The 115,343-nt window shown below is 36.4% G+C and carries 105 protein-coding genes and 1 riboswitch (2 of these 106 cut by a window edge); of the genes, 60 read left to right on the plus strand and 45 right to left on the minus strand.

Going from position 1 to position 115,343, the window contains the following annotated elements; genetic code table 11:
* From trpC to ACTJIP_RS07605, 6 genes are all read right to left on the minus strand, one after another.
* A protein-coding gene (trpC, locus tag ACTJIP_RS07580; RefSeq protein ID WP_077415139.1) for an indole-3-glycerol phosphate synthase TrpC crosses the window boundary here: on the minus strand, positions 1-167 show its 5' portion. Its footprint begins 607 nt before the window's first position; the window shows 167 of its 774 coding nt (coding positions 1-167); it begins with the start codon at positions 165-167; its stop codon lies off the left edge, out of view.
* 183 nt (positions 168-350) lie between these two features.
* Positions 351-1,337, minus strand: coding sequence for an anthranilate phosphoribosyltransferase (gene trpD, locus ACTJIP_RS07585; protein WP_077415137.1), 987 nt, complete (start codon positions 1,335-1,337; stop codon positions 351-353).
* Positions 1,338-1,378: 41 nt separating this feature from the next.
* Positions 1,379-1,981 carry an anthranilate synthase component II gene (locus tag ACTJIP_RS07590; protein ID WP_440704316.1) on the minus strand — a complete coding sequence of 201 codons (603 nt, stop codon included), beginning with the start codon at positions 1,979-1,981 and terminating at the stop codon, positions 1,379-1,381.
* Between the two features lie 87 nt (positions 1,982-2,068).
* Positions 2,069-3,493 carry an anthranilate synthase component I family protein gene (locus tag ACTJIP_RS07595; protein ID WP_077415133.1) on the minus strand — a complete coding sequence of 475 codons (1,425 nt, stop codon included), beginning with the start codon at positions 3,491-3,493 and terminating at the stop codon, positions 2,069-2,071.
* Between the two features lie 255 nt (positions 3,494-3,748).
* Positions 3,749-4,390 (minus strand): hypothetical protein, encoded by a 642-nt coding sequence (locus tag ACTJIP_RS07600; RefSeq protein WP_077415131.1) that lies wholly within the window; start codon positions 4,388-4,390, stop codon positions 3,749-3,751.
* Positions 4,391-4,654: 264 nt separating this feature from the next.
* Positions 4,655-5,107 (minus strand): cupin domain-containing protein, encoded by a 453-nt coding sequence (locus ACTJIP_RS07605; protein ID WP_219072432.1) that lies wholly within the window; start codon positions 5,105-5,107, stop codon positions 4,655-4,657.
* Positions 5,108-5,311: 204 nt separating this feature from the next.
* Here ACTJIP_RS07605 and ACTJIP_RS07610 point away from each other — a divergent pair, with 204 nt between their 5' ends.
* The 4 genes from ACTJIP_RS07610 to lysS all read left to right on the plus strand — a co-directional run bounded on the left by ACTJIP_RS07610 (position 5,312) and on the right by lysS (position 8,766).
* Positions 5,312-5,530 (plus strand): hypothetical protein, encoded by a 219-nt coding sequence (locus tag ACTJIP_RS07610; RefSeq protein WP_047383346.1) that lies wholly within the window; start codon positions 5,312-5,314, stop codon positions 5,528-5,530.
* Positions 5,530-5,904 carry a c-type cytochrome gene (locus tag ACTJIP_RS07615; protein WP_077415127.1) on the plus strand — a complete coding sequence of 125 codons (375 nt, stop codon included), beginning with the start codon at positions 5,530-5,532 and terminating at the stop codon, positions 5,902-5,904. The genes ACTJIP_RS07610 and ACTJIP_RS07615 overlap by 1 nt, the downstream gene beginning before the upstream one ends.
* 3 nt (positions 5,905-5,907) lie before the next feature.
* Complete coding sequence (gene rlmF / locus ACTJIP_RS07620; protein ID WP_428168602.1) at positions 5,908-6,837, plus strand: 23S rRNA (adenine(1618)-N(6))-methyltransferase RlmF; 930 nt, start codon at positions 5,908-5,910, stop codon at positions 6,835-6,837.
* 231 nt (positions 6,838-7,068) lie between these two features.
* Positions 7,069-8,766, plus strand: a complete 1,698-nt coding sequence (lysS, locus tag ACTJIP_RS07625; RefSeq protein WP_077415123.1) for a lysine--tRNA ligase — start codon at positions 7,069-7,071, stop codon at positions 8,764-8,766.
* Between the two features lie 36 nt (positions 8,767-8,802).
* Here lysS and ACTJIP_RS07630 read toward each other — a convergent pair whose 3' ends face one another.
* From ACTJIP_RS07630 to ACTJIP_RS07640, 3 genes are read right to left on the minus strand one after another with little or no spacing between them, the layout of a single operon-like run.
* Positions 8,803-9,318: a ClbS/DfsB family four-helix bundle protein gene (locus ACTJIP_RS07630; RefSeq protein ID WP_440704317.1), complete on the minus strand. Its 516-nt coding sequence runs from the start codon at positions 9,316-9,318 to the stop codon at positions 8,803-8,805.
* A 7-nt stretch (positions 9,319-9,325) separates the two neighbouring features.
* The gene (locus ACTJIP_RS07635) at positions 9,326-10,330 is read right to left on the minus strand and encodes a cytochrome d ubiquinol oxidase subunit II (RefSeq protein WP_047383360.1); all 1,005 of its coding nucleotides are present in this window, start codon (positions 10,328-10,330) and stop codon (positions 9,326-9,328) included.
* Complete coding sequence (locus tag ACTJIP_RS07640; protein WP_077415116.1) at positions 10,327-11,670, minus strand: cytochrome ubiquinol oxidase subunit I; 1,344 nt, start codon at positions 11,668-11,670, stop codon at positions 10,327-10,329. Before ACTJIP_RS07640 ends, ACTJIP_RS07635 begins: the two co-directional genes overlap by 4 nt.
* A gap of 233 nt (positions 11,671-11,903) precedes the next feature.
* Between ACTJIP_RS07640 and gyrB the strand changes: the two genes are divergently transcribed.
* From gyrB to ACTJIP_RS07670, 6 genes are all read left to right on the plus strand, one after another.
* Positions 11,904-13,838, plus strand: a complete 1,935-nt coding sequence (gene gyrB / locus ACTJIP_RS07645) for a DNA topoisomerase (ATP-hydrolyzing) subunit B (RefSeq protein WP_077415114.1) — start codon at positions 11,904-11,906, stop codon at positions 13,836-13,838.
* A gap of 82 nt (positions 13,839-13,920) precedes the next feature.
* Positions 13,921-14,343 carry a DUF5684 domain-containing protein gene (locus ACTJIP_RS07650; RefSeq protein ID WP_077415112.1) on the plus strand — a complete coding sequence of 141 codons (423 nt, stop codon included), beginning with the start codon at positions 13,921-13,923 and terminating at the stop codon, positions 14,341-14,343.
* Positions 14,344-14,716: 373 nt separating this feature from the next.
* On the plus strand, positions 14,717-16,609 hold the full coding sequence (locus ACTJIP_RS07655) for a DUF3857 domain-containing protein (protein WP_440704318.1): 1,893 nt from the start codon (positions 14,717-14,719) through the stop codon (positions 16,607-16,609).
* Positions 16,610-16,611: 2 nt separating this feature from the next.
* On the plus strand, positions 16,612-18,546 hold the full coding sequence (locus ACTJIP_RS07660; RefSeq protein ID WP_077415108.1) for a DUF3857 domain-containing protein: 1,935 nt from the start codon (positions 16,612-16,614) through the stop codon (positions 18,544-18,546).
* Between the two features lie 102 nt (positions 18,547-18,648).
* The gene (locus tag ACTJIP_RS07665; protein ID WP_077415106.1) at positions 18,649-19,473 is read left to right on the plus strand and encodes an RsiV family protein; all 825 of its coding nucleotides are present in this window, start codon (positions 18,649-18,651) and stop codon (positions 19,471-19,473) included.
* Positions 19,474-19,516: 43 nt separating this feature from the next.
* On the plus strand, positions 19,517-20,368 hold the full coding sequence (locus tag ACTJIP_RS07670) for a diacylglycerol/lipid kinase family protein (RefSeq protein ID WP_440704319.1): 852 nt from the start codon (positions 19,517-19,519) through the stop codon (positions 20,366-20,368).
* Positions 20,369-20,564: 196 nt separating this feature from the next.
* Here the strand turns inward: ACTJIP_RS07670 and ACTJIP_RS07675 are convergent, their stop codons facing one another.
* Both ACTJIP_RS07675 and ggt read right to left on the minus strand, forming a co-directional pair.
* Positions 20,565-21,845 (minus strand): dicarboxylate/amino acid:cation symporter, encoded by a 1,281-nt coding sequence (locus ACTJIP_RS07675; protein WP_440704320.1) that lies wholly within the window; start codon positions 21,843-21,845, stop codon positions 20,565-20,567.
* A 180-nt stretch (positions 21,846-22,025) separates the two neighbouring features.
* Entirely contained in the window at positions 22,026-23,714 is a 1,689-nt protein-coding gene (gene ggt, locus ACTJIP_RS07680) for a gamma-glutamyltransferase (RefSeq protein ID WP_180565528.1), read from the minus strand.
* A gap of 216 nt (positions 23,715-23,930) precedes the next feature.
* On the opposite strand from ggt, the gene ACTJIP_RS07685 reads away from it, so the two are divergent.
* Both ACTJIP_RS07685 and ACTJIP_RS07690 read left to right on the plus strand, forming a co-directional pair.
* On the plus strand, positions 23,931-24,896 hold the full coding sequence (locus ACTJIP_RS07685; protein ID WP_077415100.1) for an NAD-dependent epimerase/dehydratase family protein: 966 nt from the start codon (positions 23,931-23,933) through the stop codon (positions 24,894-24,896).
* An 84-nt stretch (positions 24,897-24,980) separates the two neighbouring features.
* The gene (locus ACTJIP_RS07690) at positions 24,981-25,733 is read left to right on the plus strand and encodes a polysaccharide deacetylase (RefSeq protein ID WP_180565529.1); all 753 of its coding nucleotides are present in this window, start codon (positions 24,981-24,983) and stop codon (positions 25,731-25,733) included.
* 153 nt (positions 25,734-25,886) lie between these two features.
* Here the strand turns inward: ACTJIP_RS07690 and ACTJIP_RS07695 are convergent, their stop codons facing one another.
* Together ACTJIP_RS07695 and ACTJIP_RS07700 are read right to left on the minus strand one after the other, a co-directional pair.
* Positions 25,887-27,092: a metallophosphoesterase gene (locus ACTJIP_RS07695; RefSeq protein WP_077415096.1), complete on the minus strand. Its 1,206-nt coding sequence runs from the start codon at positions 27,090-27,092 to the stop codon at positions 25,887-25,889.
* Positions 27,093-27,158: 66 nt separating this feature from the next.
* Positions 27,159-28,232, minus strand: a complete 1,074-nt coding sequence (locus tag ACTJIP_RS07700) for a 3-oxoacyl-ACP synthase III family protein (RefSeq protein ID WP_077415094.1) — start codon at positions 28,230-28,232, stop codon at positions 27,159-27,161.
* A gap of 101 nt (positions 28,233-28,333) precedes the next feature.
* Here ACTJIP_RS07700 and ACTJIP_RS07705 point away from each other — a divergent pair, with 101 nt between their 5' ends.
* The 8 genes from ACTJIP_RS07705 to ACTJIP_RS07740 all read left to right on the plus strand — a co-directional run bounded on the left by ACTJIP_RS07705 (position 28,334) and on the right by ACTJIP_RS07740 (position 34,622).
* Complete coding sequence (locus tag ACTJIP_RS07705; protein ID WP_440704321.1) at positions 28,334-28,903, plus strand: hypothetical protein; 570 nt, start codon at positions 28,334-28,336, stop codon at positions 28,901-28,903.
* Positions 28,904-28,906: 3 nt separating this feature from the next.
* Positions 28,907-29,638, plus strand: a complete 732-nt coding sequence (ubiE, locus tag ACTJIP_RS07710) for a bifunctional demethylmenaquinone methyltransferase/2-methoxy-6-polyprenyl-1,4-benzoquinol methylase UbiE (RefSeq protein ID WP_034695974.1) — start codon at positions 28,907-28,909, stop codon at positions 29,636-29,638.
* 3 nt (positions 29,639-29,641) lie between these two features.
* Entirely contained in the window at positions 29,642-30,424 is a 783-nt protein-coding gene (locus tag ACTJIP_RS07715) for a porin family protein (protein WP_047383392.1), read from the plus strand.
* Positions 30,425-30,471: 47 nt separating this feature from the next.
* The gene (locus ACTJIP_RS07720) at positions 30,472-30,864 is read left to right on the plus strand and encodes a hypothetical protein (RefSeq protein ID WP_228408711.1); all 393 of its coding nucleotides are present in this window, start codon (positions 30,472-30,474) and stop codon (positions 30,862-30,864) included.
* Positions 30,864-31,151 (plus strand): cell division protein ZapA, encoded by a 288-nt coding sequence (locus ACTJIP_RS07725; protein WP_077415090.1) that lies wholly within the window; start codon positions 30,864-30,866, stop codon positions 31,149-31,151. The genes ACTJIP_RS07720 and ACTJIP_RS07725 overlap by 1 nt, the downstream gene beginning before the upstream one ends.
* A 234-nt stretch (positions 31,152-31,385) precedes the next feature.
* Positions 31,386-32,951 carry a ribonuclease Y gene (rny, locus tag ACTJIP_RS07730; RefSeq protein ID WP_047376862.1) on the plus strand — a complete coding sequence of 522 codons (1,566 nt, stop codon included), beginning with the start codon at positions 31,386-31,388 and terminating at the stop codon, positions 32,949-32,951.
* A 73-nt stretch (positions 32,952-33,024) separates the two neighbouring features.
* On the plus strand, positions 33,025-34,266 hold the full coding sequence (locus ACTJIP_RS07735; protein ID WP_180565531.1) for an MFS transporter: 1,242 nt from the start codon (positions 33,025-33,027) through the stop codon (positions 34,264-34,266).
* Between the two features lie 167 nt (positions 34,267-34,433).
* Entirely contained in the window at positions 34,434-34,622 is a 189-nt protein-coding gene (locus ACTJIP_RS07740) for a hypothetical protein (RefSeq protein ID WP_047383398.1), read from the plus strand.
* Positions 34,623-34,702: 80 nt separating this feature from the next.
* Here ACTJIP_RS07740 and ACTJIP_RS07745 read toward each other — a convergent pair whose 3' ends face one another.
* The 6 genes from ACTJIP_RS07745 to ACTJIP_RS07770 form a co-directional block, all read right to left on the minus strand.
* Positions 34,703-35,638, minus strand: coding sequence for a YeiH family protein (locus ACTJIP_RS07745; protein ID WP_077415086.1), 936 nt, complete (start codon positions 35,636-35,638; stop codon positions 34,703-34,705).
* Positions 35,639-35,958: 320 nt separating this feature from the next.
* A complete protein-coding gene (locus tag ACTJIP_RS07750; protein WP_077415084.1) occupies positions 35,959-36,834 on the minus strand; it encodes a LysR family transcriptional regulator in 876 nt (291 codons plus the stop codon).
* A 132-nt stretch (positions 36,835-36,966) separates the two neighbouring features.
* On the minus strand, positions 36,967-38,274 hold the full coding sequence (locus tag ACTJIP_RS07755; protein ID WP_175627212.1) for a voltage-gated chloride channel family protein: 1,308 nt from the start codon (positions 38,272-38,274) through the stop codon (positions 36,967-36,969).
* Between the two features lie 31 nt (positions 38,275-38,305).
* Positions 38,306-38,373: riboswitch (Fluoride riboswitch) on the minus strand.
* An 89-nt stretch (positions 38,374-38,462) separates the two neighbouring features.
* Positions 38,463-39,296, minus strand: coding sequence for a GLPGLI family protein (locus tag ACTJIP_RS07760; RefSeq protein ID WP_440704322.1), 834 nt, complete (start codon positions 39,294-39,296; stop codon positions 38,463-38,465).
* Positions 39,297-39,314: 18 nt separating this feature from the next.
* Positions 39,315-40,190 (minus strand): sugar phosphate isomerase/epimerase family protein, encoded by an 876-nt coding sequence (locus ACTJIP_RS07765; RefSeq protein ID WP_440704323.1) that lies wholly within the window; start codon positions 40,188-40,190, stop codon positions 39,315-39,317.
* The gene (locus tag ACTJIP_RS07770; protein WP_077415078.1) at positions 40,190-40,657 is read right to left on the minus strand and encodes an acyl-CoA thioesterase; all 468 of its coding nucleotides are present in this window, start codon (positions 40,655-40,657) and stop codon (positions 40,190-40,192) included. Before ACTJIP_RS07770 ends, ACTJIP_RS07765 begins: the two co-directional genes overlap by 1 nt.
* Before the next feature lie 121 nt (positions 40,658-40,778).
* On the opposite strand from ACTJIP_RS07770, the gene ACTJIP_RS07775 reads away from it, so the two are divergent.
* The 4 genes from ACTJIP_RS07775 to ACTJIP_RS07790 all read left to right on the plus strand — a co-directional run bounded on the left by ACTJIP_RS07775 (position 40,779) and on the right by ACTJIP_RS07790 (position 42,925).
* Positions 40,779-41,135: an arsenate reductase family protein gene (locus ACTJIP_RS07775; protein WP_077415076.1), complete on the plus strand. Its 357-nt coding sequence runs from the start codon at positions 40,779-40,781 to the stop codon at positions 41,133-41,135.
* A gap of 417 nt (positions 41,136-41,552) precedes the next feature.
* On the plus strand, positions 41,553-41,741 hold the full coding sequence (locus tag ACTJIP_RS07780; protein WP_077415072.1) for a hypothetical protein: 189 nt from the start codon (positions 41,553-41,555) through the stop codon (positions 41,739-41,741).
* Positions 41,742-41,825: 84 nt separating this feature from the next.
* Positions 41,826-42,392, plus strand: coding sequence for a Crp/Fnr family transcriptional regulator (locus ACTJIP_RS07785; protein ID WP_077415070.1), 567 nt, complete (start codon positions 41,826-41,828; stop codon positions 42,390-42,392).
* 53 nt (positions 42,393-42,445) lie between these two features.
* Positions 42,446-42,925, plus strand: coding sequence for a DoxX family protein (locus ACTJIP_RS07790; RefSeq protein WP_180565538.1), 480 nt, complete (start codon positions 42,446-42,448; stop codon positions 42,923-42,925).
* Between the two features lie 67 nt (positions 42,926-42,992).
* Here ACTJIP_RS07790 and gcvT read toward each other — a convergent pair whose 3' ends face one another.
* The 3 genes from gcvT to idi are packed head-to-tail and all read right to left on the minus strand — an operon-like array spanning position 42,993 to position 45,060.
* Complete coding sequence (gcvT, locus tag ACTJIP_RS07795; RefSeq protein WP_180565539.1) at positions 42,993-44,069, minus strand: glycine cleavage system aminomethyltransferase GcvT; 1,077 nt, start codon at positions 44,067-44,069, stop codon at positions 42,993-42,995.
* Between the two features lie 8 nt (positions 44,070-44,077).
* On the minus strand, positions 44,078-44,551 hold the full coding sequence (locus tag ACTJIP_RS07800; protein ID WP_077415066.1) for a hypothetical protein: 474 nt from the start codon (positions 44,549-44,551) through the stop codon (positions 44,078-44,080).
* A complete protein-coding gene (idi, locus tag ACTJIP_RS07805; RefSeq protein ID WP_077415064.1) occupies positions 44,551-45,060 on the minus strand; it encodes an isopentenyl-diphosphate Delta-isomerase in 510 nt (169 codons plus the stop codon). The genes ACTJIP_RS07800 and idi overlap by 1 nt, the downstream gene beginning before the upstream one ends.
* A gap of 318 nt (positions 45,061-45,378) precedes the next feature.
* Here idi and ACTJIP_RS07810 point away from each other — a divergent pair, with 318 nt between their 5' ends.
* Both ACTJIP_RS07810 and ACTJIP_RS07815 read left to right on the plus strand, forming a co-directional pair.
* Positions 45,379-45,789, plus strand: a complete 411-nt coding sequence (locus tag ACTJIP_RS07810) for an LNS2 domain-containing protein (RefSeq protein WP_077415062.1) — start codon at positions 45,379-45,381, stop codon at positions 45,787-45,789.
* 86 nt (positions 45,790-45,875) lie between these two features.
* Positions 45,876-46,835 carry a D-2-hydroxyacid dehydrogenase gene (locus ACTJIP_RS07815; protein ID WP_077415060.1) on the plus strand — a complete coding sequence of 320 codons (960 nt, stop codon included), beginning with the start codon at positions 45,876-45,878 and terminating at the stop codon, positions 46,833-46,835.
* Between the two features lie 75 nt (positions 46,836-46,910).
* On the opposite strand, the gene mscL is transcribed toward ACTJIP_RS07815, so the two are convergent.
* Complete coding sequence (gene mscL, locus ACTJIP_RS07820; RefSeq protein ID WP_077415058.1) at positions 46,911-47,288, minus strand: large conductance mechanosensitive channel protein MscL; 378 nt, start codon at positions 47,286-47,288, stop codon at positions 46,911-46,913.
* Between the two features lie 245 nt (positions 47,289-47,533).
* Between mscL and ACTJIP_RS07825 the strand changes: the two genes are divergently transcribed.
* A complete protein-coding gene (locus tag ACTJIP_RS07825; RefSeq protein WP_219072442.1) occupies positions 47,534-49,051 on the plus strand; it encodes an NAD(P)H-hydrate dehydratase in 1,518 nt (505 codons plus the stop codon).
* Between the two features lie 120 nt (positions 49,052-49,171).
* Here ACTJIP_RS07825 and lgt read toward each other — a convergent pair whose 3' ends face one another.
* Both lgt and yidD read right to left on the minus strand, forming a co-directional pair.
* The gene (lgt, locus tag ACTJIP_RS07830) at positions 49,172-50,035 is read right to left on the minus strand and encodes a prolipoprotein diacylglyceryl transferase (RefSeq protein WP_077415870.1); all 864 of its coding nucleotides are present in this window, start codon (positions 50,033-50,035) and stop codon (positions 49,172-49,174) included.
* A 443-nt stretch (positions 50,036-50,478) separates the two neighbouring features.
* Positions 50,479-50,730, minus strand: coding sequence for a membrane protein insertion efficiency factor YidD (yidD, locus tag ACTJIP_RS07835; protein ID WP_047423501.1), 252 nt, complete (start codon positions 50,728-50,730; stop codon positions 50,479-50,481).
* 101 nt (positions 50,731-50,831) lie between these two features.
* Between yidD and ACTJIP_RS07840 the strand changes: the two genes are divergently transcribed.
* Complete coding sequence (locus tag ACTJIP_RS07840) at positions 50,832-52,109, plus strand: replication-associated recombination protein A (RefSeq protein WP_077415054.1); 1,278 nt, start codon at positions 50,832-50,834, stop codon at positions 52,107-52,109.
* 48 nt (positions 52,110-52,157) lie between these two features.
* On the opposite strand, the gene ACTJIP_RS07845 is transcribed toward ACTJIP_RS07840, so the two are convergent.
* The 5 genes from ACTJIP_RS07845 to ACTJIP_RS07865 form a co-directional block, all read right to left on the minus strand.
* Complete coding sequence (locus tag ACTJIP_RS07845; protein WP_440704324.1) at positions 52,158-52,595, minus strand: hypothetical protein; 438 nt, start codon at positions 52,593-52,595, stop codon at positions 52,158-52,160.
* Between the two features lie 115 nt (positions 52,596-52,710).
* Positions 52,711-54,942 (minus strand): DUF2339 domain-containing protein, encoded by a 2,232-nt coding sequence (locus ACTJIP_RS07850; protein WP_077415050.1) that lies wholly within the window; start codon positions 54,940-54,942, stop codon positions 52,711-52,713.
* A gap of 111 nt (positions 54,943-55,053) precedes the next feature.
* On the minus strand, positions 55,054-55,764 hold the full coding sequence (locus tag ACTJIP_RS07855; protein ID WP_077415048.1) for a hypothetical protein: 711 nt from the start codon (positions 55,762-55,764) through the stop codon (positions 55,054-55,056).
* A 364-nt stretch (positions 55,765-56,128) separates the two neighbouring features.
* Positions 56,129-56,977 (minus strand): prephenate dehydratase, encoded by an 849-nt coding sequence (gene pheA / locus ACTJIP_RS07860; RefSeq protein ID WP_440704325.1) that lies wholly within the window; start codon positions 56,975-56,977, stop codon positions 56,129-56,131.
* A gap of 241 nt (positions 56,978-57,218) precedes the next feature.
* Positions 57,219-57,632 (minus strand): acyl-CoA thioesterase, encoded by a 414-nt coding sequence (locus ACTJIP_RS07865; RefSeq protein WP_077415044.1) that lies wholly within the window; start codon positions 57,630-57,632, stop codon positions 57,219-57,221.
* A gap of 136 nt (positions 57,633-57,768) precedes the next feature.
* Here ACTJIP_RS07865 and dnaA point away from each other — a divergent pair, with 136 nt between their 5' ends.
* The 5 genes from dnaA (at position 57,769) to ACTJIP_RS07890 (ending at position 63,269) form a co-directional block, all read left to right on the plus strand.
* Positions 57,769-59,223 (plus strand): chromosomal replication initiator protein DnaA, encoded by a 1,455-nt coding sequence (gene dnaA, locus ACTJIP_RS07870; protein ID WP_077415042.1) that lies wholly within the window; start codon positions 57,769-57,771, stop codon positions 59,221-59,223.
* Positions 59,224-59,320: 97 nt separating this feature from the next.
* Complete coding sequence (locus ACTJIP_RS07875) at positions 59,321-59,773, plus strand: low molecular weight protein-tyrosine-phosphatase (protein ID WP_077415040.1); 453 nt, start codon at positions 59,321-59,323, stop codon at positions 59,771-59,773.
* A 2-nt stretch (positions 59,774-59,775) separates the two neighbouring features.
* Positions 59,776-60,276: a nuclear transport factor 2 family protein gene (locus tag ACTJIP_RS07880; protein ID WP_077415038.1), complete on the plus strand. Its 501-nt coding sequence runs from the start codon at positions 59,776-59,778 to the stop codon at positions 60,274-60,276.
* Between the two features lie 4 nt (positions 60,277-60,280).
* The gene (locus tag ACTJIP_RS07885) at positions 60,281-60,979 is read left to right on the plus strand and encodes an SAM-dependent methyltransferase (protein ID WP_077415036.1); all 699 of its coding nucleotides are present in this window, start codon (positions 60,281-60,283) and stop codon (positions 60,977-60,979) included.
* Positions 60,980-61,466: 487 nt separating this feature from the next.
* Positions 61,467-63,269 carry a lytic polysaccharide monooxygenase gene (locus ACTJIP_RS07890; RefSeq protein WP_440704326.1) on the plus strand — a complete coding sequence of 601 codons (1,803 nt, stop codon included), beginning with the start codon at positions 61,467-61,469 and terminating at the stop codon, positions 63,267-63,269.
* A 185-nt stretch (positions 63,270-63,454) separates the two neighbouring features.
* Here the strand turns inward: ACTJIP_RS07890 and ACTJIP_RS07895 are convergent, their stop codons facing one another.
* Positions 63,455-64,345 (minus strand): DUF4349 domain-containing protein, encoded by an 891-nt coding sequence (locus ACTJIP_RS07895; protein WP_428168345.1) that lies wholly within the window; start codon positions 64,343-64,345, stop codon positions 63,455-63,457.
* Between the two features lie 183 nt (positions 64,346-64,528).
* On the opposite strand from ACTJIP_RS07895, the gene ACTJIP_RS07900 reads away from it, so the two are divergent.
* A complete protein-coding gene (locus ACTJIP_RS07900; protein WP_440704327.1) occupies positions 64,529-65,596 on the plus strand; it encodes a DUF2891 domain-containing protein in 1,068 nt (355 codons plus the stop codon).
* Here ACTJIP_RS07900 and ACTJIP_RS07905 read toward each other — a convergent pair.
* Positions 65,593-66,066 (minus strand): Mpo1 family 2-hydroxy fatty acid dioxygenase, encoded by a 474-nt coding sequence (locus ACTJIP_RS07905; protein WP_440704328.1) that lies wholly within the window; start codon positions 66,064-66,066, stop codon positions 65,593-65,595. The genes ACTJIP_RS07900 and ACTJIP_RS07905 overlap by 4 nt on opposite strands.
* Positions 66,067-66,140: 74 nt before the next feature.
* On the opposite strand from ACTJIP_RS07905, the gene ACTJIP_RS07910 reads away from it, so the two are divergent.
* The 7 genes from ACTJIP_RS07910 (at position 66,141) to ACTJIP_RS07940 (ending at position 75,594) form a co-directional block, all read left to right on the plus strand.
* Positions 66,141-66,986, plus strand: coding sequence for a helix-turn-helix domain-containing protein (locus ACTJIP_RS07910; protein WP_077415026.1), 846 nt, complete (start codon positions 66,141-66,143; stop codon positions 66,984-66,986).
* 89 nt (positions 66,987-67,075) lie between these two features.
* Entirely contained in the window at positions 67,076-68,386 is a 1,311-nt protein-coding gene (locus tag ACTJIP_RS07915) for a TolC family protein (protein WP_426480256.1), read from the plus strand.
* A 24-nt stretch (positions 68,387-68,410) separates the two neighbouring features.
* A complete protein-coding gene (locus tag ACTJIP_RS07920) occupies positions 68,411-69,529 on the plus strand; it encodes an HlyD family secretion protein (protein WP_440704329.1) in 1,119 nt (372 codons plus the stop codon).
* A 103-nt stretch (positions 69,530-69,632) separates the two neighbouring features.
* The gene (locus ACTJIP_RS07925; RefSeq protein ID WP_426480255.1) at positions 69,633-71,225 is read left to right on the plus strand and encodes an MFS transporter; all 1,593 of its coding nucleotides are present in this window, start codon (positions 69,633-69,635) and stop codon (positions 71,223-71,225) included.
* Between the two features lie 351 nt (positions 71,226-71,576).
* The gene (locus tag ACTJIP_RS07930) at positions 71,577-73,787 is read left to right on the plus strand and encodes a TonB-dependent receptor (protein WP_180565547.1); all 2,211 of its coding nucleotides are present in this window, start codon (positions 71,577-71,579) and stop codon (positions 73,785-73,787) included.
* 106 nt (positions 73,788-73,893) lie between these two features.
* Complete coding sequence (locus ACTJIP_RS07935; protein ID WP_440704330.1) at positions 73,894-74,724, plus strand: siderophore-interacting protein; 831 nt, start codon at positions 73,894-73,896, stop codon at positions 74,722-74,724.
* A gap of 165 nt (positions 74,725-74,889) precedes the next feature.
* Positions 74,890-75,594 carry a class I SAM-dependent methyltransferase gene (locus ACTJIP_RS07940; protein WP_180565549.1) on the plus strand — a complete coding sequence of 235 codons (705 nt, stop codon included), beginning with the start codon at positions 74,890-74,892 and terminating at the stop codon, positions 75,592-75,594.
* Positions 75,595-75,789: 195 nt separating this feature from the next.
* On the opposite strand, the gene ACTJIP_RS07945 is transcribed toward ACTJIP_RS07940, so the two are convergent.
* Positions 75,790-76,290, minus strand: a complete 501-nt coding sequence (locus ACTJIP_RS07945; RefSeq protein WP_440704331.1) for a hypothetical protein — start codon at positions 76,288-76,290, stop codon at positions 75,790-75,792.
* Positions 76,291-76,522: 232 nt separating this feature from the next.
* The gene (gene metG / locus ACTJIP_RS07950; RefSeq protein WP_440704332.1) at positions 76,523-78,559 is read right to left on the minus strand and encodes a methionine--tRNA ligase; all 2,037 of its coding nucleotides are present in this window, start codon (positions 78,557-78,559) and stop codon (positions 76,523-76,525) included.
* A 336-nt stretch (positions 78,560-78,895) separates the two neighbouring features.
* Between metG and ACTJIP_RS07955 the strand changes: the two genes are divergently transcribed.
* From ACTJIP_RS07955 to ACTJIP_RS07970, 4 genes are all read left to right on the plus strand, one after another.
* Positions 78,896-81,655: a SusC/RagA family TonB-linked outer membrane protein gene (locus ACTJIP_RS07955; RefSeq protein ID WP_077415866.1), complete on the plus strand. Its 2,760-nt coding sequence runs from the start codon at positions 78,896-78,898 to the stop codon at positions 81,653-81,655.
* A gap of 11 nt (positions 81,656-81,666) precedes the next feature.
* On the plus strand, positions 81,667-83,268 hold the full coding sequence (locus ACTJIP_RS07960; RefSeq protein ID WP_077415006.1) for a RagB/SusD family nutrient uptake outer membrane protein: 1,602 nt from the start codon (positions 81,667-81,669) through the stop codon (positions 83,266-83,268).
* Between the two features lie 18 nt (positions 83,269-83,286).
* Positions 83,287-84,405, plus strand: a complete 1,119-nt coding sequence (locus ACTJIP_RS07965) for a SusE domain-containing protein (RefSeq protein ID WP_077415004.1) — start codon at positions 83,287-83,289, stop codon at positions 84,403-84,405.
* Positions 84,406-84,479: 74 nt separating this feature from the next.
* Positions 84,480-86,636, plus strand: coding sequence for a glycoside hydrolase family 97 protein (locus ACTJIP_RS07970; protein WP_077415002.1), 2,157 nt, complete (start codon positions 84,480-84,482; stop codon positions 86,634-86,636).
* Between the two features lie 60 nt (positions 86,637-86,696).
* Here the strand turns inward: ACTJIP_RS07970 and ACTJIP_RS07975 are convergent, their stop codons facing one another.
* Positions 86,697-87,680: a sterol desaturase family protein gene (locus tag ACTJIP_RS07975; protein WP_077415000.1), complete on the minus strand. Its 984-nt coding sequence runs from the start codon at positions 87,678-87,680 to the stop codon at positions 86,697-86,699.
* A gap of 202 nt (positions 87,681-87,882) precedes the next feature.
* On the opposite strand from ACTJIP_RS07975, the gene ACTJIP_RS07980 reads away from it, so the two are divergent.
* The 10 genes from ACTJIP_RS07980 (at position 87,883) to guaA (ending at position 100,240) form a co-directional block, all read left to right on the plus strand.
* Complete coding sequence (locus ACTJIP_RS07980; protein WP_077414998.1) at positions 87,883-89,742, plus strand: glycoside hydrolase family 13 protein; 1,860 nt, start codon at positions 87,883-87,885, stop codon at positions 89,740-89,742.
* A 9-nt stretch (positions 89,743-89,751) separates the two neighbouring features.
* Positions 89,752-90,270 (plus strand): nuclear transport factor 2 family protein, encoded by a 519-nt coding sequence (locus ACTJIP_RS07985; RefSeq protein WP_440704333.1) that lies wholly within the window; start codon positions 89,752-89,754, stop codon positions 90,268-90,270.
* The gene (locus ACTJIP_RS07990) at positions 90,270-91,688 is read left to right on the plus strand and encodes an MFS transporter (RefSeq protein WP_440704334.1); all 1,419 of its coding nucleotides are present in this window, start codon (positions 90,270-90,272) and stop codon (positions 91,686-91,688) included. Before ACTJIP_RS07985 ends, ACTJIP_RS07990 begins: the two co-directional genes overlap by 1 nt.
* 410 nt (positions 91,689-92,098) lie before the next feature.
* Positions 92,099-92,827: a pirin family protein gene (locus ACTJIP_RS07995; protein ID WP_440704335.1), complete on the plus strand. Its 729-nt coding sequence runs from the start codon at positions 92,099-92,101 to the stop codon at positions 92,825-92,827.
* 38 nt (positions 92,828-92,865) lie between these two features.
* Entirely contained in the window at positions 92,866-93,417 is a 552-nt protein-coding gene (locus tag ACTJIP_RS08000) for an NADPH-dependent FMN reductase (protein ID WP_440704336.1), read from the plus strand.
* A gap of 282 nt (positions 93,418-93,699) precedes the next feature.
* Positions 93,700-94,692: a phosphoribosylformylglycinamidine cyclo-ligase gene (gene purM / locus ACTJIP_RS08005; RefSeq protein ID WP_077414988.1), complete on the plus strand. Its 993-nt coding sequence runs from the start codon at positions 93,700-93,702 to the stop codon at positions 94,690-94,692.
* 135 nt (positions 94,693-94,827) lie between these two features.
* Positions 94,828-95,391, plus strand: a complete 564-nt coding sequence (purN, locus tag ACTJIP_RS08010; RefSeq protein ID WP_440704337.1) for a phosphoribosylglycinamide formyltransferase — start codon at positions 94,828-94,830, stop codon at positions 95,389-95,391.
* A gap of 134 nt (positions 95,392-95,525) precedes the next feature.
* Positions 95,526-97,043 carry a bifunctional phosphoribosylaminoimidazolecarboxamide formyltransferase/IMP cyclohydrolase gene (purH, locus tag ACTJIP_RS08015; protein WP_440704338.1) on the plus strand — a complete coding sequence of 506 codons (1,518 nt, stop codon included), beginning with the start codon at positions 95,526-95,528 and terminating at the stop codon, positions 97,041-97,043.
* 88 nt (positions 97,044-97,131) lie between these two features.
* A complete protein-coding gene (gene purD, locus ACTJIP_RS08020; RefSeq protein WP_047383501.1) occupies positions 97,132-98,370 on the plus strand; it encodes a phosphoribosylamine--glycine ligase in 1,239 nt (412 codons plus the stop codon).
* Positions 98,371-98,710: 340 nt separating this feature from the next.
* Positions 98,711-100,240 carry a glutamine-hydrolyzing GMP synthase gene (gene guaA / locus ACTJIP_RS08025; RefSeq protein WP_077414982.1) on the plus strand — a complete coding sequence of 510 codons (1,530 nt, stop codon included), beginning with the start codon at positions 98,711-98,713 and terminating at the stop codon, positions 100,238-100,240.
* A 56-nt stretch (positions 100,241-100,296) separates the two neighbouring features.
* Here guaA and ACTJIP_RS08030 read toward each other — a convergent pair whose 3' ends face one another.
* Positions 100,297-100,509 (minus strand): hypothetical protein, encoded by a 213-nt coding sequence (locus ACTJIP_RS08030; protein ID WP_077414980.1) that lies wholly within the window; start codon positions 100,507-100,509, stop codon positions 100,297-100,299.
* Between the two features lie 85 nt (positions 100,510-100,594).
* On the opposite strand from ACTJIP_RS08030, the gene ACTJIP_RS08035 reads away from it, so the two are divergent.
* Positions 100,595-102,103: a carbon-nitrogen hydrolase family protein gene (locus ACTJIP_RS08035; protein ID WP_077414978.1), complete on the plus strand. Its 1,509-nt coding sequence runs from the start codon at positions 100,595-100,597 to the stop codon at positions 102,101-102,103.
* Between the two features lie 62 nt (positions 102,104-102,165).
* Here ACTJIP_RS08035 and ACTJIP_RS08040 read toward each other — a convergent pair whose 3' ends face one another.
* Positions 102,166-102,330, minus strand: a complete 165-nt coding sequence (locus ACTJIP_RS08040; protein WP_167510741.1) for a hypothetical protein — start codon at positions 102,328-102,330, stop codon at positions 102,166-102,168.
* Positions 102,331-102,540: 210 nt separating this feature from the next.
* Between ACTJIP_RS08040 and ACTJIP_RS08045 the strand changes: the two genes are divergently transcribed.
* The 3 genes from ACTJIP_RS08045 to ACTJIP_RS08055 all read left to right on the plus strand — a co-directional run bounded on the left by ACTJIP_RS08045 (position 102,541) and on the right by ACTJIP_RS08055 (position 106,314).
* A complete protein-coding gene (locus ACTJIP_RS08045) occupies positions 102,541-104,187 on the plus strand; it encodes an ABC1 kinase family protein (protein WP_440704339.1) in 1,647 nt (548 codons plus the stop codon).
* A gap of 92 nt (positions 104,188-104,279) precedes the next feature.
* On the plus strand, positions 104,280-104,789 hold the full coding sequence (locus tag ACTJIP_RS08050; protein WP_228408707.1) for a hypothetical protein: 510 nt from the start codon (positions 104,280-104,282) through the stop codon (positions 104,787-104,789).
* Between the two features lie 172 nt (positions 104,790-104,961).
* Complete coding sequence (locus ACTJIP_RS08055) at positions 104,962-106,314, plus strand: DEAD/DEAH box helicase (RefSeq protein WP_077414972.1); 1,353 nt, start codon at positions 104,962-104,964, stop codon at positions 106,312-106,314.
* A gap of 39 nt (positions 106,315-106,353) precedes the next feature.
* On the opposite strand, the gene ACTJIP_RS08060 is transcribed toward ACTJIP_RS08055, so the two are convergent.
* The 7 genes from ACTJIP_RS08060 to ACTJIP_RS08090 all read right to left on the minus strand — a co-directional run bounded on the left by ACTJIP_RS08060 (position 106,354) and on the right by ACTJIP_RS08090 (position 112,028).
* A complete protein-coding gene (locus ACTJIP_RS08060; RefSeq protein ID WP_077414970.1) occupies positions 106,354-107,319 on the minus strand; it encodes a tetratricopeptide repeat protein in 966 nt (321 codons plus the stop codon).
* A gap of 10 nt (positions 107,320-107,329) precedes the next feature.
* On the minus strand, positions 107,330-107,986 hold the full coding sequence (locus ACTJIP_RS08065) for a GDSL-type esterase/lipase family protein (protein WP_077414968.1): 657 nt from the start codon (positions 107,984-107,986) through the stop codon (positions 107,330-107,332).
* Positions 107,987-108,051: 65 nt separating this feature from the next.
* Positions 108,052-108,516, minus strand: coding sequence for a lipocalin family protein (locus tag ACTJIP_RS08070; protein ID WP_047383521.1), 465 nt, complete (start codon positions 108,514-108,516; stop codon positions 108,052-108,054).
* 305 nt (positions 108,517-108,821) lie between these two features.
* Positions 108,822-109,985: an iron-containing alcohol dehydrogenase gene (locus ACTJIP_RS08075; protein ID WP_219072452.1), complete on the minus strand. Its 1,164-nt coding sequence runs from the start codon at positions 109,983-109,985 to the stop codon at positions 108,822-108,824.
* A gap of 206 nt (positions 109,986-110,191) precedes the next feature.
* On the minus strand, positions 110,192-110,797 hold the full coding sequence (locus ACTJIP_RS08080; RefSeq protein ID WP_077414964.1) for a hypothetical protein: 606 nt from the start codon (positions 110,795-110,797) through the stop codon (positions 110,192-110,194).
* 34 nt (positions 110,798-110,831) lie between these two features.
* Entirely contained in the window at positions 110,832-111,236 is a 405-nt protein-coding gene (locus tag ACTJIP_RS08085) for a hypothetical protein (protein ID WP_077414962.1), read from the minus strand.
* Positions 111,237-111,308: 72 nt separating this feature from the next.
* Positions 111,309-112,028, minus strand: coding sequence for a hypothetical protein (locus tag ACTJIP_RS08090; RefSeq protein WP_077414960.1), 720 nt, complete (start codon positions 112,026-112,028; stop codon positions 111,309-111,311).
* Positions 112,029-112,158: 130 nt separating this feature from the next.
* Here ACTJIP_RS08090 and ACTJIP_RS08095 point away from each other — a divergent pair, with 130 nt between their 5' ends.
* Complete coding sequence (locus tag ACTJIP_RS08095; RefSeq protein WP_077414958.1) at positions 112,159-114,693, plus strand: phosphoenolpyruvate carboxylase; 2,535 nt, start codon at positions 112,159-112,161, stop codon at positions 114,691-114,693.
* Between the two features lie 202 nt (positions 114,694-114,895).
* On the opposite strand, the gene ACTJIP_RS08100 is transcribed toward ACTJIP_RS08095, so the two are convergent.
* Positions 114,896-115,343, minus strand: the 3' portion of a protein-coding gene (locus tag ACTJIP_RS08100; protein WP_180565556.1) for a S8/S53 family peptidase. It continues 1,154 nt past the right edge of the window; only the last 448 of its 1,602 coding nucleotides appear in the window; the start codon falls outside the window, past its right edge; the stop codon is at positions 114,896-114,898.

Below are 115,343 nucleotides of genomic sequence, written 5' to 3' on the forward strand. Positions count from 1 at the left end.
CTTTTAAATTCAGCGATAATCCCGTTTTTATTTTTGATGGATTCTTTCAGAGAATAGGTTTTTCTTCCAAAAAAGCCTGTATTTTTTAATCGATCAAGAGATATACGTGATTTTGCTCCCGCAATCTCCAATTTTTTTTGTTCAATAATTTTATCCAGTATAGTCATTTGATACAGAATTTAATAAGATGATAAAAATGATAAACCATTAAGGGATATTAAGATGATAAGATAAATTAAGTTCCATCAAAGATGGAGAATGAAGGATGTCGCTGAATAAATAGCTTTAGCTATGATCTTAATTGTTCTTCATCACTTAAAAATTCTTAACGGTTAAAAAAAATAATAAGACTAATTAATTAAAAGATTAAAACTGTTCAGTGCTTTTCCGCTTTGCAGACTTTCCTGGGCTAAAAGAAGACAGTTGTCATACGTTCCAAACCTGTGCGTGTTGTAAAGAGCTACCGAAGCATTCGCCAGAATCACAGAATTTTGTTGTTCTGTACCTTTTCCCTCCAGGATATTCATAAATATTTTTGCTGTTTCCTGAATAGAACTTCCAGCCTTAATATCTTCCAGCGTTACCGGATTGAAACCTAAATCTTCTGCAGAATATATTTCCTCCCCGTTTTTTGTGATGATTTTACTGTCATCGGTAAGACTTATTTCATCATATCCGTCAAGGCCGTGTACCAGAATAAACTCACGTTCCTCTTTTTGAAGGAGATACTGATAAATTCTCGCTATTTCCAGGTTGTACACTCCAATCATTGAATATTTGGGTTTTGCAGGATTCACTAATGGTCCCAAAAGATTAAAGAATGTTCTTAATCCTAAAGATTTTCTCAATAATCCAACCGATTGCAGCGCGGGATGAAAATAAGGAGCATGTAAAAAGCAGATGTTGGCTCTTTCAAGGTCTTCATTCAATTGTTCCGAGTTGTTTTTGAACTGATATCCCAGTTCTTCCAGTACATTGGATGAACCTGTGGTAGTGGAAGCACCATAATTTCCATGTTTGGTTACCTTCTGTCCGGCTCCGGCCACCACAAAGCTGGCCAATGTTGATATATTGATGGTATCTTTTCCGTCACCTCCCGTTCCCACAATATCAATGGCATTACTTGCCTCTATGTCTGCAGGAGCAGCCATCTGAAGCAGAGCCTCTCTGAAACCTTCCACTTCTTTCAGGGTAATATTTCTCATCAGGAAAACACTGATAAAGGCGGTAACTTCTGCGGCATTGAACTTATTCTGGGCAATCTCAATCATAGTAGCTTTAGCTTCTGATTTTGAAAGCGTATTATGGTTGAACAGGTATTGCAGTATTTCTTTCATTTGTGGTGTTTTTATTGTTGTTGATGGAATTTCTAATGTTTTCACGGTAAAAGAAAGTTTTTAATGATGACTTCTCCTTCGGGTGTTAAAATACTCTCAGGGTGAAACTGTACTCCGTGTACATCATAGGTTTTGTGCTGTAAAGCCATGATCATTCCGTCTTTGTCTACGGCTGTGATCTCCAGCTCTTCCGGAAACCCTTCGGGATTTACTGCCCAGCTGTGGTATCTGCCCACTTCCAGTCCTGAACTTAAATTTTTGAAAAGTTTTGTATTCTCTTTTACCAGTTCAGTAGTCGTTGCCACCCCGTGGAAAATTTCAGTCAGGTTAATAAGATTTCCTCCGAAAGCTTCAGCGATAGCCTGTTGTCCGAGACATACTCCAAGAATACTTTTCGTAGGGGCATATTCCTTAATAAGGTCTAATAAAATACCTGCTTCTTCAGGAATTCCAGGTCCCGGTGAGAGGATGATCTTGTCATATTTTCCAATTTCTTCAAGGGTAATTTTATCATTTCTTACCACATCTACTTTTTGATTCAGAATTCTTTCAATAATCTGGACCAGGTTATAAGTGAAGCTGTCATAGCTGTCAAAAACGAGAACTTTAAGCAGAGTCTGCTGAGTGTTTATATTGTTGTTCATTTCTTTTTTGTTAGGTTGTTTTTTTGCTAGTTGCTAGTTGCTAGTTGCTAGTTGCTAGTTGCTAGTTGCTAGTTGATTGGAACTATTTTATTTTTCAACTATTTTTTCTGCTTTTTCAACTGCTTTTTTAAGGGCATTCAGCTTGTTATTGACTTCCTGCAGTTCATTTTCCGGAACTGATTTTGCTACAATACCGGCACCAGCCTGGTAAAAGAGTGTATTATTTTTACTTAAGAAAGTTCTGATCATAATGGCCTGATTGCAGGTACCGTTCAATCCGATAATTCCTATACAGCCGCCATAATATCCGCGGGAATCTTTTTCGTATTGATTAATAAGTTGAAGAGCTTTATGCTTCGGTGCACCACTCAGTGTTCCCTGAGGGAAAGTAGCGGAAACCATTTCAAGAGGATTGATATCATCAGCCACATCAGCAGTCACTTCACTTACCATATGAATAACGTGAGAGAACAGCTGAATTTCTTTAAGTTTGCTTACCGTTACATTTTTTCCGAGTTTTCCAAGGTCATTTCTTGCCAGGTCAACCAGCATGGTATGTTCTGCATTTTCTTTAGGATCAGCTTTTAAAACCTCGATAGCTTCAAGATCCGTTTCCAGATTTCCTGTTCTTTTAGATGTTCCGGCAATTGGGTGGATAATTGCTTTATTGTTTTTGATGATTAATTGACTTTCAGGGCTTGATCCGAATAATTTATAATTTCCGTAATCAAAATAGAAAAGGTATGGAGAAGGGTTGATGTTTCTTAAAGAACGGTATACATTGAATTCATCACCTTTGAATTTCTGTTCAAATCTTCTGCTCAGAACCAGCTGGAATACATCTCCGCGCATGCAGTGCTTTTGGGCTGTTTTTACCAGTTCGATATAGTCTTCATCAGTAATATTGGAAGTTTCCTCATCTGTTTTTTCGAAAGGATACACCGGAGTATTCTGGTTTTTAATAAGATTTTCCAACAGATGAAATTCAGATTTTACCCCATCAATAGAGTTTTCAATAATATACATTTCATCATTGAAATGGTTGATAGCGATCACGTATTGATATAATCTGTATCTCAGCACAGGAATTTCAACTTCCTTACTTTGTGCTTTAAGATTGATGTTTTCGAAAAACTGTACCGCCTCAAAACTTGTATAGCCAAAAAGGCTCTGAGCGGTCTGTTCTATAGGGTCGTTGGTTTCTTCACATTTAAAAATTTTCCTGAATTCTTCAAATATATCGGTGATATTGCGTTCCATCATGAATTGCTTTACAGGAGCAGAAGCAGGAAGCTTGATTTCATATTCGTTGAGGTTTTTCACTTCAATTCCTGCAATGGCATTCACTGCGATGAAGGAAAAATTATTATCAATACTTTTTGAATCCGAGCTTTCGAGAAGAATCGTATCACGGAATTTATCCCTGATCTTAAGGTAAATATTCATGGGAGTATGAAGATCTCCCAGTGTTTTTTTCGAAACAGTTTTTATTTTAATTGTGTCAGTGAACATCTTGTTGTTTTTTTATTTTTTATAAAGTTGAGGAATAAAAAAAGGCTTCAACGGTATCCGTCAAAGCCTATATATTGTTTTTTGATTATTCTGCTGTATGATTAGCAACATGACAATACCTTCAGACCCGACGAAGAGTTTGAAAGCCACCACCAAATATTGTTGCTCATTTTAAACATGGGACAAATGTAGAAATTTTTTTAATACAAAAACTAAAAAATAGTAAAAATTAAAAAAACTTAATATAATAACCTCCTATTTAAGGTGCTTACGCTCAAGTTGCAATTCTTTGATTTTCTCTTTGTAGGTTTCATCATCATAGTATTTTACATACTCTTCCAATGCTGCGATATATTCTTCAATGAATTCTTTATTCGTTTTGTCTGCCTCATACTTGGTTTTTGCAGAATTGACGGGAGCTAACTTTTCGTATTGGATTAAAATTTTTCCTTCTCTGGACTGATCATAAAGGATGACTATGTTCTTTTCATATCCCGGAATGTATTTTACAGGAATATCCTTGTCACCCGGTATTCTGATTGAATTTCTGATAGGATAGATTGCTGCAGAAGTGGTAGAGAAAAAAGTAGTGGTGTATTTCCCGTCCTGTTTCTTTACAATAGCTTCATAATCGTGGATATACATGTCGTTCAGGGTAGAATTGGTTTCTACATCAGACGTGATGATAGCGGTACTTTCCACTCCGTATTTGTTTAAAAACCATGCATTTAAAAACTGACCTCCAAACCCATTTAATATAGCCAGAGGAAGGATCGGGATCAGGAACCGTGCTTTTTTTGTCAGATAGGAGAGAAGTCCAAAGAACACAAACAACAGAATCACAGTATAAAAACCGTGATGGCTGGTGAAAAACAGAATTTTTGAAATTAAAACCATGCATTAAATATAATTATTTTATTTAAACGTTGAGATCGTAAAGATGTTATTAAATTATTATAATATGTTTGCAAAGGCTTTTTATTCAGTAAGATGTACAGTCATCAGATAATTTAAATTGTTGTTAATTTAAAGAATTTAAACGCTGAGATCGCAAGGATGCTATTAGATTATTATTAATATGCTCGCAACGGCGTTTCACTTAGCAAGGTCTGCTGTTATTAGCTAAACGAAGTGCCCTTGCGAACATAGCGTTTAAAACAACTATTTTACCGGTTCAGACAAAAGGATATCAGGAGTCCCGCTGTAGAAAACAATCAGGGTTGCTCCTTTATCTCCGGTTTTTCCTCTGTGGGCAATGTTGACCATTTCAGGAAGAACCTGACCTTTTCTTATCCATTGTGTTTTGCCGTCTTCTTTTCTCTCGATCTGTATTTCTCCTTTTTCTACATAAGCTGCATTAATGACAGGGTGTTTATGCCAGTCCAGAGCTCTGTTGGGAGGAACTGCAATCTTCAGAACCGATATTTCGGGCTGTGTTGTGGGATAGGCCGGATATACAGTTCCATCCCAAGACTTTGTCGTTTTTAAAAGTGTTACTGATTCAATTTTATCAGTATATTCTGATTGCGGCTCGTTCGATGAATTATCACAGGAAATAAGCAGGGAAGAGAGTACAGCAAAGAAAGCGGCACCCATTAAATTTTTTTTAGTCATAAACTTTTCAATTAATAGATTGATTTTTGGTTCGGATTATCCGTAATACAAAAATAACAAGCCGACTTAAAATTCCCTAGTGTTTGAGTTATTTTTTTATTGATCTGATTATAATTAAACCTTTAAAAAATATTTATCAAAGAAAACATTTGTCATAAGTTTAAAACTTTATTTTTTATATTTTTGCTTCCAAATTAGAAAAAAATGAAAAAAGTATTAGCAATCGCATTTATCGGAGGTTTATTAGTAGCAAGCTGCAAAAAAAAGCCAGATCACTCTTTACAGGATAGCAACACGATGATGGAAGAGCCAGAAGCAACAACTGTTGTAGATTCTACAGCTAAAACTGCTGCTCCTGCTGCTGCAACTCCGGCTACCACTGCTCCTGAAGCTGCTAAAACAGATTCTACAGCGAAGAAATAATGAAAAAAATACTTTTGGCAGGAATATTGGGTCTTATGATCGTTTCCTGTTCTAAAAAAGAAAATACAGCAGAAGTGGCAGCTTCTTCTGAGACAGCTGCTGTTTCAGAACCGGTACCAGCTAATCTTTCAGGTGATCAGATCATGGAAACATTGGATTGCTCAGGATGCCACTCTGTGAATGAGAGAATGATAGGACCTTCTTATAAGGAAATTGCAGGAAAGTACTCTGAAAAGGATACAGAACTGCTGGCTTCCAAAATTATAGAAGGCGGAAGTGGAGTATGGGGAAGTGTGCCTATGGCTGCCCATCCACAGGTATCTAAAGAAGATGCAAAAAAAATGGTGGAATATATTTTAAGTCAGAAGAAATAAAATATGTCCGCTGAAAAATCCAGTCTGCATACAAGAAATCTACATCGTAATCCCTATGATTTTGATGCGCTTATTTCTTGTGTGCCAGAACTGAAACACTTTGTTTTCGTTAATGCTTATCAGACGGTAACTATTAATTTCAGCATTCCAAAAGCGGTGAAACTGCTCAACAAAGCCTTACTCTTACATTTTTACCATATTAAAGGCTGGGATATTCCGGACACTAATCTTTGTCCTCCCATTCCCGGACGTGCAGATTATGTACATTATATTGCCGATCTTTTAACTGAACAATTGGATAAAATTCCTACAGGAAGTTCTGTAAAAGGGCTTGATATAGGAACAGGAGCCAATCTTGTGTATCCTTTAATCAGTCATCAATCTTATGGCTGGGCCATGCTGGGAACAGATATCAATCAGGATTCTTTGATCAATGCCCGGCATATTTTAGATCAAAATCCGGAACTTTCATCTGCCATTCAGTTGAAAAGTCAGCCCGATGCTGATCATATCTTTAAAAATATTATTGGTCCTGAAGACAGGTTTACTTTTACCATGTGCAATCCTCCTTTTCATGATTCGGAAGAAGCTGCAATGAAAGGGAATATCAGGAAAACAAAGAATCTTAAAATATCAAAATTCAAGCAGCCTTTACTTAATTTTGGTGGCCAACAGTCGGAACTTTGGTGTGAAGGAGGTGAACTGGCTTTTATCACTAAGGTGATTCATGAAAGTGCATTATTTTCATCACAGGTTCTTTGGTTCACGTGTCTGGTTTCCAAAAAAGACAATCTTAATAAACTCACCAACCTTTTAAAGAAAGTAAACGCTGTAGAGGTGAAAACCATTGATATGGCTCAAGGACAGAAAGTAAGCAGAATGCTTGCCTGGACGTTTATTCCTCAGAAGGAGAGGAGAACGTGGTTTGTATAAAAATTTAAGGTTTCTGTTTTCATTGGTTATCATTGTCTTGATTTTCCATCAAAACTCACCATTCACTTGCGAAGCAAAATTCACTATTGACAGCATCCCGAATCTTATATCCCAATATCCCGAATCTCGTATCTCAACACCATTCCTCTTCACTTTTTAAAATTTCTTAAAAAAGCCATTGACGGTCAGGTCAAAAATGCCTAAATTTGTACGCTTTTAGAAAAATAAGAAATGCAATTATCAGAACAAGAAATCATTAGAAGAGAAAAGCTGAATAAGCTTACTGAAATGGGGATTAATGCGTTCCCTGCGGATGAGTATACCATTACAGATACTACAGAATCTATAAAACAGGACTTTTCTGAAAGTAAACAGGTAAAGATCGCTGGTAGATTGATGTCCCGCAGAATTCAGGGGAAGGCTTCTTTCGCAGAATTGCAGGATTCTAAAGGAAAAATCCAGGTTTACTTCAACAGAGACGAGATCTGTCCGGGTGAAGATAAAGAACTATATAATGAAGTATACAAGCACCTTTTGGATATCGGTGATATTATCGGTATCGAAGGAGAGTTGTTTACTACGCAGGTAGGAGAGATGACGGTTTTAGTAAAGAACTTTACACTTCTTACAAAGGCTTTGCGTCCTCTTCCTCAGGCTAAAACAGACGAAAATGGTGTTGTACACGACGGTTTTACAGATCCTGAATTAAGATACAGACAACGTTATGTAGATTTAACGGTAAATCCACAGGTTAAAGAAATTTTTGTGAAGAGAACAAAATTGTTCAATTCAATGAGAACATTCTTCAACGATGCAGGATACTTTGAAGTAGAAACCCCTATTTTACAGTCAATTCCTGGTGGAGCTGCAGCAAAACCGTTTATCACGCATCATAATGCATTAGATATTCCATTATATTTAAGAATTGCCAACGAATTGTATCTGAAAAGATTGATCGTAGGTGGTTTTGACGGAGTATATGAGTTCTCTAAAAACTTCAGAAATGAAGGGATGGACAGAACACATAACCCTGAGTTCACTGCTATGGAGATCTATGTAGCATACAAAGATTATAACTGGATGATGGATTTCACTGAGAAGTTATTGGAATTCTGCGCCACTCAGGTTAATGGAAATTCAGAATCTACTTTTGGTGAACACACCATCAATTGGAAAGCTCCTTATCCAAGAGTTTCCATGACAGAAGCGATCCTGAAATACACAGGATTTGATATTACAGGAAAAACAGAGAAGGAACTATACGATTTTGCCAAGTCTATTGGTATTGAAGTAAACGAGACGATGGGGAAAGGAAAATTAATTGATGAGATTTTCGGTGAGAAATGTGAAGGAAACTTCATTCAGCCGACTTTCATTACAGATTATCCGATCGAAATGTCTCCACTGACAAAGAAACACAGAAGCAAAGAAGGCTTAACAGAACGTTTTGAATTGATGGTATGTGGTAAAGAAATTGCCAACGCTTATTCAGAGCTTAATGATCCTATTGATCAGAGAGAGCGTTTTGAAGCACAGATGACTTTATCTGAAAGAGGAGATGATGAAGCAATGTTCATCGATCAGGACTTCTTAAGAGCATTGGAATATGGTATGCCACCAACTTCAGGGTTAGGAATCGGTATGGACAGATTAATCATGTTCTTAACAAATAACGCATCCATTCAGGAAGTATTATTCTTCCCTCAGATGAGACCTGAAAAAGCGGTTCCACAGATTGAGTTGGGAGAAGATGAAAAGGTAATCCTTGAAATCCTTAATTCTCAGGAAGAAGCAATGTCTTTAACTGAAGTAAAACAAAGAAGTCAGTTATCAGGTAAAAAATGGGATAAAGCTTCCAAAACTTTGACAAAGAACAATATTGTGAAAGTAGAGAAGATTGACGAAAATATTTTGATGAAATTGGCTTAAGATTTCTCAGGAAATATAAATATAAAAGGTACAGAGTTATTCTGTACCTTTTTTTTTTTTCCATTTCCGAAGTTGTGTCCTGAAATTTTTAAACGGAGCTACAGTATTGATATGAATCCACTTCCAGACGGGCCACTGAGCGGGTGTAGTTGCCCATTTTCTCTGTCCGGGGGTGAATAAGGTGTCATTGTCAAGATTTTCTATCCAATTAATAATTTTATTAACCTGATCTTGCAGAAGTTCTCTTTGTTTTTGTAAACTATGAGAACTATATTCATTATAAAAAGATTGATATAGTCCTCCTAGATTATTCCATTTATATTCAGGAGTAGGGGTTTTTACGTCTAATCCTTTTTGTTCATCAGCTTCCCATTGCAAAAGCAGGTGAGTCCAGCCCAATTGATAGGAAATATTTTGTGATGGAGTTTTGTCAACTCCGGGTTGCAGAAGGTCTTTTTCGTATTCTTTTATATCGTTAAATTCTTGATCATAGAGCAAATATCTTTTTTTGAGTTCCTCAATGAGTTCTGCTTTATCCTTATAAGTCTGCATATTTCAACTATTTTCTCAGCTTACTGAAAGAAGCCATCAGATAAAATAAAAACGGAAGAATAAATAAAGAGCCGAGCATCAAAGCCCATCCCAGTGCGGCAATGGTTTTTTCGGGAGCCATATGTTCCAATAATGAAAGATGCTGTCCGTTTCCTAATAAAATAATATTCGGATTATGCTGATACGTTGCAGCTACTAAAATCATGACCATTTGAAATCCTGCCAAAGCACGTACCGGAAGCAGTTTTTGTCGGTTCAGCGCTCTTAAAATAAGCAATAGGGCAATGGTAGCAAAAGCGATCGCCATAATTCCCAAAGGCTTGGAAAATACCCACATTAAAAGGGGAATATCTGAAATATACGCGGTCACAAATACCAATATTCCCGTAATCACCACAAAGATCATGGTCTGCTTGGACTTTCTTATCATCAGTAAAAGGTCCACTTTATCACGGGTTTCTCTTAATGAAAAGATAGAAGCAAGATAGGCACACAATGCAACAGTGAACAGGCCTACAGAAACTCCAAACCAGTTCAGCCAGCTGAAAATATATAAATCCACAAAAGTTACTGCATCAGGATTGATAGAGTGGGAAACCGTTGCAGCGGCAATTAAGCCTAAAAAGAAAGGCGTTAAAAGACTCGCATAGTAGAAAATCTGGGTATATAAAACCTGCCAGTTATCTTTCACGGCATCATAATGTCTGAAGGTGAATGCTGTCCCTCTTGCAATAATACCTACAAGCATCAATACCAAAGGAATATGAAGATAGGTAGACATCGTGGTATAGATTTCGGGGAATCCTACAAAAAGAATTACAATCGCGATGATCAGCCACATATGATTGGCTTCCCATACAGGAGCAATAGACTCATACATGATTTCATGGGTCTTATGTCTGGCTTTTTTATTGGTGAAAAGTTCTACAATACCAGCTCCGAAATCTGCCCCTCCCAGAATAATATAAAGACAGATGGAAAGCCAGAGAAAACCTATAACAACGTAGATCATGATTTTTTGTTTTTATCGTTAAACTGAGGGTCGGTAGGATCGTAAAGTTTCGGTACCATTTGAATCTGTCTTCTTAAAAGAAAGATAAGAATCATTGATAATGATATGAAAATTGCCGTAAAGAAATAGAATGAATACTGTATTCCAGGCATTGGGGTTACCGCATCTATTGTTTTCATGACCCCATAAATGATCCATGGCTGTCTTCCCACTTCTGTTACTGTCCATCCCGCTTCCAGCGCAATATATCCAAAAGGTGTTGCTATTAAGAAGGTCTTTAACAGCCAGTTTTTACTCAGCCATTCTTTTCTGAAGAAAAAAGAATATAAATAAATAACTCCAATACCAATCATGACCACTCCGAAAAAGATCATGATCTGAAAAGCATAATGAACAACTGCAATCGGAGGCCATTCATCTCTCGGAAAATCTTTAAGACCCTTTACTTCAGCATTGAAATCATTACTCACCAGGAAACTTAAAACCTTCGGGATTTTCACAGCGTATTTTACTTCTTCTTTTTCTTCATCAGGAATTCCCCCGATGATAAATGAAGCTCCTTTTTCAGTTTCAAAATGAGCTTCCATAGCAGCCAGTTTTATCGGTTGCCTTTCCGCTACTGATTTTGCCGCAACATCACCGCTTAAAGGTGCTCCGAATGCTCCGATAAGGGCGAAACCTACTGCAATTCTAAATGCTTTGGTATGAAATTCAATATTTCTTTTTCGCATGATCATAAAGGCATGAACTCCGGCTACGGCAAACCCTGTGGCACAAAATGCAGCAACAGTCATATGAAGAGCCTGCGGAAACCATGCATCGTTGAACATCGCTTTGATAGGATCTATATTAAGATACTGTCCATTAATATAATCAAAACCTGTTGGAGAATTCATCCATGAGTTGGCTGCCACTACCAGAATTCCGGAAGCAAGTCCGCTTACTCCTACAAGAAATCCGCAGAACCAGTGAAACCATTTGTTGAATTTTTCCCAGCCATATAAAAAGAACCCGATGGCGATAGCTTCTATGAAAAAGGCGGTTCCCTCAAGTGAAAAAGGCATTCCGAAAATAGGGCCGGCATGTTTCATAAAACCAGGCCATAAAAGCCCCAGCTCAAAAGAAAGCATTGTTCCTGAAACAGCTCCGGTAGCAAAAAGGATGGCTACTCCTTTGCTCCATGCCTTTGTAAGACCTTTATAAACTTCATTATTGGTTTTTAGGTATTTCCAATGGGCAAAAGCCATAAGAAAAGGCATCACCATACCCACACAGGAGAATATGATATGAAAGCCCAGAGAAAGTGCCATCTGGGCACGGGCAGCAATAAAATCATCCATAATATCAACTTTTCAGTAAATAAATTTACGCATAAATTATTGATGTTGAGTATGATTTACAACAGTTGATATTTCAGGAATACCAATTAATTTTGATTCTTTTATGAATTGCTGTTCCTTATGTTTTCAATAAGAAAACTCTACATTTTTTTGACACTTTTTAACTTTCATACCTCGAAAAAAATCACGATATTTGTAAGTCTTTGCATAGAGCAAGATTTTTAATATTTAATATGAGTCAAAAACAATATACAGCTAGTAGTATTCAGGCATTGGAAGGAATGGAGCACGTTCGTATGCGTCCTTCAATGTACATTGGTGATGTAGGAACAAGAGGTCTTCACCATTTGGTTTATGAAGTAGTAGATAACTCTATTGACGAGGCATTGGCAGGATACTGCGACACAATCTTCGTTAGCATCAAGGAAGGAAACGGAATTGAAGTAAGTGATAACGGTAGAGGTATCCCGGTTGATTTCCACGAAAAAGAGCAGAAATCAGCCCTTGAAGTTGTAATGACAAAAATTGGAGCCGGAGGTAAGTTTGATAAAGACTCTTACAAAGTTTCAGGAGGTCTTCACGGAGTTGGGGTATCATGTGTGAATGCACTTTCCAATGAAATGGTTACTACTGTTTACAGAGACGGGAATGTTTATCAACAAATCTATTCTAAAGGAAAAGCACAGACTCAGGTTGAGGAGATCGGACATAGTGATAAAAGAGGAACAAAGCAGTTTTTCCAGCCGGATGATACCATTTTTACGGAACTGATTTACAACTATGATACATTAGCAAGCCGTTTAAGAGAACTTTCTTACCTTAATAAAGGAATTACAATTACACTTACTGATGAAAGAGAAAAACTGGAAGATGGTTCTTTCCGTTCAGAAATTTTTCATTCTCAGGGAGGATTGAAAGAATTTGTTGCTTATATCGATGGTAGCCGTGAATCTATTATGGAACATGTGATTTTCATGGAAGGCGAAAGAGATGATATTCCTGTTGAGGTGGCGATGCGTTATAATACGTCATTCAACGAAAATCTTCACTCTTATGTTAATAATATTAATACCCACGAAGGAGGTACTCACCTTGCAGGTTTCAGAAGAGCTTTAACAAGAACTTTAAAGAAATACGCAGATGAATTGGGACTTCCTGCAAAAGAAAAAGTAGAAATTACGGGTGATGACTTCCGTGAAGGATTAACAGCTGTAATTTCTGTAAAAGTAATGGAGCCTCAGTTTGAAGGGCAGACCAAAACAAAATTAGGAAACTCTGAAGTTTCTGGTGCTGTTGATAAGATTGTAGGGGAAATGCTTACAAACTTCCTGGAAGAAAATCCTAATGAAGCGAAGATAATCGTTCAAAAAGTTGTTTTAGCTGCCAAAGCAAGACAAGCTGCGAAAAAAGCCCGTGAAATGGTTCAGAGAAAATCTCCGATGGGAGGTTCTGGTCTTCCCGGAAAACTTTCTGACTGTTCATCCAAAGACCCGGCTGAATCTGAACTTTTCCTTGTAGAGGGAGATTCCGCAGGTGGAACAGCTAAACAGGGAAGAGACAGACACTTCCAGGCTATTCTTCCTTTAAGAGGTAAAATTTTGAACGTAGAGAAATCTATGCTTCATAAAGTATATGACAACGAGGAAATCAGAAATATCTATACCGCTCTTGGAGTATCTGTAGGTACTGAAGAAGATAGCAAAGCTTTGAATATGGCGAAGCTTAGATATCATAAAGTTGTGATTATGACCGATGCTGATATCGATGGTTCTCACATCTCTACTCTGATTCTTACTTTCTTCTTCAGATATATGAAGGAACTTATTGAGAACGGATATATTTATATTGCTCAACCGCCTTTATACCTGTTAAAGAGAGGTAATAAAAAAGTGTATGCATACAATGAAAAAGAACGTGAAGAGTTTACTTTAGAAATGTCTCCAGACGGAAAAGGGGTAGAAGTACAACGTTACAAAGGTCTTGGGGAAATGAACCCTGAACAGCTTTGGGAAACAACCCTGAATCCTGAACACAGAATTCTGAAACAGGTAACTATTGATAATGCAGTGGAAGCAGACAGTGTTTTCTCAATGTTAATGGGAGATGAGGTTCCGCCGAGAAGAGAGTTTATCGAGAAAAATGCGAAATATGCAAAAATTGATGCATAAACGTTTTTAAAAATATAATAAAAAAAGCTTCTAATTATTTAGAAGCTTTTTTTATATTTGGACAAACCAAAAAAACAATAATATGTTAACTCTTTTACAAACAGACCCTTATAATGGGGCAGATGCAGTGTCTGGTGCAGCCGCTGCAGGATTAGGACTCGGAACAATGTTCTTCGGTCTATTATGCTATATATTCTATGGATATTGCATGTACAAAATCTTTCAGAAGGCAGGAAGACAAGATGCCTGGGCCGCTTTTATCCCGATTTATAATTCAATAGTATTGCTGGAAATAGTGAAAAAACCAATATGGTGGATCATTCTTTTCTTTATTCCGTTGGTAAACATCTATGCATTTTGGGTTGTATATGACAGACTTGCTAAAGGTTTTGCCAAAGAAACTCCTCTGTACACTATTCTGATTCTCCTTTTCGGATTTATCTTTATTCCTGTACTGGGACTTGGAAGTGATCAGTATGATAGTAAACTGGTTCCAAATGATTAAAAAGAAAATGTAAAAACATAAAGACTTCAGAAATGAGGTCTTTTTTTTATTGTAGAATTAATTGTACTTCTGTTTATTATTAATTCTACAGATTTTGAATTATATGAATCATAATTTATTTTAAATTTGAAACGCAGACAATATGGAGTTTACCACTTCATGGCACAGAATAAATATCTAGAATAAGTATAAATATTCTGTTTTAACTTTTCAGAATATAATAATGAAAAGTTGATAATGTGTTCATATCCTTATAAGTACATTTAAAAAAGTACTTTTTAAGTATTAGGTTAAGGCTTCACAATGTTGAAGCCTTTTATATTTTTTTTAACAGTTATTAAGATTTTCTTATTTTTGCTTAATTTTAATAACTATGATGAAAATATTAGTTCTTGGGGCGTTCTCTGTTGCCTCATTATATTTTGCACAAAGCTATCCTGCTTCTGCTATTCCTGAGAATTTAAAGAAAAATGCTAATGCTGTTATACGAAAAGATTTTACAACGGCTCAGATCAATAAAGTTAATCAGATAAAATATCAGCATAATACAGTTACTACGGTTTTAAACAAAGACGGTAATGATCAGGCTACAGCCTATATTCCTTATGATAAGCAAAGACGTATTTCAAATATAAAAGTAACCATTTATGATGAAGCCGGAAAAAAGATTAAAAGTGTTTCAAAGTCTGATTTTCAAGATATAGCAAACAATCCTCAGGGGATCTTTTATTCTGATAACAGAGTCTTGGTATATTCGTATACACCGGCTCAGTATCCTTATACCGTTGACTTTTCTTATGAAACTGATGACGAAAACACAGTTTTCATCCCTGATTTTGTGCCATTTACTTCTATCAAAACATCACTGGAAGAAGCACAGTTTAAAATCATTAATACTTCAGGAATTGAACTTCGCTCTAAGGTCTACCCATCAAAATACAATTATGCTTCTGTTATAGAAAGCGGCAGTGCAAATGATAAAACCTATTCATATAAAAACGTACCTGCTATAGACGATGCTTTTATGATACCGCAGCCTGTTAAAATCTTGCCTGCAGTAAACTTTGCATTGGCAAAATTCAGTTTGGCAGGAAAGCAGGGGACTTTAAATAACTGGACAGATTTCGGAACCTGGATTTATAATGATCTTCTGATACCCGTTTCAGCTTCTACTCCTTCAATCAAGGCTGAAGTGGCATCTTTACAACTCCAGGGATCTGTGGAAGATAAGGTGAAGAAAATTTATCAGTACATGCAGAACAAAAGCAGATATATTGCTGTGGCTTTAGGAATAGGGGGCTGGCAGCCTATGATGCCGGATGAGGTTCAGAAAAAAGGTTATGGAGACTGTAAGGGACTTACGAATTATATGAAAGTTCTTCTGAATGAAGCAGGGATTCCTTCCAATTATTGTATCATTACTTCCGGCCGTTCTCAGGTTTCCTTTGATCCTGAATTTCCTTCTATGGGTGGTAACCACGTTATCCTGATGGTTCCGACTGAAAAAGGAAATATCTGGCTTGAAAACACTTCACAACAGATGGCTTTTAACCATTTGAGCTACAGTACAACGGATAGAAATGTACTGGCAGTAACCCCAAAAGGAATTGAATTGATCAATACGCCTGTGTATAAAGCCGAACAAAATAAGGAAAAACAGGTGTTGAAAATTAACCTTAACGAGGATAACAGTATTACTGGGGCAGGCAATTTTTTCTACACGGGAAATCAATATGATTATAATTTAAGGTTCGTAAATCTCAATCCAAAAGAGAAAAATGACGCGGTAAAAGCAAACTTTGACATTTTAAACTTTGAAAAAGTGGAAATGAAAAACTTTACCAATGACAGAGACAAGGCTGTTATTACATATGACCTTGATTTTAAGACCAATAATTTTTCTAAAAAAGCAGGAAACAGCCTTTTATTCAGATCTGTACCCATTTTTTCTGATGTTGTTTATAAGACAGATGAGAACCGTGAACTTCCTTTTGAAGTCAATATGTCCTTTGAAGATGAATATGAAATTGCTTTTATTCTTCCTATGGGCTATAAAATTGATGAAACTCCGGATAATTCAAACATCACTTCTGAATTTGGTTCCTATAAGCTAAGCTTTGTAAAAAATGATAATCAGATAAAAGTAACAAGAAAAATGCAGATCAATAAAGGTCTGTACCCAAAAGAAAAATACAATGACTACATCAATTTCAGAAAAAAAATTCTGAACATGGATAATTCAAAAATTTTAATAACAAAAATATAACCATGAAAAAACTAATAGTATTGGTCCTTTGCTCTGCCAATGCAATAATGATTAATGCTCAGAAGAAATACGAATTTCTGAATCCTCCGAAATTTAACGATGCAGATTTGTCTAAAGCTAAATCTTTATTAGATGAAAATGCTCCTGCTGAAATTTTGTATAAATCTGCTTATTTTATGGTGGATGCAAACACAGGAAATCTGCATAAAAGATATTATTATAGAGTTAAGATTTATGATAAAGATAAGGCTGAAGACTGGCTGAATCTTGAAATCCCTATTTATAATGTTGGAACCAACAGAGAATCATTGGGTAAGTTCAAGGCTTTTACATACAATCTTGAAAACGGAAACACAGTTCCGGTGAAAGTGGAAAAAAGTTCACAATATAGAAGTAAGGAGAATAAATATGTTACCCTGACAAAATTTGCTTTTCCGAGTGTAAAAAATGGATCAGTCTTAGAATATCAGTATGAAATTGTATCTCCGTTCCGATTTATGATTCCAGAGGTATTGATAGAATCTGATACTCCTTCACTGAATACAGAATATGTTTTTGATACTCCTATCAATATGTCTTACAATGTAAACTATACTGGAGGGCTTTCACCTAAATACAGGGAAATGGAGGAAAGGAATCTGTACGGTGCCCAATACAAAACCTTTAGATTTGCTTATGAAAACCTGAAAGGCTTTAAAACTGAAAAATTTGTAAGAAATGACAGGAACTTCAGAACGAAAATCAGTGCAGAGCTCAACTCTACTAATTTCGGTGAGCTTAAACTCTATTCATCATCATGGGATCAGATTGGGAAAAGACTTTATGAAAGTGACGATTTTGGAGGAGAACTGAAAAGAACAAAACTGGCAAAAGAAAACATGCCGGCAGGAGTTTCAGAAATGAAAACCGATCTTGAAAAGGCAAATGCTATTTTTTCATATGTTCAGAAAACTTTTACCTGGAATAAAGATAAAGGAATTTATACAGAAGATGGTATCAAAAAATTGTTGGAAACTAAAGTTGGAAATGCAGCAGAAATCAACCTTTTTCTGGTAATGATGCTTCGCGAAGCCGGGCTTAAGGCTGATCCGCTGGTAATTTCTACCGTGGAAAACGGATTGATTAATCTGGTGTCTCCCAATATTTCCAATATGAATTTTGTATTGGCTGCGATCAATATTGATAAGCAACTGCATATTTATGATGCTACCTCAAAGCAATCCTCTCTGGATGAAATTCCTCTTAAAAACTGGAATCAATATGGGATTTTGGTAACTAAAGAAAAGGCTCTGCAGATTCAAATGTCCAATGTGAAATCAAGCAATACTTTCCTTACAGTCAATGGTAAGATTAATGATGACGGAAGTATTTCCGGAACCTATTCAGACAGAGATACAGGTGCCTATGCCATGTATGTGAAAGACAGTTATGATGATAATGCAGAAAAATATAAAAAGCAGTATAAAGAAAACTTTTCTATGGACTTTACGGATATTAATTCAAAAGTGTTGGAAAATGGAGATTTTGAAAGCAGCATGAAATTCTCTTCAATGAACCTTATTGACAGAGTAGGAAAGAAAATGATCATCAATCCGATGCTGTTTTTAAACAAAAGTTCCAATGAGTTTGACCAAACGGAAGTCAGACAGTATCCCATCGATTTTGGATCGCCTATCACCAAAGTGAAAAAAATCACTCTTGAAATTCCTGAAGGTTATGTAATTGAGGAAATGCCTAAAGAAAAAAGGATCGTTACCGAAGATAAAGAAATAGCCTATACCTATTCTGTAGAACAAAAAGGAAATAAGCTGGAAGTGACTACCACAACAAAAGTTAGCAGTTCAGATTATCCGAAAGAATATTATCCTGCATTTAAACAAATCTGGGGAGTAGCATCTAAGTTTGAAAATCAGGTAATAAGCCTTGTTAAAAAGTAATATTTAAGAAAACTTAAGCAAGATTTATAAAAAAAATAAAGTTTTTTCAAAAACCATTCATCTTTTGAATGGTTTTTGTATTTGATATCAAAAATTAGAATTATGAAAAATACGATTGCTGTTATAGCATTATCTTCTTTCTTAGCAGTGACTGCCTGTAAAAAAAATGAAAAGGCAGGGCCAGTAGAAAAAACTGAAAATAAAACCACTGAAGGATTTGTGGTAGACTCTGTGAAAGTGAATGATTCTACAAAGATTACAGACTCTTTAAAAGTGAGCTACACTTCAAAACTGTTGGTTTTTCCATCATTGAAAGATAAAAAGCTATTAGACAGTATCTATTTCCAGAATGAAAAAATCAAAGACTTTTCCAAAGCAGGCCTTCAGGCTTATCTTGATAAAGAAAAGAATGATTATTTCAGTTCTATGAAAAATGATAATAAAGATTGGGTTTCAGATGTTACCTATGCTCAGAATTGGTATTCAAGCTCACATATGAATCTGATTTCCAATGCAAACAATTATATGCATATCCAGTATGTAGGAAGCGGATATGAAGGGGGGGCACATGATAATTATGGTTTTTCAGAAAGAGTTTTTGATCTTAAAAACAGTAAAAAATTAGAACTGAAAGATATTACTTCAATGCCTAAGAATAAAATTGAAGCAATTCTGATGAAAAATATCGACAAAATCAACAGTGGAACAATGGATGGTGACGGAGAAGTGAAAAACTCGGAAATGCTGCTAGTTGAGAAAATTCCAGCATCCGATAACTTCTATTTTGATGATAAAAATCTGTATTTCCATTACAGCCCTTACGAAATTGCCGCTTTTGCAGCAGGAGATATCACCATTCCTGTTTCATGGGAAGACCTTAAAGGAACCTTAAATGCAGAATTTAAAGAAAGAATGAAAATTAAGTAAATTAATGCTTCCAGATCAGGAAGCATTTTTTAATTTTGCGGTAATGGAAAAAATAGCTTTTATTATCAACCCTTTTTCGGCCAAAAAAAACTATCAGCCGTTTTTGAACGAACTTAAAACAAAGGTTAACAACCCGTTGTATTATGTATCAGAATCTATTCCTGGAACAGATGAGTTTATTCAGTCTCATTTTGAAGAAGTAGATATTTTTGTGGCAATAGGAGGGGATGGTACAATTTCTACCGTAGCCAAAAATCTGATTAATACAGAAAAAATTCTGGCTATTTTTCCGGCTGGTTCAGGAAACGGATTTTCCAATGAAACCCAGTTCAGTAAAAATCTGGATGAACTTTTAGAAAAAATAAGAACCAAAAACTCCAGGAAGATTGATACTTTTACGGTGAATGACAGGCTCTCCATCAATGTTTCAGGAACAGGATTTGACGGTAAAGTTGTCAAGGAATTTGAAAAAACAACCCGTGGATTCAAAAATTATATCAAAGTTTCCTTAAAAACCTTCTTCAACTACAAACCCATCAAGGTGAAGTTTTTTGACGAAGAATATCAGCAGTATAACGGAAGGTATCTGATGATGAATATTGCCAATACCCGCCAGTTTGGAAACAACGCTTACATTGCTCCAAAAGCAAGCAAAAGTGATGGTTTGGTGGATATGGTTTTGGTGAAAAAGTTTCCTCTGACCTATTCTGCGCTGTTTGCTTTCAGAATGTTCACCAAAAGACTGAAAGATGATGAATATGTCACTTATCTCCCGGTTTCCGAAATATCATTTAAAGTCAATACCAAAAACTGGCATCTGGACGGTGAATTCAATAAAATTAAATCACCAGTTCATGTTAAAGTACAGCCAGCGAGTCTGAGTATTTTGATTTAGAATTGCTGGCAGCTGGTTTTTTATTGTTGCTTCTTGATTGGAAGTTATTTCCGTTTTTTGCCTGAATATCTTTAGTCTTGGTTCCTGGTTCTGCCATCTTAACTGTCTATTAAAATTCACCATTCACTTGCGCAGCAACATTCACTATTGACGTCATCCAATTCCTGCAACCTGAAGTCTGCCATCTGCTACCTATCTACACTTCCAGCTTTTTCTCAACTTCAGCCGGATGGTCCAGACAATATTGAAGCTGTTTTTTATCAAGCTGTTTTTCCCAGTTGGCGACCACTACAGTAGCTACAGAATTCCCGATTACATTCGTCAGCGCTCTGCACTCACTCATGAATTTATCGATCCCAAGGATTAATGTCATTCCGGCAATTGGAATTTCAGGAACTACAGCCAGGGTTGCTGCCAGTGTTACAAATCCGGCACCGGTAACGCCAGCTGCTCCTTTTGAGCTTAACATGGCTACCAGAAGAAGCATCAGCTGTTTTTCAATAGGAAGATGGATGTTTAATGCCTGTGCGATAAACAGAGAGGCAAGTGTCATATAAATATTGGTTCCATCAAGATTGAAAGAATATCCTGTAGGCACTACAAGACCTACAATAGCTCTCGAACAGCCCGCTTTTTCAAGTTTTTCCATGATTCCCGGAAGAGCAGACTCTGAAGAGCTGGTTCCCAAAACAAGAAGAAGTTCTTCTTTAAGGTAAAAAAGAAACTTGAAAATGTTAAATCCGTTATACCATGCTACCGCTCCTAACACCAACACCACAAAAAGAGCAGAAGTGATGTAAAATGTGCCGACCAAAAAAATAAGATTTATAACCGAGTGAAGTCCGTACTTTCCGATAGTAAACGCCATAGCCCCGAATGCTCCGATGGGTGCCAGTTTCATAAGCATATGAACGATTTTAAATACCGGAGTTGATAGATCCTGTAAAAAATCGGTTACTTTCTGGCTTTTTTCTTTTGTTAAAACCAAAGCCACTCCCATTAAAATAGCAACCAAAAGAACCTGAAGAATATTATCACCCACCAAAGGACTGAATAAAGTCTCCGGAATAATATTCATAATGAATCCTGTAAGCGTTGATTCATGAGCTTTTGCCTGGTATTGTGAAACATCACCTAAGAGAGTAGCAGGATCAATGTTTAAACCATGGCCCGGCTGTAAGATATTTCCTACCAATAATCCGATGATAAGCGCAAGAGTTGAAAATGTAAAGAAATAGATCATTGCTTTTATGGCAATCCGGCCTACTTTTTTCAAATCGGTCATATGGGCGATTCCCAAAGTAAGCGTAATGAAAATTACCGGGGCAATAATCATTTTCACCAATTTGATGAATCCATCTCCAAGAGGTTTCATTTTTTCTCCCAATTCAGGATAAAATTTTCCAAGAAGAATACCGGCAAGTATCGCTATAATCACCTGGAAATAAAGCTGATTGTATATTTTTTTTGCTTTCAAAGAACAGTCGTTTTGTTTTTTTAAGGGCGAAAATTAAGAAAATTTATCTGAAAACATGACAAAAGTCATTGAAAAGATCTGCAGCAGTAGATTGATCAGTAAAAAGTTCCGGCTTCATTCTAAAAGGCAAAGCCTTTTAGAATGAAGCCGGAACTGTATTATAATATTGACAGATGATATTTATTCCACTGCAACAGAGTCATCTCCGCGGCCGTCTGCCACTGCATGGATGCTTCCGTTTTCATCAATAACAATCATTTCTGTTTTTCCGATGTATTTGATCTTTTCAATGACATAATTTTTGCTTTTCAGCTCCGAAATTGTGCTTTCAGGAAAATTATTTTCTACCGTAATAGTTTCCGGAAGCCACTGGTGATGGAATTTTGGTGTATTCACTGACATATTTGCGTTCAGTTTAAAATCTACAACATTCACAATAGACTGATATACCGAGGTTGGGATCGTTGTTCCTCCGGGAGTTCCCACTACCATATAAGGTTTTCCATTCTTAAGGAGTATAGTTGGGGTCATGGAAGAAAGCATTCTCTTGTTAGGCTGGATCGAATTGGCTTCTCCGCCTACTGCTCCGAACATGTTTGGTACACCCGGTTTGATAGAGAAATCATCCATTTCATTATTTAAAAAGAATCCTGCTCCTGAAACCAATACTTTACTTCCATAATAACCGTTAAGAGTTGTGGTTACAGAAGCAGCATTTCCATCCTTATCCAATACGGAAATATGAGTAGTCTGCATAGATTCTTTAGGCTGTTCTATGATTTTGCCAACCTCTGCACTTGGAGTTGCTTTATCAAAACTGAAGCTTTTCCATCTTCCTTTCAGGTAGTCATCAGAGATCAGGTAAGAAGTTTTATCCTGAATAAAATCAGGATCTCCCATATATTCTGCTCTGTCTGCAAAAGCTCTTCGCTCTGCCTCAGTCATGATCTGAACTGCTTTTGTAGAGTTTTGCTGGTATTTTTCAAGGTTTTCAAAACTTGCCATTCTCAGCATTTGAGCCAGAAGAACTCCGCCGCTTGAAGGTAAAGGCATGGTTACCACATTACTTCCTTTGTATTCAAATTCAAGAGCTTTTCTCTCTGCAACCTTATAATTCTTAAGATCTTCCAATGTGATGATTCCGTTACCTCTTTTCATTTCAGCAACCAGAAGATCAGCTGTTTTCCCCTCATAAAAGCCTTTTGCCCCCGATTTTTGAATCAATTTCAAGGTTTCGGCCAGGTCTTTCTGGATCAATAAATCTCCCGCTTTCCATGGAGCATCTTTTACGAAAATGATAGAAGATTTATTATGTTTCTGGAATTTTTCCCTTTGGTTATTCAGCATTTCTGCTTCCTTGTCGGTAATAGCAAATCCTTTTTCCGCAAGATCAATGGCAGGCTGGATAATCTTTTCCATAGGCAGTTTGCAGTATTTCAGGGTAGCAAAAAAACCCGCTACACTTCCGGGAATACCCACTGCCAGTCTTCCGTTTTGGGAAAGATCTGTATCTGCTTTCCCTTTTTTATCAATGTACATGTCTCTGAAGGCCTTTTTCGGAGCAGTTTCCCTGTAGTCCAATGTGAATTTTTCCCCATTATTTTTTACGCCTACTAAAAAACCGCCACCACCAATGTTTCCGGCCTGAGGATACACTACAGCAAGGGCATATTGTGTTGCTGTAACGGCATCATAGGCATTTCCGCCCATCTTTAAGATTTTGGCTCCAGCTTCACTGGCTAACGGATGTGCAGATACTACAACACCTTTATTTTTTACCTGTGCTTCCTTGATGATATTGAAATTGGTAAACTGAGCCCAGCTAAATGGGCTGGCCAGTAAAATCAAAGCAATTAAAATCTTCTTCATATGATTGTTTTCTTTGAAACAAAATTATTGAATTTTAAGTTAATCATAGACTGTGATCACTGCATTTGATTTTTTCTATTGTTTAAAAGAGAATTTTACCTGTTTAAATTGAATATATCCGTATTCATTATTGGGGGAGTGTTTTTTAAATACACCTTTTTTATTATGGTTGGCATGTTTTTTTTACTTTTGTACAATTCTAAAAAAATCTGAAAAATGGAATCCTATACGGAAAGAATACTGATTACAGGTGCCTTGGGACAAATTGGTACCGAACTTACGAACAGACTTGTTGAAATCCACGGAGCTGAGAACGTTGTTGCTTCAGGATTGGACAGATGGCAGGAAGGAATTACTTCTGCCGGACACTATGAAAGAATGGATGTTACCAATACACAATTGGTAAGACAGGTGATTAAAGATTACGATATCACTACAGTGTATCACCTGGCTTCGCTTTTATCCGGAACTTCGGAAAAGCAGCCTGTTTTTGCCTGGAAACTGAATCTTGAGCCATTGCTTCATTTTTGTGAAATGGCGAAAGAAGGGCTTCTGAAAAAGATCTTCTGGCCAAGTTCTATCGCTGTATTTGGAAAAGGAATTCCAAAACATGATGTGGGACAAGATGTAGTGTTGAATCCTACAACGGTTTATGGGATCTCCAAAATGGCAGGGGAGAAGTGGTGTGAATACTATTTCGATAAATATGATGTAGATGTAAGAAGTATCAGATATCCTGGATTGATCTCATGGAAAACTCCGGCAGGGGGTGGAACTACTGACTATGCTGTTGAGATTTTCTATAAAGCAATTGAAGATGGAAAGTATACAAGTTTCATTTCCGAAGATACAGGAATGCCGATGTTGTATATGGACGATGCCATCAATGCAACCTTGAAATTAATGGATGCTCCGAAAGAAAGTTTATCTGTTCGCTCTTCTTATAATTTAGGTGGAATGTCATTTACTCCAAAAGAATTGGCAGCAGAAATCAAGAAAGAAATTCCTGATTTTGCTATTGATTATAACCCGGATTTCAGACAGGCAATTGCAGATTCATGGCCGGCTTCTATTGATGATTCAGTCGCCAAAAAAGACTGGGGTCTTACTTATGATTTCGGAATTTCTGAAATGACTAAGGATATGATCAAGAATCTGAAGATAAAATTAAGCAAGAATTAATAATATAAAGTAATACTTTAATTAACAATTGTTTTAACATCTGATTTATAGTGTTTTATATAATTTATATAAATTTTAATTTAAATGGTATTATTGACTTTTAACATCACCTGTATTGAAGCTGAAGTAAAAAACGGCTCCCAAATAACTGATGATGAGCGATTGAAAATTATAGAAAATAATACCAGAGCAATTCTTAGAATTTTAGATATTCATGATATCAAATCAAGTTTTTTCGTAGAGGTTTCTCTTATCGGAAAACTTCAGAATTTAATAAAAGCAATTTCATCCAAAGGGCATGAAATTGCTTTTTATAATAAAGACTCAAATCCTGAAGAAATTGAAAATGCTAAAAAGAATATTCAGGATCTGCTGGAAAAACAGATCAGAGGAATTCGTCAAAAAGATGTAAAGGTTTCAAAGGAAATTTTGAAGCTGATGGAATTTAATTATGTTTCCAATATCGACAATGCCAATATTCTTTTTCCTTTCAAAAGACTCAAAAGAGATACGGAAATTACAGAAGAGGACGGACTAAGTATTGTTCCTGAAAGTATCTCTCCTTACAGTCAGCTTCCCTATAATGATTTCGTGTTTCAGATTCTGCCGATGAAGTATTACCAGAATATGGTCCTGGAAACATTGCAGAATGAAGAATTTGTACTGATTTACCTGAACACATGGCAGTTTACAGATTTCAAGAAATACCGTTTTGATATCCCTTTTTACCGGAGCTTATTTTCGGGTAAAAAAATGGAGGACAAACTAGATGCCCTCCTTACTTTTCTCAATGACAGGGAAATGGCTACCTCCCGTATGAAAGATTATATTTTTTAGGGAGTAGATGATAGGCTGCAGGTAATAGGTATTAGGTGGCGGGGAGTAAGGAGACTGTTTCTCATGATAACAGAGATATTAAATTTCTAAACCTCTAACCTCTAACCTTAAACCTTAAATCTTAAACTTTAAACTTTGAACCTTGAACTTTAACTAGCTTAGCTCAAAAAGTGTAATCTCCGGCAATACACCCACTCTTCCCGGATATCCCAGTACTCCGAATCCTCTGTTTACATACAGTAGCTTTCCTTCGCTTTCATATAAATCGGCCCATTTTGGGTATCGGTACTGAACAGGTGACCATTTTATATTTTTAAGATCCAGCCCAAACTGCATCCCATGCGTATGTCCTGAAAGGGTCAGGTGGATGTTTGTAGGGTGCTTTTTCACCACATAATCAAAGTGGGTAGGGTCATGGCTCATTAATATCTTTGTAGCTGATTCCGGTACGTTTTTTAAAGCGTCATCTATTTTTCCGAATTGAGGAAATGGTTTTAATCCCCAGTTTTCAACGCCCAGAATGTATATTTTTTCTCCATTTTTTTCGATGACTCTGTGTTCATTTCTCAGCATATCAAAACCTGCCTGCTTTTCATAACTAATCAAAGTGTCAAGGTTTTCTTTTTTAGCTGTGGGTGACTCCCAGGATACATAATCTCCATAGTCGTGATTTCCTAATACGGCAAACTTGCCGTCTTTAGCCTGGATTTTTGAAAATAAAGGAATGAAAGGCTTGAACTCATCCGCAACGTTATTCACCATGTCTCCGGTGAATAATACCAGGTCAGGTTTTTGTTCATTAATAAGATCAATGGCGTGCTGTAATTTGCCGGGATCGGAGAAGCTTCCACTGTGAACGTCAGAAATCTGGATAATTTTATATCCTTTGAAACTTTTCGGAAGATTATTGAATTTTACCCTTACTCTTCTTACGGTATGGCGGTATTTACCAAAAGTAATTCCGTCTATGAAAAGAGCAGAAAGAACGCCTCCCATTCCCAGGCCTACGATGCTCAGGAATTTCCTTCTTTCCGGAAAGAAATTTTCTGAAGGTTTTGTAAAACCGATCAGGTATCCTCCGGTTCTGAAAATATCATCAATTAATAAAAACAGAACTACAAAAATTTTAGGAAGGATGAAAATTAAGAACAAAGAGATCATAATCTGAGCTCTTACCGTACTTCTGTCTGATCTTTGGAAGTGGGTAACTTCGTAAGCGAAAATTCCATATACGGCTAAAGAGAGTACCCAATATCCGATTCTTATCCATGAATTATCAGTGAGTGTTCTGATAGCCTGATAAATATAAACTTCCAAAAACAGGAAGATTCCAGCGATAATTAAAAAATTCTTTTGCATGTTCTGATTAAAAAAAGCACAAAGAATAAACTTCCCTGTGCTTTTATATTTTTAATGGTTTAAATATTACTTTTTAGGAAATCTATAAACGAGCGCATTGATGTTCATTCCGGCACCTACCGAAGTCATCACAATGTTCCCATTCTCTTTAAACGATTGACCTTCCATTTTTCCTTTAATTATTAAATCATACATGGTAGGAATTGTTGCTACAGAAGTGTTTCCAAGATCCTGAATCGTCATAGGAGAGATCGCATGATCGTATTCTTTGATGTCATACAACCTGTGAAGTCTTTCAATCATAGCGTAATCCATTTTAGCGTTTGCCTGGTGAATTAAGATTTTATCTATATCTTCAATAGAAAGACCTGCATCTGTAATGGTGTCTTTGATAGCATCCGGTACATTTTTAAGAGCGTATTCGTAAATCTTTCTTCCCAGCATTCTTACATAAAGGCGCTTCTGATCTGCTTCTTTATTGATAGAAGGTTGATTTTCAAGGTAGTTTAATTCCGGGCCGTTGTCACAGATTGTGTTGTGGGCAATAATTCCTACATTCTCTTCGTCAGTTGCTTTTACCACTACGGCTCCGGCACCATCAGCAAAGATCATTCTGTTTCTGTCATATGGATCTGTTACTCTGCTTAAAGTTTCAGCGCCGATGACAAGAATTGTTTTGGCAACTTTAGCTTTAATTAAATTATCAGACAAAATCATAGCTTCTACCCATCCAGGACATCCGAAAATCATATCATACGTTACGCATTTTCTGTTTTTAATGCCCAGTTTATTCTTTACTCTTGCTGCCATTGTTGGCATAAAATCAGCATATCCGTTTTCAGTAACTTCCCCGAAATTGCTTGCATAAATGATATAATCCAATTCTTCACCATCCACTTTTGCATCCTCAAGGGCAATTTTTGCAGCTTCATAACCGATTTGTGAGTTGGAAAGATCATCTTCAATGAATCTCCTGTTTTCGATTTCTGTAATCTCTACAAATTTCGCAATGGTCTCTTCCACAGGCTTTTCAATCTTTACTCCGTCTTCTGTGTAGAACTCGGAATTCATGAAGTAATCTCTACCAATAACTCTGTTCGGAATATAAGATCCAGAGCCAATAATGATCGTATTCGGCATTCGTTTATATGATTTTTTTAAAGATGCAAAGTTAATAATTAATATTAATAACGGAGAATTAAAAATATTATTAAATTTGCAAAAATTGTACTTTACAATCTATGAAAAACAACTCGTCCTTAAAAGGCTTACTTATTGCAGCTGTGGTGTTTATCATTGCCTTTGGGATCTACTTCCTTTTTTTAGCCAAGAAGAATTATTATGTTGTAGATAATCCTACCCCGAATACGTATTACTTTAAGATCAATAAAGGATCTGAAGGAGTTATCTCTGCCGGGCAGTATGTGCATGTGGATTTGAATAAAGGGAAAAACTCTATTCAGGTTTTTGATCAGAACAAAAAAATGCTTTACGATTCAGCATTTGAAGTGAATAAGCTTCGTGGTCTGATTAATATTACACACCAGGATTACTACGTAAATGACCAGTATTACGGATACAATCTTAAAAAAGATTCGTTGCTGGCAAACCTTGATAAAACGGTCATTGATGGAAAGGATTATTACGGAGGAGCCAGACGCTTCAATAAGCTTTACACAGAAGATTTTTATTACAATGTAGATGAAGATTATGATAAAGTGATCAAGAATATCCAGAAAGTGGAATCCCGATCTAAAATCTTCAGAAAGCAGGATTACCTAAATTATTATAAAGAATATTACAAGTTTTAAGTTTTGACAAAAGATATTACCAAAGTTACTCCCTACAATTCAGAGGCTACAAAAAAAAGCCAGGTAGAGGATATGTTCGACAATATTGCACCGAAGTATGACCTTCTGAACCGTGTTTTATCCATGAAAATTGATATTTTGTGGAGAAATAAACTGGTAAAATGGATGAAAAATGATAATCCGCAGGAAGTGCTGGATGTGGCTACAGGAACGGGAGATCTGGCAATTACCATTGAAAAAGGAACCGGTTCTAAAGTAGTTGGATTAGATTTATCACAACAAATGCTGAATGTTGGCGTTATTAAAATAAAAAAACTTAAATTAGACGGCAAAATTTCCATGCAAAAAGGGGATGCAGAAAATTTACCTTTCGAGGACAATAGATTTGATGCTGTTTCCGTTGCATTTGGAGTAAGGAATTTTGAGAATCTTACCAAAGGTTTAGCAGAGTTAAGAAGAGTAGTTAAAGATAACAAAAGTGTTTATATACTGGAGTTTTCAAAGGTTGAGGGTTTCATGGGACCATTTTATATGTTTTATTTCAAAAATATATTGCCTGCCATTGGCAGATTGGTTTCTAAGGATAATAGGGCGTATACATACCTTCCGGATTCTGTAAATGCTTTTCCTTTCGGGGAGAAGATGAAGCAAATTCTTTTAGATACGGGATTTAAGAAAGTAGAATATAAAAAATTAAGTTTAGGTATAGCCACAATTTATAAAGCAACAAAGTAACCTATGAATAAATTTCTATTAAAAGCACTGGTTTTAACCTCAGTAAATGTTGCCGTTTTTGCAAACGCGCAATTCAGAACCCGAAACAGAATGGATAAGTTGGAAGATTTCGACGAGCAGAAATTCAGTTGGGGTTTTTATTTGAACGGGAACAGACTGGATTACCGCATTGTTTTGCATCCGAAATACGGGATGAATGATAATGAAAACCTTGTTACATCCAAGGAAAGCTATAGTTTCGGTGCCGGGCTTATTGCAAAATGGAGACTGAATGATTATCTTGATGTAAGGATAGAACCAGGTTTACAGTTTGCTCAAAGACAGTTGACTTTTAATACTCAATCCAATGACATTTATGCAGGTGGTTCTTTAACCAATCCTCCTTTTATGCCATTCCCTTTACAGGAAAAGGATAAAGTAAGAGAAATTAAATCCACATTAATTGACGTTCCTGTAATGTTGGAGCTTCACGGTCAAAGATGGTACAATTCAAGGCCTTACGTTGCCGCAGGGGTGAACTATGTTGTAAACCTTCAGTCTAACTCAACTTCCACAGATGATAACATGCAGGGGATCTACAGATCAACTACCCACAACTTTGCATGGTCTGCAGAAATGGGAATTCAGTTTTATTTCAACAAATTTAAACTGACTCCAGCTGTAAGAGGAACATTCTTCATGAACAACGAGAAAGTGGCTGATAATGCTACTACACCTCCTTACTGGGCTTCTGCAATTTCAACATTACAGACAAGAGCCGTAATGTTTGTTCTGAAATTTGAATAAAAATATTCCATTGAAAATACATAGGAGGTGCATTAGCACCTCCTTTTTTGTTTGTATTTCAAAATATAGAGCGTTTTATTTTTGTTAGTGTTATTATTTTTTTATTTTTGCTTTTAGTTAGAATATACAAACCTGAAATGCTTCAAGATTTAGAAAACAATTTTTCAGAATTAGAGAGAAAGATTTCGACTCTGCAAAAGAACTATAAAAATCTTACGGAAAATTTAAAAGAATTAAATATTGAGCATGAAGAGTTGAAGAAGAAGTATGATGAGGAAAGAAGAAAGAATCAGGTATTAGCAGAAGAACAAAAAAATATAAAACTTTATTCAGCAATATCAGGAAATCCTGAACACAATAGATTAATGAAAAACCATATCAACAGATTGGTGAAAGAAATTGATTTCTGTATTGCTCAGCTTCAAAACAGTGGATTATAATGGAGATAAGGAGAATAACCGTCAACATTGCAGGAAGAGTGTATCCGCTGAACGTACCGGCAGCAGAGGAGGAAACTTTGCGAAAAGTAGGGAAGCAGATCGAGAATATGATTAAAGATTTTGAACAGAACTTCGATGTAAGAGATAAACAGGATGCTTTGGCAATGTGTGCCCTGAAACTGGGAACCAATGCAGAAGTAGTTTCTCTGAACTACGAAAAAAATATTAATTCTACCAACGAAAGGTTAACGCAGATTAATCAATCGTTGAATGAAATCGGGAAATAGATTTTTTTTCCTGAAAAATTACTGCCTACAATAATTCTAACACATTAAAGGTAAACTCAACGCTAAACAATTACCGAACAAATGTCCATCGAATGGCGTGCCGGATTTCCGGATTACAGACAGTGGAAATCAGTTCAAATCGTGTTGATTAGGAGTTTACTCTCAATCTCTGGATTATTGTGGGCTTTTTTTATTTAACAAGGATATGAATACAATTAAAACTCAATATAAATTATGATAGAAGTTATAGTCGGTGTTGTTTGTTTAGTAATCGGGGCTGTAGTGGGAATGTTTTTCTCAAAAAGCTCTCTGAATACTAAGGCAAAATTCATCATAGATGATGCTAAGAAAAACGCCGAAAACCTTATAGAAAAAGCTAATGTACAAGCTGAATCCATAAAGAAAGAAAAGAACCTTCAGGCAAAAGAAAAATTCCTGGAACTGAAATCTCAGCATGATGCAGACATTCAGTCCCGTGAAAAGAAAATGCAGGAAGTTGAAAAGAGAACGAAAGACAAGGAGCACAAGCTGAATGATGAACTTAGCAAGACAGGAAAGCTTGAAAAAGATCTGGATAAGCAAATTGCAGATTATGCAAAGAAGACCGAAATCCTTGAAAGAAAACAGCAGGAATTAGATACAGCTAACGCTAAGAAAGTAGAAATACTTGAAAAAATCTCTAATTATACCGCTGATGAAGCTAAAGCAGAATTGGTAGAAACCATGAGAGCGGAAGCAAAAACAAGAGCACAGGCACACGTTCAGAGCATTATGGAAGAAGCTCAGATGAATGCCAAAAACGAAGCGAGAAAAATCGTTATCCAAACGATTCAGAGAATCGGAACAGAGCAGGCTATCGAAAACTCAGTATCCGTTTTCAATATTGAATCCGATGAAGTAAAGGGTAGAATTATCGGTAGAGAAGGTAGAAATATCCGTGCTTTAGAAGCCGTAACAGGAGTTGAAATCATCGTTGATGATACCCCGGAAGCTATTCTTCTTTCATGCTTTGACCCTGTAAGAAGGGAAATTGCAAGACTATCACTTCACAGATTGGTAACCGATGGTAGAATTCACCCGGCAAGAATCGAAGAAGTAGTTGAAAAAACTAGAAAACAGATCGAAGAGGAAATCATTGAAGTAGGTAAGAGAACCATCATTGATTTAGGAATCCACGGATTACACCCTGAATTGATCAAAATCGTAGGTAGAATGAAATACCGTTCTTCTTACGGACAAAACTTACTGCAGCACTCAAGAGAAGTAGCAAACATTGCTGCAACTATGGCTGCTGAGTTAGGATTAAACGTAAAATTAGCAAAAAGAGCAGGTCTTTTACACGATATCGGTAAAGTTCCTGAGCAGGAATCAGAATTACCACACGCTTTGTTAGGAATGCAGTGGGCTGAGAAATATGGTGAAAACCCTGAAGTAGTAAACGCGATTGGAGCTCACCACGACGAAATTGAAATGAAGTCTTTATTATCTCCAATCATTCAGGTTGCAGATGCAATCTCAGGAGCAAGACCGGGAGCAAGAAGACAGGTGCTGGAATCTTATATCCAGAGATTGAAAGACCTTGAATCTGCAGCATTAAGCTTTGACGGAGTTTCCAGTGCTTATGCAATCCAGGCGGGTAGAGAACTAAGAGTAATGGTAGAGAGCGGAAAAGTGAACGATGAAGTAGCTTCTCAACTTTCTTACGATATCTCTGAGAAAATTCAGAATGAACTGACTTATCCTGGACAGGTAAAAGTAACAGTAATCAGAGAAACGAGAGCTGTGAATATTGCCAGATAATAATCAGAAAAAGATATTTGATAAAAACCTTTCAAGAAATTGAAAGGTTTTTTATTTTTATCAAAACTTAAAAATGCAAGAACTGTCCATGTCTTCAAAACTGAAGTACATTTTCTCAATTCCCGTTATTATTTCTGCCTTAGGCTATTTTGTAGATATTTATGATCTCCTTTTATTCGGAATCGTTAGAATACCAAGTTTAAAAGCTCTGGGGCTTAATCCGGATGCTGACGGAACTTTTATTCTGAACTGTCAGATGGTAGGTCTTCTCATCGGAGGCGTTTTCTGGGGTATTTTCGGAGATAAAAAAGGAAGGCTTTCCGTACTCTTCGGATCTATTTTAGTGTATTCCTTAGCTAATATTGCCTGCGGTTTTCTTCCTTATTTTCCAAAAGAACATTTGTTGTACCAATATGCCGGTTTGAGGTTTATTGCAGGTATTGGGCTTGCCGGAGAGCTTGGAGCGGGAATTACGCTGGTTTCTGAAAGCCTGCCGAAGAGTTTGAGAGCAATCGGTACCTCGGTTGTTGCCGGTTTTGGATTAATGGGAGCTGTAGTGGCTCAGCTTACGGTAGAACTGGCCGGTGGCTGGAATATCTCTTATATTATCGGTGGTATCATGGGAATTATGTTATTGATACTGAGAATAAGTGTGTCAGAATCCGGAATTTATAAGAATATTGAACATAAAAATGTCTCAAAAGGAAATTTTCTGTCCTTTTTTACCAATAAAGAAAGATTGACAAGATACTTAAAATGTATTGCTGTAGGATTGCCTACATGGTATTGTATAGGGATTCTGGCTGTTTTAGCCAATCAGTTTGCCCCTGAATTAGGAATTAAAGAGATCAACCCAGGAAAAGCAATTATGTGGGCATATGTAGGGATTTCTGTGGGTGACCTATTGAGCGGATTTATTTCCCATGCTTTAAAATCCCGGAAAATGGCCATCTTCTATATGCTGATCTTTACTCTAATTGGGGTAGCAGTGATGTTATTCGGTAATACCAATACAGAAACAAAATACTATCTGTTTTGTGTATGGCTTGGTTTCGGAACAGGATATTGGGCCATGTTTGTGACACTGGCTGCAGAACAGTTCGGGACTAATATCAGAAATACCGCAACAACAACGGTACCTAATATGGTAAGAGGATTGGTGCCGGTTATGATTTTTGCTTTTGATTCTCTTAAAGGTCATTTTCCGGTTGTGGAGAGCGCGGCGATAGTGGGAGTCGTGGTATTTGGACTTGCATTTTATTCTTCACTTACTATTTCTGAAACCCACGACCGCGATCTTGAATTTACAGAATAATTTAAACTGTTTAAAAAAATAAAAAGGTTATTTCTTATTTTTAATATAATAATAACGTTATAATCAATAAATTATTAATTTTTATAGTGATTTTTGTTGCGTGTAATTAATATTTGTTTAACTTTGGAAGGTAACTAAAACTATATTGTTTAATCAAACTAAATCACATGAACATTATGAAAAACGCTAAAAAATTAAGAAAGCAAGATCTAAAAAATATCACAGGAGGAATAAGCGGTAACCCTGATTTATCTCTTTGTGGATGCAGCTGCTCAGGATCAGTAACAGGACCATGGTATTGCGTACAGTATATCGGTTGTCCACAGGTCTATACTTGTGGTGACGCCGCAATCTAAAGAAATTATTTCAATACGAAATAAACATTTCCACATTTAATATGCAGAACCCTTTTGATATCAAAAGGGTTCTGCTCATTTTAATGGATAATATAAAGAAGACTGCCAACACTTATAGTAATCCAAAGGAGTACAGCGGTTAGTAAAGGCTTTAATCCTATTGATTTCAGGGTTTGAAGAGAAAGAGTAGAACCTATGAAAAACAAGGTTAGATTCAGTCCGGATTTTGCTAAAACAGTTATAGAAGTACTGAAACGGTCAAGAAACGGGAAATACGTATTCAGAAGAATGGCCGCAATAAAATAACCGATGAACCACGGAATTTTTATCTTTGAATCTTTACTTTTAAAAATGAACATCGTGATCAATGAAACCGGAATGATCCAAAGGGCACGTGCCAATTTTACAGTCGTTGCTATTTTCAATGCTTCATCCCCATATTTGCTGGCGGCACCCACAACAGAACTTGTGTCATGAATTCCAACTGCACACCAAAGCCCAAACTGTTCCTGTGAAAGATTCAGCAAATGTCCTATGGCAGGATAAACAAACAATGCAATAGAATTTAATGTAAAAACAATAGCTAAAGCAAGTGAAATTTGTTTCGTGCTCGGTTTGATAATAGGAGATATTGCAGCAATTGCACTCCCTCCACAAATAGCGGTTCCTGCAGAAATAAGATAAGATAAAGGTCTTTCCAGTTTAAATACTTTTCCCAGGAAATATCCCAATACCATTACTGTAACAATACTTATAACCGTTAACATCAATCCTGTTTTTCCAGCATGAAGAGCTTCATCCAGTTTCAATCCGAATCCCAGACCGACAATCGAAATCTGCAGGAGCAAATGGATGTAGTGATGAAGGTGTTTCTCAAACGGATTTCCTATAAAAACAGCCAGAGCAAATCCCAAAACCAGAGCAATTGGCGAAGATATAAGCGGAGTAAGACATAGAACTGCCAATACAATAAAAAATACTTTTCGGATCATTTCATTTTGGATGAAATCTTTCATAATGCGAACTTTTAAAATCTGCACCAAAATTCTGGAAAATAGTATTACAAAGTAAATCGTATTTTGTTATATTGGATAACTAAAAGTTATAATTAATAAAGATAAAAGATGAAAGATGAAAGATGAAAGATGAAAGATCTTGTCGTTAAATTTACTATTTGCTTGACTACATCAATAGGGTTGAGCTTTAGCCCAGCCAAATAAATTTTAAAAATTGCATTGGCTTTAGCCAAAACTTAAAAGCTTTGTATATTTTTAATAACCATGCTAAAAAATAATAGGATTTTCTATTATTAATAGATTTTTACATCATAAGAGGATTACTCTGCAAATCTCAGGAAAAGCTTAATCAGCTCAGATTGTTGTCCTTTAGGCAGAATAAAATGAAAATCTCTTTCAATACTGAAGTTTTTGATGTCAATGACAGCCAGTACATTATTCTTAAGTTCGTTGAGGATCGTGCTGATCGATAGAAATGCCATACATTCCGAGTGAAGAAGATAGTTTTTGATACTCTCACTGCTTCCCAGCTGCATAACGGTATTCAGTTCATGGATATTGATGTCTTTCTCTTTAAGCCTGTTTTGTATAAACTCAAGTGTTCCGGAACCCTGTTCTCTGAAGATCAGATCCAGATGATAGAGATCTTTTAAGTTTAAAGTTTTATGGGCAAGAGGATGGTCTGATTTTGCTGCCAGAACAATTTCATCAGGCTTAAAAGTCCTGTATTCAAAATAAGAAGACTGTGATTCTCCTTCAATAATACCCAGATCTATTTTTTCTTCTTTTAAAAGTGTTGAGATCGTTTCTGTATTTCCCGTAAGAAGCTCAATCTTAATATCTTTATAATAAGAATTGAATTTGGCTAAAATTTCAGGTAAAATATACTGTGCAACGGTTGTACTGGCCCCGATAATCAGTTTTCCTTTATGCTGCTGACTGATCTGGCTGATTTCAAATTCCATGTCACGGTAGATACTTCTGATCTTTTCTGCATGTTCATACAGAATCTTTCCGCTCTGAGTAAGCTGAATAGAAGTTCCTTTACGGTCAAATAGCTTGGCACCTATCTGAGTTTCAATTTCTTTAATGTGTTTGGTAACAGCAGGTTGTGAAATATGAAGCTCTTCTGAAGCTTTAGTGAAACTTAATCGGGAAGCTACCGTATGGAAAACTTTTAATCTGTAATCGAACATGGGGTAAAATTACGAATTATAGTTGGAAATGGAGAAAGAGGTGTTGGAGAGTGGGAGGGTTTAAGGTTTAGAGTTTAAGGTTGTAGGTAACCAGCAACAAAAACAACTAGCAACAAGCAACAAGAAAACGGCTCATAAAAAATCCGAAACAGACTTATCCTGCTGACTTTCAAATCTTCTGTTTTTCGCGTCTCCGATTTTCTGTTGGGTATAAATACTATTGTGCCCTGAAAGAAGATAAGATACAACACAGGCAATGGCTATGTATACACCACATTCTGCTCCAAATAATTCGATTCCCATCAGCATACAGGCCAAAGGAGTATTGGTTGCTCCGGCAAATACTGCCACAAATCCCATCCCTGCCAGTAATCCGAACGGCAATGGAATAAAGACAGATAAAGCACTGCCTAAAGTTGCCCCGATAAAGAACAACGGGGTAACTTCTCCACCTTTGAATCCAGCTGAAAGTGTAACAATAGTAAAAATCATTTTTAAAGCAAAATCATACAAAGGAAGCTGCTTTTCAAAAGATTCTACAATCACAGGAATTCCTAATCCGATATATCGGGTGGTACCCATTGCAAAAACTGCCAGGGCAATGATAACTCCGCCTGCTACAGGACGAAAGGGTGGATATGTAATTTTTGATTTGAAAACAGAACCCATCCAGTGAATGATTTTACTGAAAGCAGCGGCACATATTCCAAAGATTATTCCTGCCAGAATACTGTATAGAATCGGTAAAAACTCAAGTTTTGGGATAAAATCAATATGATAATGGGTATGTTTTACATTCCAGAGATTAGTAGCCCAGTCTGCCAGAATTGCAGAAGCGAATGCCGGAAAGATGGCATTATAACGGATTCTTCCGATCAGAAAAACCTCAAGACCAAACACTGCTCCCGCCAGTGGAGTTCCGAAAACAGAACCAAACCCGGCCGCAATAGCCGCAATAATTAATATTTTTCTTTCATTTCTGTCAAGTTTAAAAGGTTTCGCAAGCTGATCAGCAATAGCACCTGCCATTTGAAGAGCTGTTCCTTCACGGCCTGCAGAACCTCCGAAAAAATGGGTTGCCATTGTTCCGAGATACACAAAAGGTGCCATCTTGAACGGAATAATTTCTTTGGGCTCATGAATAGTATCAATCAGCAGGTTGTTTCCCGCTTCCACATCTTTTCCGAAGTAATAATAGAGAAGTCCTATCAGAAATCCTGCCACAGGAAGCAAAGCAATCAGCCAGAGATGATTTTCCCTGAAATTCGTTGCCCATTCTAATGATTGAAGAAATCCTGCAGAAGCAGTTCCTACCAATGCGCCAATAATGGTACTAATACACAGCCATTTTAAAATATAAGGCAGCGACGGAAATTTTCTGAAGAAAAAATGAGTGTGGAATACTGCTTTTTTACCAAGTGTTCTTTGACTTTTTGACATAATAATCCTGATTAGTTATTTGTTAATAATCTTTTAATCAGGCGTCATCAGCTTTTGTAAAGCGGTTGGGTAAGGAAGAACACCATTTCCTTTTGTTCATGCAAATATATGAATAAAGATAAAAGATAAAAGATAAAAGATAAAAGATAAAAGATAAAAGATAAAAGCGCTAAACAACTTCTATGTTTTTAATAATGTATGGCCTTATCAATCTCAAGCGGATTGTTGTACTTTCTTATCACTTCCTGCATGCTTTTGGTCTGAGTGTTCAGCTCATCCACATTGCGGATCTCTTTTCCGTTGATATTTATTTTCAGGTCGTTGTTGGATTTGCTGAAATTGTTTCTTTCAAAAGCAAAAGGATCATTGTAAAACTCCATGATCAGTTTATATTTCTGTTTTTCATTGATGGGAATAGCTTTATTTCCGAAATTGGATTCAAGAAAGTTATCGGTAGCATATGTCTCTGTCAGCTCCTGACTTTTGATAAGATGATAAATGAAATTTTTCTTTGTATCAGAGATTTCAAATACTAAACCTGGAAGTCCTGAAAATTTAAAAGGACCTTCATTAAATGGGATCTCTTTATTGAACCAGGCAATCCAGCTTCTTCCACCAAACTCAGCCGTTGCTTTTTGTAATGTATATTGCTGAACCTGTCTGGTTTCGCTGGAAATATTCCACTTTATTTTATCATTGGTTTTAAAGGAGTAATATCCAAATTTTATATTGATAAAATTTTCATTTTCATTAGTGTTTATCTTTCTTTTTACCACTTGTCCGGTCATATCAACGTGTTTATTGTCCATGTTTCCGAATTTTTTATTCAAAGAATCTGCGATAAGAAGATTTCTTCCGTAAAATTTTACCTCTTTCGGATTAATATCTAAAATCATGTTGAATTTCTGATATTCAGATTCCGTAGAATCCATTTTTAATTGAAGCTCATAAATAAATCGATGGGTTTGTGAGTTCAAAGAAATAATAATCAGTAAGCAAAAGAGTTGTAAAATATTTTTCATGATTAAATATCTTTAGATTCAAGTTTCATTAAAATAAGAATGTTCAAGAATATACTTTTTACTCATCTTTATGCTGTCAAAAATATCTTTATCACTGGAATCCTGTTCCAAAAACCAATGTTTCAATCCTGCTTTTTCTCTGGCTTCGAAAATTTTTTTAAAATCAAGGGTTCCGTTTCCGATTTCTGCAAAATCTTTTGTTCCTGCTTTCATATCTTTCACATGCCACAATGGAAATCTTTTCGGATATTTTTCAAAATAAAGTAACGGATCTAAACCTGCTTTTGAAATCCAATATAAATCCAGCTCCATCTTAACTGCATCTGATGAAGTATTTTCTAAAATGTAATCATAAAAATTATTCCTTTCATCCATCTTTAGAAATTCAAAATCGTGATTATGATAAGCCAGTTGAATTCCGTTTCGTTTGGAGAGATTTCCTGCATTTTCAAGAATCTCAGGAAGTTTTTTATAATTTTCAAGTGTTCTTTCCGCTTCGGGAAGGTAGGAGCAAACTGCATATGTAGAACCAATAATGCTGAGATCATCCAACGTTGTATTCCAGTTTTTCAAAAGAGTTCCATCTTTCAGATTTGTAATTCCGGTTTGATGATGTGAACTGATCACCTTTAAACCATGAGCAGACAAAATATGTTTAAATTCTTTTGCTGTTTTTCCGAAAAACTTTCCGTCATAACCATAGATTTCAAATGTTGTAAAACCAAGTTCTGCCAGTTTTTCAAAAGTCTTCTCGAGATTATTAGCAATGGAATCCCGAACAGTGTACAGTTGAATGGCTAATGGTTTTTTATTCATATTTAAATTTGAAACTCCACAAGAATACAAACCCAAAAATCCCAATGAAGAAAGTCTGATGAAATCTTTTCTTTCCATTATAAAAAAGGTTTCATCTCATCTTCAATCTGTGTTCTTAATTCCATCAGACGTTTTGCATATATTTCCTGCTGTTTTTCTCCTTCCGTTTCCGGTATCCATTTGGGTACAGGCAGTTTTTTCCCATTTTCATCTACAGCAACAAAAACAATAATACAGTGGGTTTTTTTCTCAAAATTTGGCTGTTTCAGGTTTCTTGAAAAAACATTGATGGCGATATGCATACTTGAAGTTCCCGTATAGATTACCTGGGCATCTACTTTTACCACTTCACCAATTTTAATAGGGTCATAAAAACGGATTCCGCCTACATATACTGTGACGGAATAATTACCACTCCAGGTTGTCGCACATGCATAACCGGCCTGGTCAATCCATTTCATAACACTTCCTCCATGTACATTTCCTCCGTAATTAACATCTGAAGGCTCCGAAATAAACTGAAAAGTAATAGGCTTGTTCTGCATCTTTATAAAATTTTAATAAAGTTATTTAATAATTTCCAAAGTTTTAGATTAAATCCTACTTTTGAAAGACGAAACTTTCGATGAAAGAGAATTTTAACCCATAACAGATTTAGAAACCGTAATGAAGAAAGTATTTTATCTCAACACATGTGATACCTGCAGAAAAATTTTAGCCCAATTTGATCTTACAGACTGGGAACTTCGAGAAATCAAAAAAGAACCAATCTCGAAAGAAGAATTGGCGGAAATGCATAAAAAAACAAAATCATATGAAGCGTTGTTCAGTAAAAAATCTACTCAGATCAAATTAAGAGGATTAGATGTAAAATCCTTAACAGAAAAAGATTTTAAAGAACTTTTATTAGACCATTATACTTTTCTGAAAAGACCAGTTTTTATTACAGATAAGGAGATTTTCGTAGGAAATGATAAGAAAAATGTTGAAGCTTTAAAGGAATTTTTTGATATCAATGAATGAGATATCTGATTTTCATATTGCTTTATCTTACTGTTAGTATAAAAGGACAGACGGTTTACAGAACACCTTCGGGTACAAAATTTCATGCATCATCATGCAGAATGGTAAAAAATGTTTCTTCTGGTCTATCTGTAAATAAAGCTTTGGAAACTGGACTTCAACCTTGTAAGATCTGTAATCCGGGCAAAACGTCTGCATATGGAATTGTTTCCAGTCCGAAAAAAGTAAATGGTGTCAATAAAAGGAACCAATGTTTGGGAAGGACTAAAAAAGGGACTAGATGTAAGCATTATACCAGGATTGGGAATGATTATTGTTTCCAGCATATACCAAAATGATTTTATCTTTATTTTGTGATTTATTTTTAATTGGTTAATTATTAAATACTTATATTTATAATTACCAAAAAATAAAATCATGACTAAAAACTTTTCAAAAACAAAGAATCTTAACAGAGCTGCATTAAAGAACATTAATGGAGGATTGAGGCCTCTTATTGTTAACTGCTTTACTTTATGCGGGCCCGCAGGCGGAGTAATTTCCAATACACCGGGAGTAGGCGATGCCTGTAGTCCGGACAGAAAAGTCTGCTGTATCTGTAATTAAATGTAAAAAGAGGCTGTTATGGTCTCTTTTTTTTGTTTTTAAAGGTTAAATCCTAACTTTACTCTTCTTAATTTTAATATTTAAATGGAACAGATCCGGACTTATTTTGAAAAATCAGTGACAATGTCTGATCAGGATTGGGAGTTATTTTCATCAAAACTTGAAAGACAGAAGTTTTCCCGGAAACAACATCTGATCACTGCCGGAAAAACGGAAAATTATCTTGCTTTTATAGAAAAGGGAAGTGTAAGGTTTTATATTCCTAGGGAAGAAGATGATTTTACATTTTCATTTTCGTTTGCCGGAGAGTTTGTGAGTGCTTACGACTCTTTTCTTACGCGGAAACCCTGCAGTTATCATATTCAGGCCCTTGAAGAAACTGTGCTTTGGCGTATTTCACATCAGGATCTCAATACAGTCTATGAGAAAACAGAAATAGGAAATAAGATTGGGAGATTTGCCAGTGAAGGGCTTTATCTGGATAATTTTAAAAGAGAAATATCATTGCTGACCCAAACCGCCGAAGAACGGTATCTCGCCTTATTTTCAGAACAGCCGGATATTTTAAAGTATATTCCCTTGAAATATATTGCATCTTATATTGGGATCACTCCACAAGCCCTCAGTAGAATCAGGCGTAGAATTTCTTAACCTGGGTTCATTGTTTTGCCTGAATGGATGGCAGAACTTTGCAAAAAAAAGAAATGCCTGAAGCTATTTTACCTATCGTTCTGATCATCTCCCTGATCATTTTTAAACTGACCCGTAAAGAGTATGAATTTGCTCTTTCAGCCAGAATCGCTATGGCGGTGATGCTTTTAACTGCCGGAATTGCCCACTTTGTATATACACAGGGAATGGCATTGATGATTCCTCAAATCATACCTTATAAAACAGAAATGGTGTATGCAACCGGTTTTTTGGAAATTATCGGAGCGGCAGCATTGTTGATTCCGGGATTTCAGAAAACCATTGGCTGGTTGCTCATTGTGTTTTTTGTTCTCATCCTTCCTGCCAATATATATGCTGCATGGGAACATGTGAATATGAAGGCGGGGGACTTTTCAGGAAGTGGAGTGTCTTATTTATGGTACAGAATTCCACTTCAGCTGGTTTTTATAGGCTGGGTTTATTTTTCCTGTATCGGAATTCCAGTAAAGCTGAAACCTGAATTTGATGTATAATAATGAATAAAAAAAGGATGTCTCAAAGTAGAGAACATCCTTTTTTTGTCAATATCTTCTTGAACAATTATACAAAAGGAGCTTTTACCACTTTTGCAGGAATGTTCTTGTTTCTTACCTGAATAAAGATTTCAGATCCTAATTTGAAAAGAGGCTTGTCTACATACGCAAGACCCAAACCGATTTTCTTCATTGGAGACTGTGTTCCTGAAGTTACTTTTCCAATTACATTTCCTTCAGCATCTACTACAGGATAATCATGTCTTGGAACTCCTTTGTCTGTAAGTTCGAAAGCTACTAATTTTCTTGTAACACCTTCCTCTTTCTGTTTTGCGAAAGTATCTTTAGAAACGAAGTCTTTATCAAACTTAGTGATCCATCCTAAACCAGCTTCAATAGGAGAAGTAGTATCATCAATGTCATTTCCGTAAAGACAGAACCCTTTTTCTAATCTTAAAGTATCTCTGGCAGCCAATCCACAAGGAATAATTCCTTCTTCTTTACCTGCTTCCATTACCGCATCCCAAAGTTTTTCAGCACTTTCGTTATTGAAATAAATCTCAAAACCACCGCTTCCTGTATATCCGGTGTTTGAAATAATCACATTATTTTCTCCTGCAACACTTCCCACTGTGAAATGGTAGTAAGGAATTTCTGAAAGATTTACCTCTGTAAGCTTTTGAAGGATTTCCGTTGCTTTAGGCCCCTGAACTGCCAATAATGACATCTCATCAGAAGCATTATTCATTTTAGCCCCGAAAGTATTGTATTTTGAAATATGATTCCAGTCTTTGTCAATGTTAGATGCATTTACAACCACGAAATATTTGTCATCTTCCATTTTGTAAACGATAAGGTCATCTACAATTCCTCCGTTTTCGTTTGGAAGACAAGAATACTGAGCTTTTCCATTTTCCAGAGCATCTACATTATTGGTCGTTACAAACTGTAAAAGATCTTTTGAACCCGGCCCTTCGATGAAAAACTGTCCCATGTGGGAAACATCAAATAATCCTGCTTTTTCTCTTACTGCAAAGTGCTCTTCTGTAACCCCTGAATATTGAACAGGCATTTCAAAACCCGCGAAAGGTACGATCTTAGCTCCCAAAGAAACATGTTTGTCGTACAAGGCTGTTTTCTTCATATTTAATTTTATTTCTTTATTTTAAAACTGTTAAAAGTCTCATTGAATTGGGTCATGTAGTTTCCGTTCCAGAATTTCTGGCCACAGTTGATGGAAACTAAATATAAGTTTTTGTCTTTTTGAAAAACTTTGGTTATCCAGAACAGCTTCTCTTTTTCATCAAAGTGTTCATATAGATATTCTGTATATCCTTTTTGGCTCCTTTTATCTTTTACTTTGTTTACTTGATCTTGTGACTGATAAAGTGCCAGGATGAATTTTTTAACTTCTTCTTTTGAAAGTGCTAAATCATGATATTCCGAAATCGTAATAGCCCCAATCTGGCTGGTAGGAAAAATATTGATGATCTCACTGTCATTCGTAGATTTCCACCCGTCAGGAACGTTAATAGAGTAGTTGGAATTTTCGTATACTTTTGCTTTTTGGGCAAAAAACAGACTTCCCGTTACAATTGCAGAAAAAAGCAATATTTTTTTCATCATTAAAAATGGTGTTTATATTCTTCGAGGATGATTTTGAACCATTCTGTAAAGTTTTCAGGATGTTCAGAGATTTCTCTGTCCAGATTTTCCGGGGAAATAAACCTTACATCTTCCACTTCTTCTTTATTCAGATTGAAATCAGCTTCATGGTTTCCCACAAATACATGATCCAGCTCGTGCTCCCAAAGGCCGCTACCTACATCTGCTTTATAAATAAAATTGAATTTTTCCGAAAGTTCTGCCTCAATTCCGAGTTCTTCCTTTAATCTGCGTATTGCTCCTTCCTTATAGGTTTCCCCATGTCTTGGATGTGAACACACAGCATTGGTCCATTGATTGGGAGAATGGTATTTGCCTGAAGCCCTTTTCTGAAGAAGCATTTCTCCTTTACTGTTGAACAGAAATACAGAAAAAGCACGGTGTAACAGGCCATTGATGTGAGCCTGCTGTTTTTCCATCAGCCCTAAAACTTCATCTTCAGGATTTACTAAAACGACAAATTCTTCCATTCCTACAAATGTAAGAGTAATAAATGTATTTTGGAAATTTTTAGATAAACATCATGCTTTTTGTAATAATGTTGAGAAGGCAGAGAATGTTTACAGGCAAATCTGCAAATTCACTTTTGCCCCTTTTATCTGTCTTTATATATTACTCATAAAAAGAAATATCAAAACGAAAAATTTTAACTATTTGTAATGAAATGACTAATAAAATATTGATATAATTCTTTAAATAATAGTTTTTTTAGTATATTTTTAACATAAACTAAGTTTAACGTGCCTGATAGTTGTAAAAACGCTAACTTTGTTACTTAATATTTAGTAATGGAATTAGAATACATTGAACACATTAGTCCTATTCTAAAGGATGACATAAAAAATTACTTAATAGATATCGACGGAACCATTACAGATGACGTTCCCAACGAAGAACCGGAAAGAATGGTGACCTGCGAACCTTATCCTGATGCGTTGGAAACTATCAACAGATGGTATGATGAAGGGCATCAGATCTGCTTTTTTACTTCAAGAACCGAAAATCTGAAACAAATCACCATAGACTGGCTGGATAAGCATGGCTTCAAATACCACAGCGTACTTTGCGGAAAACCAAGAGGAGGAAATTATCACTGGATAGATAATCACCTGGTAAGAGCTACAAGATACAAAGGAAGATTTACAGATTTGGTAGAAAAGCAAGTGACCATTGAAGTATTCAAAGAAGACGGCGAATAAAAATATAATTCAAAGATTTAAAGATTAAATGTGAATCAGTTCCTTTAATTTTTAAATCTTTCATTTTTTAATATACTCGATATTTTATGAAAGTTTTAGCAAACGACGGCCTGGATCAATCTGGAATAGATGCATTGACAGAAAAAGGCTTTGAGGTGATCACTACAAAAGTTTCACAGGAATTTTTAGTAGATTATATTAACGAGCACAAAATCCGAACTCTATTGGTGAGAAGTGCTACGCAGGTAAGAAAAGATATTATTGACGGATGCCCATCTATAGACATTATTGGCAGAGGTGGAGTAGGTATGGATAATATTGATGTAGACTATGCAAGAGAAAAAGGAATCCACGTGATCAATACTCCTTCAGCTTCTTCGGAATCAGTGGCTGAACTTGTTTTTGCCCATTTATTTTCCGGCGCAAGATTTCTTCAGGATTCCAACAGAAAAATGCCTTTGGTAGGAGATACTGAATTTGGAAGTCTTAAAAAAGCATATGCTGCCGGTATCGAACTGAGAGGAAAGACAATTGGTATTGTTGGGATGGGAAGAATTGGCCAGGAAGTAGCCAGGATTGCTTTAGGACTAGGGATGAGAGTGGTTGCAGCTGATAATAATGTAGGAAAAGCCAGCATTAAAGTAAAGTTTTATAACAACCAATTTATCAATGTTGATATAGAAACAGAACCATTACAGGAGGTTTTGAAACATTCAGATTTTATTACGCTGCATGTTCCGGCTCAGAAAGAAGGCTATATGATTGGCAAGAATGAATTTGAAATAATGAAAGACGGAGTAGCTGTTGTCAACTGTTCCAGAGGAGGAGTTATTGATGAAGCAGCGTTGATTCAGGCATTGGATTCCGGTAAAGTAAGATTTGCAGGATTAGATGTTTTCATTAATGAACCAACACCTTCTAAAGAAATCCTTAGTCACTCTAAAATCTCTCTTACCCCTCACACAGGAGCTTCTACTCTTGAAGCACAGGACAGGATAGGACTTTCCCTGGCTGAGCAGATTTCAAGTATTTTACAGATTCAATAATTAATTTGAAATGATATAATAAAAGCACCTCTATGGAGGTGCTTTTTTATTTTTAAACTGTTGTGAGATTACAGATTATATATTCTTGCTTTTCAATAAATCTCTGATCTCTGTCAGTAATTTTTGATCTTCAGTAGGTCCTGCAGGAGCTGGAGCTTCTTTTTTGTTCACTTTATTCGCAAATTTAATAATCCAGAAAAGAACCATAGCAATACAAAGGAAACTGATTACAGCAGAAACGAAGTTTCCGTATGCAACACCATTCCATGAAAGTTTTGCAATGTTTTCTGCACCTGCTGCTTTCAATGCCGGGTTTAGTATCAGAGGAGTGATTACATCTTCCACTAAAGACGAAACAATTTTACCAAAAGCTGCACCAATGATAACACCGACAGCCAGATCGAGAACATTCCCCTTAAAGGCAAATTCTTTAAATTCTTTAACAAATCCCATAATTTATATTTTTTTAATTAGTATATACACAAAAATATAATTTAAAAATGTAAAAAACACTAATTTTTATAGTTTTTTATTCCCAAAACATTGAGTTTTATGATGAATTCATAGAATTAGGTTTAATGAATATTTTAGCATTATACAGATCCTTTATTTCATTCATGAGGTCTCCCTATTTTTATTATTGAGGTGGCATCATAATGAAAAATCTTTTGTAATTTGCTTAAAAGTTTGTTTTACTTATGAAGATTTTTACCGCAGAACAGATACGCAGCTGGGATCATTTTACAATTTCCCATGAGCCGGTTTCATCCATCCAATTGATGGAAAGAGCTTCGATGGCTGCAGCCCACTGGATTTCGGAACACTGTAAAAATCATAAAAAACTGGCCGTATTTTGTGGTAACGGAAACAATGGAGGAGATGGATTGGCGGTAGCGAGAATACTGTACCTGAAAGGCTTTGATGTAGATGTATTTATAGGTGATTCCAAACGGAAATTTTCGGAAGATGCTTTGGTTAATTTGAAAAGACTCCGTGATTTGTCAGGAATTTCGGTCAGAAAATATGATCAGAGTGAACACTATAATTTTGATGATAAAACAATCATTATTGATGCTCTTTTCGGAACAGGTTTATCCAGACCATTGGTAGGTGAGTACAAAGAACTTGTTGAGCAGCTGAACGCCCGAAAGAATATTAAAATATCCATTGATGTTCCTTCCGGGTTGTCTGCAGATGAAATATTTGACAATGATCCAGTTATTCTGAAGTCTGATTATACCCTGACTTTTCAATGCTGGAAAAGAACATTCCTGCATCCCGAAACCGGAAAATATACCGGAAAAGTGGAAGTACTGGATATTGACTTAAGCAAAACCTATGCTGATACAACTGATGCGGAATACTTTATCATTGATGATCAGCTGATAGAATCTGTATTCAAGCCAAGACAGGAGTTTTCTCATAAAGGAAGCTATGGCAAGGCTGCAATCATAGGAGGAAGTTACGGGAAAATAGGTGCTGCTGTTCTGGCTACACAATCGGCCTTAAAAACCGGAGCTGGCCTAACCTTTACGCTGGCACCGGAATGTGGATATGAGATACTGCAGACCTCATGTCCGGAAGCTATGTTTATAGCAGGAGGAAAGCAGTTTGTAACCAGCTTAGAGGTAGATAAAGATTTTATCTGCGGCATAGGACCTGGATTGGGAACTCATTCAGAAACTGAAAAAAGTTTTCTGAGCTTTCTGAAAAACTATACAAGCCCGTTGGTTCTGGATGCTGATGCATTGAATATTATTTCTAAAAAATCAGAAAATTTAAAATTAATCCCAAAAAAATCAATCATTACTCCTCATCCGAAAGAGTTTGAAAGGCTTTTCGGAAGTACGGAAAATTCTTTTAAGAGACTAGACCTGGCCAGAGAAAAAGCAAAAGAACATCGTATTTATATTGTATTGAAAGATCATCATACACAAGTTATTACTCCGGAGGGAAATGTATTTTACAATATAACCGGGAATGCAGGTCTTGCGAAAGGAGGCAGTGGAGATATCCTTACCGGAATTCTGACCTCACTTTTAGCGCAGGGTTATTCTGAAGAAGAAACCTGTATTTTAGGGGTGTGGTTTCACGGGAGATCGGCTGATCTTGCTTCAGAAAAATATTCAAAAGAATCTATGCTTCCTACAGATGTTATTGGTGAATTCGGAAATGTTTTTGAGGAGCTGAACACGAAAGTTGCGAAGAGCTTGTAACAGAATAAATGAGCTGAATGGCTTTTTAAAATAGACTTAAAAAGAAAAAGGCAAATTTGTAGCGCTACAAATTTGCCTTTTTTATCTTAAAACCGGAGTTTTTCAGTTTCCAGTGTGTGCTTATGCTTTTTCAATATATTCCGGTTTCTCATTTTCTTCCGGAGTGATCTTAAATTTCTTGGAAATGATCATAATAACAACTCCTGCAATCATAAACGGAATAGAAAGTACCTGGCCTGTATTCAGACCTCCAATCTGGATGAATTCGTCACCTTGCGGCTCTTTAAGAAACTCAACAAAGAATCTGATGGCCCAAAGAATAATAAAGAACAAACCGAATAACCATCCCTGCTGATATTTTTTATCTGTTTTTCTGTAAAGTATCCATAATAAAATGAAAAGAAGAACGTACCCTACAGCTTCGAATAGCTGGCTTGGATAGCGGGGTACGGTAAGACCATATTCACTGCTTTGCTGTGGGAAAAGCAAGGCAAAAGGAGAGTTTGGATCTGCAGGTTTACCAACGATTTCAGAATTGAAAAAGTTTCCCATCCTTACAAAAGCACCTCCTAAAGCTACTACAATACCTAATCTGTCGTATACCCAGAATGGATTTTTTTTGATGATTTTAAATGAATAATAAAGAGTGGTGAAAATCAAAGCAATAGTCGCTCCATGGCTTGCCAGTCCTGAAAATCCAGTGAATTTAAAACCATTTTTTGTGCTTATGGGTAAAAATACACTCCAGAAATCCTCTTTAAATAATTCCGGCTGATAAAAAATAACATGTCCTAGTCTTGCTCCAAGGATTGTTCCAATTAAAGTCCATGTGAAAAGAGGTTCCAGGTATCTTTGGTTAATATTGTCAATCTTAAAGATTCTGGTCATTAAAACATATCCGAAACCAAATGCAAATACAAACATCAAACTATAAAAGTGAAGCGTGAATGAGCCGATATGAAGACCTTTTGAAGGATCCCATATTTTAAATGAAGTTTCAAGTTCTACTTTATCAGAATCTGTGATAGGTTTTGCAGATTTTACCGCATATTTGAATGTTGTAACATTTTCCTGGGTAGCAGGAGCGTCTATCAGCTTGAAATTTTTATCAAAAAACTGATATTTGGAATCCTTGAATCTTGCCAATGCTGAAGCCGCATAATTATAATAAGCAGGTTCAAGGCTGGATCCGTTAAGGATAACTACAACATTATTGTTAATGGCTCTGTCCGGAAAAGCGGTCAGGTCTCCCATTTCTGTGGTAGAATAGATTTTTACCGGAACATTGTTTCCGTTGATATCTAAAGTTCCGTCAGATAAACCCCCAGGGTATTCTTGTGCAAAAAGAAGCTGCGTTGTGAACGCAAACAGCACAAGATAAATTCTGAAAAAAATAGTATTCATTTTCTATTGATTTAATAGTTTGATTATTGACATTTATGTTTGGGTGGAACGGGATCGTAACCGCTGCCTCCCCACGGATGGCATCTTAAAATTCTTTTAAATCCCAGCCAGAATCCTTTAAAGATCCCATGAACCCGAAGAGACTCAATCATGTAATGAGAACAGGTGGGCTCGTACCGGCAGTTTTTGGGAAGTAAGGGCGAGATGAACCATTGGTAAAATTTTATCAAAATTACCAGCGGAAATGTAATGATTTTATTGAATGTAAGTTTCAAAACAATGCAAAAATAGGGTAAAAAAATGAAAATTAGTTTAATTTTGTTATAAGTTTCGGTGATCAAAAGTCCGGAACATTGATCTTAAAAAAAGAATTACTTTGAATCAAAATATTCCATTAGCTGAAAAATTAAGACCCAAAATCCTGAACGATGTATTGGGGCAGGAACATCTTACCGGCGATAAAGGAACAATCAGAAAAATGATTGAAAATGACACCCTGAATTCGCTGATTCTCTGGGGACCTCCCGGAACCGGGAAAACTACATTGGCTGAAATTATTTCAGAGCAGTCGGGAAGAAAATTCTATAAACTTTCTGCCGTTTCTTCCGGAGTAAAAGATGTTCGGGATGTAATTGATGATGCCAGAAAACAAAATCTGTTTTCAGGGAAATCTCCCATCCTGTTTATTGATGAGATTCACCGTTTCAATAAATCCCAGCAGGATTCGCTGCTGCATGCAGTAGAAAAAGGCTGGATTGTTCTGATAGGAGCGACTACGGAAAACCCAAGCTTTGAAGTGGTTTCAGCATTGCTTTCAAGAAGTCAGGTTTATATTTTAAAAGCCTTGAGCTATGAAAAACTGGAGGAGTTGATTGATATTGCTTCTGAAAGATATAATAAAGATGAAGAGACTGATTTTAAAATCCTTGAAAAAGAAGCTTTCATTCAATATTCGGGCGGTGATGCCAGAAAGTTAATCAATTCTATAGAATTGGTTTTGAATCAATATAAAAATTCAAACACCAAAGAAATCATCAATACTGATGTTCTTGAAGTTCTTCAGGAAACAATGGCGCTGTACGATAAAAACGGAGAGCAGCATTATGATATTATTTCAGCCTTTATCAAGTCAATGCGTGGGGGTGATCCTAATGGTGCTGTTTATTGGCTGGCAAGGATGATTGCCGGCGGAGAAGATATTAAGTTTATTGCCCGTAGAATGCTTATTCTGGCTGCTGAGGATGTGGGATTGGCTAATCCGAATGCGCTGGTGGTTGCCAACAATTGTTTTCAGGCGATCAATGTCATCGGGAATCCTGAAGCGAGAATTATATTAAGTGAAACAGCTGTATATCTTGCAGTTTCTCCTAAAAGTAATTCTGCTTATATGGCCATTAATGAAGCGTTGGCTTTGGTGAAGCAAACCGGAAATCTGCCGGTACCGCTTCATTTGAGAAATGCTCCTACAAAACTGATGAAAGATCTGGATTACGGAAAAGAATATAAATATGCCCATTCTTATGAAGGAAACTTTGTAGAACAGGACTTTCTTCCTGAGGAAATCAGGGATGTGAAATTATATGAGCCCGGTAATAACTCTACGGAAAAGAAGATTTATGAGGAGCTTAAGAAAAAATGGAACAATAAATATTAAAAATAAAAAAGGATACTGAAAAACGGCATCCTTTTTATATTATTCAAGTTATTCGGTAGTATAGATAAACAATGTTTTCTTACCGTTGTAATCTTTTGTTTCTGCTCTTTTCTTGATCTCAGGATAGATCATTGTGCTGGTATCTGTAAATTCATAACCTTCAATAAATACCGGATTGTCTGCCGGAAGATTATATTGAGCATTCATATTGGATAATGCCATTCTGTCGAGTATATTTTCTCCGTTTTTGAATTTGTATTCAGTCACCCCTTTTGTAAAAACAGAACTGTATTTTTTTAAACTTTGGGGAAGACTTGCCGGAGTATTGTATACTTTAGAAACCTGCAATACGTTCTTTTTCGCATTGAACAATTCTATTGTTCCGACGGCGTTGTCAGCGACTGCAAACTTCACAGCAGGATTTTTTTGCTGTGCAAATAAAGTAGCAGAAGAGAGTATTAAAAAAGAGTAGAGTAATTTTTTCATAATCAGAATATGTAACTGTTAAAAACGTGATAAATATAGTTATTTTTTATAAAATGTGAATGAAATCTTAGATTGTTTTACATTTTATTTATAATAAAAACTTTTATCTTGAGTATCAGTCTGTAGTTTCCTCGCTTTTGTCTTTTTTATCAACCATGTTTCTGATGATATTTTTCAGTCTTTGGAAAGCGAAAGAACTTAATAATAAGATAATTCCGAGCGCAATAAAGGCGCTGATTCTTGAAATATTATCCATTTGCCATACATCATAACCGTAGAGTTTTAAAACCATGAGCCCTATCAATGCGAAACCAACCTTGTTATATTCCTGGATATCCTTTTTCAGCCCCATATAAATAAAAATACTGGCAAGAATAGTCCATATAATAGGAAGGTAGAGAATATTGAAGTGTGCGCTTGCTTCATAAGAATGAGGAATGTCATTGGAAACCATTAAAACATAAGAATGATGAAGCTCACAGCTTACGGAAATGATAAGTGCCAAAGACAGGATCCAGTAAGAAATTCTGACTTTATGAAATTCAGATGACGGAATGATTCGAGAAATTACATATATAAAAGGAATCCACTGAAGCAGATGTAGTAGGTAAAAGCTTAAATGAAGTTTTTTCGTTAAAACAGCCGTGACAACGGGTAGTGTAGAAATTGAAGTATTAAGAGTTATCAGAAAGAAAAACAGATAAATCAGAACGGTTTGAACATCACTTCTGATATTCAGCGGTTTTCTGAAAAGGAGTAATGTAAATAGATAATAAATACTGAATAGCAGTCCTATGCTGACAATTGCTGACCAGGGCATCTCTGAAACGTGGTAGGTAAGCTCAAAAAGAAGACTTAAATAAATAACTCCATAGCTCACCACGGTAACCAGGTCTTCAAAAAAGGTATTAACTTTTTCCTGTGACTCTTTTCCTGTATTTCTTAACAAGTATAAATTGATCATTATAGAAATGATGGTAAACGAACTGGTGATAAATGGAGGATTGAATATGATATTAAAATTTGTTGTTCCCAGATATTCTGTCCAGGTAACAATCTGAGCGATCATAACCAATGGAAAAAGAATGTAAAAGAAAATCTTGAAAATTTTATGACCTGTTTTTTTCCAGATAAAAAGAAGCAGGGTAGTTTCTATGGCCCAGATACTGGTGATAAGATGGGTTTTAAACTGAATAGCGATGGCAATGGTGATAAGGCTGGTAACGAGTCCTGCAAATACAGAATAAGCAATTCCGAAGTTTTTGCGCCCATATTCTCTGAAGAGCAGAATAGAATTGACTGCAGCAAAGACAAGCGGAAAAATAATTGGAGGTTCATAGGCTAAAGTATCGAAAATATAGAACAGTCCCAGAACACTCGAAAAATTAGCAAAAGCAAGTATTAAGATATCAGATGTTGAAAGTATACCTTTCCTGATGTAATCATGCAGAGCAAAAAGGTAGAAAATCACATAACTGATCATGTAGAAAGTGATACTTAAAAGTTCAGGGCTCACATTCGTCCAATAAAATAGATAAGCGGTAGTAAAAATATAGGCAGTCCATCCCACGCTTTTCCAGTGTTGAAGAAAAGAGACAACCAGCATTCCAATATTTAAAAGAGTCAGGTAAATAAAAAGGAAAGGGTAGTTACTTTGCCCGGTACTGATCATCAAAGGAGCACTAAAGCCTCCTATTAAAGAGAAAATAATTAAGACTTCACTTTTATAGTAATAGGATAAGATAATGGATGCTGCTGTAATCAGTGCGGTGATAACAAAAGCTGTATTTTGTGTAAAAAGATGATATTCCCGGAAAGCAATGGTTGCCGTGAAATATAACACAGCAATTCCGCCTCCGGTTATAATAGAGGCAAATGCTGTATAATTCTTTCTGAGGAAATGTCCTGTAATAATAATTCCTGCTCCGGTACAAAAACCAATACCTGCTCTTGCTGTTTCTCCAATCCAGTTTTTATCAATAGCATACTTCACAAAATAACCGATTCCGAGAACAAGAGTAAAAATACCAATGATGGTAAGTGCATTTTGTTTTAAAAAATCAAAAACAGGAGCCAGCCAGTCTTTTTGAGCTGATGTTAGGATTTCTTCATTTTCTTCCCCATGTTTTGTTTCTTCAGGAACAATATGATGAGATTGTACTTGCTGAGGAACAATAGTTTCTTCCGGTGAGTTTTTTTGATGAATCACTTCAGATTGAGCCGGAGCCTTATTTATTTTATGATTAAGGTCCGAGATTTCCTTTTCAAGTCTTCTGATTTTAGTATTCAGATTGTTGAAAATGATGAAGATTACTATAAGTATGATGACAGCAACAAGTTCATTCATTTCATTAGTTTTATCAAATATAAAGAAATGTTTGAAAAGCTATTTAAAAAATTAACCCATCACTTATACTGTGATGGGTTAAATGGTATAGATAACTAACAATATGTTTTACTAGTTGGATACTTTGTAAATGTAGAATGATGCAATACTGGATCCTAGAAGGCCTGCATTAATAACACCAGAATCTACAAGTCCAAAAGAGACTTTATCTCCTGCCTGGAATGAATATAAAGAGTTGATGCTGGAGTCAGAAAGTGTTAGGTTGATTGCTAGCGCAAGATTAATACCACTGAAAGGGCGAGTGTCTATTATTGTTGACACTGCTGCTCTGGTTCTTGCGATTCCAATTCCCGGCCCTCCTGATAATAATGATGCCTGTAGCCCTGTACCATATCTGAATGCAAATCCAATAGCATATACTCCTGTAGATGGGATGGTGTAAGAACCGTCAGTATCTGTAAATAAAGCTGCGCTACCTATATTTCGGTCAGCTGCTACAAAGTTGACAGGCTGGAAGGATGCAGGGAAAACTCCCACACTCAAAAGGTTGATACCGGTTGTTTTTTTTGCTGCATATACCGTAGTGTTGGTTCCTGATGCGGCTATTAACAGCGCAGGATCTACAGAGTAAACCTGAGTACTTCCCTGGTTAATTGCTAAAACCTGATAGCCAGGTAATGCTGTAGCTGCGGGTGTATCTCTAACTTTCAGTGTTCCATTAACGTCTAGGGTTGCGGATGGAGTAGCTGTATTAATACCAACTTGCGAAAATAAAGGTAGGGTTGCGCATGCTAACATTAAGCTGTAAAGTTTGGTTTTCATGATCAAGATTTTTAATTAGTTGCTTAGCAAATATACAATAAAAATTATACCCATCATTGTGAAATTTATAATTTTAACATTAATATGATGTAATATATTTAAACATATGTTTGTATTTTGGGTAATATTATTACATAATTTAATTACGAGTTATTATATTTGACTATTAATTAATCGTCTGTTTATAAGGTGTTTAAAGATGGAATTTTCTCTCCATTGTGTGGGTTATTTTTGTGATAAAAGAAAGATGTTGGACACCTGATTTTTCTCTATATAAATTGTTTTTTTTTCTCGTTTTTAATAGGTTTAAAAGCAAAAACACTGCTTTAATGGCAGTGTTTTTAGTGTATTTATCTACTTTTTTCTAGCTCTCCAGGAGGAATTCTTTATAGTTTCCAAGAAAATCAACATTAGCATGGATAGATTCCAGTTCTTTGAGGGCGTTTCCATGTAAGACTTCTTTCCAGGGTCCTTCTACATTAATAAAGAAGAAATAATTGCCCAGTCCTGTCTTTAATGTTCTGGATTCAATTTTGCTGAGGTTCATCTTTCGCCATGCAAAAACCGATAAAACCTGATGTAGCCCACCTGGATGATCTTCCGGAAGCGTGATCAGCATTCCTGCTTTTTCTCCTAAAGTTTCCAGCTTGTTATTTTGGTATGTACTCTGTTGTTTAGAGATAATGATAAATCTGGTGTGGTTCTGTTCGAAATCCTGAATATTACGGTTGATGATTTTCAGTCCATATAAATTGGCGGCAAACTGGTTGGCAACTGCTGCAATAGCAGTCTCCCTATTCTCTGAAACAAATTTCGCAGCAGCAGCTGTAGAAGAAAAATCCTGCTTCGGAATTTCCTTATAATGTGTATCCAGAAAATGGAAGCTCTGTGCCAGGGCCTGTGGATGTGAATATATTCTTTCAATATTCTCAATAGGATTTTCCGGATGAATCATCAGGTGATGCGCAATAGGCATTACCGCTTCTGCTTCAATTTTAATAGACGAGGTTTTATATAAATAATCCAGCGTCATAGAAACCGTTCCCTCAATAGAGTTTTCCAAAGGTACAACAGCCTTTACTGCTTCTCCGTTTTCAACAGCCTTAAAACAATCCAGAATACTGGCTTGTGGTAATAACTCTTCATCAGGAAACAACTGGGCTGCGGCAAGCTGGGTGAAACTGGCATGAGGTCCCAAAAATGCAATCTTCATAATATAATATATAAGGGATGATTAAAATAAAGGTACAAAGGTGCGAATTAATTCATAAATAGAGTTCAAAATTCAAGGTTTTGGGTTTAATGTTACTGATTGCTCTTTTTTGTTCCCGGTTGAACGGTTTTGTTATTATCCGAATATCTTAAATCTTGGCTCTTGTTTCTTATACCTTAAAAAATCTTTATTACTATTTCACAGAAAATTTCCCTGGTTCCTGCAACCTAATTCCTATCATCTAAGCTCCTTTCCAGTTCTTCTCTATCATTTCCATCAGAAAATCGGGGCACTTAATAATCTTGTTGGTTTTTGCATCCAGAAAGAATAGAGTAGTGGAAGCTTCTGTTATTTTAATATGCTCTTCATTGTAAATTTCATATTCAAATTCGATTCTTACTCCTGGAATTTTTTTAACATAAGTATGGATTTCTAATTTTTGATCATACAAAGCTGGTCTGATATACTTAATTTTATAGTCCGAAACAGGAAGCCAAATTCCTTGGTTTTCAATTTCATCGTATGAAATTCCTATGCTTCTGAAGAGCTCAACTCTCCCCACTTCGAAGTATGTTGCATAGTTGCCGTAGTATACGTATTTCATAGGATCTGTTTCTGCGTAACGTACTCGTATTGAGTGTGTTGTATGTATCATTTTAGGTGCTAAATTATACATACAAATATATTTTTAAATAATCAATACCTGCAATATTTTTTTTTGAAAAGAAAAAATTGGACCTTTGTCTTCCTTCTAAACACAGTACAAACAAAGAATAATCGGGGCATAAAAAATGGATGACAATTTAATGATGATATGGCAGAAATGCCTTCAGTTTATGCGTGATAACCTGAACGCAGCTGAAGACAATTCTGACCTGAAAAAACTTGAAAAATCTTTCGATATGTTATTCGATAAGGTGCAGCCACTTTCATTAGTAGCAAACAACCTTACGCTTATCGTACCGAGCGATTTTTACAAGGAATATATAGAGGACAATTACCTGTCCTTACTTTCTGCTGCCCTGAAGAAAAATATTGGAAAAGGAGTGAAATTATGGTATTCTGTGATGGAAAACAGACCAAAAGGTGAAGAAAAACCAGTTACCATGAACATCAAGGGACAAAGTGTTCCTACTCCGAAAACACAGGAAACAATGCCACAAGGATTCTCTGCTAATATTGTAAATCCTTTTGTAGTTCCTGGAATAAGAAAAGTAAATATAGATTCTAACCTTAAGCCTGACTATTCTTTTGATAGTTATGTAGAAGGGGAAAGCAATAAATTTGCAGCCACTGTAGCCAGATCCATTGCAAAAAGACCTGGAGCAACTGCCTTCAACCCGTTATTCTTATATGGAGGTTATGGAGTTGGAAAAACCCACTTAGGACAAGCTGTGGGGCTTGAAGTAAAAAATCAGTTCCCTGATAAAGTAGTCCTTTATCTGTCTTCTGAAAAGTTTATCCAGCAGTTTATCTCTGCTGCCAAAGCACATAAGCAGACAGAATTTGCAAATTTCTATCAAATGGTTGACGTACTGATTATTGATGATATTCAGTTCTTATCAGGAAAATCAGCAACACAGGATAGTTTCTTCCATATTTTTGATCATCTGCATCAGAACGGAAAACAGATTATCCTTACTTCAGATAAAGCTCCTGCTGATATTATGGATATTCAGGAGAGAATTGTTTCCCGTTTCAAATGGGGACTTTCTGCAGAAATCAAATCTCCGGATTTATCTACAAGAAGACAAATCATTGAAGATAAACTAAGCAGAGACGGAATTGTTCTTCCGGGAGATATGCTTGACTTCCTTGCTGTGGAAACGAAAACCAATGTAAGAGAACTTATCGGAGTAATTAACTCTGTGATCGCTTACTCTACCGTATACAAGAGAGACCTGAGTCTTGAATTGCTTAAGGAGACCATCAACAGGATTGCTGCCAACCAGAAAAAGATCATCAACATTCCTTACATCCAGGAAGTTGTATGTGATTATTTTGGAATCAAAAAAGAACAATTACTGTCAAAAACAAGAAAAAGAGAGATTGCATTACCAAGACAGCTTGCCATGTACTTCTCTAAAGAATTCACCAACTCTACATTTACTAAAATCGGTGAAGAAATGGGAGGGAAAGACCACTCTACAGTAATGTATGCTTGTGATACGATCAAAGATGTATCGAAAATTGATAAAGAAATCAAGAAGTACGTAAAAGACCTTACAGAAAGAATCAAACAATAACATTGTTGAACAAAATAAATTGAAATGAAGGATAGTTTTATTCTTCATTTTTTATTTAGTTTTGTTAGAACAAAGACTCTTTTTAAATAGATAGAATATGAAAATATTAATGGTTTGTCTGGGGAATATATGCAGAAGCCCTTTGGCAGAGGGAATTATGAAAACAAAGATGCCGGGAAACTTTGTGGTAGATTCAGCCGGAACCATTTCGATGCATGAAGGGGAGTATCCAGACAAAAGAGCCATTAAAACTGCCGCCAACCATAATATTGATATCTCAAAACAGAGATCAAGACCCATTACCAGAAAGGATTTTGAAACCTTTGATAAGATCTACTGTATGGATATTGATGTATTACAAGATGTGGTTTCTAAAACCAGGTATGAAGAAGAACGACAGAAAGTATCTTTATTTCTGGAAGTATTGGGAGATCATGAAAATGCTGAGGTTCCGGATCCTTATTGGGGAGATATGAGCGATTTTGAAAAGGTCTTTCAGCTGCTGGATAGAGGATGTGATGCTATCAAGAACCAAATATCTCAATCATAATTATGAAAAAACTGCTGTTACTCCTCTTGGTAAGCTTTAATTTCTCTTTTGCCCAAACCAAAGATGAAATTGAGATCCGTAAAGTAATGGATGACTTTATGGGATGCATTAAATCCAGAGATGAAGCCAAATATCTCTCTTTATTTCAGGAACCTGTACTCTGGACCGGAATTTACAAAGACAGAACACAGGCCAAACGCCTTGAGAAAAATCCTAAGGCAGACTATTACTTTGCAGATGACTATAAGGCTTTTATCCAAAGTTTTAAAGATGACAAATCTGAAGAGAAATTTGACAATATTAAGATCGTGGAAGATGGAGCAATAGCTTCTGCCAATTTCGATTACAGCTTTTGGTACGACGGTAAAATGGAAAACTGGGGAAAGGAGATCTGGACACTGATGAAGATCAACGGAACCTGGAAGATCACTTCCGTTACCTTTTCTATGGATCTTACAAAATACTTCCCGCAACCTTCATTAAACGAAAGAACTAAAAAATAATACGATGCTTTTTTTACTCCCTGCTTACTTATCAGAAAACACTTCTATCAACCACTTTTCACCTGTTTTGAAGGATTATATCATGCAGACAGATTACTTCTTTGTGGAAAATGAGAAAACAGCTCGAAAGGTTGTTAAATTTTTTGCTCCGGAAAAGAAGCAGGCTGATCTGAAGTTGTTTTTATTAGATAAATATACAGAAAATGCAGATATTAAAGAAGCTCAGGAACTGATGCTGAAAGGCCATGACTTCGGATTGCTGTCAGAAGCAGGATTGCCTTGTATTGCAGATCCCGGAAATCTGATTGTGAAATGGTGCCATGAGAAAAACATCAGAGTAATCCCTGTTTCAGGTCCTTCATCCATTATACTTGCTTTGATTTCCAGCGGATTCAACGGACAGGAATTCACCTTCCATGGATATCTTCCTATTGATAAAGGAGAGAAAAAGAAGCATATCACAAATCTTGAAAGCCTTGTTCAGAAAACCGGATATTCACAGATTTTCATGGAAACACCTTACAGAAACAATCAGCTTTTTGAAGATTTGTGCAAGTTTTTATCACCTAATACCAAGCTGTGTATTGCGGCCAATATCAACGATCCGGAACATGAATTCATCAAAACAAAATCTATAAAAGACTGGCAGAAACAGAAGCCGGAACTTCATAAAATTCCTGCGGTATTCGTACTTGGGAAATAAACTTTACTCCTATAGCTTTACAATCTAAGCATAGGAGTATTTTTTTTGTTTGAAAACCAGAAAGGTATTTTGAATTATTTCTCAGATCCTTTTTCTTTTTATTTGAAGAGAGATTTCAATGTTATAATTATGATTTCTTCTGAACTTCTCTTTTATTCTTCCAGCTATTCAATATGGACTTAAATTGACATTATTTCAACAATGTGTGATAATTTTTATGTAAATTATTGTATTTTCATGGTGTAAAATATTCTAATTATATAATTATATATAATGCATTATGGGGCGTAAATTTGTAAATTAATTTATAATATTAACTATATTTTGTTATTTAATTTAATTTTTATTATAAATTTTATAATTTAAACTGTTTTCGTAGATTTAAGCTAATATTTTTCGTGTTTCTTTAATTATAAAGAAGGCGATAATTTTAGAATTCAATTTTGTATAAAATTGATCAAATAAACTCAACACCAAATACTTAAATATGATTACACGTAAAATTTTTTTTCCGGTATTGCTGATGCTGGCCATACTGGTACCTTCTTTAATTCATCTGTCCGCACACGGATATGTACTGAGTCCTGCTTCAAGAGGATATCAGGGAAGTCTTGATAAGGCTGCGCTCGGCTATTCTGTAGCATTTGGAAAATATGGCTCAGTAATTAATGAGCCAGGATCTCTGGAAGCCCCAAAAGGTTTCCCTGCATCCGGTCCTATAGACGGAAAGATCGCTTCTGCTAATGGAAGTATTGGCGGAGATACTACACTGGATATTCAAACAGCTGACCGATGGAAGAAAACAAATATCACCACCGGTGTGAATGCCTTTATCTGGAAATATCTGGCGTATCATGCAACCGCAAAATGGCATTATTATATGACAAAACAAGGCTGGGATTCTGGTAAACCTCTTTCTCGCCAAGATCTTGAACTCATTGGTACAGTTGTGCATAATGGTACACCACCACAGGATAATGTTTCCCATCAGATTACAGTTCCTGCAAACCGTACAGGTTACCATATTATTTTAGCGGTTTGGGATGTAGCAGATACTGCCAATGCATTTTATAATGTAATTGATGTTAACGTAACATCCGGGACAGGAGTTTCTATACCGGCTACTCCTACAGGATTAACCCAGCTTGGAGTTACCAGTTCTTCTGCTAAAATAGGCTGGAATCCACAGTCAGATGCCGTTTCATATAACGTTTTCCGTAATGGACAGAATATTCAGCAGGTAAGTGCTGCAACATTTGAAGATACCGGCTTGACTGCTAATACGGTTTATACGTATGAAATACAGGCAAAAGGTTCTTCAGGACTCACTTCAGGGAAAAGTACACCACTCAATGTAAAAACGAACGGTGAAGATATTCCTGAAAAACCTACAGCGCCATATAACCTTCATTCAATGAGCGTTACCGAGAACTCCGTGTCACTTATGTGGATGACCTCTACGCATACACAAGGCATCAAAAATTACCAAGTGTTTGAAAATGGAATCAAAGTAGGAGAGACTGTGCAAACAAGCTTTTTACGAACCGGCTTAGCACAAGATACAGAATATCGTTATACAGTAAGATCTGTTGCGATGAATGATCAGCTCTCTGATATGAGTAATGAATTAAAAGTAAGAACTAAGAAAGTTATGCCGGGTAATGGCCAAACCTACTGTGGGGTAGAGCAGTATAATACTGCCAATGCATATCCTACAGCCGGAACGAAAGTTTTCTACTCCTGTAAAATCTGGAAAAATAAGTGGTATGCAAATCCGGGAGAACTTCCGGGGACAAATATGGTATGGGAGGAAGTAAGTGTATGCACCGAAGGTTCAGGTTGTGAATCAAGTGGTCCGGTTACTTATTGTGGAGCACAGGAATATAATCCGGTGAAAAATTATCCAACAGCAGGAACGAAGGTATTCCATGCCTGCAAGATATGGGAAAACAAATGGTATGCGAATCCGGGAGAAGCACCGGGAAATAACGCTGTATGGAAAGTTTTAAATGATTGTAATGAAGGACAAAGCTACAAAACATCAGGTCTTATCAATAAAGAAAATGATCTTTCAATAATAGCATCTGAGCATTTGATCAATTTTGCACCTGAAAGTTATTACAGCAAAATAAAGAGAGTAGATATCATTACTCCTCAAGGGCATCAGATAATGACCTTTATGAATCCAGGAAAGGACAATATGAATATCAGCCACCTTCAGTCTGGAATATATTTTGTGAAAATCCTTTATAAAGATGGAAACAGTATTACTAAAACCATCAGGAAGTAAATAAAACCAAGAAAGCTGTCTTTGTGATAAGGCGGCTTTTTCTTGTCAGAAATTATAAAAATATTTAACAGCTCTTAACAAGGCTATTGCATTATTCTTGTTTTAAAGACTATACTGGAAACAGTATAAATTGTTGATAATGCAGTAGAAACCCGGGCATCGAAGATGCCCGGGTTTTTTATATATTAGTTTTTATCTTTTTTCCTTGACTTCCATTTTTTCCAAAGAATGATAATAATAGGAATAAGCAAGAAAAGCGGCCACAACGAGACCATTCCCAGCAGAAAACTTACAAAACTGTTCCAGCCTTCAGCCAAAGAATCTATAAAACGGCTTCCAAAACCGATTTTTGAGGTAGCTGAGCTTCTCACTTTTTCTTTGTACAGATTTAAATTCAGTGTACTGTAATTCACACGGTCATCTATAAAACGAAGTCTGCCTTCTGCCACATCAATCTCATCTTCCAGCTCCCGGATATTTTCCTGAATTTCCAGCATATCCTTTGTGGTAGCAGCACTTTTAAGCATGTCACGGTATTTTTCAAGATATATTTTTTTGTTGGCCAGTTTTATAGCTACATCAGTATATTCCTCTGTCACATCATTGGATGAAATATTTTTAGATAAGACAGATCCTACTCCGTCCGAAAATGAGTTGATGAGAGCATCAAAATTTTTATGAGGTACACGGATGATCAGCGTAAGATTATCATCCATATCGGTGTTTTGGAACTCCTCCTTTTGTATATAGGCCTTATTTTTTTTGATAATCTCATTGACCTGATTCTGAGTTTTTTTAATATCACCCACCTGAATCTTCATATCTCCGTTTTTGATAATTTTTTTGGAAATTGTATCTGTTTTCTTGGGAGTATAAACATCTTTGTTTACTCTGTTTTCATCGGGAAGCAGTTTTTCAGAAATAGAAAGTGGCGGAGGCACAGGTACAGAAGCAGCAGATGCTTTATCTTCCGGAATAACTTCCATCAGATCAGCCTTCACTTCATATTTTTCACCGCCTGATTTGCTGCAGTTGATCAGAACAAGACCTGATAATAGGAGAATAATGTTTTTCATGGGTAAGTTAATTTTTAGGGGTATGATCAAAAAGTGTGCTTAAAAATGATTGTGCTCCAGATTTGTTTTAAATTTTTAAATAAAAGATCAAAATACATATAGGAAAGCAAAAAAATAAGCAGAATGAACTCAAAATAGGTCCGGAAAATTGTTGAAACAGTAAATTATTTCTATTTTTAATTCATGAAAAAAAGTCTTTTAGCATTTGTGTTTTCTCCATTTCTGATGTATGCCCAGGAAGTCCCGAAACTTACAGACGAGATGGCTATGAAATTATCTGATAAGCCACTTCATTGTATCAATCAGGAATACCCAAATAAAACAGCCCATATTATCAATAATGCAGGTGAGGTTCCTTTGACTCCCAAAGATCTTCACCCTAGTTTTTATGGCTGTTTCGATTGGCATAGCTCTGTTCATGGACACTGGATGCTGACAAGACTTTTGAAAACAAAACCCAATCTGCCTAGTGCTAAAGAAATTGAAAAAATCCTGGATGAATCATTTCAGAAGGATAAACTAAAGACAGAAGCAGACTATTTTACAAAATATCAGCTGACAGGAACTTTCGAGAGAACTTATGGATGGGCATGGATTTTAAAACTGGATGAAGAGCTTACCAATTGGGATCATCCGAAAGCTAAAATATGGCATGAGAACCTTAAACCGCTAACCGATCAGATTCTGAAATCCTGGAAAACCTATCTTCCAAAGCAAACCTATCCAAACAGAACCGGAGTTCATCCCAATACTGCATTTGCAATGGCTTTTGCTATAGATTGGGCAAGAGCTAATAAAGATAAAGAGTTTGAAAACCAGTTGATAGAAAAGTCCAAATATTTTTTCTTAAAAGACCAGAAAACCCCTGCTTATCTGGAACCGGACGGATCGGATTTCTTTTCGCCAAGTCTGGAAATTGCAGATCTGATGCGCAGAGTTCTTCCACAAAAAGAATTTGTGCAATGGCTGAGTGCTTTCTATGAAAAAAGAAGTCTGGAAAATGTTGAAAAAATTCCTGTGGTAAGTGATCTTAGTGATTATCAGACCGTTCATCTTGTGGGATTATCTTTTTCAAAGGCATGGTGTATGAAAGGGATTTCAAATGCACTTCCTGCCAACCATCCACTGAAAAAAGAATTCAGAAAAACGGCAGATGTATTTCTTGCTAATGGTTTGCCTTTATTGTTTCAAGGGAATTATGGCGGAGACCACTGGCTGGCAAGTTTTGCAGTATATGCCCTGGAAGATTAATATTTGATTCCGGTTTTTTTCAGAATAAAGCCTAAAAGCCAGATAGGTCCTATCAAAAGAAACTGAAGATCTTTGAGGAAAGACGGCTTTTGTCCTTCTATTTTATGGCCTATCAACTGAAAAATCCAGGTAATAACAAATACAGAAACGTAAACGATCCATGACTGCTTTCCGAAACTGATATTGGTCAGATAAATGAAATGCTCCAGAATAAGCATGATAACAGCCATCACGATAGCCATCAAAAGAGAAAGTCTTATATAGAATAAAGTTATAAGAACAATCATAATAAGGCTAATGATGCTGACACATCCGAAATAAGAAGCGCAGAAATGAGGAGAGGGAATAAGGGATGCAAAACCTAAAACCGCCCAAAAGATTAATGGCACACAAATCCAGTGAATAAACTTGTTGGTCGCGTTTCTATGGCTTTTACTGTATTCGGCAAATAAGAGATCAACCTTTCTCATACTAATAGAAAATTGGATTGGTGCTAAAATAATAAAATTTTGTAATCACTGGTAAGATTGCTTACATTTGTCTTATGTCTGCCCTAGAAAAATTCGGAGTTGATATTTTTACGGAACGTAATATTTTCGAGCGAATAGCCGTGGGCAAACCGTTTCGTCCTGATAATCCTGCTTTTATATTTATTAAATCAGGAACTATAAAACTTCGCCAGCATTTCAGTGACCTGGAAGTTTCTGCCAACATGTTTATGGTAACCGATCCACAGACTATTTATGAAGTGATTTCTGTGACGGACGATTTTCAGTCCAGAATGGTTTCTTACCAAAGAGGATTTATTTCGGCTCTATCATTGAAATTTAACCGTCTCATTACCTATCGTTATTTCAGACAGCAAATGAATAAAGGAGTTCCTTTTCCCGAAGACGAAATGGAAGTCGTTTGGAAAAGTGTTAATTTCCTGAAATATATCCTTGATTCTGAAACAGAAATGCTTTACAAGAAAGAAATGGTAGAACATCTTTTCTCTGTTTTCTGTTATCAGATGGCTGGGATTATTTCCAAGGAAGATAACAGTTCTATGAGCCAGATGTCCAGGCAGGAAGAAATTGTATTTGTATTTCTTACTGATATTGCGGAACATCATCTTACAGAGAGAACGGTTGAGTTTTATGCCGGACGGCAGTCAATTACAACCAGACATCTATCTTCCGTAGTGAAGACCATTACGGGCAAATCTGCGAGCGAGATCATTGCTTTAATTGTCATCAATGAGGCTAAAGTGCTCTTAAACTCTTCCAGTAAACCGGTTTCAGAAGTTTCTTCTATTCTCGGATTCAGTGATCAATACTCATTTTCTCACTTTTTTAAGAAGCATCTGAGGGTAAGCCCTACACAGTACAGACATCAGTTTGAAAACTAAAATCTTACATTTGAACATCTTTTTCCAAAAATCAAACATTTGATTGATTTTGTTGTTTACCTAACTTTGCATCTGTAAAACAAGGTAAAATGACAAAGAAAATAAAAACAGCACTATCTGTATTGATAGCAGCTTTTCCTGCGCTGTTTTTTTCACAACAGATTAAGCAGATGACCGCAGGTGAGGTAGCGGAACTCGCTGTTCAGAATCACCAGCAGCTCAAAGTGTCTGCACAGAACATCGGTATTGCAAAGCAAAACACGAATGTTGTTAAGCTTCAGAAACTTCCCACAATTACGGCTTCTACAAGTCAATTCTATTTAGGGGATGCAGTAGCCATTGACAAAGATTTTTCAAATTCTACAAATGTTCCGATGCCACATTATGGAAGCTCATATGCGGTTCAGGCGACACAACTGATCTTCAAAGGGGGATTGGTGAATAAATCTATTGAAATGGCAGGACTTCGTGAACAGCTTTCCGAACTGGATTTAGAGAAAAATAAGCAGGATGTAAAGTTTTTAGTGATTTCCAATTATCTGGATGTCTATAAAATCATCAATCAGGAAGAGGTATTTGAGAATAACAAAAAACTGGCTCAGGAACGTCTTAAAAATATCCAGAAGTTCTATCAGCAGGGGATGGTAACACGAAATGAAGTGATTCGTGGAGAATTGGCCATCAAAAATCTCGATCAGGGAATTTTAACCCTTACCAACAATAAAAAAATCCTTAATTATAATTTAAATATTGCTTTAGGTTTATCTTCTGACACAGAAATTGTTCCTACAGAGAGTTTGGAAAATAAAGAATCCGGAATAGGCATGGAATATTATACAGATCTTGCCCATGAAAGTAATCCATTGTTGAAATCTGCCAAAAAAAATATTGCGGTTGCAGATAAAAATATTGAGATCATCAAAACGGACAATGCACCTACACTGGCTGGATTTGGCGGATATACTCTACAGAGACCCATTACAACCAGAAATCCTGTTTTGGATATGTATTCAGGAGGATGGCAGACCGGAGTTTCTTTGAGTTATAACATAGATACACTGTATAAAACGAAAGAAAAAGTAAAATTAGGAGAGCTGCAAAAGAATCAGGCGAATGATGCAATGACTCTGGTACAGCAGAATGTGGATATGGGAGTGAATGCAGCCTATACAAAATATCAGGAAGCCATTCAGCAGGCGGATATTCTGAATGATTCCAAAAGACTGGCAGAAGAAAACTACAAGATTACGGAAGCCAAATATCTGAATCAGCTGGCAGTACAGGCAGAAATGATAGATGCCCAAAACCAGAAACTGCAGTCGGAACTTGATTATGCTAACGCCGAAATCAATGTTTTGTATCAGTATTACAACCTTTTGAAATCTACAGGGACACTTTAATTTTTAAAACTGAAAATCAACACAATGGAAAACAAGGAACAAACTACTCAAAATACGACACCAACTCCTGCTGCACCAAGCGCAGAGAATAAAAAAAAGAAAAATAAAACCAATAAAATCAGAGCCATCATTTCCAATATCATCGTTTTCATGGTGATCGGTTTCGGATTATTCTGGTTAATACGTGAATATTTCCATATCGGAAACAAAACCTATACGGAAGCAGCACAGGTAGAAGAATTTATCAATCCTGTTAACACAAGGGTTTCGGCATATATCAAAGAAATTAAGTTCATTGAACACCAGCATGTAAAAAAAGGAGATACACTGGTAGTCCTTGACGAACGTGAAATTCTTACACAATTGGGACAGGCAGAAGCCGCTTATCAGAATGCGATGGCTCAAAAGACAGCCACAAGTTCTTCTGTAAATACTGTTTCCAACAATGTCAACGTTATGCAGTCCAATATTGCAGGTGCAAAAGCGAGATTATGGAATGCTGAGCAGAATTTAAACCGTTATAAAAATCTTTTATCAGCAGAAGCAGTTACAAGACAGCAATATGATCAGGTAAAAACAGAATACGATGCACAAAAAGCTGCTTATGAAACTTTAGTGAATCAAAAACAGTCAGCGAACCTTTCCACTACTGAAGTGAAAAGCAGACTGGGAATTAATGATGCTGAAATCAAAAGAACAAAATCTGCCTTGGATATGGCGAAAATCAATCTTTCGTATACTGTTATTACGGCGCCTTATGATGGAGTAATGGGAAGAAGAACTATCTCTGAAGGGCAATTGATTCAACCGGGACAGCAGGTTGCAACCATCGTTCTGAATGGTCAGAAATGGGTAACAGCCAACTTCCTGGAAAGCCAGATGCCAAATATTAAAGTAGGAGAAAAAATTTCTATGACAGCTGATGCTTTGGGAGGGAAAAAATTTGAAGGAGTTGTCACTGCTGTTTCAGCGGCTACAGGATCACGATATTCGAGTGTACCTACAGATAACTCTACCGGAAACTTTATTAAAGTGCAGCAGAGAATTCCTGTAAGAATAGAGTTTGCAGCTTCCAACAAAAAAGAAGACCTGGATAAACTGAGTGCCGGAATGAATATGAATGTGAATATTAACAAAGACTAAAAGATGGAAGATATCAGATTCCAGACATTATGCGTAGGGAAAGCTAAGGTTGAATGTTGAAAGTCTGCCATCTGATATCTGAAATCTATTATCCAAAAGAATCATGTACAACAAAGGATTATATAGCGACTGGGTACCGAAACCCGTACAGCTGCTGCTGATTGTATTACTGCTTGCTGTGGTAATGCCGATTGGTGGGGTGTATACCGGGAATATCAGCTCTCTGGTAAGCGGTACCGGTGCCATGACAGAATATTTTATGTGGGCTAACTATGCAACTACCATTGGAATGGGAGCCTGTATGCCTGTTGTTCTCAGAATTAAAATGAGATTCAAAGTAAGGGATAAGATGGTTTTGCTTCTGGTGCTTTTAGGACTGCTAAGTTATGTGAACGGGACTACTTTACAGCCGGTAATCTTCATATTTACTTCTTTACTTATTGGTTTTATGAAGATGATGGTAACTATAGAACTCTTCCTGCCACTTATGGTTATGATTGGAAACCGCGGAGTATTTTATGGGGCTTTCTATACATTCGTTCTTGTGATGAATCAGGTGGCTACCTATTATGCAGCTGAGTTTGCCCTTCTTTACAACTGGCAGCAGTTTTATCTGTTCACAGCAGTTTTATGCTTTATTTTAGCTTTAATACACTGGATTTTTATGCATAATAAATATTTTGCGTTAAAAGTTCCGCTGCATTATATTGACTGGTTGAGTATTTTGCTTTTCATTTCAACTTTTATGTTTTCAGCCTATGTTTATTCGTTTGGAAGACAGCAGGATTGGTTCAATTCGAAGAATATTATTTACGCAAGTATTACAGCTTTTGTAAGCTTTGCACTGCTTTCTATTCGTCAGCTGACCTTAAAACGACCCTACCTTTCATTCAAAATTTTCACAAAGAATAATGTACAGCATGGGTTGTTTATGCTTTTCTGGCTGGGAATGTTTTTAGGAACAGCTTCTATTCAGAATACTTTTGCGGTTGGTGTATTAGGGTATGACCAATTGACAAATACCAGATTGAGTTTACTAATGATTCCCGGAATTATCTTAGCCGGAGTCATTGCAATTTTCTGGTTTAAAAAAGAAAAACCTTTGAAAATGTATATTTTTTCCGGTTTCTCAGCTATGGTTGGATATGCCATCATCATGTACTTTTCTATGGTATTGGAATTCAGTTATGACAACTGGTATCTGCCTATGTTTTTAAAAGGCTACGGAATGTGTTCACTGTTTATTTCCGTATGGTTTTATACACTGGATAAGCTTGAAATGGATGAAATGCTTGCTGCTATCGGGCTTGTACTGGTTTGGAGAACTTTCCTTGCAGTAGGGATTTTTTCAACACTCTATGCCTGGTTTCAATACCGTTTCCAGATTATAGCAATAGGAGATCTCGCCGTTTATATGGATGGAATGACTGTTACTCCTCAGAATGTAGCAGCCAATATGAAACCTATTCAGCTTAATGCCATCATCATAGCCACCAAAAAGATATTCGGATATATCATCTTAGTCGGGTTTGGAGTATTGATTTATGTTGCCACGCATCACTTTGGAGCAAAACGTTTTCAGTATTTCAGATTTGTGAGAGTTCTTGGTGGTAAATCTGTAATTGCGAGAAGAAGACTTCGGGAAAGAAAAAAATTATTAGAAGAAATAAAAGATGCTGCAGGACCTGCAGTATAAAAGATACCTTGTTTTTCACTAGTAAAATCCTGGTCCTTCATTGGGCTGGGATTTTACGTTTCTAAGAAGATGTCAAATTTTAAACTTTTTTGAAACATTAAGATTGTATTAAGGTGTTTAGAGTATTAAGATGAGCTTCGCTTTAAGCTTAAAAATCAGAATGATTTATCTTAACTATACTTTATTCCTTAATCCTTCTTAATGGTTTTTATATATATCCAGATTTAGAAAACTTTTCTGTAAAAAAGATGTTTACAATTATAAATAAGGGGAAATTTCATAATTTGTTATTTTTATTCTTTCTAAATAAGGATTATCTTTGTGAGATTATAAAAATTTGAAGTAGAAAGAATGAAAAAGCAGTATGCATTCATAGGTCTTTTGGTTTCGGGGTTGATGATTTCCCAGACAGTAAAAGATTCTATAGCCTCTAAAGGTATTGAAGATGTGGTTATCGTAGCCTCCAGAAAGCCTACAAAAATCTCTGAAGTTCCGGGAACGGTTTGGGTGGTACAGAAAGAAAAGATCCAGGAACAGGCCAAAAGTGGAGTTCCAATCAAAGAGATGTTGTCGATTCTGATTCCTTCTATGGATATTGGTCCACAGGGAAGAACCAATTACGGACAGAATATGAGAGGACGTTCTGCGCTCGTGATGATAGATGGAGTTTCTCTGAATAGTATCCGTGCAATAAGCCGTCAGTTGGATGCAATAGATCCTTTTAATATCGAAAGAATTGAAGTCCTTTCAGGAGCAAGTTCAATTTATGGAGGTAACGCTACCGGTGGAATTATCAATATTATTACAAAGATTCCTTCCAAAAAAGGAATTAGCGGTGAGACTGAATTGGGTGTACGTTCAGGATTTATGGGAAAAGAGGACCATGATTTCCGTGTTGCTCAGTCTATTGCAGCTAAAGGAGACAAATTCTTCGGGAGATTGGGAGTAGCCTATCAGCAGAATGGTGGGGTGTATGGAGCTGATCAGAAACAGCTTTTTACAGATATTACACAGACGGATCTTCAGTATAACCAGTCGATTGACATCCTTGCTACTGGAGGATATCAGTTTAATAATAAACATAAAATAACAGCCTCTGTTCAGTATTATAATTCTAAATTTAATGGAGACAGAAGTTTATTTTTAGGTGAAAATCTAAGCGCATTTACTACAAAAAATGCTTCATTACTCGAAATGAGAGATGGTTTCTCATCCGATAAAAATGTTGGGACGGAGCGTTATATGGCTACTGTAGCTTATAATGGAAACGGAATTTTAGGCGGACAGGACCTGTATGTGCAATTGGCTACCCGAGGTGAAAAATTAGGATTCTATCCATTCCCGGGAAATGTTACTTTGCAGACAGGAAGAATACCTTACATGTCCTCCTCACAGCAGGATACTTATTATTCTGGGATTAAAGCTTTATTATCCAAATCATGGAGAGGACTGAATGTTACGTATGGAGCAGACTTCGATTTTGAAAAGTTTGAGGGCACCCAATCTGTTTATGATATTGCAAAAACAATGTCCAGCGGGGGCTTAGTCAACGAAACAAAATACAGTCTGGGAAGATATCCAACCAATCATTCACAGAGTTACGCCGGATATGTTCAGGCAAAATATAATATCCTGCCGAAATTACAACTGAATGCAGGAATCCGTTATCAGCATATCAATGTGAAGATGGACGACTTTGTGGGCTCAGAACAGCAGACACAGATTGCAATGGGGTATGGAAGCTCAGCATCCGCAATTCCGGGAGGTGAAAGTTCTTATAATGTGACCCTGGCCAATGCCGGATTGTTATATAAATTCAATGAACAGCATCAGGTTTGGGGAACCTTTTCCCAGGGAGCAAGTTTAGCAGATCCTGCTAAGTTCTATGGTATCGGGCAATATAAGCTTGTGGGGACAAACTGGGATGTTGTATCCAGTATCAATGTAAAAGAACAGCCGCTGCAGGCTATCAAAACCAATCAGTTTGAAGTAGGATACCGCGTTAACAGAGGAGGTTTAAGAGCTCAGATTGCTGGCTTCCTGAGTAATTCTGATAAAACGGTAGCTGTAGATAAAAAGACCTTCCAGATTCTTGTGAATGATTTAAAATTAAGAAACATGGGAATCGAAGCTGAGGTTTCTTATTCCTTAAGCAATGGGGTTTATTTCGGAGCAAGCGGACTTTTGATTAAATCTGAGGTAGATAATAAAGGAGAGTGGCAGAAACAGGAAATTTACAATGCTTCTCCTTCAAAATTGGTGACCTATATCGGATATAATATTAAAAACTGGTCATTCAGATTCCAGTCTTTGCAGAATTTCAAGCAGAAAGACGAGCTTAATAATGTTGTAGAAGGTTACAATACTTCAGACCTGATGATGGGATACCGATTCAACTGGGGGAAATTCAATTTAGGAATCCAGAATATATTTAATACAGATTATCAGACAATATGGAGCAAGCGTTCCCAGGTGTTGTATTCTACATATGGACTTCCTGAATTGTTTAATTATAAAGGAAGAGGAAGAACATTCAACCTTTCTTACACTTTTGAATTTTAAAAATAAGATGAAGGTAAAAATGCCTTGATCTGAAAACATATTGTATTTCAAATCCGGTTTCTGAAATTGATCGGAAATCGGATTTTAATTTTAAAAAAAATCAGTTATGGCTAAAATTTCAACAGGGCAGATTGTTGCCGAAGTAACCAGAAAAGAATACATTACTGACCATTTTATCAGAGTGTATTTGTACTCACCGGAAGTTCAGTTGTTCAAAAATACTATGGTGGGAGACAATAATAAGATTGCAGTTCCTCCAGTTGGTTTGAACGAGATTCATTTCCCGACACTGGATGAAAATCATCAGTGGATATACCCGCCTAAAGAAGTGGCTCCAGCCATCAGAACCTATACCCACAGAGGAATTGATCTGGAGAAAAACGAATTGATCATCGACTTTGTAGATCACGGAGACGGTGGGCCTGCCTCCAAATGGGTGAGGGAAGCTGAAGCGGGTTCAAAGCTTGGAGTCATGATGCGTTTGGAAGGAAAAGAACTGTATCCTGCTGCAGATTGGTATCTGTTGGTGGGAGACGCTACTGCCATTCCGGTGATCAGTGCGATTTTGGAAACTCTTCCTGAAACAGCAAAAGGAATATGTATCATCGAAGTTCATGGAAAAGAAGACGAACAACTGCTTGAAACGAAAGCCCAGATTGATTTTAAATGGCTGCACAATGCACAACCTCAGATCAGCAATGAAATTGCCAATGCCGTAAAAAGCATTGATCTTCCCGAAACTAAAAAATTTGGCTACGTTGCCTGTGAATTTTCAAGCGTAAAAGAAATCCGTACTTATCTGAGAAAAGAGAAAAACTGGGCTTCACAGGAATTATATGCTTATTCTTACTGGAAAGCAGGTGTAGCAGAGAATGAATCGCAGGCGGACAGACATAGGGAGAAGGATTCGATGGAGCAGAAAATAGCTGATAGATAGCAGGTTTTAGGGATTAGAGAGTTTAAGGTTCAAGGTTTAAAGTTTAAAGTTGCGGGTGACCAAGAAATGACAAGTAACAAAAACAACCAGCAACCAGTAACTCATAACCAGCAACATTCAACTAAAAACTTTGAACATTGAACCCCGAACCCTTATCTTTGCACTATGAAAGATTTAATGGGCAGAGCGATCTGGGATTATTACCACAATGAAAATCCGGAGGATCTGCAGACTGAAACATCAATTTCTGAGCTGGATGAACTTCCGGTGGATTATTTATTCAGAGATTTTGAAGAAATGAACGATATTGAACAGAAAGCACTGGACTTATCCGAAGGAAAGGTTCTGGATATCGGAGCGGGTGCAGGTTCTCATTCTTTATATCTTCAAAATGAAAGAAATCTTGAGGTAATCGCATTGGATATTTCACCAAAATCTATTGAAGTCTGCCAGCTGAGAGGAATTAAGAAAGCAGTTTGCAAAAATATGCTTGAGTTTTCAGGAGAGACTTTTGATACGATTTTATTATTGATGAACGGTACAGGAGTTTTTGAAAAGCTTGCTAAAATAGATACCTATCTTCAGAAGCTACATACTTTATTAAATGATAAAGGGCAGATTCTCATTGACAGTACGGATATTCTTTATATGTTCGACCGCGATAAAGATGGCGGAGTGTATATTCCTGCAGGTGGATATTACGGAGAACTGGATTACATAGTTCATTATAAAGGCGAATCTGAAGAACCGATTACCTGGCTGTACCTTGATTTCAATACTTTGAAAAATGCGGCTGAAAATAACGGCTTCAAAATAGAAAGAGTTTTAAAAGACGAAGATTCTTACTTGGCAAAGCTCACTAAGAAATAATTGATAATAAGTCATTGAGAGCTGAAAGCGAAGCAATCTCAACAAATAATACATTGTCATTCTCTGAGCAGGATGGCAATTTTTGTTTTTTGTACTTCTCGCTAGCCCCGATAGGAACGGTTACCCCACAGCATGTAGTTGTGGCCCCGGGCCAGGCGCGAGGAGTAAAAGTGGATAGCGGGAAACAGCTCCTTATTATTGTCTGAACAGATGGATGGCTCTTGCAAACGGATAATAAGAAAACCATTCCTGAAAATAAAAATACATCAGAACAGTGTTTCCGGCACATAAAATCACTGGAAGAATATAAGATTCTGCACGGTAAGGAAGTTTTTTTGGAGTTGCCAAAACGCTGATGACAAGTAAGCCCAAAGCACCTACTGCAACGACTCCAATTTCGGGACTGTATCTGGAAGTGGTGCCAAAGTCAAAATGGGAAACCAGAACATATTTTTGAAACATAAAAAAAAGAAAACCAAATGCCAGTGCTAAGAAGCTTGCAAGGTATTTTTTTAGTTTGACTAAATTAAGGAACAGTAAAATAGACCCCGGAATTGGAGAGAAAAAAACGGAGCTGACAAAAATAGTCCTTCGAGAATAAAGCTTAACAGCTTCCGTATCTTCTGTGATATGGTCTTTCCATACTTCTACCTCTTCTGTACGTTTTGCTTCTTCAGCTTCCTTTTTTTTTTGCAAAATCAATCCCTGAACAGCGGCTTTTTCCTGCTCACTGAAAACACGTCCTCTTTCTTCCAGAATTTCAAAAGCAATCTGAACGGCTTCCGGAACAAAACAGTTGCCTTCTTTTAAATATCCCTCTAATTCCTGATTGGAAAGCTTTCTTAAAACACTTTTATTGACTATAAGTATTATTTAAAAGAAAGGCTGTCTCTAATGAAACAGCCTGTGATCTTTATAAGGATTTTAATTATCCGATCTCAATACCGTTTTCAACATTGCTGTCATCCGGTGTTACGAAAGATAATTTTCCGTCTGGTTTTGTTGTTAATAATAACATTCCCTGAGATTCAATTCCTCTGATTTTTCTAGGAGCGAGGTTCAGCAGGATCATTACCTGCTTACCGATTACTTCTTCAGGAGTGAAGCTTTCTGCAATCCCGGAAACAACAGTTCTTACATCTACTCCTGTGTCTACAGTAAGTTTTAATAATTTATCTGCTTTTTCTACTTTTTCAGCTTCTGTAATGGTTGCTGTTCTAAGGTCTATTTTAGTAAAGTCATCAAACGTGATCTCTTCTTTCATAGGGTTTGCGTTAGGGTTTGTTTTTTTATTGTTTTGTTTTGTGTTCTCTAGTTTTTGGATTTGAGCTTCAATGACATCGTCTTCAATTTTTGAAAAAAGAAGAGATGATTCGTTGATTTTATGTCCTGTTTCAATTAAAACTGCTTGACTTTCAATCGTATTCCAGTCTTTCTTTTCAACGTTGAACATGTTCAATAGCTTTTCAGAGCTGAAAGGCATGAAAGGTTCACATAACTGAGCTAAAGCAACAGCTATTTGTGCTCCCACGAATAAAGACTGAGCTGCTTTTTCCGGGTTGTCCTTAATGGTTTTCCAAGGTTCTTCTGTTTGAAGGTACTGGTTTCCAAAACGGGCAAGATTCATCAATGTAGTTAGTGAATTTCTGAACTCATAATTTTCAAGGAATCCTGAGATTTCTTTTGCTGATTTATTTATTTCCTGCAATTCGGGACTGTTTACATCTCCTTGCGGAACAACACCGTCATAATATTTATGAATAAGAACAGCGACTCTGTTGATGAAATTTCCGAAGATACCTACCAATTCAGAATTATTCTTAGTCTGGAAATCCTTCCATGTAAAGTTATTATCTTTTGTTTCCGGAGCAGATGAAAGAAGAGCATATCTTAATACATCCTGTTGGCCAGGGAAGTCTTCCACATATTCATGAGCCCATACTGCCCAGTTTCTTGAAGTAGAGATCTTGTCGTTCTCAAGGTTCAGGAATTCAAAAGCAGGAACATTTTTAGGCATGATATAATCTCCGTGAGCCTTCATCATCGCAGGGAAAATAATACAGTGGAATACAATATTATCCTTTCCGATAAAGTGTACCAGGTCACTGTTTTCGCTCTGCCAGTAATCTTTCCAGTCTTTTCCGTTTTTCTCAGCCCATTCTTTGGTGAAAGAAATATAACCAATTGGAGCATCAAACCATACGTACAATACTTTTCCTTCTGCATTCGGAAGCGGAACCGGAACACCCCAGTTCAGATCTCTGGTCATCGCACGAGGCTTAAGGCCGTCATTCAGCCATGATTTAACCTGTCCGTAAACGTTAGGCTTCCAATCGTCTTTATGGCCTTCAATGATCCACTCGTTTAAAAAGTCTTCGTATTCGTTTAATGGCAGATACCAGTTCTTTGTTTCTTTAAGGATAGGAACATTTCCGCTAAGCATAGATTTCGGATTGATCAGCTCGGAAGGAGAAAGGGTAGAACCACATTTCTCACACTGATCTCCGTAAGCATTTTCGTTACCACAATTAGGGCATGTTCCTACAATATAACGGTCAGCGAGGAATTCTCCCGCCTGCTCATCAAAATACTGCTCAGAAATTTCTTCTGTGAATTTTCCTTTTTCGTATAATACCTTAAAGAAATCCTGACTGGTTTCATAATGGTTTTTAGACGTTGTTCTTGAATATTCATCAAATGAAATTCCCAGATCAGCAAAAGATTTTTTAATGATCCCGTGATATTTGTCAACAATATCCTGAGGAGTAACTCCTTCTTTTTTGGCTCTTATGGTAATAGGAATTCCGTGCTCATCTGAACCACAGATAAACGCTACATCTTTTCCTAATCTTCTCTGAAATCTTGCGTAAACATCCGCAGGAATATAAACACCTGCCAAATGTCCTATATGAACCGGCCCGTTTGCATAAGGCAAAGCTGCCGTAATCATCTTTCTGTTTGACATTTATAGTAAAGTTTTAACTGCAAAGATAAGGAATATCTGTTGAATACCGCTATTGGTGGTGTTATTATGACGCAGAATGCAATTTTATAAGGTTGAATATGAATTTAAGTTAAACAGTTGTTTAACTAAATATTAATTTAATACAAATACTATGCAATGCATAAGACGGTGCAAATTATTGAAATTTAAAAAACTAACTAAAAAGTGTTTCGTAATATACATAATTTTAACTAAAATTATATTAAAATTACGATAATTCTATTTTTTTTTTAAATTGCGAGTCTGGCTACAAGCCGAATTAAGACTGAAAAAACGAAACTATAAAAAAATATGATTGTGAATAATTTTACAACAGTATTGAAAATTGCGCCCGCTTTTTTATTGGCCAGCACAATAATGCATGCGCAGACTAAAGACTCTGTTCCTCAGGAGAAGAAAATTGAGGAAGTTGTATTAATCGGGTATGGAAAGCAGAAAAAATCTGATCTTACCGGTTCTATAACTTCAGTCACAGCAAAAGACTTCAACGGAGGAGCAACTTCTGCAGGGCAGCTGATCCAAGGTAAAACACCAGGGGTACAGATTACCAATAACAGTGGAGCACCAGGATCCGGAACCAAGATCCGGATAAGGGGAACATCTTCCTTAAGTGGAGAAAACTCCCCATTGATCGTAATTGATGGAGTTCCCCAAGATTTTGTGGGGATGAATGGTGTTTCTGATCCTTTATCCTTAATTAACCCTAATGATATTGAAACATTTGATATTCTTAAAGATGCTTCTGCGACTGCTATATATGGTAACAGAGCTTCGAATGGGGTTATTCTTATTACAACTAAGAAAGGAACAGCAGGAAAGTTCAAAGTGAATTTCTCAACGGTAACTTCGGTTTCTACCAAAATGGGAAAAGTGGATGTGCTGAACGCTCAGGAATTCAGGGATTTTGTTAATACCAATCCATATGCACCAGCAGGCTATAAAACCAAACTTGGAAATGCTGATACTGACTGGCAGGATCAGATTTACCAGGCAGCATGGGGCACAGATAATAACGTTGCGCTTTCAGGAGGAATTAAAGGTTTGCCATACCGTTTATCATTAGGATATAATGAGCAGAACGGGATTGTAAAATCAAATTCTTTCCGCAGAACTTCTGTAGGATTAAACTTAAACCCTAAATTCTTTGATAATCATTTATCAGTGAATGTAAATGCAAAAGGAACATTTACGGATAATAGATTTGTAGACGGAGGAGTGATCAAGGCGGCTACCTATTTTGATCCTACACAACCAGTATATTCAGGAAATTCTAATTATGGTGGTTATTATGAATGGCTGGATTCCGGATCTGCAACAGGATTTAATGTAAATGCCAACTCGAATCCACTTGGAATGATCAATGGTGTAAGAGATGTGTCTTCTGTTCTAAGGGGATTGGGAAATATTCAGTTAGATTATAAGTTTCACTTTCTTCCGGACTTGCATTTCAATGTGAACGCTGGATACGATTATACAAAAAGTGATGGACACAAGTTTAAAGATGCTCGTCTGAGACCAGGTTTTGAAGATAAAGGAAGTTCAAATTTCTATTCTATGGAAAAGAAAAATAAACTTTTGGAAACCTACTTTAATTATGTGAAAAATATCAGTGCTATTAATACTGGTGTGGATATTACTGCAGGGTATTCTTATCAGGATTTCAATATTTATCTTCCAGGAGCGATCACTTATAGAGGAACAGGAATTAACTCGCAAGATTTAGACTTCAAAACTCAGAATACGTTGATTTCATTTTATGGAAGAGCTATTTTTACCATAGCTAACAAATATGTTATTTCAGGATCGGTTCGTAAAGATGGTTCTTCGAGATTCTTCAACGGAACCAGAGATAATGTATGGGGAGTTTTCCCGGGAGTTTCTTTAGCATGGAAGCTTAACGAAGAAAATTTCATCAAAAATATATCCTCTATCAGTACATTAAAGCTAAGAGCAGGATGGGGTAAAACTGGTCAGCAGGAATTGCCAGCACTTAATGGTAACAAACCGAATAATTATCCGGCTTTTGCAGCTTATAATCCAAGTTATCAGGGAGCGGGCTATCAGTTTGGAAATGAATTCTATTTTATGTTCAGACCTGCTAACTACAATCCGAATCTTACCTGGGAAACTACTACTACCAAGAACTTAGGATTGGATTTTGGGTTTAATAAAAACAGAATTACCGGATCAATAGATGTCTTCAGAAAAGATACCAAAGATCTTCTTGTATATGCTGATGAACCGGCAGGAGGCTTAAGTAACGCGAGCTGGCAAAATGTCGGAGATATGAAAAATGAGGGTATTGAGGGAAGTATTACAGTAATCCCGGTTAAAAACCAAAATACAACCTGGGAAGTAAGCTTTAATGCTACGCATTATAAACCGGTAATCACGAAGCTTAAAGACCGAGCAGATGAGTCTTTCAATATGGAAGTAGGAGGGATTGAAGGAGGTTCAGGAAACAGAATTCAGGCTCATGCAGTGGGATATGCACCTAATTCATTCTGGGTATATCAGCAGGTATATGATACCAATGGAAAGCCTGTTGACGGTGCTTTTGTAGACAGAAATGGTGATGGTACAATCAGTACAAAAGATATGTATTACTACAAATCCACAACCCCTGATGCAATTTTAGGTTTCTCTACCAAAGTATCTCACAAGAACTGGGATTTTGCATTAAGTGCAAGAGCTGTATTAGGAAATTATGTATATAATAATGCTGCTTCCAATAGTTCTTTACAATCTGCATCTACCAACGAATATCTTCAAAATGTGTTCGCAACAGCGCCTCAATATCAATTCTCTGTTCCTCAGTATAAATCAGATATTTATGTTGAGAATGCTTCATTCCTGAGACTTGATAATATCAATGTCGGATACAATTTCGGAGAAATTTTCACAAAAGGGAGTAATCTGAAAGTATATGCGATGGCACAGAATGTCTTTGTAATTACTAAATACTCAGGAGTAGATCCTGAAGTTTTTGGTGGAATAGATAACGGTTACTACCAAATGCCTAAGATTTATTCTTTAGGTTTTAACTTTCAATTTTAAATAAGAATTCAATGAAACTAAATAGAATTAAACTTAAAAATATAGTATTGCCTCTTTCAGCAGTATTTTTATTGACAGCAGCTTCTTGTGTGAAAGATCTTGAAAGAGAACCTATCACAGATGTTACTTCAGCCAGTATTTATAAAGATTTTGCCAACTATAAAAATGTTTTGGCAAAACTTTACGGAGGGCTTGCTATGGGAGGGCAGATCAGTGGAGACGGTGATCAGCCGGATAGTGATATTAACGGAATCAATGGTGGTTTCTCTCAATATACCAGATTGATGTATACCCTGAATGTTGTCACAACCGATGAGGCTGTGATTGGATGGAATGACGGAAATCTTCATACTCTTCACAAAATGACCTGGGATGCTTCCAATGAATTCATTGCTGCTATGTACTATAGAGTATATACGGAAATTGCTTTTTGTAATGAGTTTCTGAGAAATGTAACGGATGAAAAATTGGCTTCCAATAATATTACTGGAGATAATCTTGCTCAGGCAAAACTAATGAGAGCAGAAGCACGTTTTCTTAGAGCACAGTCATATTATCATGCAATAGATATGTTCGGGAATGTTCCTTTTGTAGATGAATCCTATTTGCCGGGTTCTGTGAATCCACCACAGAGAATAGAAAGAAAAGCATTATTTAATTTTATTGAATCCGAATTGCTTGCTGTAGCAGGAGAATTAAAAGATCCTAAAACCAATGAATATGGAAGAGCAGATAAAGCTGCTGTATGGTCATTGTTGGCAAAATTATATTTGAATGCAGAAGTATATACGGGAACACAGAGAAATACGGACTGTATCACTTATTGTAACAAAGTGATTGCAGCAGGGTATTCTTTAAAACCAAAATATGACGATTTGTTCCTTGCAGATAACAATATCAATAACCCTGAACAGATCTTAAGTGTAAATTTTGATGGAATCAATACACAGACCAACGGTGGAACAACTTATCTTGTTCATGCTGCAATAGGTGGAGATATGAAAGCTGCTGACTTTGGAGTGAATGGAGGATGGAGTGGTTTAAGAACGACAAAAGCGTTTGTAGGCTTATTCCCTACTAATGGAAGTGATAAAAGAGGAAGATTCTTTACTTCAGGACAAAATTTAGAAATTAATGATTTAGGATCCTTCACAGATGGATATGCATTTATCAAATTCAAAAATGTTAAAAGTAACGGATCTGTTGGAGCTCATACCAACTGGGTTGAAGCTGATATCCCTTTATACCGTTTAGCCGATATCTATCTGATGTATGCAGAGGCTGTTTTAAGAGGTGGCGCTGGTGGAAATCAGGCTACAGCAATCGGTTATATTAATCAGCTGAGAGAGCGTGCTTATGGAAATACAAGCGGAGATGTATCTTCTATCAATCTCAACTTTATTTTAGATGAGAGAGGGAGAGAACTATCATGGGAAATGACCAGAAGAAGTGACCTTATCCGTTTCAACAAATATACTACAGGAGATTATGTTTGGCCATGGAAAGGAAATGTGAAAGATGGTAAAGCGGTAGAAAGTTATAGAAACCTTTTCCCAATACCTGCGAAAGATATTGTAGCAAACCCTAATCTGATTCAGAATCCTGGATATTAATTTAAAATCCTGTTAAAAATGAAAAATCTATTCAAAATATTAGCTCTGGTTTTTACCGGACTTTTAGTTTTTTCTTGTGAAAAAGATGAGGATCAAGCTGTTATTAATGAAACGTCTGCCAGTAAGATATCTGCTGATAAAAGTGCCATTGTTCTTAATGAGCTCAATGCGAATGATGCTGTAATCAGTTTTACATGGACAAAGCCAACGTTTAGTATTGCCGTAGTTCCCAATCAGAAAGTAGAATTCGGAATCAAAGGTGATGGTTTCAAAAAAAGTGCTGTTATTGATTTCTCCAATGATATGACTTCAGGCTCTGTAACTCATGCAGCAATGAATGCAGCAATGTTTTCTATTGGAGCTGTGCCGGATGCTGTGAATGATATTGAGGCGAGGTTGAAAACTTCTGTAGGATCAGCCATTTTTTACTCAAATGTAATTGCACTTAAAGTAACACCTTATACTCCAAACCCTGATTTGGTATATCCTAAGATTAATGTTCCTGGTAGTTATGCGGGAGCAGCAGGTTATGCAAACTGGACTCCTGGAAATTCCCCGAATTTGTTTTCTCCAGGAAAAAATGATGAATACAGAGGGTTTATTTGGATCAACACTGTTTCTGGTGATGATGATGGTAAATATAAATTCTCTATCAATGAGGACTGGCCCGGAAATAAAGGAGACGATGGAACCAATACCGGAAAATTGAAATTAGATGGACCGAACATAAAAGCTCCTGCAGTGGGAACCTATTATATTAAGGTAAATTGGGCCGCAAACACTTATTCTTCTGTGTTGGCAAACTTTGGTGTTATTGGTGATGCAACCCCTACAGGGTGGAACTCAGATACAGATTTTGTATATAATCCTGCAACCAAAACTTTTGTGATTAATTCAATTGCATTATCTAATACCGGAGTATTTAAATTCCGAGCCAATGATGATTGGGCGATGAAATTCCAGCCGAACAAAGATGATGAAGCGCTTACTTCGGGAAAAGGTGTACAAACCTATTTCAATGCTGAAGGAACCGTAGAAAAAGATGGCGGATACAAAGTTTCTCAGGCAGGTAATTATAAAATTGAACTGGATTTACACAATTCAGCATATTACAAGCTAACCATTACTAAATTGTAAATCAAACTAAAATAAAGCAAAGTGCTGCTTTACCGCAGCACTTTATCTATTTTTAAAGTTAATAAATAGTCATTATGAAGAAAATTACAGTTGGAGCGCTTTTGCTCTCAATGATGTTTACAGGTGTGAAAGCCCAATCTTTAAAATCTCCGGACGGGAAGTTTGAAATGAGTTTTCAGCTGAAAGAAGGAGTACCTTACTATAACCTGAAATACAACGGTGCAGTAGTAGTTGAAGATTCTAAATTGGGATTGAGATTATTTAAAGACACAGCCATAAAATTTGCTTCTGAAATAGCCAAATCAGAAGATGCAAAATACGATCTGAATAACGGTTTTGCAAAAACAGATGAAAAAAGAGACTCCAAAAATGAAACCTGGCAGCCGGTTTTAGGAGAAAAGAAAAACTATATCAATAATTACAACGAACTGGCAGTTACCCTTAATCAGGCTTCTACAGACAGAAGTATTGTGGTAAAGTTCAGATTGTTTAATGATGGATTAGGATTCCGATATGAATTCCCACAGCAAAAGAACCTTAATTACTTTGTGATCAGAGAAGAAGACTCTGAAATCGATTTCCCTACCGACATGAAAGCATGGTGGATGGTAGCAGATTATGACTCTCAGGAATACCAGTATCAGGAAACAAAAGTTTCTGAAATTCCTTCAAAATGGGACAAAGCATTTGATGCGAATGCTTCCCAGTCATTGGTGAAAAATGCAGTTCAGTCTCCGCTGATGCTTAAAAAAGAAGGAAAAGAGCCTTTATATATCAACGTTGCTGAAGCTGCGGTATTAGATTATCCGGCTTCACACCTGGAAGTAGATGCTCAGAATTATAAATTCAAAACGCATTTGACGGCTGACAGACAGGGAGCAAAAGGATATATTCAAACTCCGTCAGTAACCCCTTGGAGAACAATTATTGTAGCTCCGAAAGCAGAGCAGGTAATGGATTCTAAAATGATCTTTAACCTTAATGAGCCTACAAAATACACCGATACCTCTTACATTCACCCTACAAAATACATGGGGGTCTGGTGGGAAATGATCATCGGGAAATCTCAGTGGGCATATTCTACTGCTGAAAATGTTCATTTAGGTAAAACAGATTTTGCTAAATTGACTCCAAACGGAAAACACGCTGCAAACAATACAAAAGTTAAAGAATATATTGACTTTGCTGCAGAAAACGGATTCCAGGGATTATTGATTGAAGGCTGGAATATCGGCTGGGAAGACTGGTTCGGACACTCAAAAGAATTTGTTTTCGATTTCATTACCCCTTACCCGGATTTCGATATCAAAATGTTGAATGAATATGCGCATTCAAAAGGAATTAAGCTGATCATGCACCATGAAACTTCAGGTTCTGCAACAAACTACGAAAGATGGGCAGATAAAGCATTCCAAACGATGAATAAATACGGTTATGATGCTGTGAAAACCGGATATGTAGGAGATATTATTCCTAGAGGAGAACATCATTATTCTCAATGGACAATTAACCACTTCTATAGAATTGCTGAAAAAGCAAACGACTATAAAATCATGGTCAATTCTCATGAATCTGTAAGACCTACAGGAGAAAGCCGTACCTACCCGAATTACATTTCTGCAGAAGCAGCACGTGGAACAGAGTACGAAGCTTTCGGAGGAAACAAGCCTGATCACCAGACAGTTCTTCCGTTTACAAGATGGATGGGAGGTTCTATGGATTATACACCAGGTATTTTCCAGACGAAGTTAGATTATTATTTCCCTGGAGATAACCGTTTCGTAAAAACTACTCTGGTAAAACAATTGGCTCTTTATGTAACCATGTATATGCCGCTTCAGATGGCTGCAGATCTTCCTGAAAACTACAAAAAGCATATGGATGCATTCCAGTTTATCAAGGATGTAGCAGCAGATTGGGATGATACAAAAATCTTATCCGCTGAACCTGGTGATTATGTGATTACAGCAAGAAAAGCAAAAGGAACTGAAAACTGGTTTGTAGGAGGTATTACCGATGAAAACAAACGTGAATATACGGTAGACTTCTCATTCCTGGATAAAGGAAAGAAATATGAAGCAACGATCTATGAAGATGGAAAAGATGCTGATTATATTGATAATCCTCAAAGCTATAATATCTATAAGAAAGAAATTACAGCCAAGTCAAAAATTAATTTTAAAATGGTAAGAAGCGGCGGTTTCGCAATTTCTATTAAGCCTGTAAAATAATTTGAAGATACACTAAGGTGCCCCGGATCATTGAATTTTCAGGATCCGGGGTTATCTTTTTTACTTATCCAATGCTTCAGTATATTCATATTCTGTTTCTGGAACTGGCTCTTTTTTTACCGCAGAAGTCTTATTTTTTATTTTCTCAAGATATTCCTTTTGAAACTGCTTTACTGTTTTACCTGTACCGTCATGCCTCCATCCCGGGGAGTTAAAAAGATACTTAACACGGTCTTTGAAGGAAAGTCCCGGCTGTCTGATATCTTTTCCTATTCTTCGCCATTCATAGAATAGAGTTGTTGCCGGATCTTTAGACTCCATCTTAGGATAAATGCCATATTTCACAGGAACCTCAGGATCCTCCTTTTCGAATGTTCCAAAAATCTTATCCCAGATAATGAGTCCCATTCCCATATTACGGTCCAGATATTTGATATTACAAGCATGATGTACTCTATGATGAGAAGGAGTAACCAGGATATATTCTAAAAATCCCATGCTTTTAATAGATTGTGTATGAACAAAAGTGCCATAAATCTGTATAGCAGAATACGCAACCAGAATATGCCATGGATGAAAGCCCATAAATGCTAATGGAGAGAAAAATAAATACCTGTACAAAGGTTGAAAAACAGGACTTCTGAATCCCGTACTGATGTTAAAATAATCAGAATTGTGATGGGTAATATGTACAGCCCAGAAGACACGCGAGTGATGATCTACATAATGATGAACATAATAAGCGAAATCCTGAGCGAGAAATACAGCAATCCAATACCAGATTCCCTCTTGCCAGTCGAAAATACGGTGATGATAAAAAAACATCATGACAAACAAAGAGAACCCTTTCATGATGATGTCTAACCCATAGTTGAGCAAAGCAAAAAGAACATTGGTTGCTACATCTTTAGTTTCGTAAATTTTCTCTTTATTAAAGTGGCTGTAAGCCATTTCTACAAAAATAATCACAGCAAACACAGGGATGGTCCATGTGTAAACAACATCTGGCCCCTCAGCTTGGAACATACTACTGAAATCAAACATTTTTTCTGTAAAACTAAAAATAAAAAGGGGGATAAATTAACTTTTAGGATGAATTTTTTATGAAAAATTTAAGTTTTTTCTCTAAAAGTTAAAAAATGAATGCCAAATTTTGAAAAATTGCAGTTGTCAGGATGAAAAAAAGGGACATTCTACTATATTTTGAATGTTTATATGAAAATTAAATGCTAAATTGAACACTAATATGAAGACAATATTTGCAGCATTAGCCCTTTCAATAGCTTCTGCAGCCTTTTCCCAAAAAGTGTTGGAAAAAATAGAGCCGGCTTTCTGGTGGAAAGGAATGAAAAATCCCGAACTTCAGATTCTTGTGTATGGAAAAAACGTTGCCCATAACGAGATTGCACTTTCAGATGGAATACAGATCAAAGACATCCGGAAAGTTGATAATCCGAATTATGTTTTTATTACTGTAAACACCAACGAAATAAATGTTCCGAAGTTTACTATTACGATTAAAAATGGCAGCAAAAATCTAAGTTCCTATGCCTATGAACTGAAGCAAAGGAATCCCGGATCTGCCAACCGCGAATCGTTTACCTCAAAAGATGTTATGTATCTTATCATGCCGGATCGCTTTGCCAATGGCAATGAAAAAAATGATTCAAGACCGGAACTTATAGAAAAAGCAGATCGCACTCTGCCTAATGGAAGACATGGCGGAGATCTCAGCGGTATCATCAATCATCTTGACTATATTCAGAATCTGGGAGCTACAGCAGTCTGGCTGACTCCGGTAAATGAAGACAATGAAAAAGTGTATTCTTATCACGGATATGCCCAGACAGATTTGTATAAAATTGATGGCCGATACGGAACGAATGAGGATTATAAAACTTTATCCAAAGAGCTGAATAAACGAAATATGATGCTGGTGATGGATTATGTGACTAATCATTGGGGTGGCTCACACTGGATGATCAAAGACCTTCCTTCAAAAGACTGGATACATTGGTTTGATGAAGGCGAGAAAGGATTTAAACGTTCCAATTATAAAACGACAACGCAATTCGATACCAATGCTTCAGGTATTGATAAAAAATATGCGCTGGACGGATGGTTTGACACCACCATGCCGGATATTAATCAAAAAAATCCACTGGTTCTGAAATATCTCATTCAAAATGCAATCTGGTGGATAGAATATGCAGAATTGGGAGGGTTCCGTGTGGATACCTATCCTTATAACGATAAAGATGCCATGTCAAAATGGGCTAAGGCCATTACCGATGAATATCCGAAATTCAATATCGTTGGAGAAACCTGGCTTTATACGGCAGCACAAATTGCAGCATGGCAGAAAAATTCGAAAATAGGAGAAATAGAAGGATACAATTCAAATTTGCCCTCGGTAATGGATTTTATGCTGTTTGAAAATATGCCTAAAGCTCTTAAAGAAAAAGAAGGTTGGGATAAAGGCATGATCCGGATTTACGATTCCTTTACCAGTGATTTCCTTTATCCGGATATCAATAATCTCCTGGTTTTCTTTGAAAATCATGACACAGAAAGATGGAATGAAATCTTTAATGCAAATCCTGATGCTTACAAAATAGGACTTACTCTGATCTCAACAGTAAGAGGAACTCCACAGATCTATTACGGATCAGAAATAGGAATGAGAGGAGATAAGACGAAAGGAGGTGATGCAGATATCCGGAGAGATTTTCCGGGAGGCTGGAAGTCTGATTCTCAGAATGCCTTCAATCCATCTGCTCAGACTAAGGAGCAAAAAGAATTTTTCCAGTTTACACAAAAATTATTAAACTGGAGAAAAGGCAAAGACGTAATCCATAATGGGAAAACTAAAAATTTCGTTCCTCAGGATGGAGTTTTTGTATACTTCAGATACAATGAAAAAGAAAGTGTAATGGTGGTCATCAACAATAATGAAAAAGATCAGACGTTAGACTTGAAAAGATTTGCCGAATCGCTTAATGGATTTACAAAAGGAAAAGAAGTTATTTCAGGAAAAGAATTTATGTTGCAAAATACTATAAATGTTTCTGCAAAAACTCCATTCATCATTGAACTTGAAAAATAATTAATACATATGAAAAAACTAACGACTGCTTATACATTAATCCTTTTTGTACTGGGATTTTCTTTATTGAATGCTCAGTCGAAGACCGTATTTGAAAAAGAAAAATCAGAAATCAGTACTATGCTGGATGCATTCAACGTAGCTGCGGCAAAAGCAGATTACAATGCATATTTTAATTTCTTTGCGGATGAATCTACCTTCATTGGAACAGACGCTACCGAAATATGGGATAAAAAAGAATTCATGGTATGGGCAAAACCTTATTTCGACAAAAAGAAAACCTGGAATTTTAAAGCCCTTAAAAGAAATATTTACTTCAGCAAAGATGGAAAACTGGCATGGTTCGATGAACTATTGGATACCCAGATGAAAATATGCAGAGGTTCCGGAGTGGTAGAAAAAATCAACGGAAGCTGGAAGGTAAAACAATACGTTCTTTCTGTGACTGTTCCTAATGAGGTGGTAGATAAAGTGGTGGTTGAAAAAACACCTATCGAAGATGCATTAATTCAAAAACTTAAGTCATAATGGCAGAAAGGGTAGGGATATATAATTCGGGGCCATTTGGAAAAAGAAAAAAACCAAACTTATCCATGCTCCAGATTATTAACATGAGTATGGGATTCCTTGGCATTCAAATGGCGTTCGGATTACAAAATGGAAATGCAAGCCGTATTCTTGGTAATTTAGGAGCCGATGTTCATGAGTTATCCTGGTTCTGGCTCGTTGCTCCCGTTACAGGTTTGATTGTTCAGCCTATCATCGGGCATATGGGAGACAATACCTGGAGTCCATTGGGAAGAAGAAAACCTTATTTCCTGATTGGAGCTGTTTTGTGTGCAATAGGATTGGTTTTACTTCCTAATGCAGCTTCCGTTACTCAAATGTTTGCCGCCAATGCGCTTTTGTTAGCTGTAATATTCCTCGCCATGATGGATGCTTCCGTAAATATTGCAATGGAGCCTTTCCGTGCTTTGGTAGGAGATATGCTTCCGAAACATCAGGGGACAATAGGATTTTCGGTGCAGACCATTCTGATTGGAATCGGAGCCGTATTGGGCTCTTATCTGCCGGATTGGTTAACGAAAATGGGAATCTCCAACGAAGCCCCGGCGGGATTTGTGGCAGATAACGTTATTTACTCCTTTTATATAGGGGCAGGATTGCTTATCATCTCAATTTTGTACACCATCATGACAACCAGAGAGTATTCTCCACAGGAATTCGCTGATTTTGAAGATGGAAAAGAGGTAGAACAACAGGAGTCTAAGTTTTCAGATATCTTCAAAGACTTTGCAGCAATTCCTATACAGATGAAAAAACTGGGAATTGTTCAGTTCTTTTCATGGTTTGCATTATTTACCATGTGGGTATTTACGACCAGTGCACTGGCAACCCATCATTTTGGACTTTCTCCGGAAGATACCCACTCCAAAGCATTTAATGATGCAGGGGATTTAACAGGGAAGCTTTTCGGAATGTACAATCTGTGGGCAATTCCGTTTGCATTTCTATTGACACCCATAGCGAAACTGATCGGTAAAAAGCAGACTCATGCCTTAGCTTTATTGTGTGGAGGTGTTGGACTTGTTTCAATGTATTTCATTAAAGATGTCAACAACCTATGGATCTCTATGATCGGTTTAGGATTTGCCTGGGCAAGTATTCTGGCAATGCCTTATGCTATGCTTATTGAAGTCATTCCACAAAGAAAAATGGGGGTCTATATGGGAATATTCAATTTCTTTATTGTGATTCCGCAGATTATCAATGGATTATTTGGAGGTCCGGTTGTAAGTGATGTTTTCGGAAAACAAGCGATGGATTATGTCGTTGTAGGTGGTGTTTGCATGCTGATAGGAGCTGTAGTGACCATGATTTTTGTTAAATCAGAAGATGAAACCCCTAAGGAAATTGAAGAAGAAATCAAACAGGTACATTTTTAAAAATTGAATAAATTTAAATTCAAAATATCAATAGGAGCGGGCTTTAGCCCGCTTTTCTTTTAAGGTATTTATTAATTGGCTTTAGCCGAAACACATATTTATAATAAATAACAGAATATAATAGTCTCCCACAGATTTCACAAATGACACAGAGGTTTGCGTTTACTTATATAATCTATTTAGTCCATTCAATTATGAAGTAAATAGTATACAGTTTGAAATTTTATCGCAGATAAAATCCTTGCGCCCTAAAACATATGGAATATAAAAATCTTTGCGCCTTAGCGTTTCCAATCCATCCACCATTTTTACTTTCTCAACTCTTTTACCCCATAAACTTCCTTTCTTACCCTACATCAACTTTTAAAATGCCTGCATGTCTTACATTTGTACCATAAATAATCACAGAAATGAAAACAGTATATCATAAAGCAGATTCAAGAGGCCATGCCAATCACGGATGGTTAAATTCTTACCATACATTCAGTTTTGCCAACTATCAAAACAGAGACAGAACGAATTTTGGTGTTTTAAGAGTATTAAACGATGACACCGTTTCTCAGGGAATGGGATTCGGAACGCACCCGCACAAGGATATGGAAATTATATCCATTCCTCTGGAAGGAGACTTGGAACATAAAGATTCAATGGGAACTACAGCTGTGATCAAAAAAGGAGAAATCCAGGTGATGAGTGCCGGAACAGGTGTTAAGCACAGTGAATATAATAAAAATAAAGATGAAGAGGTAAAGTTTCTACAGATCTGGGTTTTCCCAAAAGAACTGGATGTTGAACCGAGATATGATCAGAAAAGTATCAAGGAAGGTGAAAAGATTAACGGATTCCAACAGATTTTATCTCCTAATAAAAATGATGAAGGAGTTTGGATTCATCAGGATGCATGGTTTAATTTAGCCAATTTTACAAAAGGAAACGGCAAAAATTATATGCTTAACAAAAAAGGAAACGGAGTTTATGCGTTTGTGTTGAAAGGAAGTGCAAAAATAGGAGACCGTGTTCTGAATGAAAGAGACGGATTGGGAATCTGGGATACTCAGAGCTTTAACATCGAAGCGGTGGAAGACACTGAAGTATTATTAATGGAAGTACCAATGGAACTGCCGTCTTATCTTAAATAAAAAACTAAATTTGTAATCTTAAAAAATAAATCTCACCTATGAAAATTTTAGCAATAGCAGGAAGCAACTCGGAAGTTTCAATGAACAAGCAGTTGGTTGCCTATGCATCAACATTATTTGAAAATGCAGAAGTAGAAGTAGTAGATCTGAATCCTTTTGAAATGCCAATCTATAAGCATGAAAGAGAATTGGCTGCTGGTGTTCCTCAGGAAGCTCATGACTTTGCTGCCAAAATTGACGGTGCCAATGTATTGTTGGTGGCTTTGGCAGAACACAACGGAACCTATTCTACAGCATTCAAAAATGTGTTCGACTGGGTATCAAGAATCAAAGACAGAACGGTTTGGAATGAAGTACCAATGCTATTGATGTCTACATCTCCCGGAGGTAGAGGTGGAGCAGGAGTTTTAGACGCTGCATCAAAGCGTTTTCCTTTCCACGGAGGAAATGTGGTGGAAACTTTTTCACTTCCTTTCTTTAATGATAATTTTGACAAAGGAACTCAAAAAATTTCTAATGAAGAGAAAATCAATGAGTTAAAAGAAAAAATAAACAAGATTGCGGCTATTGAAACCATCCTTGAAAAATAGAATTTGAATATTCATTTAAAATTACTATTTTTGCAAAAAGAAAAGAGATGAAAATTCAGACCTCCTATAAACAATGTTTTTCTCATAAAGGGAAAATTGTGGGCTCTGAAATTCTGAGATAAAATAACGGCCGATAATCTGAAAAGATTGTCGGCTTTTTTGTTTTCTAAAATCAAGTATAAAAGTAATTGAAATATTAAAAGATAAAAAGACATAAGACATCAGATGCAAGACAAGTAATCATTTGAAATCTGAATCCAATATCTAAAAATCTAAGCAGACATGAGCAACACTTACAAATCAGCAGGAGTAGACAAAGAAGAAGGATACAAAACGGTTGACAAGATCAAAAAAGCGGTCGGTGAAACCCACAATTCCAATGTACTGAACCACTTGGGAAGTTTTGGTGCTTTCTATGAGATCGGTGGATACAAAAATCCTGTTCTTGTATCAGGAACAGATGGAGTAGGAACAAAGCTGAAAGTAGCTTTAGATACTAAAAAATATGATTCTATTGGTGTAGATTGTTTCGCAATGTGTGCCAATGATATTCTTTGCCACGGAGCAAAACCTTTATTTTTCCTTGATTATCTGGCTTGCGGAAAGCTTGATTCAGAAATTGCGGCAGAAATTGTTTTAGGAATGGTAGCAGCTTGTAAAGATAACAACTGTGCATTGATTGGTGGAGAGACTGCTGAAATGCCGGGAATGTATCAGCCTGGAGATTATGATGTTGCAGGATTCTGCGTAGGAATCGTAGAAAAAGATCAGATTATTGATGGTTCTAAGATTCAGGCAGGTAATAAAATTATTGCATTACCAAGTTCTGGATTCCACTCAAACGGATTCTCTTTAGTAAGAAAGGTATTCCCAAATTTTGAAGAAGAATTTGAAGGAAAACCTTTATATGAAACACTTTTAGTTCCTACAAGACTATACTATAAAGATATTCATAAAGTATTGGAAGAAGTGAAAGTAGAAGGAATTGCTCACATCACAGGAGGTGGTCTTTACGAAAACGTTCCAAGAATCATTCCAGAAGGACTTTGTGCTTCTATTGACGAATCGAAAATCAGAATTCCTAGTGTAATGCTTGAATTGGAAAAGAGAGGTGAAGTAGCCCGTGAGGAAATGTACGGAACATTCAATATGGGGGTAGGGATGATCATTGTAGTGAATGCGGATCATGCTGAAAAAATCTTACACCTTTTAGATGATGCTTATGAAATCGGAGAAATCACAGAAGGAAGCGAAAAGATAGATTTAAAATTTTAGGAGCTTAATCCCGCTTTCCGCTGTATCTTTTTCGTCACGGCCTCCGCTTCGCTGCGGCCGCAACGAAAAAAGGATGTCGCTGCAATCGGGGCTAGTTAACAATATTCAAGACCTTGACAAGGCTGCCAAAAAAATATGAAGAACATCGTTGTACTTGTATCCGGTTCAGGAACCAATCTGCAGAGAATCATTGATACCATTGACGCTGGAGAAATCCAGAATGCAAAAGTATCTTTGGTAGTGGCAGACAGAGAGTGTTTCGGACTGGAAAGAGCAAAGAATCACAATATAGAAAGCATACTCATTCCAAGAGGAAAGAATTTCAGCAGTGAACTGGCTAAAGTAATCCCTGAAAATACAGATCTTATTGTATTGGCAGGATTTTTATCCATCTTAAAATCTGAATTCTGTGAAAACTGGAACGGTAAAATAATCAATATTCATCCTGCTTTGCTTCCGAAATTCGGAGGAAAAGGAATGTGGGGAATGAACGTTCACAATGCAGTCATTGAAGCTAAAGAAGTAGAGAGTGGGGCCACTGTACATTTTGTAACGCCGGGCATTGATGAAGGAGAAGCTATTCTTCAGAAATCTTTTGAAGTAACCGCTGACGATACTCCGGAAACATTGGCTCAGAAAGTTCACAAGATTGAATATGAAATATTTCCAATAGCGATCAATAAGGTCCTGGAAAACTGATAATGTAACAATTGGGCGATCATTTAATCGTTACATTTAATAAAAAAGAAATCTAAGTAAATAAAGTAAATTCGGAGGTGAAAGACCCGGATACAGTTTGAAATAGCTGTAAAAAGTAAAAAATTGAAAGTAAAATGAGTAAAAAGAGAGTTTTAATCAGTGTTTCTGACAAAAGTGGATTAATAGAATTCGCGCAGTTTTTGGAAGCTCAGAATTATGAGTTGATCTCTACAGGAGGAACGTTCAAACATTTGAAAGACGCTGGTTTAAATCCTATTCAGATTGATGAGGTAACCAATTTCCCTGAAATGTTGGATGGAAGAGTGAAAACTTTACACCCGAAAGTTCACGGTGGATTGCTGGCTGTTCGTAATAATGAAGAGCACATGAAAACCGTTCAGGAACACGGAATTGTTCTGATTGACATGGTGATCGTAAACCTTTACCCTTTCTTTGAAAATGTGAACAAAAACATTTCTTTACACGAAAAGGTAGAATTTATTGATATCGGAGGTCCTTCAATGCTTCGTTCTGCAGCGAAAAACTTTGATTCTGTTACCGTAATTACAGATGTGGAAGATTACACAACTGTAAAACTGGAAATGGAACAAAACGGTGATACGTACATTGAGACCCGTAAAAAGCTTGCAGGAAAAGTATTCAACCTTACCTCTGCATATGATGCAGCTATTTCAAGAATGCTTTTAGACGAAGAATATCCTACGTATTTAAATGCTTCTTATAAAAAAGTTGCTGACTTAAGATACGGAGAAAATCCTCACCAGACAGCAGCTTACTATGTTTCTACTTTCGAGAATGGAGCAATGAAAGACTTTGAACAGCTTGGGGGGAAAGAACTTTCTTTCAACAATCTTCGTGATATGGACCTTTGCTGGAAAGTAGTGACTGAGTTCAAAGAAGAAATGGCTTGTTGTGCGGTAAAACACTCTACCCCTTGTGGAGTTGCAATCGGAACTTCAGCATTGGAGACTTACCAGAAAACATTCGAATGTGATCCGGTTTCTATCTTTGGCGGAATTGTTGCAATGAACTATAAAATTGATGCAGCGACAGCGGAAGAACTGAACAAAACATTCCTTGAGATTGTAATGGCTCCTGAATTCGATGAAGAAGCTCTTGAAGTTTTAAGAAAAAAGAAAAACTTAAGAATTATCAAAATCGTAAACCCTGTTTCTGACAAACAGACTTGGGTGAAAGTAGATGGTGGTATTCTGGTTCAGGATAATGATACTCACTTCTCTGACGATATCAAAGTCGTTACAGAAGTACAGCCTACAGAAGAGCAGAAAAAAGCTTTACTTTTCTCTCAGAGAGTTGTAAAATATGTGAAGTCAAATGCTATTGTAGTTTCCAACGGAATTCAGGCATTCGGTATCGGCGGCGGACAGGTAAACAGAATCTGGGCGACTCAGCAGGCTATCGAAAGAGCAAAAGAAAAATTCTCCGGAGATTTGGTATTGGCTTCAGATGCATTTTTCCCTTTCCGTGATGTGGTAGATTTCTGCGCTCAGGAAGGTATCAAGGCGATTATTCAGCCAGGTGGAAGTGTAAAAGATCAGGATAGTGTGGAAGCTGCAAATGAGCACGGTATCCCAATGATGTTTACAGGTGTTAGACACTTTTTCCACTAATTAAAATAGAATTAAAAAATAATTAGGGATTGTATTTTTAGCATTCAAAATTATATATTTGTAAAATAAGACTAGATAATAAAAAAGTATGAGAATATTAATCATAGGTGAAGGCGGTAGAGAATCTGCTTTAGCGGCAAAGCTTCAGAATGACTCAAGAATTTCTAAAATGTTTTTTGCCAACGGGAATGCTACTACCGATGTAATAGGGAAAAATGTTCATTTATCGGAAATTAAAGAACTTAGAGATTTCGCAATTAAAGAAAAGATTGATCTTACGATCGTAGGTCCCGAAGCTCCTCTTGTAGCGGGTATCAAGGACGAATTTAAAAAACACGATCTTAAAGTTTTCGGTCCTACTCAGAAAGTGGCAAGCCTTGAAGGGAGTAAAGCTTTCTCTAAGAAATTTATGCAGACCTATGATATCAAAACTGCTAAAGCGGTAGTATTTGATTCATACAACGATGCTAAAGAATATGTGCAGACACAGCAATATCCTTTGGTGATCAAAGCTAGTGGTTTAGCAGGTGGAAAAGGTGTTGTTATTTGTGACAATCTTGAAGAAGCTGAAGCTACTATCCACGACTTCATGATCAGAAGAATCTATGGAGATGCAGGAATCCGTTTAGTTATTGAAGAATATTTACAAGGTTTTGAAGCGTCTATCATTGCTTTTTCTAACGGGGAAAAATTGTTCCCATGTGTAGCAGCAAAAGACTATAAAAAAGCTGGAAACGGAGATACAGGACCTAATACAGGAGGTATGGGTTCAATAGCACCAAGCCCGGAATTTACTCAGGAGCATTATGCAGATTTTGAGAAAAATATTTTAGAACCAACTATTAAAGGTCTTAAAGCTGAAGGTTTCGGATTTAAAGGAATCATCTTCTTCGGATTGATGGTTACGAAAAACGGAGCTTACCTTCTTGAATACAACATGAGATTTGGAGATCCTGAAACTCAGGTATTGATGGCGCTTATGGAAAACAATCTTTTGGATGTGATCCAGGATTGTATGGAAGGAAAAGACATTGAGCTTAAATTTAAAGACGAAAAAGCAATTTGCCTTGTAATGTGTTCAGGAGGTTATCCAAGAAACATCGAAACAGGTTTCGAAATTACAGGGGAAGATAAGCTGAAACATAGTAAACTTTTATATGCAGGAGCTATCAGCAAAGGAGACAAAGTGGTTTCCAACGGGGGTAGAGTTCTGAACATTGTAGCTACAGGTGCTACTTTCGAAGATGCCCGCAAAAAGGTTTACGAAGACGCAAGTCATGTACATTTCGATTACGGCTTCTACAGAGACGACATCGGAAAGTTTTAATAAAATCACGAAAAAAGATTTGGAGCAATTCCAAGTCTTTTTTTGTAAAACGGTTGAATAAGCAGTAGGCTTTAGCAATAAGCCGTAGATTTTCTAAGTTTTATATTCTATCAATAGAATCGAGCTTTAGCCCGATTGATTATAAAAAAATAGCGATAGAAATGGCTTTAGCCCAAACCTAAATAAATTGCTGAAACAGTTTTTGAGTGAATATTTTGATTAACAGATATGATACAGGCTTTGTCATTCCGTAGGAATCTCAAAAGTATCGTGAAACTCTAATACAATTAAACAATCAAAAGAATCCTCATTATTTATAATTTATAAATCATAATTCAAAATGAACAACGGTATTATTATTTTAGATTTCGGATCCCAGTACAACCAGCTTATCGGAAGAAGAATCCGTGAGATGGGTGTATACTCTGAAATCTTACCTTACAATACACCATTACAAGATATTTTAGCAAAACAGCCAAAAGGAATTATTCTTTCCGGTGGACCAAGCTCTGTGAATGCAGAAAACGCTCACCTGGTTGAAAAAGAATTATACGAACAAGGAGTTCCTGTATTGGGAATCTGCTACGGAATGCAGATGACAGCTCACCTTTTAGGAGGAAAAGTAAATAAAGGAGAAAAGGGAGAGTATGGTAAAGCAAACCTTGAGATCGTAAAAGAAAGCTCTTTATTGAAAGGAGTGACTCAGAACTCTGTAGTTTGGATGAGCCATTTTGACGAAGTAGGAGAATTGCCTGCAGGTTTTGAATTGAACGCAAAATCAGGAGTAATTGCTTCTATCTCTAACGAAGAAAGTAAAATCTACTGTGTTCAGTTCCACCCGGAAGTATCTCATACTGAAGAAGGAGGAAAAATGCTTGAAAATTTCGTTTTTGGAATCTGTAACTCAGAGAAAAACTGGAAACTGACTAACTATATTGAAAAAACAGTTGAGGAAATCCGTGAGAAAGTAGGAGACAACAAAGTAATCCTTGGTCTTTCAGGTGGTGTTGACTCTTCTGTAGCGGCAGTTTTGATCCACAAAGCAATCGGTGATCAGTTGACTTGTATCTTTGTAGATACGGGATTATTGAGAAAGGATGAGGGCAAAAAAGTAATGGATCAGTATGGAGAGCATTTCCATATGAACATTAAAATGGTGGATGCTCAGGAAAGATTCCTTACAAAATTAGCTGGTGTTGATGATCCTGAAGCAAAAAGAAAAATCATCGGAAACGAATTTATCCATGTTTTTGATGAAGAATCACACAAAATTGAAGGCGCTAAATTCCTTGCACAGGGTACTATTTACCCTGACGTTATTGAGAGCCAGTCTGTCAACGGACCATCAGCAGTAATCAAGTCTCACCACAACGTTGGTGGACTTCCTGAAGATATGGACTTCGAATTGTTAGAGCCGCTAAGAGAGCTTTTCAAGGACGAAGTAAGAAGAGTAGGAGAAGAATTAGGTATTCCTCACCACATGGTATACAGACACCCTTTCCCAGGTCCGGGATTGGGAATCAGAATATTGGGAGCTGTAGATGCTGAAAAAGTAAGAATCCTTCAGGAAGCTGATGATATCTTCATCGAAGAATTATACAAAAATGACCTTTACGAAAAAGTATCTCAGGCATTTGTAGTTCTTCTTCCGGTAAAATCTGTAGGAGTAATGGGAGATGAAAGAACGTATGAATATACTGCTGTAGTTCGTTCTGCCAATACCATCGACTTTATGACGGCAACGTGGAGCAGACTTCCTTATGAGTTCTTAGATACTGTTTCAAGCAGAATCATCAACGAAGTAAGAGGAATCAACAGAGTAGCGTACGATATTTCAAGCAAACCACCTGCAACGATTGAGTGGGAATAATCTTTGACTTGAATTTAAAATATAAATCCTGCCCGCTTTGGGTGGGATTTTTTTGTTTATAATGGAAATTCTGTTTCTAAAAACTTCAATGCGGCTATTCCATATTCTGTCTTTTGCAAACAAGAACGATGAACTCCTTCATCATTGAATAAGTAAAATTTATGATTCTTATCGGAGGTAAAAGGTGGAAATAGGACAATATCCTGTCCTTCATCTAAAGTTTTTTTGCAAACAGGGCATTTACTTTGATTCAGAAAAATTATTGCCATTTCTAATTGATATTTTGGTTAATGTTTTGCTTAGTAATAGCCTATTAAAACAAATTTTCACTAAATTTAAGTAAAATTATATCAAATGCAAATAGAAACGAGACCCCTGACTGTTCAGGATTATGATGAATTGGTAGTGACAATGAAAAGGGCGTATCCTCAGATGTCTGAATCTATCTGGTCTAAAAAAAGTATAGATAAACTTACGAGAATATTTCCTAAAGGTCAGATTTGTATCACTGTAGACGGGAAATTGGCTGCCGTAGCACTGTCCATTATTGTGAATTATGATGAATTTGGGGACGACCATACCTATGTTGATATTACAGGAAATTATACATTCAATACCCATTTGTCAACAGGAAATGTATTGTATGGGATAGAAGTTTTTGTTGATCCTGAATTTCGGGAACTGCGCCTGGGAAGAAGATTGTATGATGCCAGAAAAGAATTGTGTGAGCTGCTCAATCTAAAATCAATTATTCTGGGTGGAAGAATTCCGAACTATCATAAATATAGTGATGAGATTTCTCCAAGAGAGTATATCCGAAGAGTAAGAGATAAGGAAATTTATGATCCGGTATTGTCTTTCCAGCTTTCCAATAACTTCCTTCCCATAAAGATTCTGAAAAAATATCTTCCTGAAGATGAATCATCACTGGAAAACGCTGTTTTGCTGCAGTGGAACAATATCTATTACAGCAAAAAGCCCAATACAATGCAGGATAGTATCATCCGCTTAGGATTAGTACAATGGCAGATGAGGCATTTTAAAAATATCGATGCTTTTTATGAGCAGGTAGAATTCTTTGTTAATGTAATGGGAGACTATAAGTCAGACTTTGTTCTTTTCCCCGAACTTTTCAATACTCCGCTTTTAGCACCCTTCAATAAGCTTTCAGAAAGAGACAGTATGATCGAGCTGGCTAAATTAAGTGAGGAAATAAAAAATAAAATCTCTGAACTGGCGATCAGTTACAATGTCAATATTATTTCCGGAAGCATGCCTGTTTTTGATCATGATAATAATGATTTATATAATGTCAGCTATCTGTTGCATCGTGATGGACGTATTGATGAATACCGAAAAATCCATATCACTCCAAATGAAAAAAAGTATTATGGAATGAAAGGAGGAAACGAAATCCGGGTTTTTGATACCGATTGTGGGAAAATAGGACTTGTAATTTGCTATGATGTAGAATTTCCGGAGTTACCAAGAATTCTGGCTGATCAGGGGATGAAGATTCTTTTTGTTCCTTACCTTACAGATACCCAGAATGCTTATATCAGAGTGCGTCACTGTGCTGCTGCGAGAGCGATTGAAAATGAATGTTATGTAGCTATTGCGGGTTGTGTAGGTAACTTACCGGGAGTAAACAATATGGATATTCAGTTCGGACAGGCTGCTGTATTTACCCCTTCAGATTTTGCTTTCCCTTCTAATGGTGTAAAAGGTGAGGCTACTCCCAATACAGAAATGACCCTGATTGTTGATGTAGACCTGAACTTATTGAAGGATCTTCATCATAACGGCTCGGTTCAGGTGATGAAAGACCGTAGGAAAGACCTGTATGAGACTTATCTTAAATAATAAAACAGAATGCATTAGCATTCTGTTTTTATTTTACCTAAAATTTTCTTTGAGTGGGCTGATTACATGTACTGAGGACATACTACAGCAGGGCAGATCAATTTTGGACATCTTGGTCTTCCGTCTGTAGGGCAGCATTGGTTGGAGCAGTTTCCGATAATGATTCCGCTTCCTGCAATCCCTTTTAATTGCTCTCTTGAAAGTTTGTTGTTACGTAAATTTTTCATGTTGTAATACTTTTGGTTTGTTTTATTTGTACGCTGTAAATATATTAATTTTTATGATATATGATGGTTTTTGTTGTTATTGATGTATTTTATTCTTTAAAAGGTTGATTACGTGTTGTTGTTTTTAACTTTCCATGTTGATGTTGTTGTAATAATTCTTTTCATAAAGGAACAATTTTTGGAGTAAATTGCACCTACTATTGATAGACTATGTTTGACAAACAGCAAAGAAAACTGAAAAGATCCGCAAGACTGATTTCCGTATTGAGTAAATATGGTTTCAAAGATATGCTGGCAAGGATGAATGGAGGAAATAAGCCGGAAGAAACTTCCGGTTCAGACGAGATTATTTCAAAAGGAACCGTTTACGAAAGAATAAGACTGGCTCTTGAAGAGCTTGGCCCTACTTTTGTAAAATTGGGTCAGACATTCAGTAACAGAGAAGATTTATTACCACCGGAATTGATTCAGGAGCTGCAGAAACTTCAGGACAAAGTGGAAACAGTAGATATGGACGTAGAAGAAGCGCTGGAAAGTGAATTCAATATTTCCGTGAAAGACTGTTTCCGTGAAATCCAGAAACAACCTCTGGCTACAGCTTCTATAGCACAGGTGTATAAAGCAATTTTGCTGGATGGCAGTCCGGTGATTTTAAAATTGAGAAAGCCTGATGTGCAGTCAGTTATTGAAGATGATCTACTTTTGATCAAAGACATTGAAAAGCTGATCTCTGCCTATTCCGAAATAGGAGAAAAACTTAATCTGAAACAGGCCATTTCTACCTTTGAAAGATCATTGCTTGAAGAGGTTTCTTTGACTAATGAAAGGAATAATATACTGCAGTTCCGTCTGAATTTTAAGAACAATAAAGAAACATATGTTCCCAAAGTCTACGAAGAATTTTCCAACAACAATATTCTTTGCATGGAATTCATCGACGGGATAAAGGTAACAGACAAATCGGTACTTCTGGCTAATGATATTAGTCCTGTAAAAGTTTCCGAAGCAGGATTAAGGCTGTTTGTATCGCAGATCTTAGACTATGGATTCTTCCATGCTGATCCTCATGCCGGCAATATTTTGGTGAAAAAAGATGGTAAAATAGTTTTCATAGATTTTGGGGCAGTGGGAAAAATTCAGCCTAATGATAAAGAAATTCTTGAAAATCTTATCGTAAGTTTTGTTGCAAAAAACTCTCATAAAATAGTACGGTCACTCAAAAAAATGGCCATAAGCTATGAAATACCGGATGAAAGGAGGTTTGAAAATGATGTAGAAGATATTTTGAATTTTGTTCACAGCTCATCACTGCAGGATATCAATGTACAGGTGATCATCAACAAGATGAAGAATATTTTAAAGGATAACAGGCTCTATATGCCGGATTATTTCTATCTTTTATTCAAAGGTATCAGCTTAATAGAAGGTGTTGGAAGGAGCATAAACCCAGATCTGGATATCGTTAAAAGTCTTCATCCTTACACGAAAAAGATTTTCACCAAGAAAATAAATCCTAAAAATCTTTTAAAAACAGGAATGGACCGGATGATGAATTTTACAGATAATGTAGATGAAATCCCAAAAGAGCTCCGTTCTGTTCTTCAAAAACTGGATGAAAACAAATTTACGGTATCCAGTGAGATCAAGAATATAGACAAAACCAACCAGCTGATTAAATCCAGTGTTGTCAATTTGATTCTGGCTATGGTCTTAGGCGCAAATATAATTGCAACAGCCATCGTTTTTAGCTCAGAATCCGGTCCGAGAATAGGAGAATTATCTTTAGTGGCAGTCTTAGGTTTTGTATTTTCAATTATTCTGGTCTTAATACTTTTACTGAGAGTGACAAGGAAGTGATACACAAACTAAAAATGAAAGAATTACAATTCTTCTATTCCGCACCATAAAACCCGAATCACGGATCTCGCAACTAAAAACCAAAACCTACCATGAAAACAATTATTATAACAGCAATCACCTTATTCAGTTCATTTTGTATGGCTCAGGAAGCCAGTGCAGAGAATATTCAGGGAGATTTTGACGGAAACGGAACCAAAGAATATGTCTATACAAAAGTCAGTGACTGTGGTGACGAATGTGAAGGAAAGTGTGAAACAACTATTTACTTCAGTGATAAAAATATAAAGCCTATAACAATTTCACCAGCCAATCAAGGAAGCCTGTATAATCTGGGAGACCTTAATGGAGATGGAAAAGAGGAGATTGGTTTTTATCCCAACTGGTGTACCAGCTGCTGGCATCCGTTTTATGTTTATACTTTAAGTAAAACTGGATGGCAACCGTTATTGCCCTCTATTTCAACTCACTGTAATCAATGGGAAGAAGATAAATTCCCCATCAAAAAAGATCCGAAAAAGAAAGGATACGTTATCGTTACCTCCAGCAAATGGGAAGACGACGATATTAAAACTATCAGTAAAAGTGTGAAAGTAAATTAAAGAGTTAAGTAGTTGCTAGTTGCTAGTTAATCAGTTGTTTTTCCGGATAACTCAAGTTTTTTTGTTTTTTCTCTTCGAGAAAATTGGCAATTCACTTGAGACGCAAAATTCACTATTGACCAATTCCTTACCTCTAATTTTTAACTTCTAATTAAATACCTATCTTTGCAAAATGGAAAAACTCACTTTTGCAGATTTTGACCTGCCGGTTAAAATTCTTGATGTTTTAGCAGATTTGGAATTATTTGAACCTACACCCATTCAGGAGAAGAGCTTAAAGCCTATTCTTTCAGGAAGAGATGTGATGGGAATTGCGCAGACCGGAACCGGAAAAACATTAGCTTACCTTTTGCCCGTTCTGAAAACATGGAAATACAGCAAAACAGGAAATCCAACTGTTTTGGTGCTTGTTCCTACAAGAGAATTGGTGGTACAGGTAACTGAAATTATTGAGAAACTGACAGAAAATATTACTGCAAGAGTAATCGGAATATACGGAGGAAAAAATATCAATACTCAAAAACTATTGTTCAACGATGGTTGTGATATTTTGGTAGGAACACCCGGAAGAGTGATGGACCTTTCCATAGACAATGCTATTTCTCTTAAAGAAGTTCAGAAATTGGTCATTGATGAATTTGATGAGATGCTTAACTTAGGTTTCAGACCGCAGCTTACTCATATTTTTGAAATGATGAAAGCAAAGAGACAGAACATCCTTTTCTCTGCAACCATGACGGAAGCAGTAGATGAAATGCTGGATGTATACTTTGCAAGCCCAATTGAAATTTCATTGGCAAAATCAGGAACGCCGCTTGAGAAAATTGAACAGACTGCTTATAAAGTAGAAAACTTTAATACTAAGATCAACTTACTTGAACATTTACTGAAGAGCGATACAGATATGTCCAAGGTCTTGATTTTTAATAATAATAAAAGACATGCCGACATGCTCTTTACTAAAATTGATGAGCTTTTCCCTGGACAGTTTGACGTGATTCACTCTAATAAGTCTCAGAACTACAGACTTAAGGCTATGAAAAGCTTTGAGAATGAAGAAGTGAGAGGTTTGATTACTACAGATGTAATGGCAAGAGGTCTTGATATTTCCAATGTTACGCATGTTATCAACTTTGAGACACCGGATATTCCTGAACAGTACATTCACAGAATCGGTAGAACGGGTAGAGCAGACAAAGAAGGAAAAGCGGTTACTTTTGTAACTAAAAAAGAAGAACCTTTGATTCTTGATATTGAGCTATTGATGGATAAAGATCTGAAATTTAATGAATTCCCGGAAGGAGTTAAGATCAATCCTAAAAAGATCGCTGATGAAGAAGATCAGATTGTTATGAAAAATCCTGCACAGGTAAAACTGAATGATGGAGGAGGAGCATTCCATGATAAGAAAGCTAAAAATACTAAAGAAAACTGGGGTGGTCCTTCCAAAAGAAAAGCACCTAAGAAGTTTGGAGCTAACAGGTCCCAACAGAAAGCAATATCAAAATCGAAAAGAAAGAAATAAAATAAAAACGATTCCCATATCAGGAATCGTTTTTTATTTTTAATCAAATTGAATATTGTTGCTTTTTAAAATTTCTTTAAACTTATCTGTTTTACCTTCTTCTTTCATACTCTTATAAATATATCCTATCATTTTTTCAGCATCCGATCGGTAAGGCGATTTTTGTTCAGAATAAATCCTGTATGCTTTACAAATATTATCAAGACCTTTTTCATTATTCTTCAGATGAGTAAAGTAGACCTGTCCCATTCCATAATAAACTTCCGGATCACCTGGATATACTTTGTCAAAATCGTTATACGCATCAATAGCTTTCTGATATTCCTTTTTATAAACATACGTTATTGCTATATTCTGTAAAGGCATTTTACCTTTTGGATCAGCAGCCAATGACTGTTTATAAGCGTTAAGAGCTTTATCATATTCCCCTATTCTTCTATAGGAAATTCCCAGATTATCCCATGCGTAAATAAATTTTGGATCAATTTTTACTGCTTGTTCATAATTTTGAATAGCTTCTTTCCAGTTTTCCGCTTTTCCTGCATCAACGCCTTTTTCATAGAAATCAACGGCCGTATCATTTTTTGAGAACTTGTCATAACTGGTTTCAGTAGTTTTGGTAGCTCTTTGCACGCTCTCGCAGTTTTGCATCAGATAACGTTCAAGCTCATTATAGCTGTCCTTGTATTGCTGTGAATTCTTATTCGTATTAAAAGTCAGGTTAATCTGCTTTTTCCCGTTTACTTTAGGTGCTTTTTCAGATTCTTTTTCTGCTCCTTTCAAAAGTGTTGAGATCTGAAGCGCTCCCGTGTATTTGTCAATACATTCATGAACATCTTTTATGATATCTTCCTTCTTCCTGTTTGCCAAATGAATAGAATCAGCACATTTACAGGCATTTTCTGAGAGCTCCTGAAGAACTGTTTTTTCATTGGGTTTCTCCTGAGAAAATGAAAGAGAGTAGAATAAAACGAAAAATAAAATGGTTATTGTTTTTTTTATCATGGGTTATAGTTTATTTCAGGTAAGGAGTGATCACTTTGGTCCAGATTTTATATCCCTCCGGCTTAAAATGAAGCATATCTTCCACAAAAATATCTTTTCTTACATTTCCATTAGCATCTTCCATCGCTTTAGTAACATCAATATACTCAGCATTGGGTTCTTTTTTCATAAATGCAGCGATCTTCTTGTTGGTAATTTTCATCTGCGGCCAGATCACTTCTCTGCTTGGAGAGTACTTGATAGAGATATAATCAACTTCAATATTGGGAAATTTTTCACGTATTTTTTTATAAAAAGCTTTATATCTGTCAACCACTACTTTTGCTTTTAGCTGATGGTTGTCTGCAAAATCATTTTCGCCACAGTAAATAATGATCTGCTTTGGCTGATAGGGAGCTAAAAGATCATTCGCAAAATCATTAAGGTCTGTAAGTCTGGACCCTCCGAACCCTCTGTTGATAATTTTTTGATTAGGGAAATAATCTGCTATATCAGTCCATTTTGTGAATGACGAGCTTCCCAGAAATAGAATGGCATCCTTTGGTGGCGGGTTTTGCTGATCTTGCTTTTTGAATTCCTGAATGTCCTGCCAGAACATTGGTTTTTTTTCCTGAGAAAAGGCAATAACAAAACACAGCAATAGGAATGCTGATAGAATCTTCTTCATTATATTCAGTTTTAAATTAGATATAAAAATAATAAAAAACTCCCGATTAGCGGGAGTTTTATGATTTATCTTTTGTAAGTAACATAGGGGATATCAGGAATTTTATCTCCATCCATATCAAAAATTCCGGATTGCTGAGCAAGTTTAAAATCTTTACCCGTCAAAACATCAACTCTGTAGGTGATAGGTGATTCTTCCTCACCAAACTTAATTCCTATAACTTTTGAATCTGCATCATAAGTATATCTTCCTTCAGTTTTTGGAGATGGAGTACAGTCAGCACCTTCTCCTGTATAGGCTGTATAGCTCACATAATAGTCTGTTCTTAAGAAAAGAGTGTTTTTGGCTGCACATCCAGTTAATGTTTCAGTATAAAGCACTGTTTTATTATCTTTTCCGGAAATTACTTCCCTTTTAACTTCCTTCCAATCTCCCTTCATGATATCCATATCGTAAGCTTCAAGATTGTCATCTTTACAAGAAGTAAGTGCCAGGGCAGAAAAGGCAAATAAAAGTAGCTGTTTTTTCATTTTCACAAATTTAAGAATATGCTAAAATATAAATAAATTTGAAATATCTATAATGAAATAATGATTTTTTAAACGAATGTTTGTAAATTGAATAATTTTGAGAGGATAATCAGTATTTTCAGGCGTCTAAAAGCCGCTAAAACATAAGAAATTGATTTAAAGAATATACAACTAATTAGTCAAGATCATATAAAATCAAAAGAAGCGGGCTAAATCCCGCTTCAATATGAATTAATTGCCACTCTTCCAGTCAAAAATTAAAGGCTCAGTATAATTTTAAACCTTAAACCTTAAATTTTGAATTTCTAGTAGCTCATCTCTACAATCTTATAAGCATCCTGCGGAGTTAGTTTTTTATACTCTCCAAGGCCTAACCATTTTCTGTCTGTAAAGGCTTTTTCAACCTTTTCAGCTGTTCCTTTAAAGTCTTCTGTATACTCAGAAAGTTTGGTTTTGATATGAAGGCTGTGGAAGAATTCTTCCATTTTTTTGATTCCCAGTTCTGCTTTTTCTTCTACACTTCCGTCTTTGATTCCCCAGACTCTCTCGGCATATTGTGCCAGCTTTCCTTTTTTATCATCAAAATTGTAACGATAGTGGGATGGAGCGATAATTGCCAGCGTTCTTGCATGATCAATACCGAAATAAGCAGTCAGCTCGTGTCCCATTGCGTGTACTGCCCAGTCTGTAATGACTCCTTTCTGGATCAGTCCGTTCAGCGCCATTGTACAGCACCACATAAAGTTTCCGGCAGCATCATAGTTGAAATCATCAGCCAATACTTTTGGAGCCGTTTCCTGAAGACTGATCAGAATGCTTTCTGCAATTCTTTCCTGAAGATCAGCAGAAGAAGGCGCAGTCATGTATTGTTCCAAAACGTGGGTGTAGGCATCTGTAATTCCATTCACAATTTGGTTTTTTGGAATAGATCTGATCACCTCCGGATCCAATACAGAAAACTGTGGGAAAAGTCCCGGTCCTCCGGAAGACAATTTTTCATTAGTTTCTCTTCTTGAGATTACATACCCTGAATTCATTTCTGAACCGGTTGCAGGCAGCGTTAAAATACTTCCAAATGGCATTCCTTCTCCTTCAAAAGTTCTTACTGAATTTCTCAGAATGTCCCACGGTTCGCCAGCATAATTAGCTGCTGCGGAGATAAATTTCGTTCCGTCAATCACAGATCCGCCACCAACAGCAAGAAGATAAGTGATATTTTTTTCTTTAATAAAGCTTAAGGCATTGATTAAGACTTCATATTCAGGATTGGCAGGAACCCCACCAAATTCATATACTTCATGATCCTTCAAGGCCTCTTTTACCTGGTCGTAAACACCATTGTTTTTGATGCTACCACCTCCGTAAATCATTAATATTCTTGCATCTTTAGGGATTTCTTTTGAAATTTTAGCAATTTCACCTTTCCCGAAAAGTATTTTTGTTGGATTTTTAAACTCGAAATTAAGCATTGTTCTAAATTTATTTTAACCCAAATTTACGGAATGAAAAAAGAAAATTGAGTTAACGAAATTTTAAAATTGCTATTATTATATTTTATGAAAGCTATTGCAGTTAATGGTTTTTGAACTATTGATATTATTCCTTTTTATATCATTCAGTCGTTTTTCCAGATTAAGGATAAAGAATCCTTGTGGCTTAGCATTTTCCAACTAAGTTATAATGGACTGCAGTTTTCATCCTTTGCATAGATTCCATTGCTTTTCGCTTCCAACTTTCCGGTTTTTCTGTTGATCTTCACCAAAAAAGACTCTTTTACAGCCGGACAGCCCTTAGACTGCATAAGATACATAGAGATATGACGGTCCTCAATTTTATAAGCTCCGGTAAAACGGTTGCTTGTATCTACCGAATAACCATACGTTTTTGCGAGCAAAATAGCTTCAGGAAGATTGTCTACAGTTCCGATAAAGTCTCTTAACTGCTGTTCATTGGAAAAATAAACTGATCTTTCATTTTTGCATGCAAGAATGTATGAAAAGCAGTTGTTGCCTATACATTTCTGGAAAAAACCTCTTTCCGGAACAGGCTCATTGATGGTCATAAAATCGGGAGCCTGGCTTTCATAGACCACTGCTTTTTCATAATCAGTATCATTGCTGAGCACCCGCCAGTAGGCATAGTCTTTATCAGGAACAATGAAAGGATAGAGATAATCTACCGTATCAAGGATATCAGGAATTTTCTTGTAATCATCGGAAACCTTGATCTGGCCAAAAAACAGATTGGAAAGGATCAGGAAAAAAGCGATGATGAGTTTCATAGAGAAAGTGTTTTCAGTGCAAATTTAAAGAGAATTATTCCAATACAATTTTATAATATCCTTTTTCATCAGTTACATCAATATCTATTCCTGTAAAAGTCAGTTTATTGATTTGATAACCATCACAAGCTCCTTTAAATTCTGATGACTGTATTGCAAAATCAAGGTTTTTAATATTAGAATAAAATTTATAATTTTTTGTTCCGTTATAGGCGCCTACATTTTCTACAATAACCTTGTTGTCGGAGGTTTTGGTTAATTGTATATTAACATTGTTTTCATCCTGAACTGAATACGTGGTCAATGTTCCATTGGCAATAAGATTCTCATTGTTGGAGTTTACGAACTCAAAAATGATGGGTAGAGGTGCATTGTAACAATCTTTTTCACAAGAGATAAACAGAATTGTTATGAGTAGAAAAGTAAATATTTTTTTCATGGATTATGGATGTTGTAAGAGTAAAATTAATGAAAATTATATTAAACGGACTCTTACATATATCTCAAAGAATTAGTTGACCATATGCTCTACAAAAGGAACAATCCTGTTATTCTCAATTTTTCCTTTGATATAAACAGAATCGCCATTCTTGAAAATGTATTCATTGACAAGAAGATTGTTTAACCCGCTAGGTTCAAAAAAAGACTGAATCCAGGGATGCAGATTTTTTAATAAGGAAATTTTTTGAGTTCCTCTGGGTTTATAATCTTGCAGATAGTAGGGTGTTCTATCGCTGGTAGTATAAGTTTCGTAGACAAAAGGCATATTTCTTTGATCTGGATTTTTTATGATACACCTATTAAAATCAATAGGATATAATTGCCCATTGATTAAAAGTTGAGCTCCTTTGGGATAGCCTGCTGCCATGGCGTAATCGAATTTTTCGTAAATTTCTTTATATCGTTTGTTTTGTTTGACGGTACCCACACGCAGCAGATAGAATGCCGCATCTTTTCCTGATAGAGGAGCTGAGATCGTTTGGTCTGTATAAACGGTGCATTTAAGAACGGGTAATGAGTGGATGACATCTACCTGCTTATTGTACTCATCAACTCTTTCCTGCATTGATTCCATACTGCCAAAAGCAAAAGAGCTAAAAGCTATTGCTGAAAAAGCAAAGACCAGCATAAACACTCCAAATATGATTAAAATAGTTTTCAGTCCCTTTTTGTCAAGCTGGGTTCCATTGTTTTTAATATTCACATTGGCGTTAAAATTGAATTTAATCATGGTTCGTTTAAATAGCTTTCAAAACTAAGGAATTCTTGAATAAAAATTAATATGTTTTTTTGCTTTTAATCCTTTATTTTTTTGTCATTTGTCAACCCAACTCATTCCAAAATCACTTACATTTGTTATTATGATACACGACCAACGCGCAGAAAAATTCAGGCAGATCGTGGAAAATAAGTTCCAGATCTACAATTCATTATTTATGAGCCTGCCTTATGATAAAATGACGAATATCGGAATGCTGCTTCCGTTTCTTTATGAGGAAAGCAGAACCGGCTATGAAGCAGGAAAAACTCCCGAAAACATCGTCGAAGAATTTTTTAAAAACCATACTGATCTTCAGACTGAGGAACAGAAACTCGAACTGCTTTTCAAGATCATTCAGTATATAGAAAGACAGGTAGTTTTGTTTGACAGTATTGAAGATGCTGCTTTTCCTAATCTTCACTCCGAAAGTGACAGTGGTACCGTAACCAATCTTTTTGAACGCTCTTTTCAGGATCATAAAATTGAAAAAGTACGTGAAAAATTAAAAGATTTTAGTGTAAAGGTCGTGTTTACAGCGCACCCTACACAGTTTTACCCAAGTTCAGTACAAAGGATCATTCAGGACTTAAGAGGAGCTATTACCAGTGATTCCGTTACTCAGATTGATACGCTTCTGCAGCAGCTGGGGAAGACCCCTTTTGTCAACAAAGAAAAACCTACTCCTATAGATGAAGCTTTGAGTATCATTTCATACCTGAGATACGTATATTACGATACCATTGGCGAATTGTTTACGAAGATCAAAAAGACTTTCGGAAACGGGCATTTTCATCTTCATGAAGATATTATCCAGCTTGGATTCTGGCCTGGAGGAGACAGGGATGGAAATCCGTTTGTAACAGCAGATGTAACAAAAAGAGTAGCAGAAGAACTTCGTTCGGCAATTCTGAAGTCCTATTACAGCCATTTGAAATTTATCAGAAGAAGATTAAGTTTCAGAGGCGTTTCTGAAGTTTTAACCCAATTAAGTGAAGAACTGTATGCTGCCATTTTTGATGGAAAAAGTATTACGGCTGAAGATATTTTAAAGAAAGCTGCAGAAGCGGAAAAAATATTAGTTAATGAACACAACTCTTTGTTTTTAGATCTTCTGGCCAATTTCAGAGATCGTGTAATGATCTTCGGAACTCACTTTGCGACGTTGGATATCCGCCAGGACAGCAGAATCCATCAGAAAGTGATTGATGATGTTTTTGCGAAAGTATCTGGAAATGAAGAGGCTGATTACGAACAAAAATTCAATAAGCTGATTCAGGTTTCAGAAACGGTAAATGCTGAAGATTTTGAAGATATTGTGAAAGATACATTGTTAACAGTTTCACAGGTTACAGACATTCAGAATCTGAATGGATTAAGGGGAATGAACCGCTATATTATTTCCAATTCTGATGCGGTAAAAGATGTGATGAATGTGTATGCATTCTTTAAGATTTGCGGGTATAAAGACGAAGATATCAATATGGATATCGTTCCGCTTTTTGAAACGATGGAAGGTCTTGCCAACGCTGAAAATGTGATGAAGGAGCTGTATCATAATCCGGTCTACAAAAAACATCTGGAAAAAAGAGGGAATCAGCAGACCATTATGCTTGGGTTTTCTGATGGAACCAAAGATGGTGGATATTTAAAAGCCAATTGGGAAATTTATAAAGCAAAAGAAGTATTGACCAAGCTTTCCGAGCAGAGCAATATCAAAGTTGTATTCTTTGATGGCAGAGGAGGGCCACCAGCCAGAGGAGGAGGAAAGACCCACGATTTCTATGCTTCTCAGGGAAAAACTATTGCCAATAATAAAATTGAACTTACGATCCAGGGGCAAACCATTACCAGTATTTTTGGAAATAAGGAACAGGCAAAATATAATTTTGAACAGCTTCTGACAGCTGGTGTAGAAAATGATGTATTCAAAAATGCAAAAAAAGAGCTTACGGAAAAAGAAAGAGCTTTAATCATTGAATTGGCGGATATCAGCTATGGAAAATATTCAGATTTAAAGGCTCATCCTATGTTTGTTCCATACCTTCAGGAGATGAGTACTCTTGAATATTATGGAAAAACAAATATCGGAAGCCGTCCTTCAAAAAGAGGAAACGGAAGCGAACTGAAATTTGAAGATCTGAGGGCTATTCCGTTTGTGGGCTCATGGTCACAACTGAAACAGAACGTTCCTGGATTTTTTGGCTTTGGATATGCTATGCAAAAGATGAAAGAACAGGGAAGATTTGAAGAAGTAAGAGAATTGTATAAAGGTTCGGATTTCTTTAAAACGTTAGTGCTGAACTCGATGATGAGTATGAATAAATCTTATTTCCCGCTGACTTATTATATTAAAAGCAACCCAAAGTTTGGTGCATTCTGGAATGTTCTTTTTGATGAATACGAGCTTTCAAGAGAAATAATGCTGGAGCTGACCGGTTTCAAAATGCTTCAGGAAGAAGATCCACTGTCTAGAAAATCGGTGAAGATCCGCGAAAAGATTGTGCTTCCATTATTGAGCATTCAACAATATGCCTTGATGAAAATACAGAAAGGAGAGGGCAATAAAGAAGCCTATGAAAAATTGGTGACAAGATCACTGTTTGGAAATATTAACGCGAGCAGAAACTCTGCTTAAGTTGTTTTAAACAAACGTTTTGTACATAGTGTAGAATAATATATCAACAGAAATGGGCTTTAGCCCATTCTTTTTTTATTAATCAATCCATCCGCTTTAGCCGAAATATAGCTGTTGTAGAAGAATATCTCTCGCACATTCAACAAAATTAAACACCATATCAAAATCTGCTCAATCTGTTTAATCCGCGAGAGACAAAAAATTATTCTTTTAAGAATTTCTCATAGTAAACCTTATCCTTCATCTGAATTTTCAGATAATAAGTTCCTTTGGCAAAATCCTCCACTTTTATAGATTTCTGCTGGCTGCTTTTTCTGATCAGTCTTCCCAGATTATCATAGATTTCCAAAGACAGGACTTCCTGCTCTGATGCTATATTCAGAATGTTTTTAGCAGGATTCGGGAATATAGAAAACTTTTCCTTTTTTACCGTTTCGGAAGTATTCAGAACGATATTGTACAGACTTCCGAAGTTGAGAATGCCAAATCCTATCTGATCTGAATGGGCAGGATAAAGCGAAGCTGTTTGTCTTAGCTTTGTTCTCATCTGCTCCCTGTCCATCGTTGGAAATGCCTGAATAAGACATGCCACACCTCCTGCAGCAATAGGAGTAGAAATGGATGTTCCATTCACAACTGTAGTCGCATTA

It is taken from the genome of Chryseobacterium sp. 22543, from assembly GCF_052044565.1.
Classification (GTDB): Bacteria; Bacteroidota; Bacteroidia; order Flavobacteriales; family Weeksellaceae; genus Chryseobacterium.

Coding starts and splice junctions, on each gene's coding strand:
- rlmF (WP_428168602.1), top strand. CDS start 5,908: ATGTCCGCTGAAAAATCCAGTCTGCATACAAGAAATCTACATCGTAAT.
- ACTJIP_RS08060 (WP_077414970.1), bottom strand. CDS start 107,319: ATGATAAAAAAAACAATAACCATTTTATTTTTCGTTTTATTCTACTCT.
- ACTJIP_RS07775 (WP_077415076.1), top strand. CDS start 40,779: ATGAAGAAAGTATTTTATCTCAACACATGTGATACCTGCAGAAAAATT.
- ACTJIP_RS07650 (WP_077415112.1), top strand. CDS start 13,921: ATGTTAACTCTTTTACAAACAGACCCTTATAATGGGGCAGATGCAGTG.
- ACTJIP_RS07920 (WP_440704329.1), top strand. CDS start 68,411: ATGGAAAACAAGGAACAAACTACTCAAAATACGACACCAACTCCTGCT.
- ACTJIP_RS07850 (WP_077415050.1), bottom strand. CDS start 54,942: ATGAATGAACTTGTTGCTGTCATCATACTTATAGTAATCTTCATCATT.
- ACTJIP_RS08055 (WP_077414972.1), top strand. CDS start 104,962: ATGGAAAAACTCACTTTTGCAGATTTTGACCTGCCGGTTAAAATTCTT.
- purH (WP_440704338.1), top strand. CDS start 95,526: ATGAGTAAAAAGAGAGTTTTAATCAGTGTTTCTGACAAAAGTGGATTA.
- ACTJIP_RS07885 (WP_077415036.1), top strand. CDS start 60,281: ATGCTTTTTTTACTCCCTGCTTACTTATCAGAAAACACTTCTATCAAC.
- ACTJIP_RS07735 (WP_180565531.1), top strand. CDS start 33,025: ATGCAAGAACTGTCCATGTCTTCAAAACTGAAGTACATTTTCTCAATT.
- ACTJIP_RS08050 (WP_228408707.1), top strand. CDS start 104,280: ATGAAAACAATTATTATAACAGCAATCACCTTATTCAGTTCATTTTGT.
- ACTJIP_RS07765 (WP_440704323.1), bottom strand. CDS start 40,190: ATGGAAAGAAAAGATTTCATCAGACTTTCTTCATTGGGATTTTTGGGT.
- ACTJIP_RS07910 (WP_077415026.1), top strand. CDS start 66,141: ATGTCTGCCCTAGAAAAATTCGGAGTTGATATTTTTACGGAACGTAAT.
- ACTJIP_RS07690 (WP_180565529.1), top strand. CDS start 24,981: ATGGTATTATTGACTTTTAACATCACCTGTATTGAAGCTGAAGTAAAA.
- ACTJIP_RS07800 (WP_077415066.1), bottom strand. CDS start 44,551: ATGATGAAAAAAATATTGCTTTTTTCTGCAATTGTAACGGGAAGTCTG.
- ACTJIP_RS07985 (WP_440704333.1), top strand. CDS start 89,752: ATGAAAAAACTAACGACTGCTTATACATTAATCCTTTTTGTACTGGGA.
- ACTJIP_RS07685 (WP_077415100.1), top strand. CDS start 23,931: ATGGAATCCTATACGGAAAGAATACTGATTACAGGTGCCTTGGGACAA.
- purN (WP_440704337.1), top strand. CDS start 94,828: ATGAAGAACATCGTTGTACTTGTATCCGGTTCAGGAACCAATCTGCAG.
- gyrB (WP_077415114.1), top strand. CDS start 11,904: ATGAGTCAAAAACAATATACAGCTAGTAGTATTCAGGCATTGGAAGGA.
- purM (WP_077414988.1), top strand. CDS start 93,700: ATGAGCAACACTTACAAATCAGCAGGAGTAGACAAAGAAGAAGGATAC.
- ACTJIP_RS07935 (WP_440704330.1), top strand. CDS start 73,894: ATGGCTAAAATTTCAACAGGGCAGATTGTTGCCGAAGTAACCAGAAAA.
- ACTJIP_RS07845 (WP_440704324.1), bottom strand. CDS start 52,595: ATGAAAAAATTACTCTACTCTTTTTTAATACTCTCTTCTGCTACTTTA.
- ACTJIP_RS08075 (WP_219072452.1), bottom strand. CDS start 109,985: ATGCTTAATTTCGAGTTTAAAAATCCAACAAAAATACTTTTCGGGAAA.
- ACTJIP_RS07880 (WP_077415038.1), top strand. CDS start 59,776: ATGAAAAAACTGCTGTTACTCCTCTTGGTAAGCTTTAATTTCTCTTTT.
- lysS (WP_077415123.1), top strand. CDS start 7,069: ATGCAATTATCAGAACAAGAAATCATTAGAAGAGAAAAGCTGAATAAG.
- ACTJIP_RS07790 (WP_180565538.1), top strand. CDS start 42,446: ATGCCTGAAGCTATTTTACCTATCGTTCTGATCATCTCCCTGATCATT.
- ACTJIP_RS07610 (WP_047383346.1), top strand. CDS start 5,312: ATGAAAAAAGTATTAGCAATCGCATTTATCGGAGGTTTATTAGTAGCA.
- ACTJIP_RS07785 (WP_077415070.1), top strand. CDS start 41,826: ATGGAACAGATCCGGACTTATTTTGAAAAATCAGTGACAATGTCTGAT.
- ACTJIP_RS07900 (WP_440704327.1), top strand. CDS start 64,529: ATGAAAAAAAGTCTTTTAGCATTTGTGTTTTCTCCATTTCTGATGTAT.
- gcvT (WP_180565539.1), bottom strand. CDS start 44,069: ATGAAGAAAACAGCCTTGTACGACAAACATGTTTCTTTGGGAGCTAAG.
- pheA (WP_440704325.1), bottom strand. CDS start 56,977: ATGAAGATTGCATTTTTGGGACCTCATGCCAGTTTCACCCAGCTTGCC.
- ACTJIP_RS07810 (WP_077415062.1), top strand. CDS start 45,379: ATGGAATTAGAATACATTGAACACATTAGTCCTATTCTAAAGGATGAC.
- ACTJIP_RS07980 (WP_077414998.1), top strand. CDS start 87,883: ATGAAGACAATATTTGCAGCATTAGCCCTTTCAATAGCTTCTGCAGCC.
- ACTJIP_RS07745 (WP_077415086.1), bottom strand. CDS start 35,638: ATGAAAGATTTCATCCAAAATGAAATGATCCGAAAAGTATTTTTTATT.
- ACTJIP_RS07915 (WP_426480256.1), top strand. CDS start 67,076: ATGACAAAGAAAATAAAAACAGCACTATCTGTATTGATAGCAGCTTTT.
- ACTJIP_RS07975 (WP_077415000.1), bottom strand. CDS start 87,680: ATGTTTGATTTCAGTAGTATGTTCCAAGCTGAGGGGCCAGATGTTGTT.
- ACTJIP_RS07695 (WP_077415096.1), bottom strand. CDS start 27,092: ATGCAAAAGAATTTTTTAATTATCGCTGGAATCTTCCTGTTTTTGGAA.
- ACTJIP_RS07965 (WP_077415004.1), top strand. CDS start 83,287: ATGAAAAATCTATTCAAAATATTAGCTCTGGTTTTTACCGGACTTTTA.
- ACTJIP_RS07895 (WP_428168345.1), bottom strand. CDS start 64,345: ATGAAAAACATTATTCTCCTATTATCAGGTCTTGTTCTGATCAACTGC.
- ACTJIP_RS07865 (WP_077415044.1), bottom strand. CDS start 57,632: ATGATACATACAACACACTCAATACGAGTACGTTACGCAGAAACAGAT.
- ACTJIP_RS07750 (WP_077415084.1), bottom strand. CDS start 36,834: ATGTTCGATTACAGATTAAAAGTTTTCCATACGGTAGCTTCCCGATTA.
- ACTJIP_RS07970 (WP_077415002.1), top strand. CDS start 84,480: ATGAAGAAAATTACAGTTGGAGCGCTTTTGCTCTCAATGATGTTTACA.
- mscL (WP_077415058.1), bottom strand. CDS start 47,288: ATGGGATTTGTTAAAGAATTTAAAGAATTTGCCTTTAAGGGGAATGTT.
- ACTJIP_RS08045 (WP_440704339.1), top strand. CDS start 102,541: ATGTTTGACAAACAGCAAAGAAAACTGAAAAGATCCGCAAGACTGATT.
- ACTJIP_RS07600 (WP_077415131.1), bottom strand. CDS start 4,390: ATGGTTTTAATTTCAAAAATTCTGTTTTTCACCAGCCATCACGGTTTT.
- ACTJIP_RS07715 (WP_047383392.1), top strand. CDS start 29,642: ATGAATAAATTTCTATTAAAAGCACTGGTTTTAACCTCAGTAAATGTT.
- ACTJIP_RS07595 (WP_077415133.1), bottom strand. CDS start 3,493: ATGTTCACTGACACAATTAAAATAAAAACTGTTTCGAAAAAAACACTG.
- ACTJIP_RS07630 (WP_440704317.1), bottom strand. CDS start 9,318: ATGCAGACTTATAAGGATAAAGCAGAACTCATTGAGGAACTCAAAAAA.
- ACTJIP_RS07960 (WP_077415006.1), top strand. CDS start 81,667: ATGAAACTAAATAGAATTAAACTTAAAAATATAGTATTGCCTCTTTCA.
- ACTJIP_RS07725 (WP_077415090.1), top strand. CDS start 30,864: ATGGAGATAAGGAGAATAACCGTCAACATTGCAGGAAGAGTGTATCCG.
- ACTJIP_RS07760 (WP_440704322.1), bottom strand. CDS start 39,296: ATGAAAAATATTTTACAACTCTTTTGCTTACTGATTATTATTTCTTTG.
- ACTJIP_RS07655 (WP_440704318.1), top strand. CDS start 14,717: ATGATGAAAATATTAGTTCTTGGGGCGTTCTCTGTTGCCTCATTATAT.
- ACTJIP_RS08030 (WP_077414980.1), bottom strand. CDS start 100,509: ATGGCAATAATTTTTCTGAATCAAAGTAAATGCCCTGTTTGCAAAAAA.
- ACTJIP_RS07890 (WP_440704326.1), top strand. CDS start 61,467: ATGATTACACGTAAAATTTTTTTTCCGGTATTGCTGATGCTGGCCATA.
- ACTJIP_RS08080 (WP_077414964.1), bottom strand. CDS start 110,797: ATGAAACTCATCATCGCTTTTTTCCTGATCCTTTCCAATCTGTTTTTT.
- ACTJIP_RS07780 (WP_077415072.1), top strand. CDS start 41,553: ATGACTAAAAACTTTTCAAAAACAAAGAATCTTAACAGAGCTGCATTA.
- ACTJIP_RS08065 (WP_077414968.1), bottom strand. CDS start 107,986: ATGAAGAAGATTCTATCAGCATTCCTATTGCTGTGTTTTGTTATTGCC.
- ACTJIP_RS07665 (WP_077415106.1), top strand. CDS start 18,649: ATGAAAAATACGATTGCTGTTATAGCATTATCTTCTTTCTTAGCAGTG.
- idi (WP_077415064.1), bottom strand. CDS start 45,060: ATGGAAGAATTTGTCGTTTTAGTAAATCCTGAAGATGAAGTTTTAGGG.
- ggt (WP_180565528.1), bottom strand. CDS start 23,714: ATGAAGAAGATTTTAATTGCTTTGATTTTACTGGCCAGCCCATTTAGC.
- ACTJIP_RS07755 (WP_175627212.1), bottom strand. CDS start 38,274: ATGTCAAAAAGTCAAAGAACACTTGGTAAAAAAGCAGTATTCCACACT.
- ACTJIP_RS07990 (WP_440704334.1), top strand. CDS start 90,270: ATGGCAGAAAGGGTAGGGATATATAATTCGGGGCCATTTGGAAAAAGA.
- ACTJIP_RS08090 (WP_077414960.1), bottom strand. CDS start 112,028: ATGATTAAATTCAATTTTAACGCCAATGTGAATATTAAAAACAATGGA.
- ACTJIP_RS07605 (WP_219072432.1), bottom strand. CDS start 5,107: ATGACTAAAAAAAATTTAATGGGTGCCGCTTTCTTTGCTGTACTCTCT.
- ACTJIP_RS07635 (WP_047383360.1), bottom strand. CDS start 10,330: ATGATCTACGTTGTTATAGGTTTTCTCTGGCTTTCCATCTGTCTTTAT.
- ACTJIP_RS08070 (WP_047383521.1), bottom strand. CDS start 108,516: ATGAAAAAACAGCTACTTTTATTTGCCTTTTCTGCCCTGGCACTTACT.
- guaA (WP_077414982.1), top strand. CDS start 98,711: ATGAACAACGGTATTATTATTTTAGATTTCGGATCCCAGTACAACCAG.
- ACTJIP_RS07940 (WP_180565549.1), top strand. CDS start 74,890: ATGAAAGATTTAATGGGCAGAGCGATCTGGGATTATTACCACAATGAA.
- ACTJIP_RS07660 (WP_077415108.1), top strand. CDS start 16,612: ATGAAAAAACTAATAGTATTGGTCCTTTGCTCTGCCAATGCAATAATG.
- ACTJIP_RS08040 (WP_167510741.1), bottom strand. CDS start 102,330: ATGAAAAATTTACGTAACAACAAACTTTCAAGAGAGCAATTAAAAGGG.
- rny (WP_047376862.1), top strand. CDS start 31,386: ATGATAGAAGTTATAGTCGGTGTTGTTTGTTTAGTAATCGGGGCTGTA.
- ACTJIP_RS08000 (WP_440704336.1), top strand. CDS start 92,866: ATGAAAATTTTAGCAATAGCAGGAAGCAACTCGGAAGTTTCAATGAAC.
- ACTJIP_RS08035 (WP_077414978.1), top strand. CDS start 100,595: ATGCAAATAGAAACGAGACCCCTGACTGTTCAGGATTATGATGAATTG.
- purD (WP_047383501.1), top strand. CDS start 97,132: ATGAGAATATTAATCATAGGTGAAGGCGGTAGAGAATCTGCTTTAGCG.
- ACTJIP_RS07700 (WP_077415094.1), bottom strand. CDS start 28,232: ATGCCGAATACGATCATTATTGGCTCTGGATCTTATATTCCGAACAGA.
- ACTJIP_RS07925 (WP_426480255.1), top strand. CDS start 69,633: ATGTACAACAAAGGATTATATAGCGACTGGGTACCGAAACCCGTACAG.
- ACTJIP_RS07705 (WP_440704321.1), top strand. CDS start 28,334: ATGAAAAACAACTCGTCCTTAAAAGGCTTACTTATTGCAGCTGTGGTG.
- trpD (WP_077415137.1), bottom strand. CDS start 1,337: ATGAAAGAAATACTGCAATACCTGTTCAACCATAATACGCTTTCAAAA.
- ACTJIP_RS07930 (WP_180565547.1), top strand. CDS start 71,577: ATGAAAAAGCAGTATGCATTCATAGGTCTTTTGGTTTCGGGGTTGATG.
- dnaA (WP_077415042.1), top strand. CDS start 57,769: ATGGATGACAATTTAATGATGATATGGCAGAAATGCCTTCAGTTTATG.
- ACTJIP_RS07905 (WP_440704328.1), bottom strand. CDS start 66,066: ATGAGAAAGGTTGATCTCTTATTTGCCGAATACAGTAAAAGCCATAGA.
- ACTJIP_RS07640 (WP_077415116.1), bottom strand. CDS start 11,670: ATGGATGATTTTATTGCTGCCCGTGCCCAGATGGCACTTTCTCTGGGC.
- ACTJIP_RS07825 (WP_219072442.1), top strand. CDS start 47,534: ATGAAGATTTTTACCGCAGAACAGATACGCAGCTGGGATCATTTTACA.
- ACTJIP_RS07815 (WP_077415060.1), top strand. CDS start 45,876: ATGAAAGTTTTAGCAAACGACGGCCTGGATCAATCTGGAATAGATGCA.
- ACTJIP_RS07590 (WP_440704316.1), bottom strand. CDS start 1,981: ATGAACAACAATATAAACACTCAGCAGACTCTGCTTAAAGTTCTCGTT.
- ACTJIP_RS07615 (WP_077415127.1), top strand. CDS start 5,530: ATGAAAAAAATACTTTTGGCAGGAATATTGGGTCTTATGATCGTTTCC.
- ACTJIP_RS07770 (WP_077415078.1), bottom strand. CDS start 40,657: ATGCAGAACAAGCCTATTACTTTTCAGTTTATTTCGGAGCCTTCAGAT.
- ACTJIP_RS07855 (WP_077415048.1), bottom strand. CDS start 55,764: ATGAAAACCAAACTTTACAGCTTAATGTTAGCATGCGCAACCCTACCT.
- ACTJIP_RS07875 (WP_077415040.1), top strand. CDS start 59,321: ATGAAAATATTAATGGTTTGTCTGGGGAATATATGCAGAAGCCCTTTG.
- metG (WP_440704332.1), bottom strand. CDS start 78,559: ATGTCAAACAGAAAGATGATTACGGCAGCTTTGCCTTATGCAAACGGG.
- ACTJIP_RS07670 (WP_440704319.1), top strand. CDS start 19,517: ATGGAAAAAATAGCTTTTATTATCAACCCTTTTTCGGCCAAAAAAAAC.
- ACTJIP_RS07995 (WP_440704335.1), top strand. CDS start 92,099: ATGAAAACAGTATATCATAAAGCAGATTCAAGAGGCCATGCCAATCAC.
- ACTJIP_RS08085 (WP_077414962.1), bottom strand. CDS start 111,236: ATGAAAAAAATATTTACTTTTCTACTCATAACAATTCTGTTTATCTCT.
- ACTJIP_RS07740 (WP_047383398.1), top strand. CDS start 34,434: ATGAACATTATGAAAAACGCTAAAAAATTAAGAAAGCAAGATCTAAAA.
- ACTJIP_RS08095 (WP_077414958.1), top strand. CDS start 112,159: ATGATACACGACCAACGCGCAGAAAAATTCAGGCAGATCGTGGAAAAT.